Here is an 81,686-nt window from a genome sequence, read left to right on the forward strand (position 1 = left end):
AAAACTATTCTGCCATTGGTCGCGTACTAATAATGGAAGACTATCGAGGAAAGCAACTTGCTGCACCAATGATGCGAGCCGCGATAGATGCTGTAAAGCAATATTGGCCTGAGGTTGAATGTAAAATTTCAGCGCAGCAGCATCTAGAGAATTTTTATCAATCGTTGGGTTTTCAAACCGTGACACAAATGTATCTTGAGGATGATATTCCTCATATTGGAATGATTTTAAATTAATCAGGGGTAGCTTTTTTTATTTAAATCAATAAAATGGCGCCCGAACACCAAGGGGTGTATGCGCGAAGTTCGCGACATACTGAGACGTTAATCGAACCCTTAGAACCTGATCCGGCTTGTACCGGCGTAGGGATGGTAAATCCAGGACTACTCGCTTACGACCGGGTCTTTTGTTTATTTTATCTACAAGAGATCCAAAATATGAAACTTAACATTACTGCAATTGCAGTTTTATCCGCACTACCGTTTGTTTCTGTCTCAGCTAATGCTGAATCTGAACCTACAACTAATATCGAAACTATCGAAGTAAAAGGTGAATTACTGCCTACACCAGAAAGCAAGGCGGCGAACTCACTACAAATTCTCACCCAAGAGAGCTTAGAGAAGTCGGGTGCCAGTCATTTCCAAGATGCAATTCAACAGTTAGGCAATGTTAATTTTGCCGCAGGTGCGTCACGAGCCCGTTTTATTCAAATTCGCGGTATTGGTGAACGAAGCCAATTTGTGGACCCAATAAATCCATCAGTTGGGATGGCGATTGACGGTATAGATTATTCAGGCATAGCAACGTCTGGTTCATTATTTGATATTGGCCAAGTTGAAGTGTTTAAAGGCCCGCAGGGCAGTAGTGTTGGCGCAAACGCGATGGCAGGCTTTATTAACATGTACAGCTCACAGCCAGAAGAAAGTGCACCGAATAAATTCCGCCTAGAAGCAGGCAATTATGGTTTATTAAATGTCGGTATTGCGGCAGGCACCGAATTCTCTTCTGACGTAAAAGGCCGCTTTTCAATTAATAAATTAAGCAGCGATGGTTTTGTTGAAAACATAGCGTTAGATCGTGACGATACGAACAACATTGATGAGTTATCTTTTCGTGGTCTATTAGACGTTAACTTTTCAAATCAACTATCTACTCAGTTTGTATTGCATCATTTTGACATTAATAATGGCTATGACGCATTTTCACTGGACCAAAACCGCAATACATTATCCGATGAGCCGGGCAAAGATAAACAACAAACCACAGCGTTGGCAGCACGTACTCTTTATCAAGGATTAGACAACGCCGATTTAACCGTATTTTTGAGCCACAATAATACTGATTTAGCCTATGGTTATGACGAAGACTGGTCTTATGTTGGTCTACATCCAGATGAATACTCTTCCACCGACAACTATTTACGTGACCGCGTTGCTAATCAAGCAGATATTCGCTTGGTCGGTAAAGACCAAAGTTGGGTAGCGGGCATATATGTTCAATCAAAAGACGTTGATTTAACAAGAAAATATACCTGGTTGTCTAACGACTTTACGAGTAACTACGAGCAAACAAACTTTGCGGTCTATGGTGAAACTCGTTACGAGCTTGAAGAGAGCATTAACCTGTCGGCTGGCTTACGTATCGAGAAGCATGATGGTGACTATAGCGACTCTAATTTAGTTACACAAAATACATCAGATACTATGTTTGGTGGCCACTTAACGGCGACAAAACAATACGATGAGTCGTCGATGGCTTATGTTCGATTAAGTCGCGGTTTTAAATCTGGTGGTGCTAATGGCGAAGCATTAAGCAAGTTAAATGAGCCTGGTTTGGAGTCTTACTATTTGTTGCTTAGAGAAAACGGTAGTTTTGAGCCAGAAATTTTGAATAATGTTGAACTTGGTTTACGTTATAACAATCGTGATAAAGGACTTAAAGCTAGCGCAGTATTGTTTTATTCAAGTCGCCACGACATGCAGATTAAACAATGGTTTACCAACGAAAAAGAAGTACGTGAGTCCGGCGCGCAGCCAGAGTTTGTTGGCTATGTTTCGAACACGCCGACCGGTAGCAACTATGGCTTAGAAAGTAACGTTGAATATAGACTAAATAATGATGTAACGGTTTATGCAGGTCTGGCTTTACTGAGTACTGAAATAGACGATATGTACCGTTTGGAAACCGATCCTGATACTTGGGAAGATGTTCGAGTGAACATTAATGGGCGTGAGCAAGCTCATGCACCTGGTTATCAATATCAATTAGGTTTTGATTGGCAGTTAATGGATAACGTACGTTGGAACGCGTCAATTAACGGCCGTGATGATTATTTCTATTCGTTTAGCCATGATGAAAAGTCACAGGCTATTAATTTAGTAAATACATCAGTCACATACCAAGCTGAGCAGTTTGACATCACTCTTTGGGTGCGTAACTTAACCAATAAGGACTATGGTGTAAGAGGTTTCTATTTTGGTAATGACCCTCGTGATGGATATGAAGCCAAGTCATACGAACAACTTGGTGAGCCAAGAGTGTTTGGTATTAAATTAGACGTATTCTTTTAGGAGCTATATTTATGAAACTAAGTGTAGAAATAAGTAAGTATCCACTAACTGAAGATGATTACGTGTCAGCGATTCAAGACTTTATTGATAGGATTAATACTTACGACGGTATAAGCGTTATAACAAACTATATGAGTACCCAACTGTTTGGCGACTATGATGTTGTAATGGCTGCATTATCTTCAGAGTTAAAACGGAGCTTTGAAAAGTACGGCACTAGTATTTTCGTTTGTAAATTTATTCCAGGAGATTTACAGGCGAAGTACGGCAATAAGTACGCAAGTAGCTAGAACACTATGATTGAACAACTACTTAGTGGTTTTAATGCTATGTCCATATGGGAATATGTAGGTGTCTTTACCGGCCTACTTTATTTACTATTGGCAATAAAGCAGAGCAGCTGGTGTTGGCCAGCTGCGTTCATCAGCACTCTTATATATATGAACTTGTTTTGGCAAGGAGCATTATTATTGGAGAGTGTTTTAAACTTCTATTATTTGCTAATGGCAATTTATGGCTGGTGGCAATGGAATGGTGGTCTAGAAGATAACAGTGAAAAACAAGTCCAGTCGTGGTCGGTAAATCGACACTTAAAGATAGTGATAATTCTTACCGTAATAAGTATTGTTGTTGGTTATCTTGCTGATCAATATACATCACAAAAAATGGCTTATTGGGACTCTTTTACTACCTGTTTTGCTGTATATACAACCTATATGGTAACCCAAAAAGTATTGGAAAATTGGATTTATTGGTTTGTTATCAACCTCGCGTCCATTTATCTTTATTTTGAAATGGGCTATTTGCCAACAGCGGCACTGTTTGTTCTCTATACCTTTTTAGCAATAAAAGGCTATTTAGAGTGGCGAGACGAGTTGCCTGAATCTAAGCGAGCAGCAACGGTTGGATAAGTCAGCAATAAAACAAAAGCTAACTGAGCTTTTTGATAGCCCAGTTAGCTTATTCCAGTTAGCAAAAAATGCCCGAAACTTGGTTTATAAAGTTCAGCTTGAAAACAATACTATTTGGTACTTAAAACAAGTAGCAGAAAATGCATATGTACACGAGATGTCAGTATCTTGTTTAAACCTGTCGAAGCCTTCACCTATAGTTGTGCCTCAAGCATTAGTGATTGTATGTAACAATACTCGGTACGCAGTACTAAGCGATGTGCCTGCGGTATCACCAATTAAATATAATAAAGACAGTAAGCAACTCATCACTTGTTTTAGGCATACTCACTCACTGGGACGTTGGCCAGAACTTCAGGATCTGCAATTACCTAATCCAGTACCATTGCTAGAAAGATACTTACCTAAAAGTGGGATTTCAGTTAAAGGTAAATTTTTTGACCGCTACAATACATTAACAAGCAGTAAATACTTAGGTGTACTTCATGGTGATTTGTCACCGGGCAATGTCTACCTCACTAAATCAGAAAAAGTGGGTATGATCGATTGGGAATATGCTAGTTTTGGCGATGTACGCTGGGACTTGGCGGCTTTTACAATTGAGCATCAGCTGACGCAGCATGACTTTCAACAGTTATTGGCAGACTATGCTAAGCACGCTGGCTTTAGCTATTCTGACTTTTCTTATGAAGCAGATATGTGGTTAGTATATTACTGGTTAGTGACTTTAGATTGGGCTGAAAAAAATAACTTTAAGACACAAGACTACCGAGATCGATACAATGATATGATCTCGATAATCCAGCAGTTCTAAGCGCTAGGGGTATCGCTCAGATGCCACCTAAACGCAGCGCAATTTCTTTGTATTTTTCTACGTCTGCTTTTTCAAACAATGGATTTCCATCATCATCTTTATCCGCCGCATTTAACAAATGCTCTCTTTCTAAACGAATAACACGAACATCTTTCACACCTAAAAACTCTGCAACTTGATCCACCGTCATTAGTGACATGGCTTTCTCCCGAAAGTAAATTATGAAAATTTAATAAAACTATAGCTGATTTTTAACAAATCATACTAAATGACATTGTTTTTTTTAACACAATTTAATCAAGATTAAAAATTAACCTCCTAAAAACCAACGCGCTAGACTCATTCTTTTAAAGTGCGTATGATTGCCACTCCTCAGTTCCGGCCGTCGCTCGGTGGAATAAAGTTAGTACATGCTCCCGTAGTGAAGTGGATATCACGCGACCCTCCGGAGGTTGAAGCGCAGGTTCGATTCCTGCCGGGAGCGCCATTCTTCTTCATGCCTTAATTGGTTGTGTTTCTCCGCCTCAATTGCAAACATTAATACAATTCCATTTTGACACCTCTGTAATCACAAATTTACTTGCTTCATTAGGTACAGGCTGCAAAGATAGTCAATCAAATACAATGGAATGCCCACAAAATGAATCAAACCGGCCTTTACGAACAGCTGATCACTAATCTGGTTTCAGATCGTCTTAACAAAGATAAGTTTTATATTGGTGAGCGTGTCCTTGAGCAGTCTGAAGCGGCATTATGGTTATCACGTTTTTTGAGTCGAGTTATTGAATATGCGGTTAATTGCTTACCGTCTGGCGATGATCAATTGCAGCATCAAATCGAATTGTCGAATCAGCTAATTTTATGGCTCAAAGACAAACTTCAAGACGATGCGTTTTTTGATGAGAACCTGCTCAATAGCCAAGGCAAAATCCTAACTGCCTTATACGAACTTGAAAACCCGGTGGCAGCCGATTTTAAAAAATACGTCAAAGATATATTTCCACTGACAGGCCTGACTCAAAGTGAATTGTTTTGTGGCAGCAATGCGGGCTTGTCGCTAGAAAGTGAGCTCAAGCGCGAGATACGTTCGTCAGATACAATTTATTGGCTTGTGTCGTTTATTAAATGGACCGGAATTCGAATCTTCCGAAAGGAGTTAGAAGACTTCACCAGAAGCGGTAAACAATTAAAGATCATCACGACGTCTTACATGGGCGCAACCGATGCCAAAGCGGTGGAGTTTTTAGCGTCATTGCCTAACACCGAAGTTAAGCTTAGTTACAATACCCAGAGAGAACGACTGCATGCCAAAAGCTACCTCTTTATTCGCGATACCGGCTTTAATACCGGCTATATTGGTTCCTCTAACTTGTCGCATTCGGCCCTGACTAGTGGCTTAGAGTGGAATTTAAAGATTACGTCGCAAGAAATCCCTCACATTATTGAACGTTCCATTAATACCTTTGAAACCTATTGGAATTCCAAAGAATTTGAGCTGTTTGATGGCAAAGTGGAAGCCAAAGAAAAACTAAAGTCTGCGCTAAAAGAAGCTCGTATCGGGAGCAGCGGTGGACATGAATTAGAACAATCACATTTTTTCGATATTAAGCCGTTTAATCACCAACAAGAAATTTTGGAACAGTTAGACGTTGAGCGTTCACTCCATAAGCGATTTAAAAACTTAGTGGTGGCGGCTACAGGAACTGGGAAGACGTTAATATCGGCGTTTGATTTTGCGCGTTTTATCAAAGACAAGCCGGATGCTAAATTCTTATTTGTTGCCCATCGAGAAGAAATAATAAAACAAGCACGGCTTGCGTATCGAGGCGTATTAAAAAATTCGAACTTTGGTGAGCTCTGGGTTGGCAATCACAAACCTGAAAGCTATCAACATCTGTTTGCTTCAGTACAGTCTTTAAATAATCAGATAGATAACCTTTCTTTGTCGGCCGACTATTTTGATTACATTGTTATTGATGAAGTGCATCACGTAGCTGCTAATTCCTATCGAAGTATTTTGATAAAGTTTGAGCCTCAGATTTTATTAGGCTTAACCGCAACGCCAGAACGGCAAGACGGTTCCAATATTTTGGATGATTTTTGTGGCGTAATCGCGGCTGAAATTCGTCTACCGGAAGCCATCAATCGACGTCACCTTTGTCCATTTCAGTATTTTGGGGTTGATGACGATACTGATCTGAGAACGGTAAATTGGAGTCGAGGTCGATATGACATTGCGGCCTTAACTAATTTGTACACGCATAATCAACAACGTGTCGATAAGATTTATCAAAGCCTTAACGAAATTGTGACGTCGGTTTCTAGCATGAAAGCTTTGGGTTTTTGTGTCAGCAAAAAACATGCGGAATACATGTGTAAACAATTCCTATTAAAAGGTATTTCTTGTGATTTCTTGACCAGTGATAATAGTCGTGAGCGTGTTCAAAAGCAGCAAGCCTTAAGAAGTGGTGCCATTAACATTCTTTTTGTCGTCGATATTTTTAATGAAGGCGTCGATATCCCAGAAGTGGATACGTTATTGTTTTTAAGGCCTACAGAAAGTTTAACGATATTCTTACAGCAACTCGGCCGTGGTCTGCGATTAGCCGATGGTAAAGAAGCGTGCACCGTGCTCGATTTTGTTGGTAATGCCAATGCTGAATATGACTTTGCGCATAAGTTTAGAGCGCTGGTGGGCAAGACAGATGGGGCTATTAGCGACGAAATCAAAAATGACTTTCCTCACGCGCCTTTAGGTTGTCGAATCGAGCTTTCAAAACAAACCCAAGACGTCATTCTAAAAAACATAAGGCAAGCCACTTTAAATAGACAGAGGTTACTGTGCCTGATCCGACATTTTCCGCAACATACGACGTTAGCGATCACGGTCGATAATTTCATTAAAGTGAACCCACAAGTCACGCTTGAAGATATCTATAAAAAGCACTCATGGACGGAATTGTGTGAAGAGGCAGGTGTGATTTATAACGTAAATGAAGTGGATAATTCAGATACGGGATCATGCAAAGCACCTGAGGGCATGAACGATGAATCGGATAATGAATTACTTCGCCAACTGTCTCGTATGATTAAAACTAGGCTCTTAGTATGTGACGATCATCAATACCTTCAACACATAAATACATTGGCAAAAAGTGGCTTTAACGTTAGCGATTCCGAAAATCCAATTTATGACTTGATGTTGCATTATGATCTTTGGCAAAAGACGGGACCTACTGTTGGATTTGAGTCATTGCAGGCGAGTCTTTCAAGACTAAACCAACCATCCATTGCCTCTGAAATTAGCAGTGTTACTGACTTGCTTATTCAACGAGTTCATCATAAACAAGCAACCATGCCGATGATGGGCAATCATCCAATTAAACTTCATGCTAGATATGCCAGAGAGCAAATTTTAGTAGGTTTTGGTGCAACAACCTTTGAAAGACAACCGAACTCGAGAGAAGGTGTGTTTAATATCAGAGAGCAAAACATTGAGCTTCTTTTCGTTACGCTCAACAAAAACGCAAAACAGTTTTCACCAACGACCATGTATCATGACTATGCAATCAACGAAGACTTGTTTCATTGGCAAAGCCAAAACTCAACCCGGCCGGATAGTGGGAAAGGACGCGAATACATTGCACACAAAGACATAGGCAAACGCCTGTTTTTGTTTGTACGCGAACAATCAAGTGATGAGTTTGGCAAAACCATGGGATTCGTGAATTTCGGAGAAGTGGATTATGTGTCTCATACGGGCAGTCAGCCTATGAATATCACTTGGAAGTTGCGAAGCGCCATGCCGTCTTTTATGTGGAAGCAAGCGGCGAAATTGTCGATGGCGTGAGCTTTTTGCATTAAAAGCTAATTATTGCGCGCAGTAAAAGCTAATTGTCGAACGCAATAAAAGCTAACGTTTAAATGCTTGAAGGCCACCAATTTAATAGGTGTGCCTCACTTAAAATACAGAAGCTTTATTTGAACTGATTGATAAGCCTTTTCTTTTTTAACGCGTGCTTAAGATATTACCAAGCGGTCGCCGCAGGTTTGTTCTGAACTTTCTCCACTATATGAAGTTCCAAATCAAGCTCGACTAACAAGGGAAGAAGTCGTTCAACATCAGGTTTCATAAGGCCTGACTCTAATAAAGAAATAACTTTTTGGTTCAAGTTCATTCGATTTGCGAGTTGTACCAATGTGATTATACGAATTGTAGTATATTCGCCAGTTATACTAATTTTAGTATATTTTCCTTCAGTCCTTTCTACTTGAACTCTGCTCACGAACCAACAGTTTCAACATCTAAGTCATCACCCAAAAAAGGCACTATTCATTGTGTCGCACAAAGTCGCTGAATAGCTTGACGCTTTTTTCCTGGAATTTACCAAACAGAAATACACTTCCAGACTTTTCCGAAGTAATTTTGGTTACGTGCAATGTTTGCTCGGCCTTATCAATGTCTATCGACATGCTGAATTCCTTCACTTTGATGGAAAAGGCAGGTGAGAAACTTTCGCTTGCTTTAATTTCTATGATTTTTACTTGTTCCTGTTCGACATCGAAATATAGCTTGCCTTCAAAAACTTTGTTTACGTCTTCTTCAAAAAACGGGAGGTAAGGCTTAAACGAATATATTCTGTATTGGCCTTCAGTTTTTAAATATTTGAGCGTGATGGCGGGCACAATTTCAATGTCTTTTGTATCGACCGGTGTGTCTTCACTTTGAATCTCTACCTGTATTTTTGCGTATTCGTTTAGCGTTGTTTTGGACGGTTTTTTGTTGTCCTGCTCCAGTAACTCCCATTGCTTTCCAGCTGGGCGGACTGGAGAGTAACGCTGAATTCGTTGTTGTAATTTGCCATTGTCTAGGCGGCTTTCAATGGTGTAACCCCAATTTCCAGTATCTTGTATTGAGTGCCATTGAATTGCTTTAACTTGCTGCTTTATTTTGACTAACGACGATTCATCTGCTGTGACAAGTTGAGCAGAGCAACCGAAAAGAATGACTATCGTAAATAAAATGCGATTTAGTGTGTTCATGATGTATTTCCTTAATTTTTAAGTTTGTCAGCGGATTCGGCTAAATTGATTTCATTGTCAATGCGATTTCTATCAATAAACAGATAGCGAGGATCGACAATGAGTTTTGAAGGAGGCTGGTCCAGTGTGAATGTAATACGGTTGCTGGTTCCAGCCATTTGAACGGATTGCAGTTCGGCAAGATAGAGTTCACCCATAACTTCCTGATAGGCCCCGACACTGATGTTGTGTGCGAATACTTTTTGTTGTGTCATGTCGTTAACGTGATGCTCATACTTGACGGCGGTTAAGTCAGCCGTGACTTGGAATTTGCCACTTGGTAACTTTTGAACCTCAGCATTGGTAATGCTTAAATCGTAAGTGACGATTGCAGTCAGCCACTCGTCTATAAGTTGATGATGCTGTACTGGCGAATTCGTTTTGATCTCTCGTATCAGGTCTAAGCTTGTCGCGTAATTTTGATAGGTATTTCCCTTTTTGCTCAGCAATGCGCGAAGTGCTTGGTTTAACGATTTTTCAGAGATCAAATGTCTTATTGCGTTAAAAACAACGGGGCCTTTGTGGTAGCGCAAGTACCGTTGGCCTAACAGTTTGTGGAGTGATGTTTCGCCTGTGGTGTCGGCGCTACGACCTTTTAAATATTGCATAGTGGAGTCAGCCATGACTTTATCTACATAGGATTCTCCATAGATATTTTTCATCACCATCAGTGCTGAATAGTCGGCTAGCGATTCGATTAATAACACTTCCCCCTCAGTTTTTGCCGAAGCCAGTTGATGGCCCCACCATTGATGAGCAACTTCGTGAGCAATTAGATAAGAAAAATGATCACGATCTTTATTAACTTCTTGTTTTTCCTTGAAACCTACATGCTCAGAAATAAAGATAGTGCCAGGGTAAGCTCGGGCAAACCCTCGGTTCGGGATCTCAACCAAATTTAACGTTGGAAAAGGGTAAGGTCCGTATTCCTGCTCAAAATATTCTAATGACTCGGCAGCGGTATTTAACATCAATTCAATATTTTTGTTATGACTTGGATGAAAATAGGCTGTGATAGTCGTGTCATTGTTGCGAAGAGAACTTGTTTGATATTTTGCAGAAGCAAACCCTAAAAAGTGAGAGATTTTGCGATCTACTTTGTACTGAAAGTAAGCTCGGCCGTCTTTGTTCCATTGACTTTTTAATTCACCGGGCGCAAATGCCATTTGTTCTGCATCTGTAGATATGATTGCTTCGAAGTCTATCCACTTTGCGTCTTTTTCATGACCATGTTTATCATATTGCGCGTCCTTTATTAGGGCAGGTAACGTGTTGCGCTCAGGTAAGCCTTTCTGTTGTCGTAACGCTTTACTGCGTAATTCATTGTCAGTGTTGTAACCAATATAAGGCAATAAACTACTACTATGGAAATAGCTTCCATTAGCCATCAATGAGATGTCTCTATCTTCATTTTTAAAGCCTTGTTTAGCCAGCTCAGTTGAAAATTTGAGTATTAGCTTACTTTGAGGTTTTAACGGCTTGGTTAATACAACCTCAATGACATCAAGATCATGTATTTTTGTTGAGCGATAGTCTTCGTCGACGCTAAAGATAAATGTTTGCGCTGGGTTTGGTAATGAAATTAAAAATCGCTCAATACTTTGGTTACCTTGGTTGACTAACCAATAACTCCCATCAATGTTGACCGCGTATTGGCTAGGGTAGAAGTCGACAGCTAGCGATACTTTTGTGATTACAGGCGCGTTCGTTTCTTTATATGACTTAAGCGCTGTTTCATAAGTAAGCTGTTTTTGTATTTGCTCTGTCGGAGTGACATAGTTGTTGATTATATTGGTATTGTAAAAAATATAACTGCCGGAAAATAACGTGATCAGAGCAGCTAGTTGCAATACTCGTACACCGGATTTTGACAATAAGTCGGTTAGTCGAGTAAACGCCGATAAAATTGATTCTTCCAAAGACCTTTTTGAAATCCCAAAGGCAATGATTGCGATGGTGATGGTAAACGCCGTCCAATAAACGGAAAACCAAAATAAGTTGCGAGTAAAGATGTCGTAGCCACTAAAGTCAGAGTAATAATGTGGACCTAAATCGGAGAATCGCAATAAGTTGTGTCCAATGCCTAACATCGCTGCTATATCGGATTTAAAAACCAGCAATATGCCACCGGCAAGCGCGAATCCGACATATTTATTGGCGGCAATATGGTGAATAGAAAGACTAAGGATTGATGCCAGTAAGAGCGGTAGGCCATAAATGGGCACTAATGAGAAGAATAAGAAAACATCATCCGCATAAAAGCCATTCCAAAGCTGATAAGCCACGCCTACTGAGATGACGACCGCAATCATCAGCAGAATCAAACAGGCCATTACGGTGACCTTAGACAAAAAGTAGAGCCAACTTGGTGCAGGTGTCACGGATAGGACATTATCAAATTGATGATCCTTCGCTCGCCACACCATTTCACCAGAGAACAAAATAACGATAAATAGACCAACTAAATCAAGCGGTTTAGCAACGTAAGGCAAGAGGGCGCTTGTATAGGCATATTGTACGCCGACAAAAAAGTTATTGTTCATCCCATTAAAAATGTAGGCCAATGAAAGTGCAGCAACCAGTCCGATTAACAATAGAAAAGGTAGGCTTCTTAGTGTCATTTTTAGCTCAAATAAAAGGTCAGTTCCAAAAGCTAGGCAATGAGAAAAATCAGTTTTAAAGGCTTTGTACGCAGTGTTGAGCGAGTTGCTGTTTGTGTTTCGTGTTAACACACCCAAGTTTTCGGCCTTTTTGCCTCCGCGCTTGACCATTTTTGACCGGCGTTTGTGACTCAAAGGCTTCACCAATAAGCTTATTAATAGACTCAGAGAAACTAATATCCAAATAATTCGGTTGTATAAGAAGTTGCCATCTAGATTGATCAATAATGTGTTTTTTTCTATGCGAGTCCAAAATTGTGTTTGTTCTAGAAACGCTGAGACTGCGAACGGATCAAGTAAACTTGCGTAGTTGATTTCGCCTCTTGCGATAGGGTCAGAAGCGGTGAACAACGCGGAGTCTAAAAACACAGCTGACATTAAGTAAAAAATATAAATACCAATGCCTGAAATAAACGTTGCTAGGGTAGTTTTAAATATGCTGGCACTAAAGAACAGTATGCTTACGGTAAACAACAGGTTAGGTAGAACCACCAAGCAAAGTGGCCACAACAAGTAGCTTAATTGGAACACGCCACTGATTTCTGCGTCATAATTGATAAGCAATGTCGGTAATAAAATTGCAGTAATGGCTCCTAATACTATGAGTAGGCTCATTAAAAAGAGGCTTGTGAACCGGCTTAAAATTAAGGTGTGATGCTTAATCGGTTTCGTTTGTACAAATGAACTAAAGTCATAACTTGTATCTCGAAGCGCCGAGTGAGCAGTAATTAGTGTGGTAGTAAAGATAGCGATTTGACTCAACATAGCCATCAAGTAGGTTATATTGTGTGGAGATAAAGCATAAACATCGCCACTTGTGACCACTCTTCCAGACAGTAAAAACCCGAGTAGAATTAGCATTAATAATGCAAACCACCATGAAAGCTGGCGGCTTAGGTACTTTATTTCAAACTTAAGTAATGGAAAAAACATTACTGACCTCCCGCTTTGTAATCTGAGTCAGAGTTTAATCCGGTGTTATTTAATGCGGCAAAGTAGGCATCCTCTAAGGTTGGTTCAGCAAGTGTAAAACCGTTTCCTGGATCAAGCTGGGAATGCACATGGATTACTCTTTCCAACCCATTGGTCTTGGTAGATAAGACATTGTAATTTTTATTGATGTACGATGAATCCAAATTGTTTGCTTGCTTGCACCAGACTTGGCCCTTTATTTCATCCATCAATGCTTGAGGCGAGCCTTGCTTTAATACTTGCCCTTTATTAATGATGGCCATGTCGGTACATAAGTCTTGAATGTCTTCTATGATGTGAGTAGACAAAATCAAGACGATATTTTTACCTACTTCAGAAAGCAGATTGTAAAAGCGATTTCGTTCTTCTGGATCGAGTCCCGCCGTTGGCTCATCAACCATAATAAGTTTTGGGTCGCCCAATAATGCTTGAGCAATACCGAAGCGTCGTTTCATACCGCCTGAAAACGTGGCTACATGGTTATTTCGATGTTCATAGAGGTTCGTTTGATGCAGCAGCGAAGCTACCTGTTCACGCCTTTCAGTTTCATTGGACAAGCCTTTCATTATGGCTAGGTAATCAAGTAACTCGAGTGCAGATACTCTTGGGTATACGCCGAAGTCTTGCGGCAAATAGCCTAAAACTTTTTTTATTTGATGTGGCTGAGTTAACATGTCTATGCCGTCAAATTTAATGCTTCCGGTATCTGGCATTTGTAATGTGGCCAACGTTCGCATAAAGCTAGACTTGCCTGCACCGTTTGGTCCTAATAAGCCAAACATGCCTTTATCTATTGATAAATTTATGTCGTTTAGTGCAGGAACGCCGTTATTATATACTTTGCTTAAACTTCTAATCGTTAACATTTCGACAACCCTCCGATACTGTGATTGTTGAAGCGTAAAATAAGCGAGTAAAATCAATGTAAAATTGTGCGATACGTTCTATTCTAATCGGTGTTCAAGGGGTTACTTTGGTTTTACATTCCAGCTTTACAATCAATATTGGTTCTGCCCTAAGTAAATGGGCAACGTGTATAAAGGAGGTAAAATGTGGCAAGCATTTTAGTAGTGGAAGACGATATTGATATCGCTATAGGCATTGGTGAGTTTATCGAAACATTAGATCTCGAATTGGACTTTGCTTACAACGGTAGGCAAGCTCAAGAAATGTTGTTATCTAGTGACTATGACCTGATCCTCCTTGATATCAATTTACCTCATATAAGTGGCTATGATATTTGCCAAAGTTTAATGCAAGACAATTTGGCCAGTGTGCCGGTTATCATGATGTCGGCGAATCAAAATGAGTCTGATGTATTAAAAGGCTTTCAATCTGGCGCTTGGGATTATCTAAAAAAGCCGTTTTCGTTCGCTGAGCTAAATGCACGAATAACGGTTGCATTAAGTAGAGTATCAACAAAAAAAGCAGCCACTATTTGTGTGAAGCAATTCTCGCTAGATGTTAAATCACAAACGTTGACAGACCAAAATGGTCACACGGTTCAATTACACAATATTGGTTTTTCTATCGTAAAGTTGATGATGGAAACGTCACCAAAAGTAGTTTCAACTTCTAAGATGATTGATACGTTATGGCCAGACGGATTGCCGAAAAGTAACCCATTACGGGCGAACGTCTATAGAGTTCGAAATCTACTCAAAGAGACCTTTGGGCAAGAGTTGGTGCACAGCGTTAAAGGAGTGGGGTATAAATTTGATGTGGAATTATAAGCCAACCTTAAAGGGCCGCGTAACCTTATGGGTCACGGTTTTGGCGCTTTCGCTATTCATTCTACTTTCGTTATTGACAATAATGATAACGTTGTCAAAAGAAGACTCAATGATCCACAGTGTGTTGCGCAATGTTGATAAGGGAACGCTCTCTTTAGATAGTCATGTCCGAGAGGTAAGTTTTGAAGAGCTGTTTGCACTTGGGTATCAGCATGCCAATAAAAATGAGTTATTAGAAAGAGTTGGTGGCTTTGGTGAATTTCCGTCGGGTGACAACTACTACCACTTTATGGTTTTACCGAATAGCGTTTTGTTAATTGAAAGCACCACTTTTGTTGCTAGCTCAACCGATATCTCTGCCATCATCCAGTTTTTATTAAAAGCTTTTCTGCCATTTTTTATAGCCGCATTTTTTTTATCTAGGATGATAGCAAATAGAGCGTTGAGTCCCTTCGATTCATTAAAAGCCAGTTTTTTAAAAGCGGACAAAACGTCGGCGGATATCAAAAGAGTTAACCTAGATATTAAAGAGTCCGATGTAAAACAAATTGCAGACGAACTTGTTTTAGCATTGGAACAAAAAGAACAGGTTCTTGAGCAACAAATACTTTTTAATCAGGGGGTCAGTCACGAGCTTAGAACGCCATTACAAGTAATGACTCATGCCATTGAATTGATCGGCCTAAAAAATCCAAACGTAAAAGAGCAAGATTCATATCAGCGGTTGGTTAATTCACTGGGCCGCATGCATCGTACTAGCGAAGCAATGCTTTGGTTGACATCTGCGGTTGAACCTACAAAGCACACTTTGGTAAATACTTGTCTTGCCAATCTGAACCAAGAAGTCCGTCAAACATTTAGTAATCATGGGCTGGTTATAAATGTGACCGAACATGCACAACTATTGCTGCCTATTCCTGAAGAGGTATTTGAGTTTATTTTGTTTAATTTGGCTCAAAATGCGGTGCACCATGCTCGAGAGGTAAATGGTACTAAACGACTTGAAATTGAAGTTGGTAATAACGCTATCTGCTTCAAAAATTTGATAAATGAGAGTGACGTCGACAGTTATAGTTTAACCAATAACTTTGGACTAGGTTCAGGCATAATTACAAAGCTGTGCCAACGATTTGGCTTACGAGAAGAAATCACCAATAGCGACAATATTTATCAGATAAAAATTAGTACAAATTGAACAAAGTATACGTAGATATACTTGCTGCCTTAAAGTGGATAATTAATAAAGAGCTTTGTTATGAATAGACCCCTATTACTTGTATGTTTTATGTTCTTGTTATCTGCCAACGCCGATGCTCACGCCAACACCAACGCCAACGCGGATGCCAACACCAGTGCCCAAGCCGCGACTCCAGCAAAAGGCGACATTGAAACCATCGTGGTCACCGCATCGCGTGTGCCCCAAGACTTAAGCGCAGTTGCAAGAACGGTGGATGTGATTGACGCTGCGCAAATTTCGCTGACTAACCACGCGCATGTTCAAGAGTTATTTAATCAAATGCCAGGGGTGAATTTTCATCGCAATAGTGGGCAAGAGTATCTCGCTGCTATCCGGTCGCCCGTGTTAACCGGTGCAGGTGCTTGTGGTGAATTTTTGATGTTGGAAAACGGCATTCCACTCCGCCCGGCGGGCATGTGTAACGTAAATGAATTGTTTGAAGCAAATCACTATTGGGCTAACTCGGTTGAAATATTACGCGGGGCATCGGCTTCGCAATACGGCTCGAACGGGCTTCATGGCGTGGTTAATCTAGTTATGCCGCAGTTACCTGATGGCATCGGTGAAACGGATTTAACACTAGGCAGTTACGACTATTATAAATTGCGTCACGCGAGCCAATTAGATGATTGGAGCTTGGCTTTTTCAGTGGTTGATGATGGCGGTTTTCGAGATGACTCGGGCGTGAAACACCAAGTTGGCACCTTAAAACATCAAGGCGAGTCGGGTGATTATGACGTAACAAGTTGGTTAACGGCATTTAATTTAGATCAGGAAACGGCAGGTTACCTTGTTGGTGAAGGTGCTTATAAAGACAAGACAGTTATAAAAACCAATGCGAACCCTGAAGCGTATCGAGAGGGCGATGGCTTTCGCTTGTATCAAACTTATCGTTGGCAAAATGGGCTTGTGATTTCACCGTATCTTCGTTATTCAAACATGGCGTTTAAGCAGCACTTTTTACCAGGCCAGCCAACGGAAAAGAACAGTCAAACAAGCCTAGGTGTGCAGACTTCCAACAATTGGCGCGTGAATGACTCTGTAGATATTAATTATGGCGTTGATGCTGAACTCGCAGCGATGTCGCTGTTGCAGTTTCAGGATGAGAAAACCGAGGGCTCTGCCTTTTTGCAGGCAACCATTCCAACGGGCAAACATTATGACTACAAGGTCGATTCAAAAAACATAGCGTCCTTTGTGGTGACTAATATTAAAATGTCTCCTGAGCTAAATCTAAATATTGGAGCAAGAGCCGAGTATATTGAGTTTGATTATCGCAATGAAATGGTGTCAGGCCGCACCGACGAGTTGGGGCAAGCCTGTGGTTTTGGTGGATGTCGATATAGCCGACCTGAAAATCGAGTTGATGACTATTTTCAACTGTCACCGCAATTGGGGGCGACTTATCAATTAGCAAATAACAGTCAATTGTACGGCTCTTTAATTCATGGTTTTCGTTCACCACAGGCAACGGAGTTGTATCGATTACAACGAGCGCAAACCGTAGCGGATTTAGATCCTGTTGAGTTAAAAGGCTTTGATGGTGGTTGGCGCTTTCAAGATGAAAATTTATCGTTGGATATCGCATTTTATCAGTATAAAAAATCCAATGGCATCATTCGAAATACCGACTTTTTTAATATTAGTGGTGCTAAAACCAAACATCGCGGCGTAGAAATTAGCTTTGAAACTGTATTAACAGAGACGTTTAGTCTGGCTGTAAATACCTCGTTTGCGCATCATACTTACCGCAATAATCCCGGTATAAGTGAATCAAACGCTGGTGGCTCGGATATTATTGGTCTGGATATAGATACTTCACCCAATGAAATGGCGAATGTATTTTTGAATTATCAATCCAATGCGTGGTCTTGGCAGTTGCATGGCCAATATAACGGAGAGTATTTTACCGACGTGGAAAATCAACACCGTTACCCAGGGCATACGCTGTTTCACGTTCGGGCAAGTTACCAATTAAACGCGAAGGTGTTGTTCGGTGTTAGATTACAGAATGTAACGGATGAGAGATATGCTGAACGCGCCGATTATTCTTCTTTTGCTGGCTATCGATACTTCCCAGGCAAACCACGTTCGATAAATATTTCAATTAGTTATCAGTATTGACCCGGAGGGCGAAGCTGACACTTCAATACCCCTCGAGTCGGTTTGATAGTTTAATGGTGGTTACATGGTTTCTTGTTTGGAAACAGGCGTGTAATCCAATTCTAACTCTATCGTTGTTACATTAGGGTCTTTTTTCAGTTGTTTATAGTTTAAAACTAAATCAGAAGGACTTTTCGGTGTGAGCGAATACGTATTTTCGGCGAGCTCAGAAATATCGTAATTATTTTCCCATCCTAGAATAGGGGTGTTCGGCTTGGTAACGACAATTATGTTTCCTGTCGCAATGGCTGTTTGGTTTACAGAACGATCAAATAACGCAACCCCTTTAACCACAGGCAGGGCTTGTGCAACTAAAGTGGTATTATTTATTAGTAACGTACCTTTGGTAGCGTCAACTCTAGTATCGATTAGCTCCATCTTGGGTATAGCTTTGACCTGTTTTTCGCTGGTCACCTGAGACTCTTTTAAATTCAATGGAGTTGAAGCCACTTCTTTTTGAGTCTCTTTTTCAACTTCAGAGGTTGATGATTCGTTGTTACAGGCACTCAGTGTTGTTGCTAAGAGAGCAATTCCAAAAATAGTTAATGTCTTTTGCGCCATTTCAGTTCCTTATTAATTTAGTTAATTGCATTAGAGCAGGTTTACACGTTGAAAATTATTATCTCGATAGTGCAAAAATGTAACAAAATATTATGGATTAATTATCGACCAAATAAATCTCTTTAAAATCAGTATTATAACGTTTTGTGATATTTGTGGCTAAACAAATATAAAGATAGGGTATTGCAAAGAGGACAGGTTTCCGACTATTTTGGAGACAACTGTAAATAAATATAAAACAACAAGCTATTACAGTTGCCCTGCATTTCAGGGGAATAAATTCGTTTTATAATCGAAAACACAAGGAATAAACATGATAGATTTTAAAATGGCCGGCGTATCTGCTGCAGTATCTTTGGTACTCGCAAGTGCGGCTACTCAAGCTGCACCAGAAGGTCAGCTAACCAAAACCGTAAAGGGCAACCAGTTTAATCAAGTTAAAGGTAGTTATGATGCTGCTGTTCAAAAAGCATTAGCGTCTCAACCTACAGTTTCAGGTTTAAAAAGCCATTATGACAACGAATTAGGTAAAGCGACGTTCGTATGGGCGCCAGCTTCGATTAAAGGACCTAACTTATCTGATGTTGCTGCAAAAGATAAAGCAGCGGCGGCAAGTAATCACTATTTAAACGCACTATTAGGCCAATCGGTTACTAAAGGTGGCGTATCTCAAGTTAAGCTAGCTAACCTACACGACGAGGGCAAAGGCACTCGAATTGCTAAATATAAGCAAGAAGTATTAGGTGTAGAAGTATTCAATCGTGAATTTAATATCATGATGGATAAAGAGTTTAACCTAGTTGCATCATCTGGTTTCCTAGCTCGTAATGTTGTTCCTGAAGGTCAAGTTTCTCCAGCGTTTGCATTTGGTAGTGCAGAAACGGCAATTAGAAACGCATTTCAAGACGCGACAAACAACCAAGTTAATGTTGCATTAACTCCTACTCAAGAAAAAGGTAAATTTGCACACTTTAAAGCTCAAGGTGCAGAAAATGGTTTACTTGTAGGTAGCGAAACTCGCGCGAAAAAAGTTTACTTTGATGCGAGCAATGGTCTTATCCCAGCTTACTATTTAGAAGTTGAAGTATCAGAAGTTGATAGCGTTACAAGTAACCTATACAGCTATGTAGTTGATGCTAATACTGGCAAAGTTCTTTCTAAAAACAACCTAACAGTAGATGATTCTGTTTTCCACTACAGAGCTTATGCAAAAGCTGACTTAACACCAATGCAAGGTCCTCACGGTGATGTTGTTCCTGCTCTAGAACCAGGCAACGACACTTCAGTAATTTTGGATGCGCCTCTAGTATCGGTTTCAAGCATGCCGTTCCTTAGCACACAGGATCCATGGTTAGAAGAAGGTTCAACTATTACTGCTGGTAACAATGCTGTTGCATATGCCGACGTAATTGCACCAGATGGCTTCAGCCCAGGTGACTTTACTGCTGAAACGACAAGTGACCAAACGTTTGATTATGTTTTAGATGACACAAAACGTGCAAACAGCGTAGGTAACAGAAAAGCGGCAATCGTTAACTTGTTCTACATGTCTAACTTCTTACACGATTATTACTACGATTACGGTTTTGACGAAGCGTCAGGTAATGCTCAGGCATCAAACTATGGCCGTGGTGGTGTAGAAAACGATCCACTTCGTTTAGAAGCACAAGATAACTCAGGTCTTAACAATGCAAACATGTCTACACCAGCAGACGGTAGCAGCCCAAGAATGCAACAATTCTTGTGGACAGACAAAGATGCAACGCTTGGTGAAGACTGGGGCATTACAGTAACAAATTCTGACGACTTAGGCTTATTAAGCACAAGCCAATTAGCGTCATTTGGTCCACAACAATATTCTGTTGCAGGTACGGTTGTTCGTATTGATGACGGTACTGGCGTAGGTACAGACGGTTGTGAGCCAGCGGTTAACGCAGCAGATTTAGAAGGCAACATTGCTATTATCGACCGTGGTGCTTGTGCATTTACAGCTAAGGTGCTTAACGCTCAAGCAGCCGGTGCGATAGGCGCGATTATCGTAAATAACAACGATGATGGCACACCAGCTCCAATGGGTGGCGCAGACGATGCAGTATCAATTCCTTCTCAAGGCTTAAGCTTTGCAGACGGTGCGTCTATATATAGCTTAATCGATGCTGATGAAGCAGTTGATGTGAGCATGTTTAGTACATTCCCACTTAAAGACTCTACCTTCGACAACGCGGTAATCGCGCACGAATTTGGTCACTATATGCAAAACCGTCTAATTGGTAATGCAAGTGGTCTAACTAACTTCCAAGGCCGCGCCATGGGTGAAGGTTGGTCAGACGTCCACGCAATGTTGTTCGTAACCAAAGAAGAAGATCTAGAGATTGAAGGTAACGAAGAATTTGGTTTAGGTTATGGCGTTGGTACATACGTAGCAGACTTCTTCTACGGTATCCGTCGTGCTCCATATACTACTGATATGGATGTTAACCCTTACACATTTGGTCATATCACAACAGGTGCAGGTCCAGCTGGATTCCCTACAACGTCAAATGCTTCTCCACATGGAGCGGGTGAAATTTGGGCAGTTTCATTATGGGAATTCTATGTTTCTATGATCAATGAGCACGGTTTTGCTGAAGCAAAAGACAGAATGTCTCGTTATGTAGTTGAAGGTTATAAGTTAACTCCTGTAACACCAACTTATACAGAAGCTCGTGATGCTATCCTAGCTGCAGCAATGTCTAATGACGACGCAGACTTTGACTTAGCTATTGCGGCGTTCGCTAAACGTGGTATGGGTCTAGGTGCGGTATCTCCATCTCGTTTCTCAACTGACCTATCAGGTGTAGTTGAAAGTGCTTCTGTTGAACTAGCTGCATTCTCTGCGGTATCTGTAGATTTAAATGCAGATTACGACGGTGAAACTGCTGGTTTCTGTACAGCGGATGGCGTCCTAGATAAAGGCGAAACAGGTACTATTTCTGTAACGGTTGCAAACACGGGTAGTGAATCTTTAGAAGGCATTACTGCACAAATCACTGTTGAAGGTGATGCAGATGTGACTATCGAAAATGACGGTCTTGTAACATTTGGCGCATTATCACCATTTACAAGAAGCACAAGTGATGCATTAAAAGTTACTATCAATGACGCGTCTACTGCGGATGATATCTCGTTTGTTGTTACCTTCCCTGAAGCAGTTGAAGGCGATGACACAGTAGAAGCTGAAGACTTTACGTTACCAGTGACTGTTAACTTTGACTTCGAGAAAGTTGATCCTACTAACTTAACCACATTTGACGACATGGAAGATGCAAGTACGTTTGCTGACTGGTCTGTGAATGTGATGGACGGTGGTGATGCTGCTTCTGACCTAGCCTTCTTTGATGGCGTGAACACTGGATACTTCCAATCGTTCGCATCAGGTACAAACTTAGGTGCGCAAACATTACGTATGGCGGATTTAGCAGCTATCTCTGATGTTGGTTATGAAACAGCTGAGTTTGAAGTAGGTTATGCTGGTGACTTCACTGTTTCTTTCTGGCACGCATACTGGTTAGAGTCTGGTTATGACGGCGGTGTTGTTGAGCTAAGCGTTAACGGAAGTGCTTGGCAAGACGTTACAGACTTCGGTGGTGAGTTCTTAGTATCTGGTTATAGTGAAATCATTCCTTCAGATGTACAAGATCAGCCGTTAGCCGGTCGTCCTGTATTCTCTGGCCAAAACTTCGCTCCAGCTGCTGCTAACGGTGGTTTAGAAGTGATTAACTTTGGTGAAGCGTTAAACGGTAACATGGTTAAGTTCCGCTTTAGACTTGCAACCGACAGTGCTGTTAGCACATTCGGCTGGTGGGTTGATAACGTAACATTTAGCAATGTTGCATCACCAATGTTCTCAGAAGTTACAACAGGTGTTGTTGAGTCGTGTGATAACTCAGCACCTCGTTTAGTTTCTGTAACTGAAAGCGTAAGCGTAAACGAAGGCGAGTCAGTATCATTGACTGCTGAAGGTTTCGACAGAAACACAGACGATACGTTAACTTACACTTGGACTCAAACAGGTGGCGATGAGGTAACTATCACTGGTGCAGACACTGCAACTATGTCGTTCACTGCTCCTCAAATCTCAGCTAATATTGAAATGAGTTTCCAAGTTGTGATTTCAGATGGTAAAGATTCAGTGAGTGCAACTAGTTCTGTATCTGTTGCAGACGTACCTGAGTATGTTGAGCCGCCTAAGCGTGATACTGGTGGTAGCTTCGGTTGGGCAGCATTGCTGTTACTTCCATTAGCTATGCTAAGAAGACGTACTAAGCGTTAATCGTGTAGATTAAATATACGTTAATCTAAAGTTAAAGCCTCTCTGTGCAAACAGAGGGGCTTTTTTATGTCTTAAATATAAGTATCAACTTCATTAAATTAGATGAAGAAATGATTAAGATAAGCGGCACTGCGGAGGGTTTTACAAAGGTGAGTGGAAAAGTATTTAAGCAAGACTATTTTAAAAGTGAATCATCAATTTCAATGAACTGATCAACCGCGTCTATAAGTAAATTAGCAGTGAGCCTTTCTACCCCAATAACGGCCGTTGTAATAGCATGGCGTTGCTTAATTGTGCGCATGAGTAACTCAAAGTCACCGTCACCAGATAATAGTATGATGGTGTCCACCTCTGGCGCGGCATCCATTATGTCAATTGTGATACCTACGTCCCAGTCGCCTTTAGCACTGCCATCTTGCCGTTGAATATATGGTTTAAGCTTTACATTAAATCCAATATGACGAAGCGCATCTTGAAATTTTCTTTGACCATCATTGTTGCTATCAATCGCGTAGGCATTGGCATAAACAATATTGCCTTTACCTTCGATGTCAGCCCAAAATTTACGATAATCAAAGGAGCGATTAAACACTTCCTTAGTGGTGTAATAAATATTTTGAACATCGACAAAAATCGCGACGTTACCTAGTGAGGTACTGTTAGTAAAATCGGTGTTCATGACTTAAATCTTATAAAGTTCTAAATGAAACGCAGTGTCTATTGCTCATTGTAATTTTGCAAGCCTATAAAGGTTAAATGTAACAATTTATTACAACATTCAATTAACGATTTATTTTGATAATTACTTATATACAATGAAAAAAACAAAAAATATAAAGGGAATTTCCTTGAAAACATTCAATCCTATTTTATTGCTACTTTTACTAGTAATAAGTGCCTCCGGCATTGCTGCTTCCAAAAACGGTCTGAACTATCAACACTTCGCCCATTTACCGTTGATTGCTAAAGCGTCTGTCTCTCCAAATGGGCAATTCATTGTCGGCATTTTAAACAGTGAAGAAGGTCCGTCGGTTGTAGTTTCTAAATTCGCTAGTCCCGACTTAAATACGATAGCAATGTTAAAAGAAGGCCAAGATCGTATTGACTGGATCACTTGGGTTGGTTCAAAGAGACTATTGATATCGGCTAGTTATTCTGCGGAATATGGAAAAAAACGCTGGAGACAAAGTCGATATTTCGCCGTTGACGTCGATGGCTCAAACTTGGTAGAAATAAAAGCGCCAAATTATAGACAAGCAACTTCTTGGGAACGTGAATGGTCTAAACAAATTACATTAATTGACCGTTTACCAGAAGATAACGATCATATATTAATACAAGTTTATGACTATAAAGATAAGGCGCAAGCCGTATTCAAAGTAAACATTAATACAAATGACTTTGAGAAGTTATTTATCAACAGATACAACGTTAGCCAGTGGATAGTAGATAACAATGGTAATGTAGTATTTGGTTTTGGTACGAAAGATGGTGAACCAGACGTTCTGCAAAATTGGATAAAAGATCCGAAAACGAACGACTGGAAAATGATCAAAGAATACAAAAACATGGTAAGTGATACTTTTGAACCAGTTGGTTTTCAAGACGGAAAATTATTAGTTCTGAGTGATAGAGAATTACGCAGAACAGCACTATGGTCTTTTGATGTTACCACGGGTGAGTTTGGTGAAATGATTTATGCCCACGACAAGTATGACTTATCGGGTGTTATATTTAACAGTGACCGCACTCGATTAATTGGTGTTGAATATCGTGAACACTTTTATAAATCACATTACTTTGATCAAGAAGATGCTAACCTGAATAAATTAGTAGCAAACAGTTTCCCAGGCTATCAAACAGTTATCACTGGCCGTAGTAAAGATAGCAAGCAGTTACTTGTTATGGCGTATAAGAACGATTCACCAACAAAGTATTTTTGGCTAGACTTGAAGCAGAAAAAAGGTGGTTTTTGGTTCAGCCAGTACCCATATTTAGAGGGCAAAGCACTTGGTAAAACTGAGCCTATTTCTTATACGGCCCGTGATGGGATTGAAATCCCAGGTTATTTGACTCTACCAGCAGTAAAGTCTAGCAAAGCTTTACCACCTTTGGTGATATTACCTCACGGCGGACCTTTTGGTGTTCGAGATGATCAAGGTTTTGACTATTTTGTACAGTTCCTTGCTAATTTAGGCTATGCAGTGGTTCAACCTAACTATAGAGGGTCAGGTGGATACGGCTCTAATTACCAGTCTATCGGTTACAAAGAGTGGGGCTTAGCCATGCAAAATGACTTGTATGATGCCATAGAATGGATTAAAGCAAATAAGATTGCCGATACTACTAATGCTTGTTTTGTCGGTTGGAGTTATGGGGGTTACGCGGCGTTAACAGCAGCTTACCAAAAACCAGATGATTATAAGTGTATTGTGAGTATTGCGGGCGTTAGTGACATTATGATGCATGCAGATGAAAACTCTAGACGTAAAAGTGCGTTAACTGATTTTACACGTATAGCAATTGGCGATGTTGATAATGAAGAAGATGCACAACAGTTAAAACAAGCATCAGCGATTAACTATATTAATAAAATAAAAGCGCCTATGCTTTTAATTCACGGACAAAACGATACTCAAGTTCACTTTAACCAGTCCTCTGACTTTTATGAAGCTGCTGATGATGCTGGTCTTGATATTGATTATGTTGAGTATGAAACTGGTACGCATTATTTAGATGAGTACAACAATCGCCTAGATGCGTTTAAGCATATTGAAAAATTCTTGAAGAAGCATCTGAAAGCGAAGTAATTAAAAGTTAACGATTGAAAAGAGGGCCAAACGTATTTGTTTTGGCCTTTTTTTATGGAAAAAATATAGGTAAGTCTATGAAAGCATTTGTTACGGGCGGCACAGGTTTTTTAGGTATCAACTTAATTCGACAATTGGATGCACTTAATTGGCATGTAACTGCAATATGCCGTGTAAACTCTGATACGAGTGCGCTAGCAGACATACCTGTTGATTGGCGAACCGGAGAAATTACTAATGAGGCCGATGTAGATGCTTGTATGGATGAGGATGTTGATGTCGTTTTTCATTTAGCCGGTGATACTAATTTATGGCAACGAAACAATCCACAACAGCACCTTGTAAATGTCACTGCTACCCAGCACGTTGTCGACAGCGCGTTAAAAAAAGGAATTGCTAAGTTCATTCATACTTCTTCAATCTCAGCATATGGGTTTCATAAAGAGGTAATAACTGAGGCGTCTTCAAGCACGGCTCTGAAATCAAAGGTTAACTATTTAAAAACTAAATATCTTGGCGAACAGATCGTTAAAAATGCAGTTAAGGAACGTGGCCTAGCAGCGGTAATATTAAATCCATGCGCAATCATGGGACCTTATGACAAGCACAATTGGTCACAGTTATTTACATTAATAAAACATGACGCATTGCCTGGCGTACCAAGTGGAGAGGGCTCGTACTGTCATGTTCGTGAAGTGGCAAAAGCTCATATATCTGCAGTAACACAGGGAACAATAGGTGAAAACTATATACTTGCAGGTGTTGATCACAGCTTTTTAGAAGTTGTTAATAAAATAGCGATCAAGCTCTATAAGCCAAAATACAATAAAACGATATCGCCAGTGTTACTAAAGTTTATCGCTCGATGTAGTAATTTATGGTCCTTCATTTCAAGGAAAGAACCAAACATGACGCCTGAAAAGGCATTGATGGTTACCGAACGAGTGTTGGCGATTAGCGATAAAGCCGTAAATGAACTTGGCTATAATGACAAAGTTCCGCTAGATGAAATGTTAAACGACTGTTACGAATGGCTGAAACAGGAACATATCATTTAGCCTGTGATTATAGAGATAAATGTCTTAGTAAACGTTCCATAGAACGATAGCCTAACGCCTCTGCGATATGTGACCGCTCTATTTGGTCCTCACCGTTTAAATCGGCAATCGTTCGAGCCACTTTTAGTATTTTATGGTAAGCGCGAATGGACATCTTAAACCGAATAAGAGTATCTTCTAAAAATTTTGTATCTTGGAATGACAGGGCGCAGTGAATTGCCGTCTCTTTACTAGATAATAAGGCGTTTGGTTTCCCAGCGCGTTTCATCATTATTTCTCGAGCGGCCAAAACTCGACGTGATATTGATGCCGACGATTCATTTTGGTTGTCGTGACGTATCTCGCCATTATTCATAGGGCCATTATTTTTTTCTTCATTGTCCAATCGCTCAGAATGGATTGTTGATAAGGTGCCTTTTGGCAACGCAGGTACCTCTATTTGAAGGTCGATACGATCTAAAAATGGGCCAGATATTCGACTCAGGTATTTTAAAACTTGCTCCGAAGTACATCGCCCGTCCATATGATGACCCGTTGGACTTGGGTTCAATGCTGCGATGAGCTGAAACTGCGCTGGAAACTCTACTTGCAGCGACGCCCTCGAAATACAAATATTGCCAGTTTCTAGCGGCTCGCGAAGCGCATCTAATGTATATCGACTAAATTCTGGAAGCTCATCTAGAAATAAAACGCCGTGATGAGCAAGGCTTATTTCGCCAGGCCTTGGTGGTCTTCCACCTCCCGTTAATGCGACTGCAGTAGATGTGTGATGCGGAGCTCGAAACGGTCGCTCCCGCCAATGCTTAAAATTAAAAGGCTTGCCACTAATAGAGTTTACAGCAGCGGATTGCAAAGCTTGTTCGTCGGTTAGGGGCGGTAAAATGGTACTTAATCTTCTTGCTAACATCGACTTACCGGTACCTGGTGGCCCTAAAAAAAGTAAGTTGTGTTGACCTGCGGCCGCTATTTCTAAAGCGCGTTTAGCCATCGGTTGGCCAATGACATCAGACATATCTAGCCTTGATAAATGAGGTTCATGATTTTGTTGGTTAGCATCTAACGGCCAATCTTGTTGTGGAGTTGCTAATGGATTTCCTCCTTTAAAATGTTCTACTACTTTAAAAAGGCTGTTGGCCGACAGTAACAAGGCCTTTTCAATGATTGTGGCTTTTATTGCATTGCTCTGTGGCAATATACAGGTTCGGTTTGCCGATAAGCATGCAAGGGCAGAAGGTATTTCTCCAACAATAGGTCTGATATCGCCGTTTAAACCAAGTTCACCAAGAAATTCATATTGATAAAGTTGTTTATCGGAAATTTGTTTGCTTGCCGCCAAGATTCCCATGGCGATTGCTAAGTCGAAGCGTCCCCCTTCTTTTGGTAAGTCAGCGGGCGCCAAGTTGACGGTAATGCGGCGCTGTGGAAATTCTAAACCTGAATTAATAATTGCACTTCGGACTCGGTCTTTTGACTCCCGAACGGTAGTCTCAGGTAGTCCAACAATGGTAAAGGAAGGTAATCCGTTTGATAAATGCACTTCAATAGTAACAATTGGTGCTTCAATACCAATTCTTGCCCGACTAAATATGATTGCGAGAGACATTATTTACCCAACTGTTCATTAAACAATCAGTTATAGTATTTAAAATAAATATCGCGATAAATCCTGTACTTATATAACCAACAACTAGACCTTCTGATCCGACCTGTCAGCTATTACGTACGACTGAGGTGTAATATATATGCAAATTTAGCTTTATTTTTTGTTAAAAATGAATAAACTGGTAAGACATCGTACCAGTTGTGCGTGAGTTGTCCCAAACATGGTCTATACTAAGATAAGTTACGGCCGAGGGATAAGTAGCGTTAATTTGGAAATACTTTATTTAATCATATTGAGGGGCGAAACATGAGCCTAAGAACAAAATTCAAGAAAATACTTCCTGAAATCTCTCGAACTGAGCAAGAAGCGTTAGACGCAGGTGACACGTGGATTGAAGCCTCTATTTATCAAGGCGCACCTGATTTTGATACGCTGTTAAACACTGCACCGTCAAAATTAACTGACGAAGAGCAAGCGTTCATTGATGGACCGTTAGCAGAATTATTAGAAATGCTTAACGATATGGAAGTGCATAACAGCAATCACATTCCACCACACGTTATGCAGCACTTAAAAGACAACAAGTTTTTCTCTTTTATCATTCCAAAAGCATTTGGCGGTTTAGAATTTAGCGCATACGCGAGTTCAACAATCGTAGCTCAAATCTCTACTAAGAGTAACCCAATCGCAACAACCGTGATGGTACCTAACTCATTGGGCCCAGGCGAGTTACTTGCGCACTACGGTACAGAAGAACAACAAAATCACTACCTACCTCGTTTGGTTGATGGTCGTGATATCCCATGTTTTGCACTAACTAGCCCTGAAGCGGGTTCTGACGCTGGTGGTATTCCAGACCGTGCAATCGTAACTAAAGGCATGTACAACGGCGAAGAAGTTGTTGGTTTACGTGTTACTTGGGAAAAACGTTATATTACACTAGCACCTATCGCTACTTTAGTTGGTCTAGCGGTTAAAGTATTTGATCCAGATGGATTAATTGGTGCTGAGAAAGACTTAGGTATCACTTGTTTACTACTTCCTGCTGACTATGAAGGCGTAGAAACTGGTAATCGTCATAACCCATTAGGCGTAAACTTCTACAACGGTACTACTCGTGGTACTGATGTATTTGTCCCAATGGAGTTCGTAATCGGTGGCCAGAAGAATGTTGGTCGCGGTTGGCAAATGCTGGTTGCATGTTTAGGTGCAGGTCGTGGTATTTCATTACCGGCAAACGGTTGTGCAACTGGACACGCATGTTTGAAGTCTACTTCTGAGTACGCGGCAATCCGTGAACAGTTTGGTATGCCAATTGGTAAATTTGAAGGTATTCAAGAACAGTTAGCACTTATCGGTGGTTTAACTTATAACCTTGAAGCAATGCGTCATTTAGTACTTAACTCGCTAGACTTAGGTTTCAAACCTTCTGTTATTACTGCAATGGCGAAGTACCACATGACTGAGCTTGGTCGTGACACGCTAGAAGCAGCGATGGACGTTCAAGCAGGTAAAGCAATTCAAATGGGTCCTGGTAACGTATTGGCTACGGCTTATTTTGCAACGCCAATCGGTATTACTGTTGAAGGTGCAAATATCCTGACTCGTAACCTTATGATCTTTGGTCAAGGTGCGACTCGTTGTCACCCATATGTACAAGACTTAATTACTGCAATTCACTCAGAAGAGTCGGATGCAGATGCGAAATTCAACGCCTTGTTCCGTAAAACAATTGGTTACAGCGTGAAGAACTTCTTCCGTGGTTTAACAACGGCCTATGTTCCAGGTGTTGGTGGTTCAAGCAACCCAGACAAGCTAGTTGCTAAGTTTGAAAAACGTATTAAACGTCTATCAAGTATATTAGCGGTTCAGTCTGACTTTGCATTGTTAGTATTAGGCGGTGACCTTAAGCGTAAAGAAATGTTATCTGCACGTTTAGGCGACATTCTTAGCTTCTTGTTCATGGCGATGGGTAACATTAAGTTTTACTTACAAAGTGAAAACCGTAAGGAACTAACACCTTATTTCGACTATGGTACTCGTTGGGCATTACAACAAGCAGAAGAAGCATTAGAAGCTTATGTTGATAACTTCCCTAACCGTTTTGTTGCTGGATTCTTAAAAGTATCAACTGGTAACGCTTTCTTAGGTAAAACTAAGATCTCTGACAAGTTAATTACTGACTTAGCTGAAGCAACGTTACGTAACGATGGCGCGAAAGAAGAGTTAACAAGCCTAGTAAGCATGAAAGGTCGTGATGGTTTCACTGTTCTTTCTGACGCATACAAAGCGAAGTTAGATGTACTTCCTTTACTAGACAAAATTAAGAAAGCTCAGCGTACAGGTAAAGTAACTAAGCAATTAACGTTTGAAGAGTTAGTAGAAGTTTCACTACAAGCAAACGTTGTTACAGCTGAAGAAAGCGATAAGTTGATGGCTTACAACGAAAAACGTAAGCTTGCGATTGCCGTTGATGAGTATACGTTTGATATGGAACTACTATCAAATATCGACGAGCCTAAGCCAATTTTAAAAACAGCTTAATCAATACTGAAAGGTAGAGTCGTTAATTTACAGCGGCTCTTAACTAAATCAGAATTATTAAAACCAGTCTTCGGACTGGTTTTTTTGTGCTTAAAGTTTGGCATGGGAAAGTGATTCTGTTTGTGCAATTTTACACAGGGGTTCTTTGGGTCGTATTTGAATAGTCTATGAGGTACTTATACGCATAAAAAAAAGCAGCGGATAAGCCGCTGCTTTTATGTGTAAACAATGTTAAATCGAACTGTGTTTACTTATCTTTCTGGCCGTATGTTTTACCAAAGAAGCTATCGTCATTCCATGTTGGACGTTGATCAGCTGCTGCAACTTCTCTTGCTATACCAATATTAATCTCAGTGAATAGTTTTGCTGAGTTATAGTTAATTGGTAAATCCAACGAGTCGCTTGGTTGGTGGTAGTGATTTGCAAAGAAGTCACCCCAAACTTTACCGCCATCTTCGCCTTCAGTTTTAGAGGTAAAGCCAGTCATTAAGAAAACAGCTGGAACACCTTGTTTAACGAAGTTGTAGTGATCTGAACGAGTAAAGATTGCTTGTTCAGGCATTGGGTCTGGGCTTAGTGCAATATCAAATTTTCCAGCGGCTTTTTCTACGATTGAACCCATTGAACTATGATTCGCACCAAAAGCAATAATGTCAGCAAAATCATAAAGTAGAACTGGCATATCAAGGTTAATGTTCGCAACCATGTCGTTCACAGGAACGGTTGGATTGTTAGCATAGTAGCTTGAACCAAGTAGCCCTTTTTCTTCACCAGTAACAACCGTAAATAGAACTGAACGACGCATAGGTGCTGATTCTGTTAATACGCGAGCGGTTTCAAGTAAAATTGATACGCCAGACGCGTTATCCATAGCACCATTATTGATACGATCTTTTTTGCTTACGTCTTGTGCATATCCAATGTGATCAAGATGTGCAGTAAATACTACGTACTCGTCTTTTAATTTTGGATCAGTTCCCGGAAGGATAGCGACGATATTTGGTGAAGAAATTTCTTCATGCTTTGATTTAGACGCTAAAGAAAGTTTCGCATCCAATGGAAAACCTTTAACAGGCTGGTTTTCCGAATCAGCGTTAAAGATATCTTCTAAAGAGGTTGGTGCATTTGCGAATAACTTTTCTGCAGCACTGATATTTAAATATGCGCCCATTTTGATATTTTCATATCCACCAAAAGGGTTACCATCGTTGTCTATCCAACGCATTGATGGCGCACGTAAATAGTTTAGAGAGCTAGTATATGGACGTACTTTTTCACGTTTAGGTGTATGAAGAGATACAACACCAACCGCACCGCGCTCTGCAGCAAAACGTGTTTTTTCACGACTTAGGTGAGCGCCTTCTTCTGATGGCCAAGCTTCTGGGCGACCACGAAGAGTAACAACAATTTTGCCCTCAACGTCTAGTCCTTCGTAATCATTGTAACCAAAGTCTTCCGCTACTATGCCATAACCCACAAAAACAACTTCAGCTTCTAACGCAGAATCTGTTGCAGCCATGTTAGGACCAGTAATGTAATCCTGCGGGTACTTTAATTCAATTGTACCAGCATCGGTAATAATTGATGCTTTAGGGCTTTGCTGATCTAAAAAGCCTTTTCGAAAGGTAACTGGTTGCATGTATGAACCGTCGATACCAGCAGGTTGTAGGCCCATTTTTTTGAATTCTGTTGCTACATATAATGCTGCACGGTCATAACCTTTGCTGCCTGTATCACGACCTTCTAGAAGGTCATCAGCTAAAAATTCTAGGTGAGCTTGGATACGTGATTTTTCTACCTCAACGTTAGTTTGTTCGACTTTTTTGTCAGAACAGGCAGTAGTGACTGCCAACACTAACATCAGGCCAACGCTAGATATTATTGTTTTCATATTATTTGCTTACTTTTTGGATGGAAATCAGTATTCTAGTTTACACACTTAGTTTCTTAAAAACGGTAGTGAAAACCTCCTGTTGTTTTGCACATTCCGCCAAATTGGCGAATTGCACACGCCTAATCATAAAGGATAACTATGAAATTACCTACTAAGCTCATCGTTTTAACGGTTCTATTCATCGGGTTTAGCTCATTTAATTTGTTAGCAAAAGTTAAAGTGGGTGAGCCATTGCCAGAGTTTGAATTGCCTCGTGTTGAAAATACTGTGCGAGTAAATACAAAAAGTCTTCTAGGAAAAGTAGTTTATGTAGATTTTTGGGCGAGCTGGTGTAAGCCGTGTATTGAATCATTCCCGAGGTTGAACACTCTTTATAACGAATATAATCAGCAAGGTTTTGAAATATTGGCTGTTAATTTAGATCAACGAAAACAGCTTGCCAGTGACTTTTTAGAGAAGTATCCGGTTGATTATATTAATACCTATGATGAGAATATGAAGGTCGGACGTATTTTTAACGTCAGCGTTATGCCTGTTGGTTACTTAATCGATCGGAAAGGTATCGTAAGGGCTATCCATCATGGTTTTAAACCAGGTGATGAAATTAAAATGGCCAAGGCAATTAAGATTTTGCTCAAAGATAAGAACGTTAACAGCGATTCGTAAAACGGCAATAAAAAAGCAGGCCTAAACCTGCTTTATCGTTTAATCAGTCATGCTTAACTGTGCTCGCCAACTTTAGTTGACACTCGCGTTGTTAGTATCAGCGTTATTACTATAAAGTGCTTCAACGTCAATTTTGTCAAACAGATACTGTTTTAAACAAAACTGACAAATAATTTCAATATCTCCGCGTTCTTCAACTAACGACAACGCATCTTCTTTAGTTAAACGTAAAATAGCATCTGCTGTTTTTTCACGGCTACATCCGCACTCATAAGTGACTTCTTGAGGTTCAAATAGTTGTGGGTTGTCTTCATGGTATAACCTGAATAACACCTGCTCTGGCGATAAGTGTAGTAACTCGTCATCAGTAATCGTGTTTGTAAGTGCTTCAAGGTGAGTAAAGTCTTCTTTCGCTCGCTCCTCGACAGGAAGAACTTGTAGCAACATACCTGCGGTCGTACACTTTGTTTCACCAATGTCAGTGGCTAACCATACACGAGTACGAAGTTGTTCAGATGTCTCAAAGTAGTTTTCAATACATTCAGCAAGTGTGTCTTTGTCAAGCGCCGCAACGCCTTGATATCTATCGGTACCTTTAGGTGCAATGGTAATGACCATATAGCCCGATCCAATAAGGTCGAGTAATGAGCCTTCATTAATATCGTCAGCAAATTTTGCAGACGCTCTCATTTGTTGATGATTATTGCCATTAACAACCGCATAACTCAATGGACCATCGCCTTGTAACTGAACACTAATCTCACCCTCAAATTTAAGCGTTGCCGTTAACAAACTGGTTGCGGCTAAAAGTTCACCTAAAATACGCTTAACAACATTTGGGTAGTCATGATTCTCTAACATCGCGCTGTATGAATCAGTAATTTGCACTAACTCACCTCTTACGTGAAACTTATCAAAAAGATAACGATGCAATAGGTCTTTTTTGTTTGAATCTGTCATGGTATTGATTACTCGAATAAATCTGAATTTTTAAGGTTTAGTAATGTACGGCGTTGTTTTTTATCTGGCTTAGTATCAGGTCTTGGTGATAAAGCAGCGCTAGACTGACGAGCTAATGCCTGCTTTTCTCTATTTTCGATACTTTGTTTGGTTTCTTCGTAAAGTGTTTGAGCAATACTAAAATTGCGACGTTTATCGCTAATCTCAAGTATTTTTACGACCTTTTCATCAAAGCCTTGGCGTATTTTCACTTCAGCGCCAACATCGATCGCTTTGGATGCTTTACATCTTTGTCCATTATAATGAACTTTTCCGCCATTAATCATGTCAGTAGCTATAGACCGAGTTTTAAAAAATCGTGCCGCCCAAAGCCATTTATCTAATCGAACTTTTGAATCTGTCATGGTATGTTTCAATTTAATTAAATGTGCCGAAAAAACGTCGCAAATTTATCATAAATAGTGATTTTAAACTACTTGAAAGGTTATACTGATTTTTTCGACATCTAGCACAAGCATTTTTAGTTTTAGTTTGATAGGGTATGGCGCCGCAATCAGTTAGAAGTTCATTACGAATTGCTTGGAGAATAATAATAAATGGAGTCGTCTCGCTTGTTAGAGCAACTCAGCCAAATTGGCCAAAAAATACCTCAGACAAAAGTCGCTAAAACATTAACTTTGTTGTTAGTGATTTATAGTGCCTATTTGGCAGCGATCACAGTGTGGAAATTTTTCGACGCACCAATAAACGCTGGAACGATATCTTTAGCCTCCAGTGCCAGTGGCCAGCAGACACAAAGCGCGTCAACGATCTCAATAGATTCATTACTAAAACTAAATTTATTTGGTAAAGAAGAGATAAAAAAAGAAGCGCCGAAACCAAAACCAGTAACGTCTAATGCGCCTAAAACTAGACTAAACCTAACCTTAACCGGCATTGTTGCTGACAATTCAAGCGAAGTGTCTGAAACGTCAGTCGCTATTATCGAGTATTCAGGTCGCCAAGCCACTTACGGTATCAATAATAAAATTGAGGGTACATCGGCAAAGGTCAGTCAAATATTATTAGACCGGGTTATCTTGTCCAACGGTGCCGGTTACGAGACATTAATGCTCGAGGGTATCGAATACTCCACTACCATTCCTGGTAGCGCCGCTGAACTAAACGACAATATCGATGTTGATGCAGTGGATGTTGGCCCCACTAGACCTCAATCTAAGAGTGGCTCGTCAGTAGATCGAAAGTATCAGGCTGAACGAGAACAAATTGATAAACGTGAAGATGACGAGCTAGCCGAGTCACTTCGCGAGCAAAGAGAACAACTGTTTGACGATCCAAAACAGTTAATGGACTTTATAAAAATAACTCCATATAAAGAAAATGGGGAGTTATTAGGATATCGGTTATCACCAGGCAATGACCCAAGTTTGTTTAATCAAGCGGGTTTAAAACAAAATGACTTGGCGATAAATATTAATGGTTATGATTTAACCGACATGCAACAAGCATTGTCGTTAATGAATGAATTGAAAGAACTCACGGAGGCAGATATAACTGTTATCCGCGACGATTCACCGATTCAAATAATGTTGGCGTTCTAAGGCCCTGGAGTTTATTTAAATGGGATTTTTTAGTAAATCTAATCACGTTAAATCAAAAGTAATGCGTTCGGCAAAAGTATCAGCATTTTCAGCAATTATTACGCTTGGTTTATTTTCTGCTGCTTGGGTAACACCTGTAGTGCAGGCAACACAGTATTCGCCTAATTTCAAAGGCACAGATATTAATGAATTTATCAATATCGTCGGCAAAATTTTACAAAAGACCATCATTATTGATCCGGCCGTAAGAGGTAAGGTAAATGTTCGCTCTTATGACTTATTAACCAAAGAGCAGTATTACCACTTTTTCCTAAATGTTTTACAAGTTTATGGTTACGCCGTCATCGATATGGGTAATGGTATTTTAAAAGTAATCAGGGCAAAAGATGTAAAAAGCTCACCAACACCGGTAGTAGGAGATGAATACCTTGGTGAAGGTGATGAAATGGTCACTCGAGTCGTTCAAGTTAAAAACGTGTCAGTACGAGAATTATCGCCTTTACTTCGCCAACTAAGCGACCAATCGGGAAGTGGTCACGTCGTGCATTATGAGCCTTCCAACGTAGTTATGGTTGTAGGATCGGTGGCCATGGTAAATCGTATGGTCGACATCATTAGTCGTGTGGATAGAGCCGGCGACCAAAAAGTTATAATTGTTAAACTTGAGTATGCATCAGCAAGTGAGATGGTGCGTATTGTAGAAAGCATTTACAAGTCAACTGCTGGTAATAAAGGGCAACCAGACTTTTTAGTGCCAAAAATTGTTGCGGACGACCGAACCAATAGCGTAATTGTAACGGGTGAACAAGAAGCAAGAGAGAAGGTGATTGAGTTGATTAAGCGCCTCGACTCTGAACTAGAAAGCACCGGCAATACCAAAGTTTACTATTTAAAATACGCAAACTCTGAAGAAGTTGTGAAAGTATTAACGGGCGTATCTGATTCTATTGCTGCAGACTCGCAAGGTGGAACAACAAATACCACGAATAAGCGCGCTCGAACGTCATCAACGCGTGACTATTCTATTCAAGCTCACCCAGATTCAAACTCTTTAGTAATTAACGCTGAGCCAGACATGATGCGTTCACTAGAGCAAATCATTCGTCAATTAGATGTGCGCCGCCAACAAGTATTAGTTGAAGCGATTATTGTTGAAGTGTTTGAGAGTGACGGTATCAACTTAGGTATCCAGTGGGGAAGCACGGATATAGGTTTTACTCAGTTTAATAATGGCGTTACACCAATCTCAAATATTGCTGGTGCTGCTTATCAAGCCCGTGATCAAGAAACAGAAAGTATTGTTAATGGTTTTGATGACAACGGTAATACAACACAAAACAAAGTTACCAAAACTGAACGTGGCGACTATTCAGGCTTAGCACAAGTGTTAGGTGGTATATCTGGATTTGCTACTGGCGTGGTAAATGGAGGTTGGGGCGCTGTTTTACAAGCGGTACGTAACGATACCAATACTAATATCTTAGCTACGCCTTCAATCACTACTATTGATAATGAAGAAGCATCAATCTTAGTAGGTTCAGAAATTGCGATATTAACTGGTTCTACGGCCAGTGCGAATAATGGCAATCCGTTCCAGAAAGTTGATCGAAAAGAAGTGGGTATCAAGCTAAAAGTAACCCCGCAAATTAATGAAGGCTCTGCCGTTCAGTTATTAATTGAACAAGAAGTGTCTAGCGTTAGTGGCGCGGTTGGCGTCGATGTTGGTATTAATAAGCGTTCTATCAAAACAAATGTATTGGCAGAAGACGGCGGTACTATTGTTATTGGTGGCTTGATAGATGAAGACGTACAAGAAAGCGTATCTAAAGTACCATTATTAGGTGACTTACCAATTTTAGGCCATCTATTCCGTTCAACTGGCACTACTAAGCGTAAGCGTAATCTGATGGTATTCATCCGCCCAAGAATTTTGCGTGACGGTGCATCAGCATCGGATATCAGCCAGCAAAAGTATAATTATATTCGTGCTGAGCAAATGAAACGTGATGACGATGGCATTGCACTAATGCCATTGACTAATCAGCCAGTATTACAAGAGTGGAATGAGACGTTAACGTTGCCGCCTAGTTTTAACGAGTATTTAGAGAGTCAAGAGCAAGGTGTTACTCCACCTACCGCGACAAAAAAGCAAGTGAAACCTGGCTCTGAAGAGTAATGACTATGCAGTTAGACTCCGAACTAGAAAAAGAAATTGCAGATACTGTGTCATTAGATGCTGAACAGGCAACATTAGCCGATGATGTCCCTGCAAATCAGCGTTTGCCATTTGGTTTTGCTCAGCGATTTGGTGTGATGATCGCTTACAGTGATTCAAACACAGAGCTCCTTATAAAAGCCGATACACCGATGTCAGCGCTTTTAGAGACAAGACGCCTAATTGGTCATCCATTGCCTTATCGGGTGATCACTGACAATGAGTTTGAAATTGCCATTGAACAAGCCTATCAGCGAAATGCATCTGAAACTCAGCAATTGATGGAAGATATAGGCAATGAAGTTGACTTATTTTCTATTGCCGATGAGTTGCCAGGTACAGAAGACCTGTTAGAAAGTGAAGATGATGCGCCTATTATCAAATTGATTAACGCAACTTTGTCTGAGGCTATCAAAGAAGGCGCTTCGGATATTCATATTGAGACCTTTGAAAAAGAATTAGTTATTCGATTTAGAGTCGACGGTGTGCTTCGTGAAGTTCTTAGTCCAAATCGAAAACTTGCTTCGTTGCTAGTATCTCGTATCAAAGTTATGGCGCAGTTGGATATCGCTGAAAAACGTATTCCGCAGGATGGCAGAATTTCGCTTCGAATCGCTGGTCGAGCGATAGACGTGCGTGTTTCGACTATGCCTTCCTCTTACGGCGAGCGTGTGGTAATGCGTTTATTAGATAAAAATAACGCCAGATTAAACTTAACCGATCTTGGTATGCATGAAGCAAATGAAAAACAATTTGCGGAACTACTAAGAAAGCCTCATGGCATCATTTTGGTTACGGGCCCTACAGGTTCAGGTAAAAGTACAACGCTTTACGCTGGGCTATCCGATATAAATAGTAAAGACCGCAACATTTTAACCGTTGAAGATCCGGTGGAATACGAATTACCTGGCATTGGACAAACGCAAGTTAACCCGAAAGTGGACATGACGTTTGCACGAGGTTTGCGCGCTATATTACGTCAAGATCCAGACGTGGTAATGATTGGTGAAATTCGAGACTTAGAAACCGCAGAAATCGCGGTACAAGCGAGTTTAACGGGTCACTTAGTAATATCGACATTACATACCAACACGGCATCGGGTGCAATCACTCGGATGGAAGATATGGGAATTGAGCCCTTTTTATTATCATCTAGTTTATTAGCCGTATTATCGCAACGACTTGTTCGTACACTTTGTAAAGAATGTAAATCTGAAGTCATTCCCGATGCCTCTGAGCTCAAACTATTAGGCTTAAATCAACAAGAAGCAGCGGACCGAGGAGTCACGATTTATCATCCAAAAGGATGTGATAAGTGTAATTTCAGCGGTTACCGTGGGCGTATTGGTATTCATGAAATGTTAGTTGTTGATGAACCAATCAGAGAGCTTATTCACAACGGACATGGCGAACAAGCAATTGAAAAGCATATTCGTAATTCGATACCAAGTATTCGCGACGACGGTATGGACAAGGTGCTTAAGGGCATTACCACTTTAGAAGAAGTGCTCAGAGTGACGCGCGAGGATAGCTAATGGCTGCATATGAGTACAAGGCACTAGATGCAAAAGGAAAAAGCAAAAAGGGCATAATCGAAGCAGATACTTCAAAACAAGTACGACAACAACTTCGTGAAAAAGGGTTGGTGCCATTAGAAATTGGTAAGGCAAGTCAAAAAGAGCAACAGTCTGCCGCTGGCTTTTCACTGCTTCAACCTACTATTTCAGCATCTGATTTAGCTTTAATTACGCGTCAATTAGCAACGTTAGTTGGTTCTGCTTTGACCATAGAATCTGCGTTGCTGGCGGTTGCCGAACAATGCGATAAGCCTAGGCTAAAACGTACTATAATGGCGATTCGTTCAAAAGTTGTAGAAGGCTACACCTTAGCCGACGGCATGAAAGAATTCCCACATATTTTTGATCATTTATTCCGTTCTATGGTCGCCGCAGGCGAGAAGTCGGGGCACTTAGATGAAGTGTTAAACCGGCTAGCCGATTACACCGAAAAACGACAAGCAACTAAGAGTCAGTTAACACAAGCAATGATTTATCCAATCATGTTGACCTTATTTGCTATTGGTATTGTGTCATTTTTATTAGCCTCAGTGGTGCCTCAAATTGTGGGGCAATTTGTCGACTCCGGCGCTGCACTGCCGGGAAGCACTCAATTGTTACTGGATTTAAGTGACTTTATTATCGATTATGGCGTATTTGTTCTGATTGCGGTTTTAGGTCTTTCAATCGTCGCTCAGCGTTTACTAAAGCAACCCGCAATTCGATTAAAATTTGATAAGTTTTTATTGAGTTTACCTTTAGTAGGCAGGGTAGTTTTAGGCGCTAATACAGCTCGTTTTGCTCGCACTTTAAGTATTTTGGCATCAAGTGCCGTACCAATTTTAGATGGCATGAAGATAGCGGGCCAAGTATTAACAAATAAGTATATTCAAAAGTGCGTTAAAGACGCGTCTGATGCAGTTAGAGAAGGCAGTTCGTTAAAGAACTCACTACAGCAAAGTAAAACGTTTCCACCTATGATGATTCACATGATAGGAAGTGGTGAAAAGTCTGGTGAGTTGGAACAAATGTTAGCGCGTGCAGCAGATAATCAAGATAACGAAATGGATGCGACTTTGAAGATTAGCCTTGGCTTGTTAACACCGCTAATAGTCTTAGTGATGGCTGGTATGGTCATGTTCATTTTAGTATCAATTTTGCAGCCAATTATGCAAATGAATAATTTAGTTGGTTTGTAACCTTTTTAGGTTAACCTAGTACAATAAGAAAACTGTTGGAGTATCCAGTGAAAAAGTTTCAAAAAACAAACGCAAATAAACAAACAGGCTTTACCTTGTTAGAAGTTATGATCGTAATTGCCATTTTAGGCATGATAGCCGGTCTAGTTGTACCAAATTTAATGGGTCAATCTGACGAAGCTAAATTGCAAAGTACAGCAATTGAAATTCGTAACTTAGAGTCGACTTTAGACATGTATAAGTTAAAAGGTGGCACCTATCCAACGACAGAACAGGGCCTTGAAGCACTGGTCACTAAACCGGAAATGGAGCCTATTCCTCGCAACTATCCAGCGAACGGTTATTTGAAAAAAGTCCCTGTGGATAAATGGGGTAACGAATATCAACTTGTTAGCCCTGGTGAAATGGGTCAATACGATTTGTTTTCAATGGGGCCAGACGGTGAAGCGGGTACAGAAGACGATATTGGTAACTGGAACGCCGACGAATACTTATAAATAATCGGCTAACCCACCAATAAAACTAGGAAGTGTAGAGGTGACCTCTAGATTTAAAAAAAACCAAGGATTCACGCTAATAGAACTCATGTTAGTTATTGTGATCATTGGTTATTTAGTATCGCTTGTGCGTTTTCCTAGTCTTGCACCAAATGCTTATGATTTGGTTGAAAAAGAATCTCAAAAGCTCACCGCACTTATTAATTTAGCGTCTGAGTATGCCGTAGTAAATAACCAGCAGCTTGGGCTTGCGGTATCTGATCAGCAATATGCGTTTTTAATCTATGATGGCGAAAAGTGGGCTCGAATAACGAAACGCCCCTTTGATACTGAACCCCTTAATGAAAACTTAATACTCACGTTGAAATTAGACGGTTTGCCATGGCAAGAAAAAAACTTATTAAGCGCTGTGCAACTCATAGATGAAGAGACCTTAAACGCCGAAACGGACCTCAGTGATGAGGAGAAAAAGTTGGCATTTCCTCAAATATTTATTCTTTCTTCTGGAGAAATATCATCATTTGAGATCGAACTTGAATTACCGACAATGGAAAACGACGCCATGTTTGTGATCCAAGGCTTGTTCACGGCGCCAGTGAAATTTTATGATCCACAAGCGCAGCGAGATATCGAACGATAATGACTAGGCGTATCAAACCAACCTTACATATAAAACCCAAAATGTCAGGGTTTACGCTAGTTGAAATGTTATTGGCACTAGCAATCTTTGCCTATGCAAGTGCCTCCATACTCGGCGTCATTAGCCAAAGTGCCAATAATGTTGGTCAATTACAGCAAATGACTTTTGCATCGTGGGTTGCACAAAACCGCTTAGTAGAGTTGCAGGTAGAAAAAGCCTGGCCACCACGACAAAATCAAAAAGGCGAGGCTAAAATGGCTGGCGTGACTTGGTTTTGGCGTCAAACCGTGGTTGAGACCGCTGACTCGAAAATGCGCTCCGTAACCGTTTCTGTGTATGAAACCGAAGATAGCGAAAATAGTATTTTTGACTTAGAGACTTATGTTGTTCATAACAAGGTAAGTGACAATGATTAGCGTTAGGAATCGTGGGTTTACTCTAATCGAAATGTTATTGTCATTAGCTATATTTGCCATGTTGGGTGTTGCCACTTATTCGGTGCTGAACACTACAATAACGGGTAAAGACCATATTGAAAGTCAAACCCAGCAACTCACAAATATTCAACGAGCGATGATGTTTATAGAAAACGACTTACAGCAAGTTGTTCAGCGTAAAATTCGTTTAAATGGTGAGCCGCCAATCGAACAGTATTTTATAGCACAGCCTTATTTACTCGACTCTGAAGAGCAAGGATTTGCCTTTATTAGGGATGGTTGGATTAATCCAGCAATGATATTACCTAGAAGTGAATTGCAAGCTGTCGGTTACCGAGTTTATGAAGGTAAATTACAACGTTTGTATTTTAACTTTGTTGATGCAGACACCGGTGAAGAGCCAAGAGTTCAAAATCTCATAGATGGCGTCAGTGATTTACGACTAAGTTACTTTTACGATAATCAATGGCAAGAAGATCTGCCAGATTCGGGTTTACCGACGTTAATCAAATTGGCATTTGTCACAGAAGCATTTGGTGATATTGAACGTATGTTTGCCTTTGTTGAGAAAACGGCTAACGTAACACCAATTCCATCTGGTGCTAATTCGGCAAATGATGATCTTGATTCATCAAATGATGATGACAATAAGGCGGAGCGTTAATTATGTATTCAGCGCATCGTGTTAATGTAAAAAAACAAAAAGGTATTGCACTTATCTCGGTGATGTTGATCGTCGCTTTGTGCGTAATTATTGCTTCTCAGCTAATGCAAACTCAACGACTTGGTATTGCCAGAGCTCAAAACTTATTCGATAGGCAACAGGCATTTCAGTATGCTAAAGGCTCAGAAAGTTTTGTTAAGATGTTATTATCGGCAACGTTAGAAGACGACGATGATGTTGTCCACTTAGGCCAGAGTTGGGCAACGGAAGGAATGGCGTTTCCTGTTAAGAACGGCGTGATACAAGGTCAGGTCATCGATTTATATAGTTGTTTAAATTTAAATGGTTTATGGCAACCAAATATGGATAAGACGCAGCAAAAGTATCGGCGAGATATTTTTGTTCGGTTACTAGATTCTTTAGAAGTAGAGTCGGATGTCAGTCTAGAAGATTTGGCAAACAACGTTTACGACTGGATTGACCCGGATGATTATGCAACAGAAGCCGGCGGTTATGACGGGGACATGTATGCCTCAATGGAGTTTCCATATTTAAGTGCAAATAGCGCATTAGCCCATGAAAACGAACTTAGAGTGATAGCAGGGTTTGATCCGTTAACACTGAACAAAATTAAAAAGTATGTATGTGCAATTCCGCAACATCATCAATTAGCCATTAATGTGAATACCATAAAAGAAAATGAGCCTGAGTTACTCATGGCAATGCTAAATATTGATGAGGCTACGGCACAAGAAATTATTGCAGAGCGACCTGACAAAGGGTTTACTGATATCAATGACTTTTGGGCATTAGCGCCAGTAAAGTCAATTAACAACATAGCTTCGGTAGATCGCAGTTTATTTACTGTCTCTAGCAGGTTTTTTAAACTTATAACAAATGCAACTTATAACGATGTCAAATTTGCATTAACAAGCCTCATCCAATTGGATGATCAGTATCAGGCTTGGGTAATTGGGCGTCGATTTGGAGGGGAAGTTGAGCGAAAAGCTAATCCTGAGGATGAGCAGCCAAAAGACTAGTCCGATCCCGTGGCTAGTTTGGTCTGATTCAAATAATGAAATAATTGTCTCTGGTGAATTACAGGGGCAAGCTGAACTGGACTCGTTGTCTCGTTATGCCCAAGGCCGTCAGGTTACCGTAATTGCTAACAGCGGTGATGTACGCCTTATTAGGCACATTACAACAATGAAGCCGACACGTCAGATCCTCAAAGCACTTCCTTTTATGTTGGAAGATGATTTAGCTGAAGATATTGATAAGTTGCACTTTGCTATCCAAGAAACCGGCTTTGATAAAGAACAACAGCAATACTTTGTTAACATTGCCGTGGTTAATAAAGCCACGTTAGGTGAGTGGTTGAGTGTTTTGTCTGAGCACGATATTGCAGTTCAGCATATATTGCCTGAGGTGCTGTGTTTACCACTATCAGACGAAGATTCACACCTCGCCTTAGTTGAGTTAGCTGGTGGGTATTTGATTCGTGAAGGTAAGTGGCAAGGCTGTTTCATAGAGAAAGATTGGTTAGCGTTATACGCTCAGCAGCTGTCGGATAAATCACTACATTACTTTAGTCCTCTACCTCAAATGTTGTTGGATGTGGCCGCCGATACAGATAAAAATTTAAATTTGATAGCAGAAGATCCTGAATTGCCAATGTTGCTGTTGGCTCAGCAAGCGGCAAAACAAAAATGGAATTTACTTCAAGGCGAATTTGCCCCGAAAAAACCAGTGAGTAAAGCGTGGTTAATTTGGCGACCTGTGATTGTGCTCGGTGGTGTGTTATTAGTTATTCAATTTGTGATGATGATTGCGCAGTGGCAACAAAATCAGTCTAGGTTAGAAACAGCTAAAACTGAATTGGTAGATATGTATCGCGCAGCATTTCCGAATGAAAAGCTACGAGTAAATTTATTAAAGCGTCAACTGCAGTCAAAGGTCAATGCAGTATCTGGTAACGTAAGTTCGGATGGTAATTTTGACTACTTAGCGGTAATGAATACGCTCACACCAATTTTTGAGTCATTCCAAAGTGTTAAGGTAGAAAATCTGCGGTTTGACGGTAAGCGCAGCGAACTTAGGTTAAGTGCGGTGGCGCCATCATTCCAAGATTTTGAGCGTTTTCGAGTCGCTATTTCTGAAACCGGCTTATTAGTAAATCCAGGCGCCGTGAATAACGAAGGCAATGTTGTTACAGGCTCGTTAAGCATTAAGGAGGCGAAATAATATGGCTGGAATTACCGATTTTAAACAAAAGTTAATCGCTTTATATCAGTCGAAATCACAAAGTGAACAACGCCTTATTTTATTATTAGGTATATGTTTTATTATTTTTATTTTGGCATCTACATACTCTTCGGTTGCCAATAATTTAGCTGATTCAAAGAAGAAACTCTCCAGTCAACAAGAGCTTAATGTTTGGGCAAAACAACAAATCGCCATCATTAAGCAGTCAGGACAAAACCCTTCTTCGATTGGTAATACATCGTCAATGACACAAGTTATTAACTCTACGGCACGTAAAAACCGAATTACTTTGGCTCGATTGCAACCACAAACTGCTGATAATGTAAAAGTAGGGCTGGATGACATTAACTTTAATCAGTTGATGGTCTGGCTTACGGAGCTAAAAAATAAGCATGGAATTCATGCAAGTAATATAGACATATCTAAATCGGATGTAGCGGGTGTTGTACGAGTAAGACGATTAGACTTGGAGCGTAATTGATGTCGTTTAAAAAGTTGTTAGTTCTGTTTATAGGGACTTTTATCGTTTTTTTAGTTTTATATACGCCAATTAGTATTATTGCTAAGTATATAGCAATACCTAACCACGTTGCCTTACAAAACCTGAAGGGCACACTTTGGTCTGGTAACGCTCAAGCTATTCAAGTCGATAAGTGGCAGTTTACAAATCTTACATGGGAAGTAAAAGTAGCAGACTTATTCACCGGAAAATTGTCCTATGAAATAAAGTTTGGTCAAGCCCGTAATGCACAGCAACTAAGTGGTAAGGCTAATATTTCATTAGGTTTCAGTACATTGTCATTATCGGATGTTGTCTTGCGAGCGCCAGCTAGTAGTATCCGTTCAGAGCTTCCTATTCCGACTAGTGAGCTAAATGGGCGTGTCATTTTAGAGTTAGACAACTATCAAGTTAGTTCCGTTAATGACCCATCACAGACTCAAATGATGTGTGATGAATTAAAAGGTGAACTACTGTGGACAAAAGCGGAAGTGATTTTTGGGCAGCCAATGTCGCTAGGGACAATAACGGCGCAACTAAGTTGTAACACAGGAGCCATCGTGGCTCAATTTGATGGCAATAACGAACTAGGTTTAGAAGGTGATGCAACCATAGTTTCACCAGAATCATTTAGTTTTCAAGGTTATGTAAAGCCATCAGAAAGTTTACCGCAAGATATTCACAAAGGAATAAGCATGTTCTCTCAAATAGACATGCAAGGGCGCTACCCTATAAAGCTCTAACTCCTACGCAAATAAAAACATAAAGTTGGCCGTACATCTGTGCGGCCTTTCTACATTGAACTATATTGAGACTAAGTCCGTAGAACAAAGAGTTCACACAGGATTTAGTGCATGATTTTAAATTTTATTTTATTTCAGACGATTTGGTTTGGTTGCATCTTCATTGGCAATAGTTTTGTGCCGGTTGGTGCTTTGCTGATAGCTTTTCACTTCTACAAGACTCACTTTTTAAAAAAGGATATGGTAATCATCGCATTATGCATCATCACCGGTTTGGTGCTTGATTCTTTGGTGATGGCTTATGGGGTCTTTTCATTTAATCACGGTATTGTTGTCGACTTCCTTATCCCTCCTTGGTTGGTCTTAATATGGGCGGCGTTTGGGATGACGTTAAATCATAGTTTGTCTTACTTTCAGCAAAAGCCTCTACTCGCTTTTGTTGGTGGGGCAATAAGTGGACCGCTATCTTATTTAGCTGGCGCAAGACTCGGTGCGATTGAAACGCCGAATGACTTCTGGTGGACGTTTTTTGTGTTTTCTATTATCTGGGGGCCGGTATTTTTACTGCTATCTCAGTGCTCAAAAAAATTAAACGAAAAGTTTGATTCAAATTTCACAGTAAAAAATGAGGCATAATCGATGTTAAAACTCAAAATTGCTAATACCGCCTTAGTGCTTGTAACGCTGACGTCGTTATTGCTTTTCTCACCAATTTTGCTTTCTAAAACCACAAACTTTGATTCAGTGACTTACTCGACAGAAAAAGGCCAGCTAACGTTATCAAATGGTGAGTCGTACAAATTGTCAGGAAAAGCGGAGTTTAGTTATTTATTTTGGGACGTGTATGACAGTTATCTATATAACCAGTCGGGTAAATTTGTGTCCAGCAAGAAATGGTATGAACAGGCACCTTTAGTGTTAGAAATTAGATATAAACGGGACATCAAAGCAAAAGACTTGGTAGATAGCACCGTTGAACAATGGCAGCATTTGAAGATCGCGGAGCAAGAATACCGGCCGTATGTAGGTTGGCTAAACGAGATTTGGCCAAATTTAAAAGAAGGTGATCGGTTAGCGCTTTATATGTTTTCAGACCGTAGCGTCTTCTTCTATAACAACCGTTTTTTAGCCGAGCATGAGGGTGGCGAGTTTGGCAAAATATTTTTAGATATTTGGCTGTCAGATGATACTTCTGAGCCGAAGTTGCGTAAGCAATTACTCTCTTATTAATAAAGGACTCTACGATGAAAAATTTTTTGTGTTCGATAGTAGCGAGTATGCTGTTACTAGGGTGTAGCACGAGTGTTGAAGACTACCAAAATACCAGTCCTAAGTTTGAGCTAGATACTTTTTTTGATGGCGAAGTAGTAGCTTGGGGAATGATCCAAGATTATAGCGATAAAGTTACTCGACGCTTTTGTGTTGAGATGACTGGTACTTGGAAAGATGCTGCTAATGGTAAATCCGGCGTTTTAGATGAATATTTTTATTATGATGATGGTGAAACTGACCGTCGAGTTTGGAAATTAGAGAAGAATAACCAAGGTATATATACCGGAACTGCTGGTGACGTTGACGGCGACGCGAGTGGCGAGGCAATCGGTTTTGCATTTAACTGGAAATATGACTTAAATCTAAATCTTGGCGATACAGAGTACACGTTTGCTATGGATGACTGGATGTATCAGTTAGATGAATATCGGTTAATGAATAAAACGGCCATGAAAAAGTTTGGCATTACCGTTGCTGATATAACGATATTTTTTGATAAAGAAAAACCATTACGCAGCTGTAACAAGTAGTGAGCTTCTATCGAATAGAAGACGCTAATGGTATTCCTTTAACGAATGGCTAATGTTGCGAAGAGCTAAGGTCGTTTAACTTAGCTGATATCGTTTAGTAAGGTGCGGTAGTCTGTAACGTTTACAAATCCATTAATAGGCACCGCGGCACGTTTGCTGTCTGGGTTTGCTACTGCCAATAGGTGTTGTATGCCAAACTCTTTAGCAGAGTGAAGAATGCGCTCTGAGTCATCTACAAACAGAGTCCGTGCTGGATCAAAGTTCAAGTACTGTTGCAGTTGTGTCCAGAGAGACTGGCTTTCTTTACTGGCGCCAAATTGATGACACGAGATCAGGTGATCTATGTGGCTATCAAGTTGAGTACGTTCGACTTTTAAACTCAATGAGTCTGGGTGTGCATTTGTGACTAAAACTACCTGTTTATTGGCATTTTTAAGTGCATCCAAAAACGGAATAGTATCTTCTCTTAGTTGGATAAGGTGTTGGATTTCTCGCTTTAGGTCCACAATGGGTAATTGCAGTTCACGTTGCCAATAATCTAAACAATACCATTCAAGCTGACCGTACACTGCGTCGTTTTGTTCTTTAAGGTACACCTTTGCTTGCTCTAAAGGCATGTCATGAACTTGAGCGTATGCTTTAGGTGTATGCTCTAGCCAAAAGTGGTTGTCAAAATGTAGGTCTAATAATGTGCCGTCCATATCAAGAAGTACGGTATCAATGTTCTGCCAATTAAGCATAGATTTCTAATTTTTAGTGGTTATAGTTAGATAATAAAATGATTCTAGCAGAAGGTAGTTATGGCAGGGAAAAAAATAAGCTCAATTTCAGAGTCTCCAAGTTTACCAAAGGTACATGGCAGTGAGCTGGTGGCACAAAGTAAGCTGTTTAAAATTGAACAGTTAGACTTAGAGTTTTCTAATGGAGAGAAGCGTCAATACGAAAGAATGAAAGGTTCAGGACGTGGCGCCGTTATGGTTGTTCCATGCTTGAACGATAATGAGTTTATGTTAGTACGTGAATATGCGGCCGGCATTCATAGTTATGAGCTTGGTTTTCCAAAGGGCTTAATTGACCCTGGAGAAACGCCTGAACAAGCTGCAAATAGAGAGTTAAAAGAAGAAATCGGCTACGGCGCAAAACGCTTTGTAAAGTTGAAAACTGTTTCTACAGCGCCAAGTTACTTTAGCGCTCAAATGCATATTTATGTTGCGTTCGATTTATACGAAGAGAGTCTCGTGGGTGATGAGCCAGAACCATTAGAAAAAGTCATTTGGAACTGGGACCACGCAGAACAATTATTAGAACACAAAGATTTTAATGAAGCTCGTTCTGTAGCGGCGTTGTTCTTAGCGCAGAAGCTGATAAAGTAATTAGAATTATCAGCTTTCCGTCAGTTTGCTCATTAAATCTGTAGTTGTGTTTAATTTATAATCAAACAAAGACTTTTAGGTTGTTTAATTAGGCGCTGGCAGATAAATTCTACTATTCTTTCAGAATTGAATGTTGCGGTCGGAATAGCCATGGAAACAGATCTCAAAAAACTAGTCGAAGACGTTAAAGATATTGCCATTAAAGCAGGCATCGCAATATTAGAATATTTTGAAGACGGTGATTTTGAGCAGTACGATAAATCCGATCATTCTCCGGTAACAAGCGCAGATTATGCCGCAAATGATATTGTTATCTCATCATTACAGTCCCTTACTCCAAATATCCCGATTATTTCTGAAGAAAGTGAAGGGTTAGTATTTAGTGACCGCAAACAGTGGGCTGAATATTGGCTTGTTGATCCACTTGATGGCACCCAAGAGTTTGTAGCCGGCCGTCCCGATTTCGCTGTTAATATCGCACTGATACAAAACAATAAACCTGTGTTAGGTGTTATTCATGCTCCGGTTACAGAAGACACTTACTGGGCTACTAAAGACCAAGGTGCGTTTAAGCAAACAAAGTCGTCAACGTCAAAGATCAGTGGTAATAAGATCGATACCGCTAAGCACTCTCTGACGGTTGCTATTAGTCGAGTTCAAAAATTAGATTCAATTACTAAGTACATTAGTGACGGTGTTGACTTAAGTTTTATTTCTCTTGGCAGCTGTGCATTAAAGTCTTGCTTGGTTGCTGAAGGTAAAGCGGATTTGTACATTCGAGTAGGCCCGACGGGAGAGTGGGATACTGGAGCGCCTCAAATCATTGTTGAAGAAGCTGGTGGGCGTATTATTGACTCGGAATTTAAACCTTTAAGCTATAACGAAAGAGAGTCATTTTTAAACCCGGACTTTATTGTTGCGGCAGACCAATCTTTGGATTGGTCAACTATGATCATCCCGCACGACTCACGTCGGGACTAAAAGTTTTAGCTGGCATCAGATTTACAGTTTCATGTAACTCCGAAAAAACCAATACAACCTCTCCGCTTTTTAACTGTTGCAGTAGCTGGTCTTTTTTATCATTAAACGAGACCTCGACTTCTCCGTAGTCAGTACCTTCTCGCATTATAAATTCTTCAATAATGCCCTCTAACGCTTCGTTACTAAGGTCTTTCCAAGGAATTATCATGCGAATGTGTGTCCAAATTTATTAAGTTGCTCTTGTTGAATAAACTCAATTGTTCGCTTTTCAGCCCAAAAAACTGGTTTCAAAGGGTTTAATCCTGAGATAAAACCTACATGGCCTCCAGATTTACTTAGTTCGAATCGAACCGCACTAGAGAGCATTTCTTCACTAGGGATAACCTCAGGGGTCATAAACGGGTCATCTGTTGCGTGAATAACTAACGTCGGGGTTGCTATTGAGCCCAAAAATTTATTTGCACTCGATTTTGCATAATAGTCAGCTGCACTTTCAAAACCATTAATTGGCGCGGTAACAGCTTCGTCAAACTCAGTAAGTATTTTGATTTCATCTAACTGTTCGGCAGATACTTTTACTGGAAAACGCTCTTTCATGAGCGCAAGCTTGTCTTTGGTTTTATTTCTTAACTTATCTACTAAATACTTTTGATATACGGTCGAAAAGCCTTGCCCAATTGCGTGAGCGCACAGTGACAAATCCAGTGGCGCAGAAATGACAATACCGCCCGATAATACCGACTTCTCACCTTCTTCACCTAAATACTTTGCGAGCATATTTCCGCCTAGTGAAAAGCCAACACTATATAGCGGATTAGTAGGAAACTTTTTGTTTACGTATTTTATCAACTCAGATACGTCTTCGGTTTGACCGGAGTGATAAGTTTTTGCCAAGCGGTTTTGTTTCTTACCACAACCACGAAATTGCATAAGTAAGCCAACCCAACCTTTTTGATGGATGGCATTCATCATTCGCTTTGCATAAAAGCTGTCAAAAGAGCCTTCTAAGCCATGGAGAACGACCACAATAGGTGTATTTTCATTGATATAAGCAGGTGACTGACTCCAGATAAGCTCTACGAAGTCACCATCTGATAAAGCAAACTCTTGCTCAAAAGGTTTAAAAGTATTTGGGACAGAATAAAACCTAGGCACAATTGTCTGTAAATGGCGATTATTAAGCCACCATGCAGGTTTAAATGTCGATTTGATTATCATGCAATCCTCATTTTACAGCCTCACCATGAGGGCGAACAATTCTATTGTATTGTACCTATACAGTTCAAGTTTAAAACCGGTTTAGTTATTTATAGCCGGTTCTTTTTGGTAAGTGAATACCTGCTAACATACAGCGTACTGAACCACCCGCATATTCAATTGCGCTTACATCAAAAGGTAAGAGGTTTACTCGACTTGAAAGTGTATGTTGTTGTTCATTGGTTAATGCGTTAAACGCCGTATTTGACAGCGCTAAGTATTTTTTTTGACCGCAAGATAATTCTAAGGCATTACCGCAGTATTGTTCTATTTGTTGCTCACTAAGATGAATTACTATTTTATCGGTGGATTCAACAGCCTCAAGAACAATAGAGCGTTGTTCTGGGTCTTTGATCATCTCGGTCGCCAATAGCACGTAATCGCTGCCTACAGTCATAATCACATTGGTGTGATACACAGGTGTACCATCTTTGTTTGCCGCATCAAACAGGACTGGGCGATATGAGAATTGTTGGCAAAACTCATAAAACAGTTGATCAGAACACCGGTTGGAACGAACGGCGAAGGCAATGCGAGCCGAGTGATCAAAGACCATCGCGCCAGTACCTTCTAAAAACCGAGCTTGATGTTCATTTGGTGAGTAATCAATAATCTGGTTTACTTGATATTTAGATATCAGATGCTGGATTATATCTGGACGCCGTTCTAAGCGTCTATTTTCAGGGAACATGGCATAAATTGCTATCTTTCCGTCAGCGTGAGTAGAAAACCAGTTATTGGGAAATACAGAGTCAGGGGTAGAGGTACCTGTGTCGTCAAATAAGTTAACGTCTATTCCATGTGCTACTAGTTTCGCTACCATGTCAGTCACTTGCTGATAGGCTAATGTCGTTAGCGAGACATCATTATTTGCTTCACTTTGAAAGCTATTATCAGCTGCAGTTTGTGGATTTGGCTGGAAATGGTGTGGCCTAATCATAACCACTGAACTTGGTGCTTGGCTCATGATGTTACCTATTTGATAAAAGACACAACGTCAGAAAATTAGGGCCTTATTGTAAGGCCATAATTAATCATTATACAAATATTCTCGCTTGTAACCGTTAACCATTCAGCGTTAACCGATTTCATCTCGATTATGAGCTCGGGTGTAATCGATTGCAGGACCGACCGGAACTACCTGGGTAGGGTTTATCATAGTATGACTAAAGTAATAATGTCGTTTTATGTGGTAAAAATCGACGGTCTCAGCAATACCAGGCCATTGATACAATTCACGAACATAAGCCGATAAATGTGGATAACTCTCTACTGTGCGTTTGTTGCATTTAAAATGACCTACATAAACCGCATCAAAACGAATTAAGGTTGTGAATAAACGCCAATCTGCTTCAGTGATGGTATTACTGACTAAATAACGATTTGTTGTTAGTCTTTGTTCAATTTCATCGAGTGCATCAAATAGTTTGGTGTATTCTTTTTCATACACCGCTTGTTGGGTCGCAAACCCACATTTATAAACGCCATTGTTTATGTTGTGATAAACAAAGTCATTAACCTCATCTATTTCCGCTTGTTTAGACGTTGGATATAAGTCTAGTGAATTGTTAGTTAGTTTATTGAATGCTGAGTTAAACATTCTGATAATTTCAGAAGACTCATTGCTCACTATTTGGTTTTGCTTTTTGTCCCAGAGGACGGGTACAGTGACTCGCCCTGAATAGTCGGCTTTATTGCGAGTATAAATCTCATGCATAAACTTCGAATCAAATAAGGCATCGCCTGTACTGTGATTCTGTTTATCGAACTCCCAGCCGTTTTCTAGCATGTCAGGACTTACAATTGATACATCTATATAGTCTTCTAACGATTTTAACTTTCTAACGATCAAAGTTCGGTGAGCCCAAGGACAGGCTAAAGAAACGTAAAGATGGTAGCGACCTTTTTCGGCTTTAAATCCTGCTTGTCCGTTAGGACCTGCAGAGCCATCTGGTGTGATCCAGTTTCTCAATTGAGCGTCTTCTCGCACAAACTTACCATCACTACTATCGGTGTCATACCATTTGTCTTTCCAAGTGCCGTCAACAAGTAATCCCATGATGCCCTCTGTTCATTTTTAGTTTATGTAAACAGTGTAGCAAAGGGGGATTGCTTGAATAATTAGTAAAATTGGCATATTCCTTTCGAATAAATGCAATTATTGATCAACAGGTTAAAATAAAAACGTTATATTTGTATATAATTCACTCAATTTTACAGCCTGTCAGCCGATATTAATGCTAGGCAACCATTAGGTATATTAAAATGATTAAATTCGACCCAACTCAATTACAAAATTGGCTGAGTAAACCCAGCAGTAAGGGCGAACTAAATTCTCAAAATGGCCAACAGCAAATTAAAAAATCACCGCCAGCGTCATTCGTGACCTTGTCTGGCGCAACTTCAAGCACGAGCTTTTCGTATTTTCATCAAACGGTGCAAAAACGTGTGCAGCAATCAATTTCAGTTCCGCATGACCCAAAACCTAATAAGTTAGAGCAAGCGGCTATTGAACAAAGAGACAAACGTGCCGAGGCATCATCTAGCGCAATACTTGGGTTTATTACAAATCGCTTAAAAATGGACAAAGCCGATGGTGCTACACCGGAGCAATTAAAAAGCCGGATAGAAGCAGGCCTTAAAGGTTTCGAACAAGGTTATGAAGAAGCCAGTGGTATTTTGTCTGACATGGGATTGTTAGAAGGCGATGTTGAAAGTGACATTTCTTTAACTGCACAAAAAGTTAAAGAAGGGTTGTTTGAACTTGCGAATGAGTACTTAGGTGAAAGTCAGAGTGTCATTGAAAAGCCAGTCAGTTTAAATGTACCGGATGACTCAGCAGAAGAGTCAGTTCCGCCGGCGCGTATAGGCGAAGCCTTATTTCAGTCTTTGCAGTCAAAAGAGTCTCGCTCCTTTGAGTTTGAACTTGAAACACGAGATGGCGACACGATTAAGATTAATGCCAGTGCCTTTTTAGGTGCGTCGGTTGAGTCTGGTAGTGGCCGTTTTTCTAGTCGGGGCCAAGGCGTTGGCAATTCATATAGTGGTAGTTATGCGTATTCTTACAGTGAAGTAGTCAGTCAGCAGCAGTTCTCGTTAAGTATTGATGGTGATTTAGACGAAGACGAACTAGAAGCAATTAATGCCTTATTAGAAAAAATTAATAGTTTGTCGGCGGACTTTTATGACGGTGACATGCAAGAAGCTATTAACAAGGCATTGGAGTTAGAATATGACTCGTCTGAGATCAGTGGTTTTGCACTGGATTTAAGTCAAAGTACAAGCGTTAAAGCTGTGGAGGCTTATCAGTCAGAGCAAGCTTCTCAGCGTCCCGGTGCTGCAGCTTTAAGACAGTTAGAACCATTAGGGAATTTTGCTGCTGACTTGAAAGGTGAATTTGCTAAGACTGAAGACTTGTTTGCTCACCCAAGAGATCTACTATCGGACTTATTCCAAAAAATGGACTTATTGAATAAGCCTGAAGAGCAAGACTACACAATAGGCTTTGCTTCTTTTTCAACTTCCATTATTGAACAGTGGTCAAGTCGTCTGGAGTTGCTTCGAGCACCTAGTAGTGAAGAGTGAGCTGACGTTAATTAATAAAATATCAGCTTAACTGACCTTTGTAGTTAAGGCTTTTTCATCGTTTTGATGCGATTGTTGGCTTTACTACAGAGGTCTGACTATAAGGCTAATTATTCGGCTGTTTTTTTAGAACCTGCAACGGCTTTATTGATTTGATTCATTTCTTGATTAGTAAGCTCACGCCACTGTCCAGGCTTTAGGCCTTTTAAGTCGACGTTCATAATGCGAGTGCGTTGTAGCTTAGTAACTTCAAATCCTAAATACTCACACATACGACGAATTTGACGATTTAACCCTTGGGTAAGAATGATAGAAAATTTCTTAGGTCCAAGTAATTTCACTCGGCATGGTTTTGTCACTGTTCCAAGTATTGGAATGCCTTTTTCCATACGACTTTTAAAGCGCTCATTTAAAGGCTTATCTACAACCACAACGTATTCTTTTTCGTGTGCATTCTCAGCGCGCAAAATCTTGTTAACAATATCACCGTCACTGGTCAAAAATATTAGACCATCTGAAGGTTTATCTAGGCGTCCAATAGGGAAAATTCGTTCAGGGTGATTGATAGCATCTATGATGTTGCCACGAACGTGACGCTCGGTAGTACACGTAATACCAATAGGCTTATTGTAGGCAATGTAAACACGGTCAGATTTATTTTCAGCACTGGCGTTAATCGTTTTACCATTAACTGTAACAATATCACCATCAAGTACTTTGGTACCGAGCTCAGGAAGTTTCCCGTTTATCTTAACGCGCTTTTGCTCAATAAGTTTATCCGCTTCGCGTCGTGAACAATATCCCGATTCGCTAATGAATTTATTGAGTCTTTTACCTTGTTGTTCAGTCACTGTAAGCCTATTTAAAGAGTATTAATTGGAGACTATCGATGGCGTATAAAACATAACTCTAAGTTAGTTTTGAATCTATTTTATGGACGAATTGTAGCACAAGTCTTATTTAACGGACTAGCGTTTGGCAACTGCAAATTATAGACACAAAAAAGCCTGCACAAGGCAGGCTTTTAATACTAAATTGAAATAGAGGCTAATTACTTAGCGTTTTTCTCTTCTTTAGCTTTTGCAATTACTTCGTCAGAAACACTGCTTGGACAAGGCATGTAGTTTTTGAACTCCATAGAGAACTGACCACGGCCTGAAGTCATTGTACGTAGTGAACCGATGTAACCAAACATTTCTGAAAGTGGTACGTCAGCTTTAATACGAACACCAGTAGCGCCTGCCTCTTGACCAGCGATCATGCCACGACGACGGCTAAGGTCACCGATAACATCACCAACGTGATCTTCAGGAGTGAACACGTCTACTAACATTACTGGTTCAAGTAGTTGTGCACCTGCTTTAGGAATTGATTGACGGAATGCGCCACGTGCTGCTAATTCGAATGCTACTGCAGATGAATCGACTGCGTGGAAACCACCATCGTAAAGTTCGATTTCAACGTCAAGAACAGGGAATCCAGCTAGAACACCAGTTTCCATCATACCAGCAAAACCTTTTTCGATTGCTGGGAAGAATTCTTTAGGTACGTTACCACCAACAACTGTTGATGTGAACGTGAAACCAGAACCAGGTTCGCCAGGCTTGATACGGTAATCGATTTTACCGAATTGACCAGAACCACCAGATTGTTTCTTGTGCGTGTATGAATCTTCAACTGCTTTCGTGATAGTTTCACGGTATGCAACTTGAGGCTCACCAACTTCTAATTCAACACCGTAAGTACGCTTCAAGATATCAACTTTGATGTCTAAGTGAAGTTCACCCATACCAGATAGGATTGTTTCACCTGAATCTTGGTCAGTTTCAACACGGAATGTTGGATCTTCAGCAACCATTTTACCAATCGCAATACCCATTTTCTCAGTTGAACCTTTATCTTTAGGCTTAACAGAGATTGAGATTACTGGCTCAGGGAATACCATTGCTTCTAGGATGATTGGGTCTTTAGGATCACATAAAGTGTGACCAGTTTGAACGTTACCTTTCATACCAACGATAGCGATGATGTCACCCGCTTGTGCTGAAGTAAGTTCTTTACGCTCATCTGCTTGCATCTCAACCATACGGCCAACACGCTCAGTTTTACCTGTAGCAGCGTTCATGATTGTGTCACCTTTGTTCAATGTACCAGAGTAGATACGTACGAACGTAAGTGCACCAAAACGGTCATCCATGATTTTGAATGCTAGTGCTTTGAATGTCTCGTCAGCAGAAACGATTGCGTGACGACCAGTCGGCTCACCTTCTTCATCTGTAAGAGGTTGAGGATCAACTTCTGTAGGAGACGGTAAGTAATCAACAACAGCGTCAAGAACTAACTGAACACCTTTGTTTTTGAATGCAGAACCACAGTAAGTAGGGAAGAAGTCCATTGTACGAGTACCTTTACGGATACAACGCTTGATGTCTTCAATTGAAGGCTCTTCACCTTCCATGTACGCTTCCATAAGATCATCGTCTTGCTCAACAGCAGTTTCGATAAGCATTTCACGATACTCTTCTGCTTTGTCAACCATATCAGCAGGGATGTCAGTGATCTCATAGTTTTCAGGAAGACCTGTGTCATCCCAAATGTATGCTTTACGTGATAATAGGTCAACAACACCACAGAACTCGTCTTCGATACCGATAGGAAGAACCATAACTAGAGGGTTAGCACCTAGTACGTCTTTAGTTTGCTTAACTACGCGGTAGAAATCAGCACCCATACGGTCTAATTTGTTTACGAAGATAATACGTGCAACTTCAGAGTCATTCGCATAACGCCAGTTAGTTTCTGATTGTGGCTCAACACCACCAGAACCACAGAATACACCAATACCACCGTCTAATACTTTAAGAGAACGGTAAACTTCAACTGTGAAGTCAACGTGTCCAGGAGTATCGATAACGTTAAAACGGTGATCATTCCAGAAACAGCTTACTGCCGCTGACTGGATAGTGATACCACGCTCAGCTTCCTGTTCCATGAAGTCAGTTGTTGACTCACCGTCGTGTACTTCACCAGTCTTGTGGATTTGACCAGTTAATTTCAAAATACGCTCAGTTGTAGTGGTTTTACCAGCATCTACGTGAGCGAAGATACCTATATTTCTATACTTCGATAAGTCAGCCATTGTCTTACTCTATCTTCTCAATAAGTTGGTTAAAAAAAGCCGCCGGATTCTATCATTAATTAACCAGAACAGCACACTTTTCGTAAAAATTTATTTATATTTGTGGATTTTTATTAAATTTTGTTAGTTGCATTGGCCCAAGTCCTTACTTAATCTGTATGGATAACAGTGTAGAATAACTTTTGGAAAATGATGAACGAAGAATCACAACAAACTAAAGATCAAAAACATAAAGAACGTCAGCAGCGTTTGAAAGAACAAGTTGATCAACGAGTTGAGTCTGCTCAGGTGGAAAAGGGCATTTTTCAAGTTATAACAGGAAATGGTAAAGGCAAATCTACATCAGGGTTTGGGGTTGTTACCCGTTGTGTTGGTTATGATAAAAAAGCGGCGGTGGCGCAATTTATTAAAGGAGAGTGGGAATGCGGTGAACGTAACCTACTAGAAAAGCTGGGTGTACCCTTTACTGTTATGAAAACCGGCTTCACTTGGGATACCCAAAATCGTGAAAGTGATACAAAAGCTGCATTGGAAACATGGCAAAAAGCCAAAGTATTTTTACAAGATGAATCAATTGATGTCGTGTTATTAGATGAATTGACTTATATGATTACATATCAGTACTTACCATTAGAAGAAGTATTAGAAACGATAGCTAATAGACCTAAAATGCAATCTGTTATCGTTACAGGACGAGCGGCCCATCGTGAGTTGGCTGAAGCGGCAGATACCGTCAGTGAAGTAAAAAATATTAAACATGCCTTTGATTCAGGAGTTAAGGCGTTACAAGGCTTTGACTACTGATATTGTTTAACACAGTTCTTTTTAAAAACCCTAGGTAATATCACCACGGCATTACAGCACGATTAAAATAACACCATATAATTCAAACAGAAAGCTACCAATTGGTGGCTTTTTTTATTTATCGCTTTGCATAAATTTTAACTGTTATTATACTGTATAAATAAACAGTAGGTGGTATTATGTTAGAACTAGATGAATATCAAAATAAAGGCTTACTTTGGTATGGTTGTAAAAATGATAATCATATTTGTAAAGTCTCCACACAATACGACGAGCTAGATAAAACTCTTAATGGTGGTTTTCCGGCAGAAGGGATCATTGAGCTAAAAACACCATTAGGCATTGGTGAACTTAGGCTTTTATTCCCATATTTGGTTAATAAACAAAAGGCTGAAAAACAAGAGTGTGTTTTTATCGCTCCACCTATTCAATTAAATGCGGAGTTCTTACTAGCGAATGGATTGGAACTAACATCAACATTAATACTTCCTGTTTATGACGAGAAAAAGGCACTTTGGGCTACCGAACAGGCTTTGAGTAGCGGTTGCTGTAGCACGGTTGTGTTATGGCAGGCACAATTATCTATAAAGCAAGTAAGGCGATTAATGTTGGCTTGTGAACGAGGTGGCGCAAGTCTCGTTTTGATAAGGTATACCCATCTTCAAAATCAAAAAGTTAATCACTATTCCAACACTTCAAAGACAGAGTTTTTATCATTGCCAAGTGCGCTTAGCTTGTCACTCTTTCCAGATCCGAGTGGCATAAAAGTAAAAGTAGATAAGCAAAAAGGAGGCACAGCGTCGAAAGCCTTTGTCGTTGATATGAATCAAAAGTGGGGTGAGTTAACGACGGTAGGTCAAATAAAATTAAGCAACGAAAGCAATAATGTTATTGCCTTCCCTAATATCGTTAATAACTAATTAGGTCATGATCTGTCATGCTTTGGCTCTACTTAAATTTCCACTCTTTGCAATTAGATAGTACAGAAGCTGACAATACACAGGCGGTAATCATCGTTGATAATATAAACATGCGTGTTGTTCAGCTAAATAATGTAGCACTAAACATGGGAATAAAAATAGATATGGGCCTAGCAATGGCTATATCGATGACAGCTAATATAAAAGTATTGGAGTATAAAAAAGAAATTGAAGAGGAACGTTTAAATGATATTGCTAACCGACTTTATAAGTATACCGCTGATATTTGCTTAGATTTACCTCATGGTATCTATATCAGAATAGATACTATGCTGAGATTATATGAAAACGTATATAAGTATTGGCAGGCTATTACCAATCAATTGTCTGTATTAAAGCTTTCATATTCATATAGCTCAGCCAGTAGCCCTTTGGTCGCTAAGTTATTAGCCCTTTCTAATCATAATACACTTTACGAAAAGCAAGATATGGCACAGAAGTACCTTTATGATTTGCCGGTCGGCTATCTCGATGTAACACATAAACAAAAAGAGCAATTTCGTAGAGTCGGTTTAAATAACATCGGTCAATTGCTCAATATACCCTTAAAAGCATTATCGAAAAGATTCGACTTGTCTGTATTTAAATATCTAGGGCAGCTGTCAGGGCAAATTAAGTACCCAATGGCTCTCTTTGTTCCAACAAGGCGTTACCAGAGAACACTCGAGTTATTATATGAAATATCAAATGCAGAAATACTTATTCATCCAATAAAAACCTTGTTACAAGAACTGGAGGAATACCTAAAAAATAGGAACTTAGTTACCCATCAGCTCATATTTAGTTTGTTATACCGATACGATGAGGGTTTAGACTTTACGATTGAAGCCGCTGGTGGTGAGTATAGAAAAGCACAATGGCTTAGTTTAATTAGGCTTCATTTGGAGTCTGTAAAATTAGCAGAGCCCGTGGTTACCATAAAAGTGAAATGCTCAGACTTACAGCCATTTGAGCACAGAATGAATGACATCTTTAGTGATAAACAAACAAAACTAGAGACGACTTCGCTGTTAAATCAGTTAGTTGCTAAACTCGGTAATACATCTGTCGGTCGACCTATCTATCAAGAAACTATCAATCCAGAACAAGTTAATGGCCTTACGTTCAAAGTACATCAACCAGCCACATCTCCACTAAACAAGGCTAGTAACCTTTTGTTGAGACCGAGTTATTTACAAGCTACACCGAAAGAGCTCGTTGAAGAGGTAACCTTAATCCACGGACCCGAACGTATTTTAACTAGGTGGTGGGCTGATAGACTTATATACCGTGATTACTTCATTGCTAAAAATAGCAAAGGTCAGTGGCTTTGGGTTTATCGCACTCCTTGTCAGGATTGGTTTGTTCATGGATGGTTTTCATGAACGATAAAGACGTCAGTCATAAGCTAGATTATGCTGAGCTAGTTTGTTTTTCCAATTTCTCTTTTTTAACAGGCGCATCAACACCAGAAGAGCATATTGAGCAAGCTGCAAGGCTCGGATACCAAGCATTAGCAATCACCGATGAGTGCTCTGTTGCGGGTGTGGTTAGAGCTTATTCTCATATCAAGCAAAGCCACTTAGATATAAAGTTAATAATAGGAAGTTATTTTAATTATCAGGGAAAAATATCACTTACCCTCATTTGTCCAAATCGTAAAGCCTATGCAGAATTATGCCGAGTGATTACCAATGCTAGGCGTCGATGTAATAAAGGAACATATGAGCTTAATGCATGGGACTTAAAGTCGGTTCGTGAGTGTTTGATCATTTGGCATGCAAGTGGCGAAATAGCAACAGATACTTTTAATGTGGCCTGGTTACTTAGACTTAACAAATCGATAAAGCAGCGTCTGTATATCGGTATTACTAGAAAACTTTTACAAAATGAACATCGCTACATTAATAACTGTGAGAAGTTAGCGTCGACCTATAATTTATCCGTCGTAGCATGTGGACAAGTGTTAATGCACGACATGAGTCGTCTTCCTATTCAGCATGTGTTGTCGGCTATTAAACGAGGAACACAAGTTGATAAGTTAGGTCGAGATGCAATTAGTAATGCCGAACAAACTTTAAGACCCCTATTCAAATTACAAAAATTATATAAAAAAGAATATATAGAAGCTTCTGTCCATATTGCGAGTCAGTGCAACTTTGATTTAGGAGAGCTGAGATATGAGTACCCATCTGAATTAATACCGGTTAATTTAACTCCAACTCAATATCTAAATAAAATTGTTAGAAAAGGAGCCAAATTTCGTTTTCCAAACGGCATACCTCAAAATATTCAAAATTTAATAGATAAAGAATTGTATTTAATTAAAGAGATGCAATATGAACATTTTTTTATAACCATTTATGACATAGTGCAATTTGCAAAAAGTCAGAGAATTCTATACCAAGGTCGTGGATCGGCCGCAAATTCAGTAGTTTGCTTCTGTTTAGAAATTACAGCTGTAGATCCCTCTCAGATTAATGTTCTATTTGAACGATTTATTTCCAAAGAGCGCAACGAACCGCCAGATATTGATGTTGATTTTGAACATCAACGTCGAGAAGAAATTTTTCAATATATATACTCAAAGTATGGGCGAAACCATGCTGCTATTGCCGCCACCGTTGTAACTTACAGAACAAAAAGTGCTATTAGGGACGTAGGAAAAGCGCTGGGTTTTGAAGAGCTACAGTTAGATTTTTTCATCAAAAATATTAATCGACGAGATCGCTCTGAGTCATGGTCATCACAGCTATCTGAGTTAGGCTTGGCGGTTGATTCTAAAAAAGGACGACTATTCGTTTCATTAGTTGAACAAATTAAAGGCTTTCCTAGGCACTTATCCCAACATGTTGGTGGCTTCATCATATCATCGGGTCCATTGCATGAGTTAGTTCCAGTTGAAAACGCTGCGATGGAAGGTCGAACGGTTATTCAATGGGACAAGGATGATTTAGAGAGTCTAGCCCTGCTTAAAGTAGATGTATTAGCCCTTGGGATGCTAACTGCTATTAGGAAGTCATTTGATTATATCAAAGAGTTGTATCAAAAAAACCTGAGTATTAACGATATTACAGCTGGTGGAGATGATAAAAATGTCTACAAGATGATTCAGGATGCTGACACCGTTGGTCTTTTTCAAATAGAGTCGAGAGCGCAGATGAGCATGCTACCTAGACTTAAGCCTAAAACTTATTATGACTTAGTAATTCAAATCGCCATTGTTCGACCCGGTCCAATTCAAGGAGGAATGGTGCACCCCTATTTACGCCGTCGGAATGGCGACGAACAGATTGAGTATCCATCAAAAGAAGTTGAGGAGGTATTATCTCGAACATTAGGAGTGCCTATTTTTCAAGAGCAAGTTATTAAACTTGCCATGGTAGCCGCAGGGTTTTCAGGAGGAGAAGCCGACCAATTACGCCGAGCAATGGGGAAGTGGAAAAAAGACGGCGAGTTAGAAAGGTTTAGGACCAAGCTTATAAATGGTATGGCAGACAGAGGTTACACCGAAGAATATGCGAATAGAATATTCCAGCAAATCTGTGGTTTCGGGGAATATGGATTTCCAGAATCACATTCCGCAAGTTTCGCTTTATTAGCCTACGTTTCTGCATGGTTAAAATATTACCATCCGAGTGTTTTTTATTGTGCGTTGCTAAATAGTTTACCAATGGGTTTTTATAGCCCTTCGCAGCTATTACAAGATGCTCAAAGGCATGGTGTAATTGTATTACCAATTTGTATTAACCACTCATGCTGGGATCATCAATTGGTACTGGATAATGATAAGCTTTTATTAAGACTTGGATATCGAATGATTAAAGGCTTATCTGAGGCTACGGCAAAGACAATTGTAAGTATTCGAAAAGATTATGCAGAAGGGTTCAAATCTCTTTCTCAACTTACAGATACGCAAATCACTAAGAGAGATTTACAGTTATTAGCAAGCGCCAATGCATTAAGCGTTATTAGTGGCGATCGCTATAACACTAGGTGGAAACTGATGAATCAAGAAAGTGACTTGCCACTATTTAAAGCTAACGAGAGTGCTTACAATGAAATCATTGAAAGTCCAAGTAAAGTAGCATCAATGCTAGAGGATTACGCCTCAACTAGTCTTAGTCTTGATGCTCACCCAGTGCAACTCTTAAGGAAAGCTGGGTTGTTAGGTCGGTATACGCCTGCAAGCGAATTACCTCACTGTCGAAACAAATCCATCGTAACAGTTGTGGGTTTAGTTACGGGAAGACAAAGCCCAGGAACAGCTGCGGGTATAACATTTATGACACTAGAAGACGATACTGGAAATACGAATGTTATTGTTTGGGCCGCAACCGCAAAAGCGCAGAAAAAATCATTTTTAACGTCTAAACTGGTAAAAGTAAAAGGCATACTAGAGCGTGAAGGAAATGTAATTCATGTTATTGCCGGGAAGCTCATCGATTTATCAAGTGAGATGAGTGACTTGCAGATTATTAGTAGGGACTTCCATTAAAATAAGAAGTTAAAACCTTTTGTGAACAATTAACGTATGTTTAAACGCGTATTACGTGTTTTCCCCTGTTTTATAAGTCTTAATGGTTGTATAGTTCAGCACATATAAATGAATAAGAGAGTACTATGAGTCAATATAATGCCCCACTAAATGATATGAACTTTTTGTTATTTAATACTTTTAAAGTTCAAGAGTTTTGGCAGAACACGCCTGAGCTAGCGGAATCGATTGATATTGAAACTGCCGGCGCAATTTTAGCTGAAAGCGCAAAAGTAACAGAAGAAGCAATTGCACCATTTAGTCGAGCTGCAGATGAAATTGGTGTGATCTTCTCAGAAGGAGCTGTTAAGACTCCTGATACATATAAAGAGTCATACAATGTCGTTGCAGAAGGTGGTTGGATCGGGTTAGCAGGTAATCCAGACTTCGGTGGTATGGGTATGCCAAAAACGATTACGGCAATGCATGAAGAAATGATGTGCTCTGCTGACTTGGCATTTGCACTATACCCTGGCTTAACTGCCGGCGCGTGTTTAGCGATTAATGCACATGCATCTGAAGAACTAAAAGAGCTATACCTACCGAATATGTATTCAGGTCAATGGACTGGTTCAATGTGTCTAACTGAAGCACATGCAGGAACAGATTTAGGATTAATAAAAACAAAAGCGATACCTCAAGATGACGGTAGTTACGAAATTACTGGTAGTAAAATATTTATATCTGGTGGTGAGCATGATTTAACTGAGAACATCATTCATCTAGTATTAGCGAAACTGCCTGATGCTCCAGCTGGATCTCGCGGTATATCATTATTCCTAGTACCAAAAATAAATGTTGATGCTCAAGGAAACCTAAGTGAGTCCAATGCCGTATCATGTGGCTCAATCGAACATAAAATGGGTATTCATACTAGTGCTACATGCGTTATTAATTTTGATGGGGCTAAAGGCTATCTAGTTGGTGAAGTAAACAAGGGTCTTGCGGCTATGTTTACGATGATGAATTACGAACGTTTACTTGTCGGCCTTCAAGGGTTAGGCGCAGCCGAGCGCTCTTATCAAAATGCAAAACTATATGCGTTAGATAGAGGGCAAGGTAAAGGCGTAGAAAGAATGACCGATAAAGAATGTGATCCAATTATTGTTCATCCTGATGTACGTCGAATGCTTTTAAACATGAGAGCAATGAATGAGGCAGCTAGAGCATTTGGAACTTATGTTTCAGTTCAATTAGATATATCTAAGTTTAGCAAAGACGAAGATGAAGCAAATGTGGCTAACGCTAAAGCACAATTGTTAACGCCGATTGCAAAAGCATTTGTTACAGATACGAGCCTTGAAGCTTGTATTGCGGGCCAGCAGGTTCTGGGTGGTCATGGTTATGTCAGAGAGTGGGGACAAGAGCAATTAGTTAGAGACTGTCGCATCACGCAGATATATGAAGGTACGAATGGTGTTCAAGCTTTAGACCTAATGGGCCGAAAAGTTGCAATGGATGGCGGTAAAACGTTAAATCTGTTGATAGATGAAATATTGGCGTTTAGTTTGGAAAACCAAAGCGTAAATGGCGAGATGATGAAACAACTTAATGACAGTGCAATTCTATTAAAAGAAGTAACCGCATCTGTCTTAGATGAAGCTTCTCGTGACAAAAACGCATTAGGGGCTGCTTCGGTGGATTTCTTACATTTATGCGGATATGTTTTTTACGGATATATGTGGGCAAAAATGGTAGTCGCCTCTAAGGAAGAGGGTGTTGAACAAACGCTCGCGACAAGTAAACAAAAAACAGCAACTTATTACTTTGCTCGATTGCTTCCAAAAATACACTCTTTGAAGCAACAAATAGAGTCGGGCGCAGAATTGTTATTTGAATTTACGGCGGACGAAATTTAATTGTGCACAATAATTAAGCACTTAGCGGTATGTCTTTATAGATAACCGCTTCAGCTTAAGTTATTAACAATAAAGTGTTGCATTTATACTCAATATCTTTATAATGCGCACTCTTAAATTTTCCGCGAGGATTGTTTAAGGCAAACCGAAATATGTAAAAATGCTCTTTTTATCGGTTTGAAAAGCTAACGATTTGTTAGCTGATGTACAGGGGCCCCAATTGTGGGTCCAATTAATAGATAAGAAAGCTTCGCTTATGTCCAGTAAAATGGAGGTAGTGCGATGTTTTTTTATGCTCTTTCTAAAATGCTCTTTTGAGGTATAAAATGAACAGTCAACGTATTCGTATCCGATTGAAAGCGTTCGACCATCGTCTAATCGATGCGTCAACACAAGAGATCGTTGAAACGGCAAAGCGTACAGGCGCACAGGTTCGTGGTCCTATTCCACTACCTACTCGCAAAGAACGCTTCACTATATTGGTATCTCCACACGTAAATAAAGATGCGCGTGACCAATATGAAATTCGTACGCACAAGCGTTTAATCGACATTGTTGAGCCAACAGAAAAAACTGTTGATGCTTTAATGCGTTTAGATCTTGCCGCTGGTGTAGATGTTCAGATCAGTCTGGGTTAATCGAGAGATTAAAGGGGTTTCAAAATGACTATTGGTCTAGTCGGACGTAAAGTGGGAATGACACGTATCTTCACAGAAGATGGTGTATCAATTCCAGTTACAGTGATTGAAGCGACACCTAACCGTGTTACTCAAATCCGTAACGAAGAAACCGACGGTTACCGCGCACTTCAAGTGACTGCAGGCACTAAGAAAGCGAACCGCGTTACTAAGGCACAAGCTGGCCACTTTGCGAAAGCAGGTGTTGAAGCTGGTCGTGGTATGTGGGAATTTCGCTTAACTGCAAATGAAGGCGAAGGTATCGAAGTTGGTAGCGAAATTACTGTAGAAGTATTTAATGACGCTAAATTGGTTGACGTAACTGGTACGTCAAAAGGTAAAGGTTTCCAAGGTGGTGTTAAGCGCTGGAATTTCAGCATGCAAGACGCGACTCATGGTAACTCACTTTCTCACCGTGCTCCTGGTTCTATTGGTCAAAACCAAACACCAGGTCGTGTATTTAAAGGTAAGAAAATGGCCGGCCAAATGGGTAACGTACGTACAACAACTCAAAATCTTGAGCTAGTACGTGTGGACGCAGAGCGTAATTTACTTCTAGTTAAAGGCGCGGTACCAGGTTCAATTGGCGGCGACGTCATCATTAAACCTGCTGTTAAAGCGTAATCCGGAGAATAGTGATGAAATTAGATTATACAGGCGCAACAGGCGCTGTTGAAGTTTCAGAAGCTACTTTCGGACGTGAGTTCAATGAAGCATTAGTTCACCAGGTAGTAACTGCATACGCTGCAGGCGCTCGCCAGGGTTCTAGAGCTCAAAAAACTCGCTCAGAAGTTAGCGGTGGCGGTAAGAAGCCATGGCGTCAAAAGGGCACTGGTCGTGCTCGTGCCGGTACTATTCGTAGTCCTATCTGGCGTTCTGGTGGCGTAACATTCGCTGCTAAGCCACAGGACCATTCACAAAAAGTGAATAAGAAAATGTACCGTGGTGCTATTCAAAGCATTCTTTCTGAGTTAGTTCGTCAAGAGCGTTTCGTGGTAGTTGAAAACTTTGAAGTTGAAACTCCAAAAACTAAAGCACTAGCTGCTAAGTTAAATGAAATGAGCTTAAAAGACGTATTGATCATTACTGAAGAAGTATCTGAGAACTTGTTCTTATCAGCTCGCAACTTATATAAAGTTGACGTTCGTGATGCGGCAACAATCGACCCAGTTAGTTTAATTGCGTTCGATAAAGTATTGGTAACTGCTGGTGCAGTTAAACAAATTGAGGAGATGCTAGCATGATAAGCGAAGAACGTTTGTTAAAAGTATTAGTAGCTCCACATGTTTCTGAAAAGACCACTTTAGCATCTGAAGCTAACAACACGTTAGTATTCAAAGTTGCTGTTGACGCTACTAAAGAAGAAATTAAAGCTGCTGTTGAAAAACTTTTCGAAGTTGAAGTTAAGCGAGTTAACTCTCTTAACGTTAAAGGTAAGGCAAAACGCACTGGTGCTCGCATGGGTCGTCGTAAGAATTGGAAAAAAGCTTACGTAACTCTTGCAGACGGTCAAAGCCTTGATCTTGAAGACGGCGCAGCAGAGTAATTGGAGAGTAAAAAATGGCTCTAGTAAAATGTAAACCAACATCTGCTGGTCGTCGTCATATGACGAAGGTAGTTAACACTGACTTGCACAAAGGCGCACCATACGCACCACTTTTAGAGAAAAAATCTAAATCTGGTGGCCGTAACAACAATGGTCGCATTACTGTACGTCACATCGGTGGTGGTCATAAGCAACACTATCGTTTGGTTGACTTCAAGCGTAATAAAGACGGTATTCCGGCAACAGTTGAGCGTTTGGAATATGATCCAAACCGCAGCGCAAACATCGCGTTAGTTCTTTATGCAGACGGTGAACGTAAGTACATCATTGCACCTAAAGGTCTAAAAGCTGGTGATCAGATTATGTCTGGTATCAATGCACCTATTAAAGCTGGTAATGCTATGCCTATGCGTAACATGCCTGTAGGTAGTACTGTACACAATGTTGAGCTTAAGCCTGGTAAAGGCGCTCAGATTGCTCGTTCAGCTGGTGCATATGTGCAAATATTAGCACGTGACGGTCAATACGTTACTCTACGTCTTCGCTCAGGCGAAATGCGTAAAGTTCTTTCTGATTGTCGTGCGACTCTTGGTGAAGTAGGTAATGCTGAGCATATGCTTCGTCAGCTTGGTAAAGCTGGTGCAAGCAGATGGCGTGGTGTTCGTCCGACTGTCCGTGGTGTTGTAATGAACCCGGTTGATCACCCGCACGGTGGTGGTGAAGGTCGTACTTCTGGTGGTCGTCACCCGGTTACTCCTTGGGGTAAACCGACTAAGGGTGCTAAGACTCGTAAGAACAAACGTACTGATAAGTACATTGTTCGTCGTCGTAATAAATAATTAGTGAGGTAATACCATGCCACGTTCTCTCAAGAAAGGTCCTTTTATTGACCTACACTTGCTGAAGAAGGTTGAAGCAGCCTTGGAAAGCGGGAACAAGAAACCAATTAAAACTTGGTCTCGTCGCTCAATGATCATTCCTGATATGATTGGATTGACCATCGCTGTCCATAATGGTCGTCAACACGTTCCTGTGTTTGTATCTGACGAAATGGTTGGCCATAAGTTGGGTGAATTCGCACCTACTCGTACGTACCGCGGTCACGCGGCTGACAAGAAAGCTAAGAAGAAGTAAGGAGTAAATAATGCAAGCTATAGCTAAACATCGTTTTGCCCGCACTTCTCCTCAGAAGGCTCGCTTGGTAGCTGACCAGATTCGTGGTCTACCAGTCGACAAGGCGTTAGACGTATTAAATTTCAGCAATAAAAAAGCTGCTGTATTAGTGAAGAAAGTTTTAGAGTCTGCAATTGCAAATGCTGAGCATAATGAAGGCGCAGACATCGACGAACTTAAAGTTGCGACAATCATGATAGACGCAGGTCCAACCATGAAACGCATTAAGACTCGTGCAAAAGGCCGCGCAGACCGCGTTCTTAAGCGCTCTTCACATATTACTGTTGTAGTAGCGGACTAGGAGATTAACTAATGGGTCAAAAAGTACATCCTACGGGGATTCGCCTAGGTATCACTAAACCATGGGTTGCTACCTGGTACGCGAATACAAAAGATTACGCTAGTCATCTTAATGGCGACATTAAAGTTCGTCAGTATCTGACTAAAGAATTAAAGAACGCTTCAGTTTCTAAGATTACGATTGAACGTCCTGCTAAATCTATCAAAGTTACAATTCACACGGCTCGTCCAGGTGTTGTAATTGGTAAGAAAGGCGCAGACGTTGAAAAACTTCGTAATGTTGTAGCAAAATTGACAGGCGTACCTGCTCAAATCAACATCGCAGAGATTCGCAAGCCTGAGTTAGATGCACAGCTAGTAGCTGAAAGCATTTCTAGCCAGCTTGAGCGTCGTGTTATGTTCCGTCGTGCTATGAAGCGCGCGGTACAAAACGCAATGCGTGTTGGTGCAAAGGGTATCAAAGTTGAAGTAAGCGGTCGTTTGGGCGGAGCAGAAATTGCACGTTCAGAATGGTATCGTGAAGGTCGTGTACCACTACACACTTTACGTGCTGATATCGACTATGCAACTTCTGAAGCATTAACTACTTACGGCATCATCGGTGTAAAAGTATGGATCTTTAAAGGTGAAGTACTTGGTGGTTTCGGTTCAATCTCTCAAGAAGAACCAAAACAACCTAAACCAGCGAAGAAGCGTCGTAGCAAAAGCGCTAAGTAGGAGTAGACGATGTTACAACCAAAACGTACAAAATTCCGTAAGCAGCATAAAGGCCGCAACCGTGGTCTAGCTCAGAACGGTAACAAGGTTAGCTTTGGTACTTTCGGCCTTAAGGCTACTGGCCGTGGTCGTATGACTGCACGTCAAATCGAAGCAGCTCGTCGTGCAATGACACGTCACGTAAAACGTCAAGGTCAAATTTGGATCCGTGTATTCCCTGACAAACCAATTACGGCGAAGCCGTTAGAAGTTCGTCAAGGTAAAGGTAAAGGTAATGTTGAATATTGGGTTGCTGAAATTCAACCTGGTAAAGTACTTTACGAAATGGACGGTGTAGCAGAAGAATTGGCGCGTGAAGCGTTCCGCTTAGCGGCTCGTAAACTGCCATTCAAAACCACTTTTGTAACTAGAACGGTGATGTAATGAAAGCTAGCGATCTTAAAGATAAAACTGTAGAAGAGCTAAGAGCTGAACTACTAGGTTTGTTACGTGAGCAATTTAACTTGCGCATGCAACAATCTTCTGGCCAACTAGCTCAAACACATTTACTGCGTCAAGTACGTCGCAACATTGCGCGTGTTAAAACAGTAATTGCACAAAACAAGGCAGGTGCGTAATGAGCGATACTATCCGTACATTACAAGGCCGCGTAGTTAGTGACAAGATGGAGAAATCTATCGTTGTTTCTATCGAACGCAAGGTTAAACACCCTATCTACGGTAAGTTCGTAAAGCGTACAACTAAGTTGCACGCTCACGACGAAACTAACCAGTGTGGTATCGGTGACACGGTTACAATCCGTGAATGCGCTCCAATTTCTAAGAACAAAACTTGGACTTTGGTAGACGTAATTGAAAAAGCTAAAACACTTTAATTTTTTGAAGTAATTAGCTAAAAAAACCGGAGCGTTTGCTCCGGTTTTTTATTTTTAGTTTTGTTCTTTGAGAAGATAGCTAAGCCTGGCAATGACTTATAATTTAATAACCGTTTATTATTTAATCACGTGTTTAATTAGGTTGTATTTCAACCATCACTTAGTTATACTTGCGCGCCCTTTTGTAGGGGGTAGTCAATAATGACTAGAAAGCAGCAAGTCCGAAAGGACATTGAAGTATAATTTAATTAGCGGAGCACTAAACATGATCCAAATGCAAACTACGTTAGATGTGGCTGATAACTCAGGCGCACGTCGCGTACAGTGTATTAAGGTTCTTGGTGGCTCTCACCGTCGTTACGCCGGCATCGGCGACATCATTAAAGTTACTGTTAAGGAAGCAATTCCACGTGGTAAAGTTAAAAAAGGTGATGTTCTTAACGCGGTGGTAGTTCGCACTAAAGCAGCGGTTCGTCGTCCAGATGGTCAAGCCATCCGATTCGATAGTAATGCAGCTGTTATTTTGAACGCCAACTTGCAGCCAATCGGAACTCGTATTTTTGGACCTGTTACTCGCGAACTTCGCGGTGATAAGTTCATGAAAATCGTGTCATTGGCACCTGAAGTAATTTAAGGAGCTGAAAATGGCAAGCAAAATTCGTCGTGAAGATGAAATAATCGTCATAGCTGGTAAAGATAAAGGTAAAACTGGTAAAGTTTTAAAAGTTATCACTGGTACTGACAGATTAATCGTAGAGGGCGTGAACCTTATCAAGAAACACCAAAAACCTGTACCACAACTACAGCAGCCTGGTGGAATCGTTGAGAAAGAAGCGTCAATCAACGTATCAAACGTTGCGATCCTTAACCCAGAAACGGGTAAAGCTGATCGTGTAGGTTTTAAATTTGAAGACGGCAAAAAAGTTCGTTTCTTCAAATCTAATGGTAAAACTATCTAATCTTGGAGTATATGATGGCGAAACTGCATGATACTTATAAAGACAGCGTAGTGCCTGAACTAGTTAAACAGTTCGGCTACACATCTGTCATGCAAGTCCCACGTCTTGAGAAGATTACCCTGAACATGGGTCTGGGTGAAGCTCTAGCGGATAAAAAAGTACTTGAAGCAGCGACTGCTGACATGGCATCTATTGCCGGTCAAAAGCCTGTTGTAACTCGTGCGCGTAAGTCAGTTGCTGGCTTTAAAATCCGTGAAGGTTACCCAATCGGTGCCAAGGTAACTCTACGCGGCGAGCGTATGTGGGACTTCTTAGAGCGTTTAATTACAATCGCTCTTCCTCGTGTTCGTGACTTCCGTGGCTTGAATCCTAAGTCATTTGACGGTCGCGGTAACTATAGCATGGGTGTACGCGAGCAAATTATCTTCCCTGAAATCGATTTTGATAAAGTAGACAAGGTACGTGGTTTAGATATCACAATTACTACCTCTGCTAAATCAAATGAGGAAGGTCACGCTCTGTTAGCTGCTTTCAACTTCCCATTTAAAGGATAAGGTGTAGAGTTATGGCTAAGCAATCAATGAAAGCGCGTGATGTTAAACGTGCTAAATTAGTTGAAAAATTTGCTGCAAAACGTGCCGATTTAAAGGCAACTATCAAAGACGTTAACACGTCTGATGAAGATCGTTGGGCAGCTGTGCTTAAACTTCAAGAGCTTCCTCGTGATTCAAGCCCTGCGCGTCAACGTAATCGTTGTAACGTGACAGGTCGTCCACATGGCTATTTACGTAAGTTCGGCTTAAGCCGTATTAAACTTCGTGAAGCAGCGATGCGTGGTGAAGTTCCAGGCCTTAAAAAGGCTTCTTGGTAAGAATCTGGGAGTATTGAAAGATGAGCATGCAAGATCCTATCGCGGATATGTTCACCCGCGTACGTAACGGTCAAATGTCAAACAAAGTAACCGTTGCAATGCCTTCATCAAAGTTAAAAACAGCTTTGGCTGAACTTTTGAAGAGCGAAGGTTTTATTGCTGACTACGAAGTATCAGGTGACGTTAAGAAAGAATTAAACGTTACTCTTAAGTACTTTGAAGGCAAACCAGTAATTGAAACTATCAAACGCGTTAGCCGTCCTGGTCTTCGTATTTATAAGAAGACTTCAGACCTACCTAAAGTTATGGGTGGTCTAGGTATAGCTATCGTTTCTACATCAAAAGGTTTGATGACTGACCGTGCTGCACGCAAAGCGGGCATTGGCGGCGAGATCATCGGCTACGTAGCTTAATAGGAGAGTCATAATGTCTCGTGTAGCAAAAGCACCTATTAATGTTCCTGCCGGTGTTGAAATCGCCGTAAATGGTCAGGAAGTAAAAGTTAAAGGTAAAGTAGGCGAGTTGACTTTAAACGTTAACCCTGCTGTTGAAGTTGTTGTTGAAGACAACGTAGTTCGCACACTTCCTCGTGACGGTTTTGCCGACGCGTGGGCACAGGCAGGTACTGCTCGTGCAAACATTAACAACTTAGTTGTTGGTGTAAGTGCTGGTTTTGAGAAAAAATTGATCCTTAATGGTGTCGGTTACCGTGCTGCGGTAAAAGGTAACGTGTTAAGTCTATCTCTTGGTTTCTCTCACCCAGTAGACTTTGAAGTGCCAGCTGGTGTGACTATCGAAGCTCCTACACAAACAGAAGTTGTTGTGAAGGGTGCAAGTAAACATTTAGTTGGTCAAGTTGCAGCGAATATTCGCGCTTATCGTGAGCCAGAGCCTTATAAAGGCAAAGGTATCCGTTATAGCGACGAAATCGTTCGTCGCAAAGAGGCGAAGAAAAAGTAAGGTAAGACGATGGATAAGAAAACAGCTCGTTTACGTCGTGCCAAGCGCGCTCGCAGAACGTTTATCGAAAACGGTGTTACACGTTTAGTAATGCACCGTACGCCTCGTCACGCTTACGCTCAGGTAATTTCTCCTGAAGGTAAAGTGTTAGCGGCGGCGTCAACTGTAGAAAAAGACATCCGTTCAGCGGTTGCTTCTACAGGTAACGTTGAAGCAGCAGCTGCGGTTGGTAAAGCAGTAGCAGAACGTGCGGTAAAAAATGGCGTTGAGAAAGTGTCATTTGACCGTAGCGGTTTTAAATATCACGGCCGTGTGAAAGCGTTAGCAGACGCTGCTCGCGAAGCCGGTCTTCAGTTCTAGGAGTAGCTCATGTCTAACGTAGAAGCAAAGCAAACAGAATTCGAAGAAAAGCTTATTGCGGTTAACCGTGTATCAAAAGTAGTTAAGGGTGGTCGTATATTCTCGTTCACAGCTTTAACTGTTGTTGGTGACAAAAACGGCCGTGTAGGTTTTGGTTATGGTAAAGCGCGTGAAGTTCCAGCTGCTATTCAAAAAGCAATGGAAAAAGCGCGTCGTAACATGGTAAATGTAGAGTTAACTAATGGAACATTGCAGCACCCAATTAAGGGTCGCCACTCTGGTTCAAAGGTTTACATGCAACCAGCTTCAGAAGGTACGGGTATCATCGCAGGTGGTGCTATGCGTGCAGTATTAGAAGTAGCAGGTGTACAAAACGTACTATCTAAATGTTACGGTTCAACTAACCCAATTAACGTAGTTCGCGCTACAGTTGACGCTTTGGCAGGAATGAATTCTCCTGAACAAATCGCAGCTAAACGTGGTCTTAACGTTTCTGAAATTTTGGGGTAATAGACCATGGCTAAGAAGACGATTAAAGTAACACAAATACGTAGCTCTATCGGTCGTTTACCGAAGCATAAAGCTACATTACGTGGCTTGGGTTTACGCCGTATTAACCACACTGTTGAGTTGGAAGACACAGCATGTGTGCGTGGTATGGTAAACCAAGTTCAATACATGGTTAAAGTGGAGGGGTAATCGATGCGTTTGAATACTCTATCTCCAGCACCAGGCGCTAAAACGGATAAGAAACGCGTTGGACGCGGTATCGGTTCTGGTTTAGGTAAAACTGGTGGTCGTGGACACAAAGGTCAGAAATCACGCTCAGGCGGAAGTGTTAAGCCAGGTTTTGAAGGCGGTCAAATGCCTTTACAACGTCGCTTACCGAAATTCGGTTTCACTTCTCGTAAATCGTTGGTAACTGATGAAGTAACATTGTCAGAAATCGCAAAAGTTGATGGTGACATCGTTTCTTTAGAAACTTTGAAAGCTGCTGGCTTAGTGAAGAAAGACATACTTTTCGTTAAAGTTGTTAAATCTGGTGAGCTTGCACGCTCGGTAACTGTAGCTGGTCTACGTGTTACTAAAGGTGCGCAAGACGCGATTGTTGCAGCCGGCGGAAAAGTAGAATAAGGACAAGTACATTATGGCTAAACCAGGATTAGACCTACAAAGCGGACAGACAGGCTTTGCCGAGTTAAAACAACGATTATTATTTGTTTTTTTAGCTATTGTTGTGTTTCGATTGGGTTCTTTTGTTCCAATTCCTGGGATAGATGCTGCAGTACTAGCTGAATTATTCGAACAGCAAAAGGGTACCATCGTAGAAATGTTTAACATGTTCTCCGGTGGTGCGCTTGAGCGTGCTTCGGTATTAGCGTTAGGTATCATGCCATACATAACTGCGTCAATTATTATGCAGTTATTGACGGTGATGCACCCTTCTTTAGCAGAGCTAAAGAAAGAAGGTGAGGCTGGTCGTAAGAAAATCAGTCAATACACTCGTTATTTCACGCTTGTATTAGCGACATTCCAGTCGTTTGGTATAGCTACTAGCTTGCCGAATATGATGCCAGGTTTGGTTTTAAATCCAGGTCCAGGTTTCTATTTCACAGCAGTAGTTAGTTTGGTGACCGGTACCATGTTCTTAATGTGGTTAGGTGAGCAAATTACTGAACGAGGTATTGGTAACGGTATTTCGATACTGATTTTTACCGGTATCGTAGCAGGGTTGCCATCTGCAATCGGTTCAACAGCAGAACAAGCTCGTCAAGGCGAACTTCATATGTTGTTACTATTGTTGATTGCAGTTATTGTATTCGCGGTTACATACTTTGTTGTATTCGTAGAACGTGGTCAGCGACGAATTGTTGTTAACTACGCTAAACGACAGCAGGGTCGCCAAGTGTTTCAAGCACAAAGCTCTCATTTACCTTTAAAGGTAAATATGGCTGGCGTAATACCACCAATATTTGCTGGTAGTATTATTATGTTCCCAAGCACTATTGCTGCTTGGTTTGGTACTGGAGAAGGCGCAGTTGCAGAATTTTTGCAGCAAGTGTCTTTAACGTTATCACCGGGACAACCCCTATATGTTATGTTGTACGCAGCTGCTATAATATTCTTCTGTTTTTTCTACACCGCGTTGGTTTTCAACCCGAGAGAAACAGCGGATAACTTGAAGCGCTCAGGTGCATTTATTCCAGGTATCAGACCTGGTGAGCAAACGTCGAAGTACATCGATAAGGTGATGACACGTTTGACACTAGCAGGAGCTATGTACATTACATTTGTATGTTTAGTACCTGAGTTCATGATGATTGCTTGGAATGTCCAATTTTATTTTGGCGGAACATCGTTGTTAATCATCGTTGTTGTTGTCATGGATTTTATGGCGCAGATTCAAACACTGTTGATGTCTCATCAGTATGATTCTGTTCTTAAGAAGGCGAACCTTGCAGGGAAAGCGATTGATAAAGCTAACCTGAAAGGCTATAGCCGTTAGATTGCGGAGTAAAAGCAATGAAAGTACGTGCTTCCGTTAAGAAGATATGTCGTAACTGTAAAGTAATTAAACGTTCAGGTGTTGTTCGTGTAATCTGTACAGACCCTAAGCACAAACAGCGCCAGGGTTAATACGACGTAAGATGGGGGCGAGGAAGTTTTTCTCGCCCATATTTACAAATGGTCATAGGTCGAGTATCCTAACGGGCTTTTCGACTGACCCAAAACTATAGGAGATGTGTTAGTGGCCCGTATCGCTGGCATTAACATTTCCGATCGTAAACATTCAGTTATCGCTTTAACAGCGATTTTCGGTATCGGTAAAACTCGTTCAAAAGCAATTTTGGCAGCTACTGGTATCGCTGAAGATACGAAAATCGGAACATTATCTGAACAAGATTTAGATAAATTACGTGAAGAAGTTGGCAAGTACACCGTTGAAGGTGATCTTCGCCGTGAAGTAACTTTAAATATTAAACGTTTAATGGATTTAGGTTGTAACCGTGGCATGCGCCATCGTCGCAGTCTTCCTCTACGTGGTCAACGCACTAAAACAAATGCGCGTACCCGTAAAGGTCCACGTAAACCTATTACTAAATAAGGCGAGGTAGCAAGAAATGGCAAAAGCTCCAACTCGTTCACGTAAGAAAGTAAAAAAGCAGGTTGCTGATGGTATGGCTCATATCCATGCGTCTTTCAACAACACAATCGTTACATTAACCGACCGTCAAGGCAATGCGTTGTCTTGGGCTACTGCAGGTGGTTCTGGTTTCCGTGGTTCACGTAAATCAACACCATTCGCTGCACAGGTAGCGGCTGAACGCGCAGGCGAAGCAGCTAAAGAATACGGTTTGAAGAATATTGAAGTATTCGTTAAGGGACCTGGTCCAGGCCGTGAATCAGCGATTCGCGCTCTTAATGCAGTGGGATATAAAATCACTAACATTACTGACGTTACACCTATTCCTCATAACGGTTGTCGTCCGCCTAAGAAACGTCGTGTATAACGACTGTTAGTGGAGAAAGAACATGGCAAGATATTTGGGTCCAAAGCTAAAGCTTAGTCGTCGCGAAGGAACAGATTTGTTCCTTAAAAGTGGCGTACGTGCTATAGAGACTAAATGTAAAATCGATACTGCTCCAGGTCAGCACGGTGCGCGTAAGCCACGTTTGTCTGACTACGGTTTGCAGCTTCGTGAAAAACAAAAAGTACGTCGTATTTACGGTGTTTTAGAAAAACAATTCCGTAACTATTATAAAGAGGCGGCACGTCTTAAAGGTAATACTGGTGAGAACCTATTACAACTTTTAGAAAGCCGTTTAGATAACGTTGTTTATCGTATGGGTTACGCGAGTACTCGTGCGGAAGCTCGTCAGCTAGTTAGCCACAAGTCAATTGTTGTTAACGGTAGCGTAGTGAACATTCCTTCCTACAAAGTGTCTGCAGAAGACGTTGTTGCTGTTCGTGAAAAATCGAAAAAGCAAGGTCGTATTGTTGCTGCTCTTGAGTTAGCTGAACAACGTGAAAAACCGACTTGGATTGACGTAGATGCGAAAGCGATGACAGGTGTATATAAATCACACCCTGAACGCTCTGAGTTATCTACAGAGATTAACGAACAGTTAATTGTTGAACTTTACTCTAAGTAAAGTTGAAACATAAGAGGATATAAAATGCAGGGGTCTGTAACTGAATTCCTTAAGCCTAGGCTTGTAGATATTGAGCAAGTTAGTGCAACTCGAGCTAAAGTAACGCTTGAGCCGTTAGAGCGTGGTTTTGGCCATACTCTTGGTAATGCGTTACGCAGAATCTTGTTGTCGTCTATGCCTGGATGTGCCGTGACCGAAGTGGAAATCGACGGTGTGCAGCACGAATACAGTGCAAAAGAAGGTGTACAGGAAGATGTGATTGAAATCTTGTTAAACCTGAAAGGTTTAGCAGTTCGCGTAGAGGGAAAGGACGAAGTAACTTTGACTTTGAGTAAGTCAGGTGTTGGCCCTGTTACAGCTGCTGATTTTCAGCACGATGGTGATGTAGAAATCATCAACCCTGAACACGTTATTTGTAATTTAACGAGTGCAAACTCTGAAATTTCTATGCGTGTAAACGTGCAGCGTGGCCGTGGTTATGTTCCTGCTTCTGCGCGTGTGTCCTCAGACGAAGAAGATCGTCCAATCGGTCGTTTGTTGCTTGATGCATCTTTTAGCCCTGTTGAGCGTATAGCTTACAATGTTGAAAGTGCTCGTGTTGAACAGCGTACTGATCTAGACAAATTGATCATTGATATGGAAACGAATGGCACTTTAGATCCTGAAGAAGCAATTCGTCGTTCTTCTACTATTCTTGCAGAACAATTAGAAGCGTTCGTAGACTTACGCGACGTTACTGAAGTAGCTCAAGAAGAAGAGAAGCCAGAATTTGATCCAATTCTATTACGTCCAGTAGACGATCTAGAATTGACTGTTCGTTCAGCTAACTGTTTGAAAGCTGAACAAGTACAATATATCGGTGATTTAGTACAGCGAACTGAGGTTGAGTTATTAAAAACTCCTAATCTTGGTAAGAAGTCTCTAACAGAAATCAAAGACGTTTTGGCGTCTCGTGGTTTATCTCTAGGCATGCGTTTAGAGAACTGGCCACCGGCTAGTCTGTTAGATAACGACTAAATTTTTAAACGAATTAGTTAGAAGGAAAAGCTCATGCGCCATCGTAAGAGTGGTCGTCAATTAAACCGCAACAGCAGTCATCGTCAAGCGATGTTCCGTAATATGGCGGGTTCATTGGTGAAGCATGAAATCATCAAAACAACGTTGCCTAAAGCGAAAGAATTACGTCGTGTTATTGAACCATTGATCACAATGGCTAAATCTGACAGCGTAGCAAATCGTCGTTTAGCATTCGCTCGTACGAGAGATGCTGAAGTAGTTGGTAAATTATTTACTGACTTGGGTCAACGTTACAATGAACGTCCTGGTGGATACACTCGTATTATCAAGTGTGGATACCGTACTGGTGATAAAGCACCAATGGCGTACATTGAACTGGTTGATAGACCAGAACTTGATGCAGATGCTGAAGTAGTTGAAGCTACTGAAGAGTAAATAAAAAAGCCGGGTTTTCCCGGCTTTTTTACATTTATAGGTTGTAACCGATAAAACTCTAAAATTATACTTATCTACTTATCTACTTATCTACTTATCTACTTATCTACTTATCTACTTATCTACTTATCTACTTATCTACTTATCTACTTATCTACTTATCTACTTATCTACTTATCTACTTATCTACTTATCTACTTATCTACTTATCTACTTATCTACTTATCTACTTATCTACTTATCTACTTATCTACTTATCTACTTATCTACTTATCTACTTATCTACTTATCTACTTATTATCTGTATTCGGCGTAGCACTAGCTGCATTGCCTAATCAAAGTTAAATTGGCTAATTTGTGCTCATTTCTGTAAGTTGTCGTCTAAAAATAGCCCATATCGACTCATATTTGGCCGAACAACAAGAAAATACAATTTTTTTAACAAAAGCACTTGCGCAACGGAATTAGATCTCTATAATG

Annotated in this window: 83 protein-coding genes, 1 tRNA gene and 1 riboswitch (1 of these 85 cut by a window edge); of the genes, 66 read left to right on the forward strand and 18 right to left on the reverse strand. The window is 40.6% G+C overall.

Annotation, left to right across the window (positions count from 1 at the left end; genetic code table 11):
- From ACZ1GV_RS13630 to ACZ1GV_RS13650, 5 genes are all read left to right on the forward strand, one after another.
- Window positions 1-236, forward strand: the 3' portion of a protein-coding gene (locus ACZ1GV_RS13630) for a GNAT family N-acetyltransferase (RefSeq protein ID WP_472674640.1). It extends 229 nt beyond the left edge of the window; the window shows 236 of its 465 coding nt (coding positions 230-465); its start codon lies off the left edge, out of view; the stop codon is at window positions 234-236.
- Between the two features lie 40 nt (window positions 237-276).
- Window positions 277-386, forward strand: a riboswitch (TPP riboswitch).
- A gap of 51 nt (window positions 387-437) precedes the next feature.
- Complete coding sequence (locus ACZ1GV_RS13635) at window positions 438-2,570, forward strand: TonB-dependent receptor (RefSeq protein ID WP_472674641.1); 2,133 nt, start codon at window positions 438-440, stop codon at window positions 2,568-2,570.
- An 11-nt stretch (window positions 2,571-2,581) separates the two neighbouring features.
- On the forward strand, window positions 2,582-2,860 hold the full coding sequence (locus tag ACZ1GV_RS13640; protein WP_472674642.1) for a YkoF family thiamine/hydroxymethylpyrimidine-binding protein: 279 nt from the start codon (window positions 2,582-2,584) through the stop codon (window positions 2,858-2,860).
- A 6-nt stretch (window positions 2,861-2,866) separates the two neighbouring features.
- A complete protein-coding gene (gene pnuC, locus ACZ1GV_RS13645; protein WP_472674643.1) occupies window positions 2,867-3,481 on the forward strand; it encodes a nicotinamide riboside transporter PnuC in 615 nt (204 codons plus the stop codon).
- A complete protein-coding gene (locus ACZ1GV_RS13650; protein ID WP_472674644.1) occupies window positions 3,474-4,295 on the forward strand; it encodes a phosphotransferase family protein in 822 nt (273 codons plus the stop codon). Before pnuC ends, ACZ1GV_RS13650 begins: the two co-directional genes overlap by 8 nt.
- Before the next feature lie 16 nt (window positions 4,296-4,311).
- Here the strand turns inward: ACZ1GV_RS13650 and ACZ1GV_RS13655 are convergent, their stop codons facing one another.
- Window positions 4,312-4,494 (reverse strand): helix-turn-helix domain-containing protein, encoded by a 183-nt coding sequence (locus tag ACZ1GV_RS13655; RefSeq protein ID WP_210560660.1) that lies wholly within the window; start codon window positions 4,492-4,494, stop codon window positions 4,312-4,314.
- 213 nt (window positions 4,495-4,707) lie between these two features.
- Here ACZ1GV_RS13655 and ACZ1GV_RS13660 point away from each other — a divergent pair.
- Window positions 4,708-4,782: transfer RNA gene (locus tag ACZ1GV_RS13660), tRNA-Arg, on the forward strand.
- 153 nt (window positions 4,783-4,935) lie between these two features.
- Window positions 4,936-8,145, forward strand: a complete 3,210-nt coding sequence (locus ACZ1GV_RS13665; protein ID WP_472674645.1) for a DUF3427 domain-containing protein — start codon at window positions 4,936-4,938, stop codon at window positions 8,143-8,145.
- A gap of 178 nt (window positions 8,146-8,323) precedes the next feature.
- On the opposite strand, the gene ACZ1GV_RS13670 is transcribed toward ACZ1GV_RS13665, so the two are convergent.
- The 4 genes from ACZ1GV_RS13670 to ACZ1GV_RS13685 form a co-directional block, all read right to left on the reverse strand.
- A complete protein-coding gene (locus ACZ1GV_RS13670) occupies window positions 8,324-8,473 on the reverse strand; it encodes a hypothetical protein (RefSeq protein WP_472674646.1) in 150 nt (49 codons plus the stop codon).
- Between the two features lie 151 nt (window positions 8,474-8,624).
- Window positions 8,625-9,338 carry a hypothetical protein gene (locus ACZ1GV_RS13675; RefSeq protein WP_472674647.1) on the reverse strand — a complete coding sequence of 238 codons (714 nt, stop codon included), beginning with the start codon at window positions 9,336-9,338 and terminating at the stop codon, window positions 8,625-8,627.
- Window positions 9,339-9,349: 11 nt separating this feature from the next.
- Window positions 9,350-12,970 (reverse strand): ABC transporter permease/M1 family aminopeptidase, encoded by a 3,621-nt coding sequence (locus tag ACZ1GV_RS13680; RefSeq protein WP_472674648.1) that lies wholly within the window; start codon window positions 12,968-12,970, stop codon window positions 9,350-9,352.
- Entirely contained in the window at window positions 12,970-13,875 is a 906-nt protein-coding gene (locus ACZ1GV_RS13685) for an ABC transporter ATP-binding protein (RefSeq protein WP_472674649.1), read from the reverse strand. Before ACZ1GV_RS13685 ends, ACZ1GV_RS13680 begins: the two co-directional genes overlap by 1 nt.
- Before the next feature lie 186 nt (window positions 13,876-14,061).
- Between ACZ1GV_RS13685 and ACZ1GV_RS13690 the strand changes: the two genes are divergently transcribed.
- The 3 genes from ACZ1GV_RS13690 to ACZ1GV_RS13700 all read left to right on the forward strand — a co-directional run bounded on the left by ACZ1GV_RS13690 (window position 14,062) and on the right by ACZ1GV_RS13700 (window position 18,103).
- Window positions 14,062-14,742 (forward strand): response regulator transcription factor, encoded by a 681-nt coding sequence (locus ACZ1GV_RS13690; protein ID WP_472674650.1) that lies wholly within the window; start codon window positions 14,062-14,064, stop codon window positions 14,740-14,742.
- Window positions 14,743-14,851: 109 nt separating this feature from the next.
- On the forward strand, window positions 14,852-15,937 hold the full coding sequence (locus tag ACZ1GV_RS13695) for a sensor histidine kinase (RefSeq protein ID WP_472674651.1): 1,086 nt from the start codon (window positions 14,852-14,854) through the stop codon (window positions 15,935-15,937).
- A gap of 60 nt (window positions 15,938-15,997) precedes the next feature.
- Window positions 15,998-18,103, forward strand: coding sequence for a TonB-dependent receptor (locus tag ACZ1GV_RS13700; RefSeq protein WP_472674652.1), 2,106 nt, complete (start codon window positions 15,998-16,000; stop codon window positions 18,101-18,103).
- A 60-nt stretch (window positions 18,104-18,163) separates the two neighbouring features.
- Here the strand turns inward: ACZ1GV_RS13700 and ACZ1GV_RS13705 are convergent, their stop codons facing one another.
- Window positions 18,164-18,703 (reverse strand): hypothetical protein, encoded by a 540-nt coding sequence (locus tag ACZ1GV_RS13705; protein WP_472674653.1) that lies wholly within the window; start codon window positions 18,701-18,703, stop codon window positions 18,164-18,166.
- A gap of 313 nt (window positions 18,704-19,016) precedes the next feature.
- Between ACZ1GV_RS13705 and ACZ1GV_RS13710 the strand changes: the two genes are divergently transcribed.
- Window positions 19,017-23,015 carry a rhombosortase-dependent M36 family metallopeptidase gene (locus tag ACZ1GV_RS13710; protein ID WP_472674654.1) on the forward strand — a complete coding sequence of 1,333 codons (3,999 nt, stop codon included), beginning with the start codon at window positions 19,017-19,019 and terminating at the stop codon, window positions 23,013-23,015.
- A gap of 175 nt (window positions 23,016-23,190) precedes the next feature.
- Here the strand turns inward: ACZ1GV_RS13710 and ACZ1GV_RS13715 are convergent, their stop codons facing one another.
- Window positions 23,191-23,694 carry a LabA-like NYN domain-containing protein gene (locus tag ACZ1GV_RS13715; RefSeq protein WP_472674655.1) on the reverse strand — a complete coding sequence of 168 codons (504 nt, stop codon included), beginning with the start codon at window positions 23,692-23,694 and terminating at the stop codon, window positions 23,191-23,193.
- 169 nt (window positions 23,695-23,863) lie between these two features.
- On the opposite strand from ACZ1GV_RS13715, the gene ACZ1GV_RS13720 reads away from it, so the two are divergent.
- On the forward strand, window positions 23,864-25,825 hold the full coding sequence (locus ACZ1GV_RS13720; RefSeq protein ID WP_472674656.1) for an alpha/beta hydrolase family protein: 1,962 nt from the start codon (window positions 23,864-23,866) through the stop codon (window positions 25,823-25,825).
- Between the two features lie 77 nt (window positions 25,826-25,902).
- A complete protein-coding gene (locus ACZ1GV_RS13725; protein ID WP_472674657.1) occupies window positions 25,903-26,883 on the forward strand; it encodes an NAD-dependent epimerase/dehydratase family protein in 981 nt (326 codons plus the stop codon).
- A gap of 7 nt (window positions 26,884-26,890) precedes the next feature.
- Here ACZ1GV_RS13725 and ACZ1GV_RS13730 read toward each other — a convergent pair whose 3' ends face one another.
- Window positions 26,891-28,486: a YifB family Mg chelatase-like AAA ATPase gene (locus tag ACZ1GV_RS13730; protein ID WP_472674658.1), complete on the reverse strand. Its 1,596-nt coding sequence runs from the start codon at window positions 28,484-28,486 to the stop codon at window positions 26,891-26,893.
- A gap of 306 nt (window positions 28,487-28,792) precedes the next feature.
- On the opposite strand from ACZ1GV_RS13730, the gene ACZ1GV_RS13735 reads away from it, so the two are divergent.
- The gene (locus tag ACZ1GV_RS13735; protein WP_472674659.1) at window positions 28,793-31,030 is read left to right on the forward strand and encodes an acyl-CoA dehydrogenase; all 2,238 of its coding nucleotides are present in this window, start codon (window positions 28,793-28,795) and stop codon (window positions 31,028-31,030) included.
- Between the two features lie 247 nt (window positions 31,031-31,277).
- Here ACZ1GV_RS13735 and ACZ1GV_RS13740 read toward each other — a convergent pair whose 3' ends face one another.
- Window positions 31,278-32,921 carry a M28 family metallopeptidase gene (locus tag ACZ1GV_RS13740; protein WP_472674660.1) on the reverse strand — a complete coding sequence of 548 codons (1,644 nt, stop codon included), beginning with the start codon at window positions 32,919-32,921 and terminating at the stop codon, window positions 31,278-31,280.
- A gap of 141 nt (window positions 32,922-33,062) precedes the next feature.
- Between ACZ1GV_RS13740 and ACZ1GV_RS13745 the strand changes: the two genes are divergently transcribed.
- Window positions 33,063-33,590 (forward strand): TlpA family protein disulfide reductase, encoded by a 528-nt coding sequence (locus ACZ1GV_RS13745; RefSeq protein WP_472674661.1) that lies wholly within the window; start codon window positions 33,063-33,065, stop codon window positions 33,588-33,590.
- 72 nt (window positions 33,591-33,662) lie between these two features.
- Here ACZ1GV_RS13745 and hslO read toward each other — a convergent pair whose 3' ends face one another.
- Window positions 33,663-34,550, reverse strand: a complete 888-nt coding sequence (hslO, locus tag ACZ1GV_RS13750; protein WP_472674662.1) for an Hsp33 family molecular chaperone HslO — start codon at window positions 34,548-34,550, stop codon at window positions 33,663-33,665.
- Between the two features lie 8 nt (window positions 34,551-34,558).
- Window positions 34,559-34,954: a ribosome-associated heat shock protein Hsp15 gene (gene hslR, locus ACZ1GV_RS13755; protein ID WP_472674663.1), complete on the reverse strand. Its 396-nt coding sequence runs from the start codon at window positions 34,952-34,954 to the stop codon at window positions 34,559-34,561.
- Between the two features lie 192 nt (window positions 34,955-35,146).
- On the opposite strand from hslR, the gene gspC reads away from it, so the two are divergent.
- The 15 genes from gspC to ACZ1GV_RS13830 all read left to right on the forward strand — a co-directional run bounded on the left by gspC (window position 35,147) and on the right by ACZ1GV_RS13830 (window position 48,668).
- Window positions 35,147-36,151, forward strand: coding sequence for a type II secretion system protein GspC (gene gspC, locus ACZ1GV_RS13760; protein WP_472674664.1), 1,005 nt, complete (start codon window positions 35,147-35,149; stop codon window positions 36,149-36,151).
- Between the two features lie 61 nt (window positions 36,152-36,212).
- Window positions 36,213-38,327: a type II secretion system secretin GspD gene (gene gspD, locus ACZ1GV_RS13765; protein WP_472675904.1), complete on the forward strand. Its 2,115-nt coding sequence runs from the start codon at window positions 36,213-36,215 to the stop codon at window positions 38,325-38,327.
- A 5-nt stretch (window positions 38,328-38,332) separates the two neighbouring features.
- Entirely contained in the window at window positions 38,333-39,901 is a 1,569-nt protein-coding gene (gene gspE, locus ACZ1GV_RS13770) for a type II secretion system ATPase GspE (protein ID WP_472674665.1), read from the forward strand.
- On the forward strand, window positions 39,901-41,121 hold the full coding sequence (gene gspF / locus ACZ1GV_RS13775; protein WP_472674666.1) for a type II secretion system inner membrane protein GspF: 1,221 nt from the start codon (window positions 39,901-39,903) through the stop codon (window positions 41,119-41,121). The genes gspE and gspF overlap by 1 nt, the downstream gene beginning before the upstream one ends.
- 47 nt (window positions 41,122-41,168) lie before the next feature.
- Complete coding sequence (gene gspG / locus ACZ1GV_RS13780; protein ID WP_472674667.1) at window positions 41,169-41,618, forward strand: type II secretion system major pseudopilin GspG; 450 nt, start codon at window positions 41,169-41,171, stop codon at window positions 41,616-41,618.
- 40 nt (window positions 41,619-41,658) lie between these two features.
- On the forward strand, window positions 41,659-42,258 hold the full coding sequence (gene gspH / locus ACZ1GV_RS13785; RefSeq protein ID WP_472674668.1) for a type II secretion system minor pseudopilin GspH: 600 nt from the start codon (window positions 41,659-41,661) through the stop codon (window positions 42,256-42,258).
- Window positions 42,258-42,674 (forward strand): type II secretion system minor pseudopilin GspI, encoded by a 417-nt coding sequence (gene gspI, locus ACZ1GV_RS13790; RefSeq protein WP_472674669.1) that lies wholly within the window; start codon window positions 42,258-42,260, stop codon window positions 42,672-42,674. Before gspH ends, gspI begins: the two co-directional genes overlap by 1 nt.
- Window positions 42,667-43,359 carry a type II secretion system minor pseudopilin GspJ gene (gspJ, locus tag ACZ1GV_RS13795; protein ID WP_472674670.1) on the forward strand — a complete coding sequence of 231 codons (693 nt, stop codon included), beginning with the start codon at window positions 42,667-42,669 and terminating at the stop codon, window positions 43,357-43,359. The genes gspI and gspJ overlap by 8 nt, the downstream gene beginning before the upstream one ends.
- A gap of 2 nt (window positions 43,360-43,361) precedes the next feature.
- Complete coding sequence (gene gspK, locus ACZ1GV_RS13800) at window positions 43,362-44,399, forward strand: type II secretion system minor pseudopilin GspK (protein ID WP_472674671.1); 1,038 nt, start codon at window positions 43,362-43,364, stop codon at window positions 44,397-44,399.
- Window positions 44,380-45,603 (forward strand): type II secretion system protein GspL, encoded by a 1,224-nt coding sequence (gene gspL / locus ACZ1GV_RS13805; RefSeq protein ID WP_472674672.1) that lies wholly within the window; start codon window positions 44,380-44,382, stop codon window positions 45,601-45,603. The genes gspK and gspL overlap by 20 nt, the downstream gene beginning before the upstream one ends.
- Window position 45,604: 1 nt before the next feature.
- Window positions 45,605-46,105 carry a type II secretion system protein GspM gene (gene gspM / locus ACZ1GV_RS13810; protein WP_472674673.1) on the forward strand — a complete coding sequence of 167 codons (501 nt, stop codon included), beginning with the start codon at window positions 45,605-45,607 and terminating at the stop codon, window positions 46,103-46,105.
- Window positions 46,105-46,866: a type II secretion system protein N gene (locus ACZ1GV_RS13815; RefSeq protein WP_472674674.1), complete on the forward strand. Its 762-nt coding sequence runs from the start codon at window positions 46,105-46,107 to the stop codon at window positions 46,864-46,866. Before gspM ends, ACZ1GV_RS13815 begins: the two co-directional genes overlap by 1 nt.
- 111 nt (window positions 46,867-46,977) lie before the next feature.
- On the forward strand, window positions 46,978-47,502 hold the full coding sequence (locus ACZ1GV_RS13820) for a DUF2878 domain-containing protein (RefSeq protein WP_472674675.1): 525 nt from the start codon (window positions 46,978-46,980) through the stop codon (window positions 47,500-47,502).
- Between the two features lie 3 nt (window positions 47,503-47,505).
- Window positions 47,506-48,096, forward strand: a complete 591-nt coding sequence (locus ACZ1GV_RS13825; RefSeq protein ID WP_472674676.1) for a chalcone isomerase family protein — start codon at window positions 47,506-47,508, stop codon at window positions 48,094-48,096.
- Between the two features lie 14 nt (window positions 48,097-48,110).
- Window positions 48,111-48,668, forward strand: coding sequence for a DUF3833 domain-containing protein (locus ACZ1GV_RS13830; protein ID WP_472674677.1), 558 nt, complete (start codon window positions 48,111-48,113; stop codon window positions 48,666-48,668).
- Between the two features lie 80 nt (window positions 48,669-48,748).
- Here the strand turns inward: ACZ1GV_RS13830 and yrfG are convergent, their stop codons facing one another.
- On the reverse strand, window positions 48,749-49,408 hold the full coding sequence (yrfG, locus tag ACZ1GV_RS13835; RefSeq protein WP_472674678.1) for a GMP/IMP nucleotidase: 660 nt from the start codon (window positions 49,406-49,408) through the stop codon (window positions 48,749-48,751).
- Between the two features lie 60 nt (window positions 49,409-49,468).
- On the opposite strand from yrfG, the gene nudE reads away from it, so the two are divergent.
- Window positions 49,469-50,041 carry an ADP compounds hydrolase NudE gene (gene nudE / locus ACZ1GV_RS13840; RefSeq protein ID WP_472674679.1) on the forward strand — a complete coding sequence of 191 codons (573 nt, stop codon included), beginning with the start codon at window positions 49,469-49,471 and terminating at the stop codon, window positions 50,039-50,041.
- 150 nt (window positions 50,042-50,191) lie between these two features.
- On the forward strand, window positions 50,192-51,022 hold the full coding sequence (cysQ, locus tag ACZ1GV_RS13845) for a 3'(2'),5'-bisphosphate nucleotidase CysQ (protein ID WP_472674681.1): 831 nt from the start codon (window positions 50,192-50,194) through the stop codon (window positions 51,020-51,022).
- Here the strand turns inward: cysQ and ACZ1GV_RS13850 are convergent.
- The 4 genes from ACZ1GV_RS13850 to ACZ1GV_RS13865 all read right to left on the reverse strand — a co-directional run bounded on the left by ACZ1GV_RS13850 (window position 50,994) and on the right by ACZ1GV_RS13865 (window position 54,338).
- A complete protein-coding gene (locus ACZ1GV_RS13850; protein WP_472674682.1) occupies window positions 50,994-51,230 on the reverse strand; it encodes a YheU family protein in 237 nt (78 codons plus the stop codon). The genes cysQ and ACZ1GV_RS13850 overlap by 29 nt on opposite strands.
- Entirely contained in the window at window positions 51,227-52,240 is a 1,014-nt protein-coding gene (locus tag ACZ1GV_RS13855; RefSeq protein ID WP_472674683.1) for a hydrolase, read from the reverse strand. Before ACZ1GV_RS13855 ends, ACZ1GV_RS13850 begins: the two co-directional genes overlap by 4 nt.
- Before the next feature lie 85 nt (window positions 52,241-52,325).
- Window positions 52,326-53,246 (reverse strand): citrulline utilization hydrolase CtlX, encoded by a 921-nt coding sequence (gene ctlX / locus ACZ1GV_RS13860; protein WP_472674684.1) that lies wholly within the window; start codon window positions 53,244-53,246, stop codon window positions 52,326-52,328.
- Window positions 53,247-53,357: 111 nt separating this feature from the next.
- Window positions 53,358-54,338, reverse strand: coding sequence for a glutathione S-transferase family protein (locus ACZ1GV_RS13865; RefSeq protein ID WP_472674685.1), 981 nt, complete (start codon window positions 54,336-54,338; stop codon window positions 53,358-53,360).
- 206 nt (window positions 54,339-54,544) lie between these two features.
- Between ACZ1GV_RS13865 and ACZ1GV_RS13870 the strand changes: the two genes are divergently transcribed.
- The gene (locus ACZ1GV_RS13870; RefSeq protein WP_472674686.1) at window positions 54,545-55,864 is read left to right on the forward strand and encodes a DUF5610 domain-containing protein; all 1,320 of its coding nucleotides are present in this window, start codon (window positions 54,545-54,547) and stop codon (window positions 55,862-55,864) included.
- Between the two features lie 110 nt (window positions 55,865-55,974).
- Here the strand turns inward: ACZ1GV_RS13870 and rluF are convergent, their stop codons facing one another.
- Both rluF and fusA read right to left on the reverse strand, forming a co-directional pair.
- Window positions 55,975-56,715: a 23S rRNA pseudouridine(2604) synthase RluF gene (gene rluF / locus ACZ1GV_RS13875; RefSeq protein WP_472674687.1), complete on the reverse strand. Its 741-nt coding sequence runs from the start codon at window positions 56,713-56,715 to the stop codon at window positions 55,975-55,977.
- Between the two features lie 200 nt (window positions 56,716-56,915).
- The gene (fusA, locus tag ACZ1GV_RS13880) at window positions 56,916-59,003 is read right to left on the reverse strand and encodes an elongation factor G (protein WP_472674688.1); all 2,088 of its coding nucleotides are present in this window, start codon (window positions 59,001-59,003) and stop codon (window positions 56,916-56,918) included.
- A gap of 192 nt (window positions 59,004-59,195) precedes the next feature.
- On the opposite strand from fusA, the gene cobO reads away from it, so the two are divergent.
- From cobO to rplQ, 33 genes are all read left to right on the forward strand, one after another.
- Window positions 59,196-59,807 (forward strand): cob(I)yrinic acid a,c-diamide adenosyltransferase, encoded by a 612-nt coding sequence (gene cobO, locus ACZ1GV_RS13885; protein WP_472674689.1) that lies wholly within the window; start codon window positions 59,196-59,198, stop codon window positions 59,805-59,807.
- A gap of 179 nt (window positions 59,808-59,986) precedes the next feature.
- A complete protein-coding gene (locus tag ACZ1GV_RS13890) occupies window positions 59,987-60,727 on the forward strand; it encodes a translesion DNA synthesis-associated protein ImuA (protein ID WP_472674690.1) in 741 nt (246 codons plus the stop codon).
- A 17-nt stretch (window positions 60,728-60,744) separates the two neighbouring features.
- The gene (locus ACZ1GV_RS13895) at window positions 60,745-62,151 is read left to right on the forward strand and encodes a Y-family DNA polymerase (RefSeq protein ID WP_472674691.1); all 1,407 of its coding nucleotides are present in this window, start codon (window positions 60,745-60,747) and stop codon (window positions 62,149-62,151) included.
- On the forward strand, window positions 62,148-65,264 hold the full coding sequence (locus ACZ1GV_RS13900; protein ID WP_472674692.1) for an error-prone DNA polymerase: 3,117 nt from the start codon (window positions 62,148-62,150) through the stop codon (window positions 65,262-65,264). Before ACZ1GV_RS13895 ends, ACZ1GV_RS13900 begins: the two co-directional genes overlap by 4 nt.
- Before the next feature lie 125 nt (window positions 65,265-65,389).
- Entirely contained in the window at window positions 65,390-67,162 is a 1,773-nt protein-coding gene (locus ACZ1GV_RS13905; protein ID WP_472674693.1) for an acyl-CoA dehydrogenase C-terminal domain-containing protein, read from the forward strand.
- 326 nt (window positions 67,163-67,488) lie between these two features.
- Entirely contained in the window at window positions 67,489-67,800 is a 312-nt protein-coding gene (gene rpsJ, locus ACZ1GV_RS13910; RefSeq protein WP_105051487.1) for a 30S ribosomal protein S10, read from the forward strand.
- 24 nt (window positions 67,801-67,824) lie between these two features.
- Window positions 67,825-68,463, forward strand: a complete 639-nt coding sequence (rplC, locus tag ACZ1GV_RS13915) for a 50S ribosomal protein L3 (protein WP_210560584.1) — start codon at window positions 67,825-67,827, stop codon at window positions 68,461-68,463.
- A gap of 14 nt (window positions 68,464-68,477) precedes the next feature.
- Window positions 68,478-69,083, forward strand: coding sequence for a 50S ribosomal protein L4 (gene rplD, locus ACZ1GV_RS13920; protein ID WP_210560583.1), 606 nt, complete (start codon window positions 68,478-68,480; stop codon window positions 69,081-69,083).
- Window positions 69,080-69,385, forward strand: coding sequence for a 50S ribosomal protein L23 (rplW, locus tag ACZ1GV_RS13925; RefSeq protein ID WP_155696657.1), 306 nt, complete (start codon window positions 69,080-69,082; stop codon window positions 69,383-69,385). Before rplD ends, rplW begins: the two co-directional genes overlap by 4 nt.
- A gap of 14 nt (window positions 69,386-69,399) precedes the next feature.
- Window positions 69,400-70,224 (forward strand): 50S ribosomal protein L2, encoded by an 825-nt coding sequence (gene rplB / locus ACZ1GV_RS13930; protein ID WP_155696655.1) that lies wholly within the window; start codon window positions 69,400-69,402, stop codon window positions 70,222-70,224.
- A gap of 16 nt (window positions 70,225-70,240) precedes the next feature.
- The gene (gene rpsS, locus ACZ1GV_RS13935; RefSeq protein ID WP_155696653.1) at window positions 70,241-70,519 is read left to right on the forward strand and encodes a 30S ribosomal protein S19; all 279 of its coding nucleotides are present in this window, start codon (window positions 70,241-70,243) and stop codon (window positions 70,517-70,519) included.
- A 10-nt stretch (window positions 70,520-70,529) separates the two neighbouring features.
- Window positions 70,530-70,859 carry a 50S ribosomal protein L22 gene (rplV, locus tag ACZ1GV_RS13940; protein ID WP_210560582.1) on the forward strand — a complete coding sequence of 110 codons (330 nt, stop codon included), beginning with the start codon at window positions 70,530-70,532 and terminating at the stop codon, window positions 70,857-70,859.
- Between the two features lie 11 nt (window positions 70,860-70,870).
- Complete coding sequence (gene rpsC, locus ACZ1GV_RS13945; protein WP_155696649.1) at window positions 70,871-71,575, forward strand: 30S ribosomal protein S3; 705 nt, start codon at window positions 70,871-70,873, stop codon at window positions 71,573-71,575.
- A gap of 9 nt (window positions 71,576-71,584) precedes the next feature.
- Window positions 71,585-71,998 carry a 50S ribosomal protein L16 gene (gene rplP / locus ACZ1GV_RS13950; protein ID WP_155696648.1) on the forward strand — a complete coding sequence of 138 codons (414 nt, stop codon included), beginning with the start codon at window positions 71,585-71,587 and terminating at the stop codon, window positions 71,996-71,998.
- Window positions 71,998-72,192 carry a 50S ribosomal protein L29 gene (gene rpmC / locus ACZ1GV_RS13955; RefSeq protein WP_155696646.1) on the forward strand — a complete coding sequence of 65 codons (195 nt, stop codon included), beginning with the start codon at window positions 71,998-72,000 and terminating at the stop codon, window positions 72,190-72,192. The genes rplP and rpmC overlap by 1 nt, the downstream gene beginning before the upstream one ends.
- Complete coding sequence (rpsQ, locus tag ACZ1GV_RS13960; protein ID WP_472674694.1) at window positions 72,192-72,449, forward strand: 30S ribosomal protein S17; 258 nt, start codon at window positions 72,192-72,194, stop codon at window positions 72,447-72,449. The genes rpmC and rpsQ overlap by 1 nt, the downstream gene beginning before the upstream one ends.
- Window positions 72,450-72,714: 265 nt before the next feature.
- Window positions 72,715-73,083, forward strand: coding sequence for a 50S ribosomal protein L14 (rplN, locus tag ACZ1GV_RS13965; RefSeq protein WP_155696642.1), 369 nt, complete (start codon window positions 72,715-72,717; stop codon window positions 73,081-73,083).
- A 10-nt stretch (window positions 73,084-73,093) separates the two neighbouring features.
- Window positions 73,094-73,408, forward strand: coding sequence for a 50S ribosomal protein L24 (rplX, locus tag ACZ1GV_RS13970; protein ID WP_210560580.1), 315 nt, complete (start codon window positions 73,094-73,096; stop codon window positions 73,406-73,408).
- A gap of 14 nt (window positions 73,409-73,422) precedes the next feature.
- A complete protein-coding gene (rplE, locus tag ACZ1GV_RS13975) occupies window positions 73,423-73,962 on the forward strand; it encodes a 50S ribosomal protein L5 (RefSeq protein WP_210562316.1) in 540 nt (179 codons plus the stop codon).
- 11 nt (window positions 73,963-73,973) lie between these two features.
- On the forward strand, window positions 73,974-74,279 hold the full coding sequence (rpsN, locus tag ACZ1GV_RS13980; protein ID WP_210560579.1) for a 30S ribosomal protein S14: 306 nt from the start codon (window positions 73,974-73,976) through the stop codon (window positions 74,277-74,279).
- Between the two features lie 20 nt (window positions 74,280-74,299).
- On the forward strand, window positions 74,300-74,692 hold the full coding sequence (gene rpsH / locus ACZ1GV_RS13985) for a 30S ribosomal protein S8 (protein WP_210560578.1): 393 nt from the start codon (window positions 74,300-74,302) through the stop codon (window positions 74,690-74,692).
- 13 nt (window positions 74,693-74,705) lie between these two features.
- Window positions 74,706-75,239, forward strand: a complete 534-nt coding sequence (gene rplF, locus ACZ1GV_RS13990) for a 50S ribosomal protein L6 (protein ID WP_472674695.1) — start codon at window positions 74,706-74,708, stop codon at window positions 75,237-75,239.
- Window positions 75,240-75,248: 9 nt separating this feature from the next.
- Window positions 75,249-75,599 carry a 50S ribosomal protein L18 gene (gene rplR, locus ACZ1GV_RS13995; RefSeq protein ID WP_210560576.1) on the forward strand — a complete coding sequence of 117 codons (351 nt, stop codon included), beginning with the start codon at window positions 75,249-75,251 and terminating at the stop codon, window positions 75,597-75,599.
- Window positions 75,600-75,608: 9 nt separating this feature from the next.
- Window positions 75,609-76,109, forward strand: coding sequence for a 30S ribosomal protein S5 (rpsE, locus tag ACZ1GV_RS14000; protein WP_210560575.1), 501 nt, complete (start codon window positions 75,609-75,611; stop codon window positions 76,107-76,109).
- Between the two features lie 6 nt (window positions 76,110-76,115).
- On the forward strand, window positions 76,116-76,298 hold the full coding sequence (gene rpmD / locus ACZ1GV_RS14005) for a 50S ribosomal protein L30 (RefSeq protein WP_155696627.1): 183 nt from the start codon (window positions 76,116-76,118) through the stop codon (window positions 76,296-76,298).
- A gap of 3 nt (window positions 76,299-76,301) precedes the next feature.
- Window positions 76,302-76,733, forward strand: coding sequence for a 50S ribosomal protein L15 (gene rplO / locus ACZ1GV_RS14010; RefSeq protein WP_210560574.1), 432 nt, complete (start codon window positions 76,302-76,304; stop codon window positions 76,731-76,733).
- A 13-nt stretch (window positions 76,734-76,746) separates the two neighbouring features.
- Entirely contained in the window at window positions 76,747-78,105 is a 1,359-nt protein-coding gene (gene secY / locus ACZ1GV_RS14015) for a preprotein translocase subunit SecY (protein ID WP_210560573.1), read from the forward strand.
- Between the two features lie 17 nt (window positions 78,106-78,122).
- Complete coding sequence (rpmJ, locus tag ACZ1GV_RS14020; protein WP_105051509.1) at window positions 78,123-78,236, forward strand: 50S ribosomal protein L36; 114 nt, start codon at window positions 78,123-78,125, stop codon at window positions 78,234-78,236.
- A gap of 112 nt (window positions 78,237-78,348) precedes the next feature.
- The gene (rpsM, locus tag ACZ1GV_RS14025; protein WP_210560572.1) at window positions 78,349-78,705 is read left to right on the forward strand and encodes a 30S ribosomal protein S13; all 357 of its coding nucleotides are present in this window, start codon (window positions 78,349-78,351) and stop codon (window positions 78,703-78,705) included.
- 16 nt (window positions 78,706-78,721) lie between these two features.
- On the forward strand, window positions 78,722-79,111 hold the full coding sequence (rpsK, locus tag ACZ1GV_RS14030) for a 30S ribosomal protein S11 (RefSeq protein ID WP_155696621.1): 390 nt from the start codon (window positions 78,722-78,724) through the stop codon (window positions 79,109-79,111).
- Window positions 79,112-79,133: 22 nt separating this feature from the next.
- On the forward strand, window positions 79,134-79,754 hold the full coding sequence (rpsD, locus tag ACZ1GV_RS14035) for a 30S ribosomal protein S4 (RefSeq protein ID WP_210560571.1): 621 nt from the start codon (window positions 79,134-79,136) through the stop codon (window positions 79,752-79,754).
- 24 nt (window positions 79,755-79,778) lie between these two features.
- Window positions 79,779-80,771, forward strand: a complete 993-nt coding sequence (locus ACZ1GV_RS14040) for a DNA-directed RNA polymerase subunit alpha (protein ID WP_210560570.1) — start codon at window positions 79,779-79,781, stop codon at window positions 80,769-80,771.
- 33 nt (window positions 80,772-80,804) lie between these two features.
- Entirely contained in the window at window positions 80,805-81,206 is a 402-nt protein-coding gene (gene rplQ, locus ACZ1GV_RS14045; RefSeq protein WP_210560569.1) for a 50S ribosomal protein L17, read from the forward strand.
- The last annotated feature ends 480 nt before the right edge of the window (window positions 81,207-81,686 follow it).

It is taken from the genome of Psychrosphaera sp. HA2-10, from assembly GCF_055693745.1.

Bases quoted from the DNA above. Each gene is read 5' to 3' on its own strand.
- ACZ1GV_RS13635 (WP_472674641.1), top strand. From the start codon at position 438: ATGAAACTTAACATTACTGCAATTGCAGTTTTATCCGCACTACCGTTT.
- ACZ1GV_RS13640 (WP_472674642.1), top strand. From the start codon at position 2,582: ATGAAACTAAGTGTAGAAATAAGTAAGTATCCACTAACTGAAGATGAT.
- pnuC (WP_472674643.1), top strand. From the start codon at position 2,867: ATGATTGAACAACTACTTAGTGGTTTTAATGCTATGTCCATATGGGAA.
- ACZ1GV_RS13655 (WP_210560660.1), bottom strand. From the start codon at position 4,494: ATGTCACTAATGACGGTGGATCAAGTTGCAGAGTTTTTAGGTGTGAAA.
- ACZ1GV_RS13665 (WP_472674645.1), top strand. From the start codon at position 4,936: ATGAATCAAACCGGCCTTTACGAACAGCTGATCACTAATCTGGTTTCA.
- ACZ1GV_RS13670 (WP_472674646.1), bottom strand. From the start codon at position 8,473: ATGAACTTGAACCAAAAAGTTATTTCTTTATTAGAGTCAGGCCTTATG.
- ACZ1GV_RS13675 (WP_472674647.1), bottom strand. From the start codon at position 9,338: ATGAACACACTAAATCGCATTTTATTTACGATAGTCATTCTTTTCGGT.
- ACZ1GV_RS13680 (WP_472674648.1), bottom strand. From the start codon at position 12,970: ATGTTTTTTCCATTACTTAAGTTTGAAATAAAGTACCTAAGCCGCCAG.
- ACZ1GV_RS13685 (WP_472674649.1), bottom strand. From the start codon at position 13,875: ATGTTAACGATTAGAAGTTTAAGCAAAGTATATAATAACGGCGTTCCT.
- ACZ1GV_RS13695 (WP_472674651.1), top strand. From the start codon at position 14,852: ATGATCCACAGTGTGTTGCGCAATGTTGATAAGGGAACGCTCTCTTTA.
- ACZ1GV_RS13700 (WP_472674652.1), top strand. From the start codon at position 15,998: ATGAATAGACCCCTATTACTTGTATGTTTTATGTTCTTGTTATCTGCC.
- ACZ1GV_RS13705 (WP_472674653.1), bottom strand. From the start codon at position 18,703: ATGGCGCAAAAGACATTAACTATTTTTGGAATTGCTCTCTTAGCAACA.
- ACZ1GV_RS13710 (WP_472674654.1), top strand. From the start codon at position 19,017: ATGATAGATTTTAAAATGGCCGGCGTATCTGCTGCAGTATCTTTGGTA.
- ACZ1GV_RS13715 (WP_472674655.1), bottom strand. From the start codon at position 23,694: ATGAACACCGATTTTACTAACAGTACCTCACTAGGTAACGTCGCGATT.
- ACZ1GV_RS13725 (WP_472674657.1), top strand. From the start codon at position 25,903: ATGAAAGCATTTGTTACGGGCGGCACAGGTTTTTTAGGTATCAACTTA.
- ACZ1GV_RS13730 (WP_472674658.1), bottom strand. From the start codon at position 28,486: ATGTCTCTCGCAATCATATTTAGTCGGGCAAGAATTGGTATTGAAGCA.
- ACZ1GV_RS13735 (WP_472674659.1), top strand. From the start codon at position 28,793: ATGAGCCTAAGAACAAAATTCAAGAAAATACTTCCTGAAATCTCTCGA.
- ACZ1GV_RS13740 (WP_472674660.1), bottom strand. From the start codon at position 32,921: ATGAAAACAATAATATCTAGCGTTGGCCTGATGTTAGTGTTGGCAGTC.
- ACZ1GV_RS13745 (WP_472674661.1), top strand. From the start codon at position 33,063: ATGAAATTACCTACTAAGCTCATCGTTTTAACGGTTCTATTCATCGGG.
- hslO (WP_472674662.1), bottom strand. From the start codon at position 34,550: ATGACAGATTCAAACAAAAAAGACCTATTGCATCGTTATCTTTTTGAT.
- hslR (WP_472674663.1), bottom strand. From the start codon at position 34,954: ATGACAGATTCAAAAGTTCGATTAGATAAATGGCTTTGGGCGGCACGA.
- gspC (WP_472674664.1), top strand. From the start codon at position 35,147: ATGGAGTCGTCTCGCTTGTTAGAGCAACTCAGCCAAATTGGCCAAAAA.
- gspD (WP_472675904.1), top strand. From the start codon at position 36,213: ATGCGTTCGGCAAAAGTATCAGCATTTTCAGCAATTATTACGCTTGGT.
- gspE (WP_472674665.1), top strand. From the start codon at position 38,333: ATGCAGTTAGACTCCGAACTAGAAAAAGAAATTGCAGATACTGTGTCA.
- gspF (WP_472674666.1), top strand. From the start codon at position 39,901: ATGGCTGCATATGAGTACAAGGCACTAGATGCAAAAGGAAAAAGCAAA.
- gspI (WP_472674669.1), top strand. From the start codon at position 42,258: ATGACTAGGCGTATCAAACCAACCTTACATATAAAACCCAAAATGTCA.
- gspJ (WP_472674670.1), top strand. From the start codon at position 42,667: ATGATTAGCGTTAGGAATCGTGGGTTTACTCTAATCGAAATGTTATTG.
- gspK (WP_472674671.1), top strand. From the start codon at position 43,362: ATGTATTCAGCGCATCGTGTTAATGTAAAAAAACAAAAAGGTATTGCA.
- gspL (WP_472674672.1), top strand. From the start codon at position 44,380: ATGAGCAGCCAAAAGACTAGTCCGATCCCGTGGCTAGTTTGGTCTGAT.
- gspM (WP_472674673.1), top strand. From the start codon at position 45,605: ATGGCTGGAATTACCGATTTTAAACAAAAGTTAATCGCTTTATATCAG.
- ACZ1GV_RS13815 (WP_472674674.1), top strand. From the start codon at position 46,105: ATGTCGTTTAAAAAGTTGTTAGTTCTGTTTATAGGGACTTTTATCGTT.
- ACZ1GV_RS13820 (WP_472674675.1), top strand. From the start codon at position 46,978: ATGATTTTAAATTTTATTTTATTTCAGACGATTTGGTTTGGTTGCATC.
- ACZ1GV_RS13825 (WP_472674676.1), top strand. From the start codon at position 47,506: ATGTTAAAACTCAAAATTGCTAATACCGCCTTAGTGCTTGTAACGCTG.
- ACZ1GV_RS13830 (WP_472674677.1), top strand. From the start codon at position 48,111: ATGAAAAATTTTTTGTGTTCGATAGTAGCGAGTATGCTGTTACTAGGG.
- yrfG (WP_472674678.1), bottom strand. From the start codon at position 49,408: ATGCTTAATTGGCAGAACATTGATACCGTACTTCTTGATATGGACGGC.
- nudE (WP_472674679.1), top strand. From the start codon at position 49,469: ATGGCAGGGAAAAAAATAAGCTCAATTTCAGAGTCTCCAAGTTTACCA.
- cysQ (WP_472674681.1), top strand. From the start codon at position 50,192: ATGGAAACAGATCTCAAAAAACTAGTCGAAGACGTTAAAGATATTGCC.
- ACZ1GV_RS13850 (WP_472674682.1), bottom strand. From the start codon at position 51,230: ATGATAATTCCTTGGAAAGACCTTAGTAACGAAGCGTTAGAGGGCATT.
- ACZ1GV_RS13855 (WP_472674683.1), bottom strand. From the start codon at position 52,240: ATGATAATCAAATCGACATTTAAACCTGCATGGTGGCTTAATAATCGC.
- ctlX (WP_472674684.1), bottom strand. From the start codon at position 53,246: ATGAGCCAAGCACCAAGTTCAGTGGTTATGATTAGGCCACACCATTTC.
- ACZ1GV_RS13865 (WP_472674685.1), bottom strand. From the start codon at position 54,338: ATGGGATTACTTGTTGACGGCACTTGGAAAGACAAATGGTATGACACC.
- ACZ1GV_RS13870 (WP_472674686.1), top strand. From the start codon at position 54,545: ATGATTAAATTCGACCCAACTCAATTACAAAATTGGCTGAGTAAACCC.
- fusA (WP_472674688.1), bottom strand. From the start codon at position 59,003: ATGGCTGACTTATCGAAGTATAGAAATATAGGTATCTTCGCTCACGTA.
- cobO (WP_472674689.1), top strand. From the start codon at position 59,196: ATGAACGAAGAATCACAACAAACTAAAGATCAAAAACATAAAGAACGT.
- ACZ1GV_RS13890 (WP_472674690.1), top strand. From the start codon at position 59,987: ATGTTAGAACTAGATGAATATCAAAATAAAGGCTTACTTTGGTATGGT.
- ACZ1GV_RS13895 (WP_472674691.1), top strand. From the start codon at position 60,745: ATGCTTTGGCTCTACTTAAATTTCCACTCTTTGCAATTAGATAGTACA.
- ACZ1GV_RS13900 (WP_472674692.1), top strand. From the start codon at position 62,148: ATGAACGATAAAGACGTCAGTCATAAGCTAGATTATGCTGAGCTAGTT.
- ACZ1GV_RS13905 (WP_472674693.1), top strand. From the start codon at position 65,390: ATGAGTCAATATAATGCCCCACTAAATGATATGAACTTTTTGTTATTT.
- rpsJ (WP_105051487.1), top strand. From the start codon at position 67,489: ATGAACAGTCAACGTATTCGTATCCGATTGAAAGCGTTCGACCATCGT.
- rplC (WP_210560584.1), top strand. From the start codon at position 67,825: ATGACTATTGGTCTAGTCGGACGTAAAGTGGGAATGACACGTATCTTC.
- rplD (WP_210560583.1), top strand. From the start codon at position 68,478: ATGAAATTAGATTATACAGGCGCAACAGGCGCTGTTGAAGTTTCAGAA.
- rplW (WP_155696657.1), top strand. From the start codon at position 69,080: ATGATAAGCGAAGAACGTTTGTTAAAAGTATTAGTAGCTCCACATGTT.
- rplB (WP_155696655.1), top strand. From the start codon at position 69,400: ATGGCTCTAGTAAAATGTAAACCAACATCTGCTGGTCGTCGTCATATG.
- rpsS (WP_155696653.1), top strand. From the start codon at position 70,241: ATGCCACGTTCTCTCAAGAAAGGTCCTTTTATTGACCTACACTTGCTG.
- rplV (WP_210560582.1), top strand. From the start codon at position 70,530: ATGCAAGCTATAGCTAAACATCGTTTTGCCCGCACTTCTCCTCAGAAG.
- rpsC (WP_155696649.1), top strand. From the start codon at position 70,871: ATGGGTCAAAAAGTACATCCTACGGGGATTCGCCTAGGTATCACTAAA.
- rplP (WP_155696648.1), top strand. From the start codon at position 71,585: ATGTTACAACCAAAACGTACAAAATTCCGTAAGCAGCATAAAGGCCGC.
- rpmC (WP_155696646.1), top strand. From the start codon at position 71,998: ATGAAAGCTAGCGATCTTAAAGATAAAACTGTAGAAGAGCTAAGAGCT.
- rpsQ (WP_472674694.1), top strand. From the start codon at position 72,192: ATGAGCGATACTATCCGTACATTACAAGGCCGCGTAGTTAGTGACAAG.
- rplN (WP_155696642.1), top strand. From the start codon at position 72,715: ATGATCCAAATGCAAACTACGTTAGATGTGGCTGATAACTCAGGCGCA.
- rplX (WP_210560580.1), top strand. From the start codon at position 73,094: ATGGCAAGCAAAATTCGTCGTGAAGATGAAATAATCGTCATAGCTGGT.
- rplE (WP_210562316.1), top strand. From the start codon at position 73,423: ATGGCGAAACTGCATGATACTTATAAAGACAGCGTAGTGCCTGAACTA.
- rpsN (WP_210560579.1), top strand. From the start codon at position 73,974: ATGGCTAAGCAATCAATGAAAGCGCGTGATGTTAAACGTGCTAAATTA.
- rpsH (WP_210560578.1), top strand. From the start codon at position 74,300: ATGAGCATGCAAGATCCTATCGCGGATATGTTCACCCGCGTACGTAAC.
- rplF (WP_472674695.1), top strand. From the start codon at position 74,706: ATGTCTCGTGTAGCAAAAGCACCTATTAATGTTCCTGCCGGTGTTGAA.
- rplR (WP_210560576.1), top strand. From the start codon at position 75,249: ATGGATAAGAAAACAGCTCGTTTACGTCGTGCCAAGCGCGCTCGCAGA.
- rpsE (WP_210560575.1), top strand. From the start codon at position 75,609: ATGTCTAACGTAGAAGCAAAGCAAACAGAATTCGAAGAAAAGCTTATT.
- rpmD (WP_155696627.1), top strand. From the start codon at position 76,116: ATGGCTAAGAAGACGATTAAAGTAACACAAATACGTAGCTCTATCGGT.
- rplO (WP_210560574.1), top strand. From the start codon at position 76,302: ATGCGTTTGAATACTCTATCTCCAGCACCAGGCGCTAAAACGGATAAG.
- secY (WP_210560573.1), top strand. From the start codon at position 76,747: ATGGCTAAACCAGGATTAGACCTACAAAGCGGACAGACAGGCTTTGCC.
- rpmJ (WP_105051509.1), top strand. From the start codon at position 78,123: ATGAAAGTACGTGCTTCCGTTAAGAAGATATGTCGTAACTGTAAAGTA.
- rpsK (WP_155696621.1), top strand. From the start codon at position 78,722: ATGGCAAAAGCTCCAACTCGTTCACGTAAGAAAGTAAAAAAGCAGGTT.
- rpsD (WP_210560571.1), top strand. From the start codon at position 79,134: ATGGCAAGATATTTGGGTCCAAAGCTAAAGCTTAGTCGTCGCGAAGGA.
- ACZ1GV_RS14040 (WP_210560570.1), top strand. From the start codon at position 79,779: ATGCAGGGGTCTGTAACTGAATTCCTTAAGCCTAGGCTTGTAGATATT.
- rplQ (WP_210560569.1), top strand. From the start codon at position 80,805: ATGCGCCATCGTAAGAGTGGTCGTCAATTAAACCGCAACAGCAGTCAT.